General features: G+C 71.0%; 97 protein-coding genes and 1 riboswitch (1 of these 98 running past the window's edge). Of the genes, 56 read left to right on the forward strand and 41 right to left on the reverse strand.

Annotated elements, in window-relative coordinates:
- A partial coding sequence (locus ACWCQ1_RS31070; protein WP_451027860.1) for a DUF5691 domain-containing protein occupies positions 1–305 on the reverse strand: 305 nt, incomplete at its 3' end.
- A gap of 161 nt (positions 306–466) precedes the next feature.
- Complete coding sequence (locus tag ACWCQ1_RS31075) at positions 467–1,825, reverse strand: SWIM zinc finger family protein (protein ID WP_451027861.1); 1,359 nt, start codon at positions 1,823–1,825, stop codon at positions 467–469.
- A gap of 133 nt (positions 1,826–1,958) precedes the next feature.
- Between ACWCQ1_RS31075 and ACWCQ1_RS31080 the strand changes: the two genes are divergently transcribed.
- The 6 genes from ACWCQ1_RS31080 (at position 1,959) to sucD (ending at position 11,226) form a co-directional block, all read left to right on the forward strand.
- Positions 1,959–3,098 carry an ATP-binding protein gene (locus ACWCQ1_RS31080; protein ID WP_358593257.1) on the forward strand — a complete coding sequence of 380 codons (1,140 nt, stop codon included), beginning with the start codon at positions 1,959–1,961 and terminating at the stop codon, positions 3,096–3,098.
- On the forward strand, positions 3,095–5,584 hold the full coding sequence (locus ACWCQ1_RS31085; RefSeq protein ID WP_451027862.1) for a DUF5682 family protein: 2,490 nt from the start codon (positions 3,095–3,097) through the stop codon (positions 5,582–5,584). Before ACWCQ1_RS31080 ends, ACWCQ1_RS31085 begins: the two co-directional genes overlap by 4 nt.
- Positions 5,585–5,777: 193 nt before the next feature.
- Positions 5,778–6,944 (forward strand): VWA domain-containing protein, encoded by a 1,167-nt coding sequence (locus ACWCQ1_RS31090; protein ID WP_133043190.1) that lies wholly within the window; start codon positions 5,778–5,780, stop codon positions 6,942–6,944.
- Positions 6,945–7,696: 752 nt separating this feature from the next.
- Positions 7,697–8,383 carry a hypothetical protein gene (locus ACWCQ1_RS31095; RefSeq protein ID WP_358593259.1) on the forward strand — a complete coding sequence of 229 codons (687 nt, stop codon included), beginning with the start codon at positions 7,697–7,699 and terminating at the stop codon, positions 8,381–8,383.
- 749 nt (positions 8,384–9,132) lie between these two features.
- Entirely contained in the window at positions 9,133–10,314 is a 1,182-nt protein-coding gene (gene sucC / locus ACWCQ1_RS31100) for an ADP-forming succinate--CoA ligase subunit beta (RefSeq protein WP_133043188.1), read from the forward strand.
- Between the two features lie 27 nt (positions 10,315–10,341).
- Positions 10,342–11,226, forward strand: a complete 885-nt coding sequence (gene sucD, locus ACWCQ1_RS31105; protein ID WP_133043187.1) for a succinate--CoA ligase subunit alpha — start codon at positions 10,342–10,344, stop codon at positions 11,224–11,226.
- Positions 11,227–11,369: 143 nt separating this feature from the next.
- Here the strand turns inward: sucD and ACWCQ1_RS31110 are convergent, their stop codons facing one another.
- Positions 11,370–12,473: an RNA polymerase subunit sigma-70 gene (locus tag ACWCQ1_RS31110; RefSeq protein WP_451027914.1), complete on the reverse strand. Its 1,104-nt coding sequence runs from the start codon at positions 12,471–12,473 to the stop codon at positions 11,370–11,372.
- Between ACWCQ1_RS31110 and ACWCQ1_RS31115 the strand changes: the two genes are divergently transcribed.
- Entirely contained in the window at positions 12,357–14,051 is a 1,695-nt protein-coding gene (locus ACWCQ1_RS31115) for a cell division protein PerM (protein WP_451027915.1), read from the forward strand. The genes ACWCQ1_RS31110 and ACWCQ1_RS31115 overlap by 117 nt on opposite strands.
- Positions 14,052–14,313: 262 nt before the next feature.
- On the opposite strand, the gene ACWCQ1_RS31120 is transcribed toward ACWCQ1_RS31115, so the two are convergent.
- The gene (locus ACWCQ1_RS31120) at positions 14,314–15,087 is read right to left on the reverse strand and encodes a hypothetical protein (protein ID WP_358593261.1); all 774 of its coding nucleotides are present in this window, start codon (positions 15,085–15,087) and stop codon (positions 14,314–14,316) included.
- Between the two features lie 339 nt (positions 15,088–15,426).
- Between ACWCQ1_RS31120 and purN the strand changes: the two genes are divergently transcribed.
- Together purN and purH are read left to right on the forward strand one after the other, a co-directional pair.
- Positions 15,427–16,056 (forward strand): phosphoribosylglycinamide formyltransferase, encoded by a 630-nt coding sequence (purN, locus tag ACWCQ1_RS31125; RefSeq protein ID WP_133043184.1) that lies wholly within the window; start codon positions 15,427–15,429, stop codon positions 16,054–16,056.
- Entirely contained in the window at positions 16,053–17,621 is a 1,569-nt protein-coding gene (purH, locus tag ACWCQ1_RS31130; protein WP_133043183.1) for a bifunctional phosphoribosylaminoimidazolecarboxamide formyltransferase/IMP cyclohydrolase, read from the forward strand. Before purN ends, purH begins: the two co-directional genes overlap by 4 nt.
- A gap of 77 nt (positions 17,622–17,698) precedes the next feature.
- Here purH and ACWCQ1_RS31135 read toward each other — a convergent pair whose 3' ends face one another.
- Positions 17,699–21,865, reverse strand: coding sequence for a hypothetical protein (locus ACWCQ1_RS31135; protein WP_451027863.1), 4,167 nt, complete (start codon positions 21,863–21,865; stop codon positions 17,699–17,701).
- 539 nt (positions 21,866–22,404) lie between these two features.
- Here ACWCQ1_RS31135 and ACWCQ1_RS31140 point away from each other — a divergent pair.
- The gene (locus ACWCQ1_RS31140) at positions 22,405–29,166 is read left to right on the forward strand and encodes an RHS repeat-associated core domain-containing protein (protein WP_451027864.1); all 6,762 of its coding nucleotides are present in this window, start codon (positions 22,405–22,407) and stop codon (positions 29,164–29,166) included.
- A gap of 76 nt (positions 29,167–29,242) precedes the next feature.
- Positions 29,243–29,956 carry a hypothetical protein gene (locus ACWCQ1_RS31145; RefSeq protein WP_451027865.1) on the forward strand — a complete coding sequence of 238 codons (714 nt, stop codon included), beginning with the start codon at positions 29,243–29,245 and terminating at the stop codon, positions 29,954–29,956.
- Between the two features lie 511 nt (positions 29,957–30,467).
- Here the strand turns inward: ACWCQ1_RS31145 and ACWCQ1_RS31150 are convergent.
- Both ACWCQ1_RS31150 and ACWCQ1_RS31155 read right to left on the reverse strand, forming a co-directional pair.
- The gene (locus tag ACWCQ1_RS31150) at positions 30,468–30,677 is read right to left on the reverse strand and encodes a DUF397 domain-containing protein (protein ID WP_133043179.1); all 210 of its coding nucleotides are present in this window, start codon (positions 30,675–30,677) and stop codon (positions 30,468–30,470) included.
- 7 nt (positions 30,678–30,684) lie between these two features.
- Positions 30,685–31,530 carry a helix-turn-helix domain-containing protein gene (locus tag ACWCQ1_RS31155; RefSeq protein WP_451027866.1) on the reverse strand — a complete coding sequence of 282 codons (846 nt, stop codon included), beginning with the start codon at positions 31,528–31,530 and terminating at the stop codon, positions 30,685–30,687.
- Between the two features lie 230 nt (positions 31,531–31,760).
- Here ACWCQ1_RS31155 and ACWCQ1_RS31160 point away from each other — a divergent pair, with 230 nt between their 5' ends.
- Positions 31,761–32,192 (forward strand): ATP-binding protein, encoded by a 432-nt coding sequence (locus tag ACWCQ1_RS31160; protein ID WP_451027867.1) that lies wholly within the window; start codon positions 31,761–31,763, stop codon positions 32,190–32,192.
- A gap of 80 nt (positions 32,193–32,272) precedes the next feature.
- Here ACWCQ1_RS31160 and ACWCQ1_RS31165 read toward each other — a convergent pair whose 3' ends face one another.
- Complete coding sequence (locus ACWCQ1_RS31165; protein ID WP_451027868.1) at positions 32,273–32,992, reverse strand: RDD family protein; 720 nt, start codon at positions 32,990–32,992, stop codon at positions 32,273–32,275.
- A gap of 259 nt (positions 32,993–33,251) precedes the next feature.
- Here ACWCQ1_RS31165 and ACWCQ1_RS31170 point away from each other — a divergent pair, with 259 nt between their 5' ends.
- From ACWCQ1_RS31170 to ACWCQ1_RS31195, 6 genes are all read left to right on the forward strand, one after another.
- The gene (locus ACWCQ1_RS31170; RefSeq protein ID WP_133043176.1) at positions 33,252–34,106 is read left to right on the forward strand and encodes a bifunctional methylenetetrahydrofolate dehydrogenase/methenyltetrahydrofolate cyclohydrolase; all 855 of its coding nucleotides are present in this window, start codon (positions 33,252–33,254) and stop codon (positions 34,104–34,106) included.
- 496 nt (positions 34,107–34,602) lie between these two features.
- Positions 34,603–35,106, forward strand: coding sequence for a DUF3017 domain-containing protein (locus tag ACWCQ1_RS31175; protein ID WP_451027916.1), 504 nt, complete (start codon positions 34,603–34,605; stop codon positions 35,104–35,106).
- A gap of 212 nt (positions 35,107–35,318) precedes the next feature.
- Positions 35,319–35,774 carry a helix-turn-helix domain-containing protein gene (locus ACWCQ1_RS31180; protein WP_133043175.1) on the forward strand — a complete coding sequence of 152 codons (456 nt, stop codon included), beginning with the start codon at positions 35,319–35,321 and terminating at the stop codon, positions 35,772–35,774.
- A 195-nt stretch (positions 35,775–35,969) separates the two neighbouring features.
- Positions 35,970–37,154 (forward strand): helix-turn-helix domain-containing protein, encoded by a 1,185-nt coding sequence (locus tag ACWCQ1_RS31185; protein ID WP_358593265.1) that lies wholly within the window; start codon positions 35,970–35,972, stop codon positions 37,152–37,154.
- Between the two features lie 324 nt (positions 37,155–37,478).
- Entirely contained in the window at positions 37,479–38,468 is a 990-nt protein-coding gene (locus ACWCQ1_RS31190; RefSeq protein ID WP_133043173.1) for a malate dehydrogenase, read from the forward strand.
- A gap of 148 nt (positions 38,469–38,616) precedes the next feature.
- Positions 38,617–39,612 carry a hypothetical protein gene (locus tag ACWCQ1_RS31195; RefSeq protein WP_451027869.1) on the forward strand — a complete coding sequence of 332 codons (996 nt, stop codon included), beginning with the start codon at positions 38,617–38,619 and terminating at the stop codon, positions 39,610–39,612.
- Between the two features lie 5 nt (positions 39,613–39,617).
- Here the strand turns inward: ACWCQ1_RS31195 and ACWCQ1_RS31200 are convergent, their stop codons facing one another.
- Both ACWCQ1_RS31200 and ACWCQ1_RS31205 read right to left on the reverse strand, forming a co-directional pair.
- Positions 39,618–40,307 carry a siderophore-interacting protein gene (locus ACWCQ1_RS31200; RefSeq protein ID WP_451027870.1) on the reverse strand — a complete coding sequence of 230 codons (690 nt, stop codon included), beginning with the start codon at positions 40,305–40,307 and terminating at the stop codon, positions 39,618–39,620.
- 45 nt (positions 40,308–40,352) lie between these two features.
- Complete coding sequence (locus ACWCQ1_RS31205; RefSeq protein ID WP_451027871.1) at positions 40,353–41,756, reverse strand: MFS transporter; 1,404 nt, start codon at positions 41,754–41,756, stop codon at positions 40,353–40,355.
- A gap of 96 nt (positions 41,757–41,852) precedes the next feature.
- Between ACWCQ1_RS31205 and ACWCQ1_RS31210 the strand changes: the two genes are divergently transcribed.
- From ACWCQ1_RS31210 to ACWCQ1_RS31225, 4 genes are all read left to right on the forward strand, one after another.
- Positions 41,853–42,770 carry a LysR family transcriptional regulator gene (locus ACWCQ1_RS31210; RefSeq protein WP_133043169.1) on the forward strand — a complete coding sequence of 306 codons (918 nt, stop codon included), beginning with the start codon at positions 41,853–41,855 and terminating at the stop codon, positions 42,768–42,770.
- 109 nt (positions 42,771–42,879) lie between these two features.
- Positions 42,880–44,637, forward strand: a complete 1,758-nt coding sequence (locus ACWCQ1_RS31215; RefSeq protein WP_451027872.1) for a hypothetical protein — start codon at positions 42,880–42,882, stop codon at positions 44,635–44,637.
- Positions 44,627–44,995: a hypothetical protein gene (locus ACWCQ1_RS31220; protein ID WP_358593270.1), complete on the forward strand. Its 369-nt coding sequence runs from the start codon at positions 44,627–44,629 to the stop codon at positions 44,993–44,995. Before ACWCQ1_RS31215 ends, ACWCQ1_RS31220 begins: the two co-directional genes overlap by 11 nt.
- A gap of 439 nt (positions 44,996–45,434) precedes the next feature.
- The gene (locus ACWCQ1_RS31225) at positions 45,435–46,118 is read left to right on the forward strand and encodes a hypothetical protein (protein ID WP_358593271.1); all 684 of its coding nucleotides are present in this window, start codon (positions 45,435–45,437) and stop codon (positions 46,116–46,118) included.
- 1 nt (position 46,119) lies between these two features.
- Here ACWCQ1_RS31225 and ACWCQ1_RS31230 read toward each other — a convergent pair whose 3' ends face one another.
- Positions 46,120–46,251: a hypothetical protein gene (locus ACWCQ1_RS31230; protein ID WP_451027873.1), complete on the reverse strand. Its 132-nt coding sequence runs from the start codon at positions 46,249–46,251 to the stop codon at positions 46,120–46,122.
- Positions 46,252–46,496: 245 nt separating this feature from the next.
- Between ACWCQ1_RS31230 and ACWCQ1_RS31235 the strand changes: the two genes are divergently transcribed.
- The 5 genes from ACWCQ1_RS31235 to ACWCQ1_RS31255 are packed head-to-tail and all read left to right on the forward strand — an operon-like array spanning position 46,497 to position 53,556.
- Positions 46,497–48,026: an aldehyde dehydrogenase family protein gene (locus tag ACWCQ1_RS31235; protein WP_451027874.1), complete on the forward strand. Its 1,530-nt coding sequence runs from the start codon at positions 46,497–46,499 to the stop codon at positions 48,024–48,026.
- Positions 48,027–48,070: 44 nt separating this feature from the next.
- On the forward strand, positions 48,071–49,603 hold the full coding sequence (locus ACWCQ1_RS31240) for a GMC family oxidoreductase (protein WP_451027875.1): 1,533 nt from the start codon (positions 48,071–48,073) through the stop codon (positions 49,601–49,603).
- A complete protein-coding gene (locus ACWCQ1_RS31245) occupies positions 49,600–50,655 on the forward strand; it encodes a glycine betaine/L-proline ABC transporter ATP-binding protein (RefSeq protein ID WP_133043164.1) in 1,056 nt (351 codons plus the stop codon). Before ACWCQ1_RS31240 ends, ACWCQ1_RS31245 begins: the two co-directional genes overlap by 4 nt.
- Positions 50,655–52,592: an ABC transporter permease gene (locus ACWCQ1_RS31250; RefSeq protein ID WP_133043163.1), complete on the forward strand. Its 1,938-nt coding sequence runs from the start codon at positions 50,655–50,657 to the stop codon at positions 52,590–52,592. Before ACWCQ1_RS31245 ends, ACWCQ1_RS31250 begins: the two co-directional genes overlap by 1 nt.
- A gap of 1 nt (position 52,593) precedes the next feature.
- A complete protein-coding gene (locus ACWCQ1_RS31255) occupies positions 52,594–53,556 on the forward strand; it encodes an ABC transporter substrate-binding protein (protein ID WP_358593276.1) in 963 nt (320 codons plus the stop codon).
- Here the strand turns inward: ACWCQ1_RS31255 and ACWCQ1_RS31260 are convergent, their stop codons facing one another.
- Positions 53,557–54,282 carry an isocitrate lyase/PEP mutase family protein gene (locus ACWCQ1_RS31260; RefSeq protein ID WP_451027876.1) on the reverse strand — a complete coding sequence of 242 codons (726 nt, stop codon included), beginning with the start codon at positions 54,280–54,282 and terminating at the stop codon, positions 53,557–53,559.
- 37 nt (positions 54,283–54,319) lie between these two features.
- On the reverse strand, positions 54,320–54,817 hold the full coding sequence (locus ACWCQ1_RS31265) for a carboxymuconolactone decarboxylase family protein (protein WP_451027877.1): 498 nt from the start codon (positions 54,815–54,817) through the stop codon (positions 54,320–54,322).
- A 47-nt stretch (positions 54,818–54,864) separates the two neighbouring features.
- On the opposite strand from ACWCQ1_RS31265, the gene pdxR reads away from it, so the two are divergent.
- Both pdxR and ACWCQ1_RS31275 read left to right on the forward strand, forming a co-directional pair.
- The gene (gene pdxR, locus ACWCQ1_RS31270) at positions 54,865–56,253 is read left to right on the forward strand and encodes a MocR-like pyridoxine biosynthesis transcription factor PdxR (RefSeq protein WP_358593279.1); all 1,389 of its coding nucleotides are present in this window, start codon (positions 54,865–54,867) and stop codon (positions 56,251–56,253) included.
- A 59-nt stretch (positions 56,254–56,312) separates the two neighbouring features.
- Complete coding sequence (locus tag ACWCQ1_RS31275) at positions 56,313–56,798, forward strand: carboxymuconolactone decarboxylase family protein (RefSeq protein WP_358593280.1); 486 nt, start codon at positions 56,313–56,315, stop codon at positions 56,796–56,798.
- A 137-nt stretch (positions 56,799–56,935) separates the two neighbouring features.
- Here ACWCQ1_RS31275 and ACWCQ1_RS31280 read toward each other — a convergent pair whose 3' ends face one another.
- From ACWCQ1_RS31280 to ACWCQ1_RS31305, 6 genes are read right to left on the reverse strand one after another with little or no spacing between them, the layout of a single operon-like run.
- On the reverse strand, positions 56,936–57,730 hold the full coding sequence (locus ACWCQ1_RS31280) for an aminotransferase class IV (RefSeq protein ID WP_451027878.1): 795 nt from the start codon (positions 57,728–57,730) through the stop codon (positions 56,936–56,938).
- 13 nt (positions 57,731–57,743) lie between these two features.
- Complete coding sequence (locus ACWCQ1_RS31285; RefSeq protein ID WP_451027879.1) at positions 57,744–58,922, reverse strand: FAD-dependent monooxygenase; 1,179 nt, start codon at positions 58,920–58,922, stop codon at positions 57,744–57,746.
- Entirely contained in the window at positions 58,919–60,481 is a 1,563-nt protein-coding gene (locus ACWCQ1_RS31290; protein WP_451027917.1) for a class I adenylate-forming enzyme family protein, read from the reverse strand. The genes ACWCQ1_RS31285 and ACWCQ1_RS31290 overlap by 4 nt, the downstream gene beginning before the upstream one ends.
- Before the next feature lie 23 nt (positions 60,482–60,504).
- Entirely contained in the window at positions 60,505–62,028 is a 1,524-nt protein-coding gene (locus ACWCQ1_RS31295) for a benzoate-CoA ligase family protein (RefSeq protein WP_451027880.1), read from the reverse strand.
- Positions 62,025–64,268, reverse strand: a complete 2,244-nt coding sequence (gene pabB / locus ACWCQ1_RS31300; protein WP_451027881.1) for an aminodeoxychorismate synthase component I — start codon at positions 64,266–64,268, stop codon at positions 62,025–62,027. The genes ACWCQ1_RS31295 and pabB overlap by 4 nt, the downstream gene beginning before the upstream one ends.
- Before the next feature lie 29 nt (positions 64,269–64,297).
- Positions 64,298–64,903 carry an antibiotic biosynthesis monooxygenase gene (locus ACWCQ1_RS31305; protein ID WP_358593352.1) on the reverse strand — a complete coding sequence of 202 codons (606 nt, stop codon included), beginning with the start codon at positions 64,901–64,903 and terminating at the stop codon, positions 64,298–64,300.
- A gap of 203 nt (positions 64,904–65,106) precedes the next feature.
- Between ACWCQ1_RS31305 and ACWCQ1_RS31310 the strand changes: the two genes are divergently transcribed.
- On the forward strand, positions 65,107–65,886 hold the full coding sequence (locus ACWCQ1_RS31310) for a DUF3050 domain-containing protein (RefSeq protein WP_358593286.1): 780 nt from the start codon (positions 65,107–65,109) through the stop codon (positions 65,884–65,886).
- Between the two features lie 710 nt (positions 65,887–66,596).
- Here the strand turns inward: ACWCQ1_RS31310 and ACWCQ1_RS31315 are convergent.
- Positions 66,597–67,436, reverse strand: coding sequence for a DMT family transporter (locus ACWCQ1_RS31315; RefSeq protein WP_451027918.1), 840 nt, complete (start codon positions 67,434–67,436; stop codon positions 66,597–66,599).
- Between the two features lie 166 nt (positions 67,437–67,602).
- Between ACWCQ1_RS31315 and ACWCQ1_RS31320 the strand changes: the two genes are divergently transcribed.
- Entirely contained in the window at positions 67,603–67,950 is a 348-nt protein-coding gene (locus ACWCQ1_RS31320) for a hypothetical protein (RefSeq protein WP_451027882.1), read from the forward strand.
- A gap of 33 nt (positions 67,951–67,983) precedes the next feature.
- Positions 67,984–69,168: a glutathionylspermidine synthase family protein gene (locus ACWCQ1_RS31325; protein ID WP_451027883.1), complete on the forward strand. Its 1,185-nt coding sequence runs from the start codon at positions 67,984–67,986 to the stop codon at positions 69,166–69,168.
- Between the two features lie 64 nt (positions 69,169–69,232).
- Here ACWCQ1_RS31325 and rocD read toward each other — a convergent pair whose 3' ends face one another.
- On the reverse strand, positions 69,233–70,438 hold the full coding sequence (gene rocD, locus ACWCQ1_RS31330) for an ornithine--oxo-acid transaminase (RefSeq protein ID WP_133043150.1): 1,206 nt from the start codon (positions 70,436–70,438) through the stop codon (positions 69,233–69,235).
- 117 nt (positions 70,439–70,555) lie between these two features.
- A riboswitch (ZMP/ZTP riboswitch) is annotated at positions 70,556–70,645 on the forward strand.
- A gap of 43 nt (positions 70,646–70,688) precedes the next feature.
- On the opposite strand from rocD, the gene ACWCQ1_RS31335 reads away from it, so the two are divergent.
- Positions 70,689–72,140, forward strand: a complete 1,452-nt coding sequence (locus tag ACWCQ1_RS31335) for a glycine hydroxymethyltransferase (protein ID WP_451027884.1) — start codon at positions 70,689–70,691, stop codon at positions 72,138–72,140.
- Positions 72,141–72,219: 79 nt separating this feature from the next.
- On the opposite strand, the gene ACWCQ1_RS31340 is transcribed toward ACWCQ1_RS31335, so the two are convergent.
- From ACWCQ1_RS31340 to ACWCQ1_RS31350, 3 genes are all read right to left on the reverse strand, one after another.
- Positions 72,220–72,972 carry a hypothetical protein gene (locus tag ACWCQ1_RS31340; protein WP_451027885.1) on the reverse strand — a complete coding sequence of 251 codons (753 nt, stop codon included), beginning with the start codon at positions 72,970–72,972 and terminating at the stop codon, positions 72,220–72,222.
- Between the two features lie 129 nt (positions 72,973–73,101).
- Entirely contained in the window at positions 73,102–74,094 is a 993-nt protein-coding gene (locus ACWCQ1_RS31345; protein WP_451027919.1) for a hypothetical protein, read from the reverse strand.
- Positions 74,095–74,149: 55 nt separating this feature from the next.
- Complete coding sequence (locus ACWCQ1_RS31350) at positions 74,150–74,752, reverse strand: RNA polymerase sigma factor (protein WP_207929748.1); 603 nt, start codon at positions 74,750–74,752, stop codon at positions 74,150–74,152.
- Between the two features lie 89 nt (positions 74,753–74,841).
- Here ACWCQ1_RS31350 and trpS point away from each other — a divergent pair, with 89 nt between their 5' ends.
- Together trpS and ACWCQ1_RS31360 are read left to right on the forward strand one after the other, a co-directional pair.
- Entirely contained in the window at positions 74,842–75,855 is a 1,014-nt protein-coding gene (gene trpS, locus ACWCQ1_RS31355; protein ID WP_133043148.1) for a tryptophan--tRNA ligase, read from the forward strand.
- A 160-nt stretch (positions 75,856–76,015) separates the two neighbouring features.
- A complete protein-coding gene (locus ACWCQ1_RS31360) occupies positions 76,016–76,594 on the forward strand; it encodes a 2'-5' RNA ligase family protein (RefSeq protein WP_133043147.1) in 579 nt (192 codons plus the stop codon).
- A 25-nt stretch (positions 76,595–76,619) separates the two neighbouring features.
- Here ACWCQ1_RS31360 and ACWCQ1_RS31365 read toward each other — a convergent pair whose 3' ends face one another.
- Positions 76,620–77,375, reverse strand: a complete 756-nt coding sequence (locus ACWCQ1_RS31365; RefSeq protein WP_133043146.1) for a decaprenylphospho-beta-D-erythro-pentofuranosid-2-ulose 2-reductase — start codon at positions 77,373–77,375, stop codon at positions 76,620–76,622.
- Between the two features lie 130 nt (positions 77,376–77,505).
- Here ACWCQ1_RS31365 and ACWCQ1_RS31370 point away from each other — a divergent pair, with 130 nt between their 5' ends.
- The gene (locus tag ACWCQ1_RS31370) at positions 77,506–78,459 is read left to right on the forward strand and encodes a YihY/virulence factor BrkB family protein (protein WP_358593291.1); all 954 of its coding nucleotides are present in this window, start codon (positions 77,506–77,508) and stop codon (positions 78,457–78,459) included.
- Here the strand turns inward: ACWCQ1_RS31370 and ACWCQ1_RS31375 are convergent.
- Complete coding sequence (locus ACWCQ1_RS31375) at positions 78,407–79,684, reverse strand: D-alanyl-D-alanine carboxypeptidase family protein (RefSeq protein WP_358593292.1); 1,278 nt, start codon at positions 79,682–79,684, stop codon at positions 78,407–78,409. The two genes, ACWCQ1_RS31370 and ACWCQ1_RS31375, sit on opposite strands and share 53 nt — an antisense overlap.
- Before the next feature lie 91 nt (positions 79,685–79,775).
- Between ACWCQ1_RS31375 and ACWCQ1_RS31380 the strand changes: the two genes are divergently transcribed.
- The 4 genes from ACWCQ1_RS31380 to ACWCQ1_RS31395 all read left to right on the forward strand — a co-directional run bounded on the left by ACWCQ1_RS31380 (position 79,776) and on the right by ACWCQ1_RS31395 (position 83,609).
- Positions 79,776–80,015, forward strand: a complete 240-nt coding sequence (locus ACWCQ1_RS31380; RefSeq protein WP_133043145.1) for an SCO4848 family membrane protein — start codon at positions 79,776–79,778, stop codon at positions 80,013–80,015.
- 87 nt (positions 80,016–80,102) lie between these two features.
- A complete protein-coding gene (locus ACWCQ1_RS31385) occupies positions 80,103–81,347 on the forward strand; it encodes a metallophosphoesterase (protein ID WP_451027886.1) in 1,245 nt (414 codons plus the stop codon).
- A 206-nt stretch (positions 81,348–81,553) separates the two neighbouring features.
- Complete coding sequence (locus ACWCQ1_RS31390; RefSeq protein WP_451027887.1) at positions 81,554–83,110, forward strand: ABC transporter substrate-binding protein; 1,557 nt, start codon at positions 81,554–81,556, stop codon at positions 83,108–83,110.
- 97 nt (positions 83,111–83,207) lie between these two features.
- On the forward strand, positions 83,208–83,609 hold the full coding sequence (locus tag ACWCQ1_RS31395; RefSeq protein WP_208778529.1) for an ATP-binding protein: 402 nt from the start codon (positions 83,208–83,210) through the stop codon (positions 83,607–83,609).
- A 24-nt stretch (positions 83,610–83,633) separates the two neighbouring features.
- Here the strand turns inward: ACWCQ1_RS31395 and ACWCQ1_RS31400 are convergent, their stop codons facing one another.
- Together ACWCQ1_RS31400 and ACWCQ1_RS31405 are read right to left on the reverse strand one after the other, a co-directional pair.
- A complete protein-coding gene (locus ACWCQ1_RS31400) occupies positions 83,634–85,088 on the reverse strand; it encodes a sensor histidine kinase (RefSeq protein ID WP_451027888.1) in 1,455 nt (484 codons plus the stop codon).
- Positions 85,085–85,774, reverse strand: coding sequence for a response regulator transcription factor (locus tag ACWCQ1_RS31405; RefSeq protein ID WP_133043140.1), 690 nt, complete (start codon positions 85,772–85,774; stop codon positions 85,085–85,087). Before ACWCQ1_RS31405 ends, ACWCQ1_RS31400 begins: the two co-directional genes overlap by 4 nt.
- A gap of 166 nt (positions 85,775–85,940) precedes the next feature.
- Here ACWCQ1_RS31405 and ACWCQ1_RS31410 point away from each other — a divergent pair, with 166 nt between their 5' ends.
- Positions 85,941–88,349: an MMPL family transporter gene (locus tag ACWCQ1_RS31410; protein WP_451027920.1), complete on the forward strand. Its 2,409-nt coding sequence runs from the start codon at positions 85,941–85,943 to the stop codon at positions 88,347–88,349.
- On the opposite strand, the gene ACWCQ1_RS31415 is transcribed toward ACWCQ1_RS31410, so the two are convergent.
- From ACWCQ1_RS31415 to ACWCQ1_RS31425, 3 genes are all read right to left on the reverse strand, one after another.
- A complete protein-coding gene (locus ACWCQ1_RS31415) occupies positions 88,342–88,959 on the reverse strand; it encodes a Uma2 family endonuclease (RefSeq protein WP_208778532.1) in 618 nt (205 codons plus the stop codon). The genes ACWCQ1_RS31410 and ACWCQ1_RS31415 overlap by 8 nt on opposite strands.
- 92 nt (positions 88,960–89,051) lie before the next feature.
- A complete protein-coding gene (locus ACWCQ1_RS31420) occupies positions 89,052–89,792 on the reverse strand; it encodes a TetR family transcriptional regulator (protein WP_451027889.1) in 741 nt (246 codons plus the stop codon).
- Positions 89,793–89,843: 51 nt separating this feature from the next.
- Positions 89,844–90,254: a VOC family protein gene (locus ACWCQ1_RS31425; RefSeq protein ID WP_133043137.1), complete on the reverse strand. Its 411-nt coding sequence runs from the start codon at positions 90,252–90,254 to the stop codon at positions 89,844–89,846.
- Positions 90,255–90,322: 68 nt separating this feature from the next.
- On the opposite strand from ACWCQ1_RS31425, the gene ACWCQ1_RS31430 reads away from it, so the two are divergent.
- A complete protein-coding gene (locus ACWCQ1_RS31430) occupies positions 90,323–90,715 on the forward strand; it encodes a hypothetical protein (protein ID WP_451027890.1) in 393 nt (130 codons plus the stop codon).
- Position 90,716: 1 nt separating this feature from the next.
- Positions 90,717–93,182, forward strand: coding sequence for a DUF4132 domain-containing protein (locus ACWCQ1_RS31435; RefSeq protein ID WP_451027891.1), 2,466 nt, complete (start codon positions 90,717–90,719; stop codon positions 93,180–93,182).
- 3 nt (positions 93,183–93,185) lie between these two features.
- On the opposite strand, the gene ACWCQ1_RS31440 is transcribed toward ACWCQ1_RS31435, so the two are convergent.
- From ACWCQ1_RS31440 to ACWCQ1_RS31465, 6 genes are all read right to left on the reverse strand, one after another.
- Entirely contained in the window at positions 93,186–93,758 is a 573-nt protein-coding gene (locus tag ACWCQ1_RS31440; protein WP_451027892.1) for a hypothetical protein, read from the reverse strand.
- 124 nt (positions 93,759–93,882) lie between these two features.
- Positions 93,883–94,656, reverse strand: a complete 774-nt coding sequence (locus ACWCQ1_RS31445; protein ID WP_133043133.1) for a succinate dehydrogenase iron-sulfur subunit — start codon at positions 94,654–94,656, stop codon at positions 93,883–93,885.
- Positions 94,656–96,410, reverse strand: a complete 1,755-nt coding sequence (gene sdhA / locus ACWCQ1_RS31450) for a succinate dehydrogenase flavoprotein subunit (RefSeq protein WP_133043132.1) — start codon at positions 96,408–96,410, stop codon at positions 94,656–94,658. The genes ACWCQ1_RS31445 and sdhA overlap by 1 nt, the downstream gene beginning before the upstream one ends.
- Positions 96,411–96,429: 19 nt before the next feature.
- The gene (locus ACWCQ1_RS31455; RefSeq protein WP_133043131.1) at positions 96,430–96,912 is read right to left on the reverse strand and encodes a succinate dehydrogenase hydrophobic membrane anchor subunit; all 483 of its coding nucleotides are present in this window, start codon (positions 96,910–96,912) and stop codon (positions 96,430–96,432) included.
- A 5-nt stretch (positions 96,913–96,917) separates the two neighbouring features.
- Positions 96,918–97,298: a succinate dehydrogenase, cytochrome b556 subunit gene (sdhC, locus tag ACWCQ1_RS31460; protein ID WP_133043130.1), complete on the reverse strand. Its 381-nt coding sequence runs from the start codon at positions 97,296–97,298 to the stop codon at positions 96,918–96,920.
- 190 nt (positions 97,299–97,488) lie between these two features.
- Positions 97,489–98,025, reverse strand: a complete 537-nt coding sequence (locus ACWCQ1_RS31465) for a 2-oxo-4-hydroxy-4-carboxy-5-ureidoimidazoline decarboxylase (protein ID WP_133043129.1) — start codon at positions 98,023–98,025, stop codon at positions 97,489–97,491.
- 194 nt (positions 98,026–98,219) lie between these two features.
- On the opposite strand from ACWCQ1_RS31465, the gene ACWCQ1_RS31470 reads away from it, so the two are divergent.
- The 3 genes from ACWCQ1_RS31470 to ACWCQ1_RS31480 all read left to right on the forward strand — a co-directional run bounded on the left by ACWCQ1_RS31470 (position 98,220) and on the right by ACWCQ1_RS31480 (position 101,075).
- Positions 98,220–99,845: a family 20 glycosylhydrolase gene (locus ACWCQ1_RS31470; protein WP_451027893.1), complete on the forward strand. Its 1,626-nt coding sequence runs from the start codon at positions 98,220–98,222 to the stop codon at positions 99,843–99,845.
- Between the two features lie 32 nt (positions 99,846–99,877).
- Complete coding sequence (locus ACWCQ1_RS31475) at positions 99,878–100,384, forward strand: hypothetical protein (RefSeq protein WP_133043128.1); 507 nt, start codon at positions 99,878–99,880, stop codon at positions 100,382–100,384.
- Positions 100,385–100,490: 106 nt separating this feature from the next.
- Positions 100,491–101,075 carry a hypothetical protein gene (locus ACWCQ1_RS31480; RefSeq protein ID WP_358593305.1) on the forward strand — a complete coding sequence of 195 codons (585 nt, stop codon included), beginning with the start codon at positions 100,491–100,493 and terminating at the stop codon, positions 101,073–101,075.
- On the opposite strand, the gene ACWCQ1_RS31485 is transcribed toward ACWCQ1_RS31480, so the two are convergent.
- Complete coding sequence (locus ACWCQ1_RS31485) at positions 101,064–101,507, reverse strand: DUF1877 family protein (RefSeq protein WP_133043126.1); 444 nt, start codon at positions 101,505–101,507, stop codon at positions 101,064–101,066. The genes ACWCQ1_RS31480 and ACWCQ1_RS31485 overlap by 12 nt on opposite strands.
- Positions 101,508–101,674: 167 nt before the next feature.
- On the opposite strand from ACWCQ1_RS31485, the gene ACWCQ1_RS31490 reads away from it, so the two are divergent.
- Together ACWCQ1_RS31490 and ACWCQ1_RS31495 are read left to right on the forward strand one after the other, a co-directional pair.
- Positions 101,675–102,064 (forward strand): hypothetical protein, encoded by a 390-nt coding sequence (locus ACWCQ1_RS31490; protein ID WP_133043125.1) that lies wholly within the window; start codon positions 101,675–101,677, stop codon positions 102,062–102,064.
- A 109-nt stretch (positions 102,065–102,173) separates the two neighbouring features.
- On the forward strand, positions 102,174–103,646 hold the full coding sequence (locus tag ACWCQ1_RS31495; protein ID WP_358593306.1) for an MFS transporter: 1,473 nt from the start codon (positions 102,174–102,176) through the stop codon (positions 103,644–103,646).
- Between the two features lie 40 nt (positions 103,647–103,686).
- Here ACWCQ1_RS31495 and ACWCQ1_RS31500 read toward each other — a convergent pair whose 3' ends face one another.
- Entirely contained in the window at positions 103,687–106,044 is a 2,358-nt protein-coding gene (locus tag ACWCQ1_RS31500) for a peptidoglycan recognition protein family protein (RefSeq protein WP_451027894.1), read from the reverse strand.
- A 248-nt stretch (positions 106,045–106,292) separates the two neighbouring features.
- On the opposite strand from ACWCQ1_RS31500, the gene ACWCQ1_RS31505 reads away from it, so the two are divergent.
- The 5 genes from ACWCQ1_RS31505 (at position 106,293) to ACWCQ1_RS31525 (ending at position 109,921) form a co-directional block, all read left to right on the forward strand.
- Positions 106,293–106,910, forward strand: coding sequence for an RNA polymerase sigma factor (locus ACWCQ1_RS31505; protein WP_133043122.1), 618 nt, complete (start codon positions 106,293–106,295; stop codon positions 106,908–106,910).
- Complete coding sequence (locus ACWCQ1_RS31510; RefSeq protein ID WP_358593308.1) at positions 106,907–107,101, forward strand: hypothetical protein; 195 nt, start codon at positions 106,907–106,909, stop codon at positions 107,099–107,101. Before ACWCQ1_RS31505 ends, ACWCQ1_RS31510 begins: the two co-directional genes overlap by 4 nt.
- Positions 107,094–107,834: a hypothetical protein gene (locus ACWCQ1_RS31515; RefSeq protein WP_358593309.1), complete on the forward strand. Its 741-nt coding sequence runs from the start codon at positions 107,094–107,096 to the stop codon at positions 107,832–107,834. Before ACWCQ1_RS31510 ends, ACWCQ1_RS31515 begins: the two co-directional genes overlap by 8 nt.
- A gap of 297 nt (positions 107,835–108,131) precedes the next feature.
- A complete protein-coding gene (locus ACWCQ1_RS31520; protein WP_133043119.1) occupies positions 108,132–108,794 on the forward strand; it encodes an RNA polymerase sigma factor in 663 nt (220 codons plus the stop codon).
- Positions 108,794–109,921 (forward strand): hypothetical protein, encoded by a 1,128-nt coding sequence (locus ACWCQ1_RS31525; RefSeq protein WP_451027895.1) that lies wholly within the window; start codon positions 108,794–108,796, stop codon positions 109,919–109,921. The genes ACWCQ1_RS31520 and ACWCQ1_RS31525 overlap by 1 nt, the downstream gene beginning before the upstream one ends.
- Positions 109,922–110,149: 228 nt before the next feature.
- On the opposite strand, the gene ACWCQ1_RS31530 is transcribed toward ACWCQ1_RS31525, so the two are convergent.
- The gene (locus ACWCQ1_RS31530; protein ID WP_133043117.1) at positions 110,150–110,965 is read right to left on the reverse strand and encodes a L,D-transpeptidase family protein; all 816 of its coding nucleotides are present in this window, start codon (positions 110,963–110,965) and stop codon (positions 110,150–110,152) included.
- A gap of 234 nt (positions 110,966–111,199) precedes the next feature.
- On the opposite strand from ACWCQ1_RS31530, the gene ACWCQ1_RS31535 reads away from it, so the two are divergent.
- A complete protein-coding gene (locus ACWCQ1_RS31535; RefSeq protein WP_358593311.1) occupies positions 111,200–112,780 on the forward strand; it encodes an acyl-CoA mutase large subunit family protein in 1,581 nt (526 codons plus the stop codon).
- A 69-nt stretch (positions 112,781–112,849) separates the two neighbouring features.
- Positions 112,850–113,500 carry a leucine efflux protein LeuE gene (gene leuE, locus ACWCQ1_RS31540; RefSeq protein WP_451027896.1) on the forward strand — a complete coding sequence of 217 codons (651 nt, stop codon included), beginning with the start codon at positions 112,850–112,852 and terminating at the stop codon, positions 113,498–113,500.
- On the opposite strand, the gene ACWCQ1_RS31545 is transcribed toward leuE, so the two are convergent.
- Positions 113,497–114,927 (reverse strand): FAD-dependent oxidoreductase, encoded by a 1,431-nt coding sequence (locus ACWCQ1_RS31545; protein WP_451027921.1) that lies wholly within the window; start codon positions 114,925–114,927, stop codon positions 113,497–113,499. The genes leuE and ACWCQ1_RS31545 overlap by 4 nt on opposite strands.
- Positions 114,928–115,014: 87 nt before the next feature.
- Here ACWCQ1_RS31545 and ACWCQ1_RS31550 point away from each other — a divergent pair, with 87 nt between their 5' ends.
- Positions 115,015–115,343: the 5' portion of a TetR/AcrR family transcriptional regulator gene (locus ACWCQ1_RS31550; RefSeq protein ID WP_358593313.1), read on the forward strand. 325 nt of this gene lie beyond the right edge of the window; 329 of the gene's 654 nt are visible here — the first part of the coding sequence; it begins with the start codon at positions 115,015–115,017; its stop codon lies off the right edge, out of view.

Here is a 115,343-nt window from a genome sequence, read left to right on the forward strand (position 1 = left end):
CCACCGGTACTGGTCCCGGGGCGGTCGGCCAGGAGCAGCGCGAGCCTGCGGGCCGCCGCGGGCGGCAGCGGGGGGCGAGGGTCCTCGGGGGCGGGCGCGGGACGCTCGGCCGCCGCGGCGGGGCGCAGGCCGGCCCGCCGTCGTACGGTCTCCAGGGCCGCCGCGTCCAGCAGGGCGACCGGTGCCTCGCGGCCCGCGGTGCCGCCGGGCGGTGTACGGCGCTCCGTCCCGAGCAGGGCGGCCGTGACGAGCTCCTCCCAGACGCCCGGAGCGGGCGCATCCACAGGTGTGGACGTCCTGTTCATGCGGTTCCTTTCCCTGGGGTGCCCGGGAGTGGTTGAAGGCTCAGTCGGTTGCGGGTTTCCTGTGGGACGGGATGTATCCATGGAAGAGATGAGGAAGCGGTCGGCGGGTTTCTCCGCGGACGCCACCCGGGCGGGCCGTGCGCGGTGGTCGTGGCCGCCGCTCAGCACAGCCGGACCGCCTCGCCCTCGCCCTCGCCCTCCGGCCAGGCCGTCAGCGGGGTGAAGCCCCGGTGACCGCACTCGCCGAAGACCTTGACGGGGGCGCCCCCCGAAAGGGCGACCAGACGCCAGAGGCCGGGCCGGGACCGGGCACTCGGGGTCAGGGGCAGTGCCGTGTCGCCGTCGGCGTCCGCGAGCTGCCAGGAGTCGCCGGCCGGGGTCGGTATGACGCGGTTCAGCGTGACGGGGACGGAGTCCAGCCACGGGTCGCCACGCAGGGCCGTGCCGTAGTGGGCGGCGGCCTCGGCCGTCGTCATGCCCGGCGGCCGTAGCGGTGTCGGTGCCGGTGGTGCGAACTGCTCGCCCAGGGAGGCCCTTGGCTGGCCGCTCGGGTATGCGGACACCTCCGCGTCCAGGGCCAGGCCCACCGGCAGCGCCAGTTCGGGAGCGCGGCCAGCCGCTCCGTAGGACAGGATCAGCGCCGTGCGCTGCGAGTCGGCGCCGTGGAGCCAGATGCGGCGGGTCGTCAGACGGGCGTCCGCCGTGTCGTACTGGGCCAGGACCAGCCAGTGGTCCCGCAGCGGCGGGCCGTCCGCCGTGCCGGGAAGGCCGATGCGGGAGCGGACCGTCGCCGCCAGGCCGTCCGGCAACCGCTCGCGCCGCAGCCAGCCCTGGTCGAGGAGGTGCAGCAGCGCGCACTCCTCCAGCAGACGCACGGGCCAGCCCGGTCCGGACCCCGGGATCGCCCCCAACTCGCGCACCCGCGCCGCCAGTCCGGGTGCCTGGGCGTCGACCATGCGGGCCGCCGTCTCCTCCCACTGCCCGTACCCCGCCCCTTCCGCGCCGGCCAGGCCGCCGCGCAGCAGGTCCGCCAGGCGCTGCTCCAGCTCCGTCGCGCCCGCGGTGACCCGCTCGGCCCGTCGCTCCGCCCGGCGCCGGGCCGCCTCCGGATCAGCGGAGGCCGAAGCGGCACCGGAGGCGTCCGCCGCCCGTTTCTCCTCCGTCCGCTTCCTTCTCCCCTCAATCCACTGCGCCGCCCACTCCGGCGGACTGCCCGCCGGCACCGCGGCGTCCTCGCCCGCCCAGAGCAGCAGCAGGCCGAGCGCGTGCTTGCACGGGAACTTGCGGCTCGGACAACTGCACTTGTACGCGGGCCCCGTCGCGTCCGCGATGTCGACGACCGTCTGATACGGCTTGCTGCCACTGCCCTTGCACAGCCCCCACACCGTCCCCTCGTCACAGCTCCCCGCCTCGGACCACGGCCCCGCCGTGCCGAGTTTGCTTCCCGCTTTGCGTGACGCGGCGTCAGGCGCCAGTGCCAGCACCTGCTCCGCGCTCCAGCGCACCCCCTGATGAGTCATGTCTCCGACGGTAGATCCCGCCACTGACAATCGGCCCCGCGAGGGCGTTTGCGCAGGTCACATCGCATTGTCAGTGGCGTGGTGCACGGTGGGTGACAGATCCGAACCGGCCGAGCTGGAGGGGGCCTCAGCCATGTCTGTGTCCGTGGAACCGACGACTGTCGAAGCAGCCGAAGTACAGGTGGAGGACCCGGCCGAGGCGTTGCGGCCGCACGCCGAGGACGCCTTCGCCGGTGAACTCGCCGCGCTGGCGGCGCAGGACGACCGGCCGCGCCCGGCCCGCTGGAAGCTGTCGCCGTGGGCGGTGGCCACGTATCTGCTCGGCGGCACGCTGCCGGACGGCACTGTGATCACACCGAAGTACGTGGGCCCGCGCCGCATCGTCGAGGTCGCCGTCACCACCCTCGCCACCGACCGCGCCCTGCTCCTGCTGGGCGTGCCCGGCACCGCCAAGACCTGGGTGTCCGAGCATCTGGCCGCGGCGGTCAGCGGCGACTCCACCCTGCTCGTGCAGGGCACCGCGGGCACGCCGGAGGAGGCGATCCGGTACGGCTGGAACTACGCGCAGTTGCTCGCCCACGGCCCGAGCCGGGACGCCCTGGTGCCGAGCCCCGTCATGCGGGCCATGGCGGAGGGGATGACGGCGCGGGTCGAGGAGCTGACCCGTATCCCGGCGGACGTCCAGGACACGCTGATCACGATCCTCTCCGAGAAGACGCTGCCGATACCGGAGCTGGGGCAGGAGGTCCAGGCGGTCCGCGGCTTCAACCTGATCGCCACCGCCAACGACCGCGACCGCGGGGTCAACGACCTCTCCAGCGCCCTGCGCCGCCGCTTCAACACGGTGGTGCTGCCGCTGCCGGAGACCGTCGAGGCCGAGGTCGACATCGTCTCCCGGCGCGTCGACCAGATCGGCCGTTCCCTGGAGCTGCCGGCCGTGCCCGACGGCGTCGACGAGATCCGCCGGGTCGTGACGGTCTTCCGTGAACTGCGTGACGGGGTCACCGCCGACGGGCGGACGAAGATCAAGTCGCCCAGCGGCACGCTGTCGACGGCCGAGGCGATCTCCGTCGTCACCAACGGGCTCGCCCTGGCCGCCCACTTCGGGGACGGCGTGCTGCGGGCCGGTGACGTCGCCGCCGGCATCCTCGGCGCCGTCGTCCGCGACCCTGCGGCCGACCGGGTGATCTGGCAGGAGTACCTGGAGGCGGTCGTCCGCGAGCGTGACGGCTGGACGGACTTCTACCGGGCCTGCCGGGAGGTGAGCGCGTGACGGGTCAGGGGGACGGCCGGCCGTTGCTGCTCGGGGTGCGGCATCACGGGCCCGGATCGGCGCGGGCGGTGTGCGCGGCGCTGGACGCGGCCCGGCCGGACGTCGTGCTGATCGAGGGGCCGCCCGAGGCCGACGCCCTCATCCCGCTGGCCGCCGAGGAGGACATGCGGCCGCCGGTCGCACTCCTCGCCCACGCCGTGGACGAGCCCGGCCGCTCGGCCTTCTGGCCGCTCGCCGAGTTCTCCCCGGAGTGGGTGGCGATCCGCTGGGCCCTGGCCCACGAGGTCCCGGCCCGCTTCATCGACCTGCCGGCGACCCACACGCTGGCGTGGGGGCAGGACGGGACCGAGGGGCCGACGGAGCGGAAAGCCGACGGGGACGGAGGAGAGGGAGCGGAGGGCTCCGAAGTCGACGTCCGGATCGACCCGTTGGCCGTGCTCGCGGACGCTGCCGGATATGACGACCCCGAGCGGTGGTGGGAGGACGTCGTCGAGCACCGGGGAGTGGGCGAGAGGGACGCGTTCGCGCCGTTCGCCGTGCTCGAAGAGGCGATGGGGGCGCTGCGGGAGACGTACGGCGTCGGCGGGCGCGACCGGGACCTCGTGCGCGAGGCCCATATGCGGCTCCAGCTGCGGGCGGCCGAGCGGGAGTTCGGCGACGGGGTGGCCGTGGTGTGCGGGGCCTGCCATGTGCCCGCGCTGCGGGAGAGGACGACCGTCGCGGCCGACCGGGCGCTGCTGAAGGGCCTGCCGAAGGTCAAGACGGACATGACTTGGGTGCCGTGGACGCACCGGCGGCTGTCCCGGGTCAGCGGATACGGCGCGGGCATCGAGTCGCCGGGCTGGTACGGGCATCTGTTCGGCGCCCAGGACCGGCCGATCGAGCGGTGGATGACCAAGGTGGCCGGACTGCTCCGGGAGGAGGACCGGCTCGTCTCCTCCGCGCATGTCATCGAGGCGGTACGACTGGCCGAGACGCTCGCGGCGATGCGGGGACGCCCCTTGCCGGGGCTCGGTGAGACGACCGACGCCGTGCGCGCGGTGATGTGCGAGGGCTCGGACGTGCCGCTGGGGCTGGTGCACGACCGGCTGGTCGTCGGGGACGTCCTGGGGGAGGTGCCGCGGACGGCGCCGGCGGTGCCGTTGCAGCGGGACCTCGACCGGACCCAGCGGCGGCTGCGGCTCAAACCCGAGGCGCTGGAGCGGGAGTTGGAGCTCGACCTGCGCAAGGAGACCGACGCCGGGCGCAGCAGGCTGCTGCACCGGCTGCGGCTGCTGGGCATCGGCTGGGGCGAGCCGGCCGCCTCCCGGGGGAGCACGGGGACCTTCCGGGAGACCTGGCGGCTGCGCTGGGAGCCGGAGCTGTCGGTGCGGGTGGCGGAGGCCGGGGTGTGGGGGACGACCGTGCTCGGCGCCGCGACCGCCAAGGCGGAGGCGGACGCGCTGGCCGCGCAGGGGCTCGCCGACGTCACCGGGCTCGCCGAGCACTGTCTGCTGGCCGAACTGCCGCAGGCGCTCCCCGTGGTGATGCGGGTCCTCGCCGACCGGGCCGCCCTCGACGCGGATGTCGGCCATCTCGCCCAGGCCCTGCCCGCCCTGGTCCGCTCCCTGCGGTACGGCGACGTACGGGGCACCGACACCCGCGCCCTGGCCGAGGTCGCGGCGGGCCTGGCCGAGCGAGTTTTCGTGGGCCTCCCTCCCGCGTGCGCATCCCTCGACCAGGACGGGGCCGAGGAGATGCGCCGGCATGTGGACGCCGTGCACGGGGCGGTGGGGCTCCTGGCGGACGTACCCGCCCTGCCCCACCCGTCGACGGAACCAGAGGTGGAAGCGCCCGCCCTGATACGTCCATCCGCGGAACCCGTGGGGGAGGGGCAGGCGCAGACGGGGACCGTTGTGGACGACGCGGGTGGGCATCGTGGTCTGCGCGGGCGTTGGCGGGCCGTGCTGCGGGTGCTGGGGCTGCGGGACACCGTGCCGGGGGTCGTGCGGGGGCGGGCCGTGCGGTTGCTGCTGGACGAGGGGGCGCTCGAGCAGGACGAGGCGGCACGGCTCATGGGGCTCGTGCTGTCGCCGGGGACGGCGCCCGGGGACGCGGCCGCGTGGATCGAGGGCTTCGTCGGCGGCGGCTCGGGCGGCGGGATGCTGCTCGTGCACGACGAGCGGCTGCTGGGTCTGGTCGACGCCTGGCTGACCGGGGTGCCGGCGGAGGCCTTCACGGACGTACTGCCACTGCTCAGGCGGACGTTCTCCGCGTACGAACCGGGAGTCCGGCGCACCCTCGGCGAGCTGGTCCGCCGGGGACCCGGGCGGCAGGGGAGCACCAGGGCGGCCGGGTCCGGCATACCGGGCTTCGGCCCGGAGCCGGACGCGGAACGCGCCGACGCCGTGGTGCCGGTGGTGCGGCTGCTGCTGGGGCTGGACGGGACGCGACAGGACGTGGCGGGGCGGGACGTGGACAACGGCCTTGTGGGGGTGGCGGGATGACGCACGACGGACCGAGGGAAACGGACGGGGGAGTAATGGTGATGGATGCCGTCGAGCGCGGGTGCCGAGAGGGGCGGCGGCTCAGCAGGCCTTCCGCCCGAGGTGGCCCGGCGGGCGTCGCGGTGGCCGACCGTCCGACCGCCGCCGTCGTGGTCGTCCCGCTCTGGGACCGCCCGCACGCGGGGGTGTCCCGATGACCGTGGAGGCGACGGACCCGGCGCAGGAGCGGTTGCGGCGCTGGCGGTTGGTGCTCGGGGGCGAGGCGGCCGATGGCACCGGATGTGTGCTGGCGGGTCAGGACGCGGCGATGGACGGGGCGTTGACCGCGCTGTACGGGAAGGGGGACCGGCAGGGGCAGGCGGGGCGGGACCGTTCGGCGGGGCTCGGGGCGTCGGCGCCCTCGGTGGCGCGGTGGCTGGGGGACATCCGGACGTACTTCCCGTCCTCCGTCGTCCAGGTGATGCAGCGCGACGCCATCGACCGGCTCGGGCTGTCCACGCTGCTGCTGGAGCCGGAGATGCTGGAGGCGGTGGAGGCGGACGTGCACCTCGTCGGCACGCTGCTGTCCCTCAACAAGGCCATGCCGGAGACGACGAAGGAGACGGCGCGGGCGGTCGTGCGCAAGGTCGTCGAGGATCTGGAGAAGCGGCTCGCGACCCGCACCAGGGCCACGCTCAGCGGCGCCCTCGACCGCAGCGCCCGGATCAACCGGCCGCGCCACCACGACATCGACTGGAACCGCACCATCGCGGCCAATCTCAAGCACTACCTCCCCGAGTACCGCACGATCGTGCCCGAGCGGCTCATCGGATACGGGCGGGCGTCGCAGTCGGTGAAGAAGGAGGTCGTCCTCTGCATCGACCAGTCCGGCTCGATGGCGGCGTCGGTGGTCTACGCGTCGGTGTTCGGGGCGGTGCTCGCGTCCATGCGGTCGATCGACACACGGCTCGTCGTCTTCGACACGGCCGTCGTCGACCTCACCGACCAACTCGACGACCCGGTGGACGTCCTGTTCGGCACCCAGCTCGGCGGCGGTACGGACATCAACCGGGCGCTCGCCTACTGCCAGTCGCAGATCACCCGGCCCGCCGAGACGGTCGTCGTGCTGATCAGCGACCTGTACGAGGGCGGGATACGCGACGAGATGCTCAAGCGGGTCGCCGCGATGAAGGCGTCCGGGGTGCAGTTCGTGGCGCTGCTCGCGCTGTCGGACGAAGGGGCGCCGGCGTACGACAGGGAGCACGCGGCCGCGCTCGCCGCGCTGGGAGCACCGGCGTTCGCCTGCACGCCTGATCTCTTCCCCGAGGTGATGGCGGCCGCGATCGAGAAGCGGCCCCTGCCGATACCGGAGGCGGGGTGACAGGGGGCCGGGCGTCGGGGTGTTCGCTGACGATTTGTCGACCAGTCGTCGCCCGACCCGGAGCAGCAAAAGGGACATGACTACCCATCGGTAACGGAGGGCTTGCGCAACCTCCGGAGGGGCGTGCAAGGATCGACGCCTTCTCGACCGAGACCGTTCCGCAGCACGGGAGGATCGACCCCCTCTTGACCCGGCCAGCAGCCCTGCCCGGTGCCGCTCTGCGTGTGATGCGCACGGCGGTTGCCCGGCGTGCGCTGCAAGTGGCGCTGCTGGCGGGCGGGTTGATCGCACTCGGGTTCCTCTGCGGGGAGCGGGCGCACGCGGCGGAGGGGGTACCGGTGACGTCCGCACGGACGGCCGGGCCGCTCGCTGCGGTGAATGGCGTGCGGGCGGATGGACTGCGGACGGGCGGCTTGCGAGCGGATGGCTTGCGGGCGGATGGACTGCGGTTGGGCGGCGTCGGGGCGGTGGCGGGGCGCGCGGTCGGCCGGATCGTCCAGGCACCGGCGGCGTTCGTCGACGACCGGCCGGTGGTCCCTGGGCCGCCCCCGGCCCCCCGGGCCGAATCCCCGGCCCCGCCTCAGCCGGAGACTCCGGCCAAGCCCTGGCCGCCGACGGCCCCCGGGCAACCATCCTCACCGTCCCCGAGGCCCACGCACCCGGCCGACCCGAAGCCGTCACGCCCAAACCCGAACCCGGACCCGCAGCCGACCGGAGCCACCCCCGATGCCCGGTCGGGCCGCCCGGCACCATTGCCCCCGGCCGCTCCCCTCACGCTCCCGGGCGCCGGTGACCAGATCCTCGGGTCCGCCGTCGACGGCCTCGTGCAGGGTGTCGGCGGGCACGTCCTGCAGCCGGTCGGTGGACTCGTCGTGGCGGTGACCGACGCACTCGGCGACGTGACCGCGCAGATACCGCCGCTGTCGTCGTTGCCGGCGCTGCCGGTCGTCCCGGCCCAGCCCGGCGCACCGTCGTTGCCCGGTCTGCCCGGCCTGCCCTCGCTCCCCTCGGTGCCCGGACTTCCGGCCGGCCCGGGGCAGACGCTGCCGGCGCCGGTTCCGCAGCCGGGTGACGGCGTGGGACGGTCGGCGTCGGGCGCGGGTTCCGCCGACGGCCGTTCCGGAGTGGCGGTGCGCGGGACGACGTACGGGCCGAAACCGGGCCTGGACACCGGTGCGGCGCATGCCTCGGGCCATGGCGGCGGACAGCGGAGCGACGTCACCGGGTACGTCCCGGTGCACCAGGCTCCGGGCGGTGACCCGACCGGTGAGCTGAGCGGCCGTAACGCCGTCGACAGCGGCACCTCGCGGCACGGCGACGCGTACGCCGTCGCGCTCGACCAGCGGGCGCCGCTGCGGCTTCTGGCCGGCGCCGCGGCCCGCGCCGACGTGGACTCCACCCGGGACAGCCACCGGGACGTTCCGGTTTCCCCAGCCTAGGAACCCCGGGGCGGAACAGGTCGATCGCCCGTCCGGATCTCCGAAATCTCCGGACGGGGCCCGCCGACCCTTCGGCCCGCCGGTCCCACTCGGCGCCGTACGCCCCCCTCGACCACAGACCGGTCACTCACTGCCGCCCTGTGCGCGCTCGCGCCCCCGGCATCCGAAGCATCAGCCCCGGCGTCGCGGGACGCCCCGGCATACGACCGGCCTACCACCGGCGTCGTAAGACGCCCCCCTCCGGCGCGTGAGCAGCGCGTCGGGTCGCTGACTCCGTGAGGTGCGGGACACGGACGGCCGAAATCCGTCGGTCCGTCCGGTCGTGGCCGCGCGGAACGGGGCGGGTGGTTCCCATTGGGGTGGGAACCACCCGCCCCAGCCCCCAGGGGGTGGCCCATTCGTGCCCCCGCGGGGCTGTTCAGTGGGCCTCACCGGGTCAACCCCAGCCCGGTGAGGCCCTTCCCCAGCCCTTCCCCGGCCCCTCCCCGTGGCCTTCGCGCGCTCCCCCTCCGCCCTCACGCCCGGCACCCCGTGCCACAGATACCGGCATCATGTGACAGGTATCACCGCTCAGGTGTGACCCTCGATTTAGGGCACCCCCGCAAGCGGAGATAACCTGCGAGACGGACATGCCGCGCGCTCGGACACCGTGTGCGCTTCCCCTGTGACCCATGCGGACGTCACGTTGCCCTTCGCGGCACGCCCACGCATCCAACGAACCGCGAGATCACTGATAGGGACGGAAGCGCGTGGACCTGTTCGAGTACCAGGCGAGGGACCTCTTCGCCAAGCACGATGTACCGGTGCTGGCCGGTGAAGTCATCGACACGCCTGAGGCGGCGCGCGAGATCACCGAGCGTCTGGGCGGCAAGTCCGTCGTCAAGGCGCAGGTGAAGGTCGGTGGTCGCGGCAAGGCCGGTGGCGTCAAGCTGGCCGCCTCCGCGGACGAGGCCGTCGCCCGTGCGACGGACATCCTCGGCATGGACATCAAGGGCCACACGGTCCACAAGGTGATGATCGCCGAGACCGCGCCCGAGATCGTCGAGGAGTACTACGTCTCCTTCCTCCTCGACCGCGCCAACCGCACCTTCCTCTCCATCGCCTCCGTCGAGGGCGGCATGGAGATCGAGGAGGTGGCGGCCACCCGTCCGGAGGCCGTCGCGCAGACCCCGATCAACCCCATTGACGGGGTGGACGAGGCCAAGGCGCGCGAGATCGTCGCGGCCGCCAAGTTCCCGGCCGAGGTCGCCGACAAGGTCGCGAACGTCCTGGTCAAGCTGTGGGACACCTTCATCAAGGAGGACGCCCTCCTGGTCGAGGTCAACCCGCTGGCCAAGGTCGCCTCCGGTGATGTGATCGCCCTCGACGGCAAGGTGTCGCTCGACGACAACGCCGAGTTCCGTCACCCCGACTTCGAGGAGCTCCACGACAAGGCCGCGGCCAACCCGCTCGAGGCCGCCGCCAAGGAGAAGAACCTCAACTACGTCAAGCTCGACGGCGAGGTCGGCATCATCGGCAACGGCGCCGGTCTCGTGATGAGCACCCTGGACGTCGTCGCCTACGCCGGTGAGAAGCACGGTGGCGTCAAGCCCGCCAACTTCCTGGACATCGGCGGTGGCGCCTCCGCCCAGGTCATGGCGAACGGCCTGGAGATCATCCTCGGCGACCCGGACGTCAAGTCCGTCTTCGTCAACGTCTTCGGTGGCATCACCGCCTGCGACGAGGTCGCCAACGGCATCGTGCAGGCCCTCAAGCTCCTCGAGGAGCGCGGCGAGGACGTCACCAAGCCGCTGGTCGTCCGTCTCGACGGCAACAACGCCGAGCTGGGCCGACAGATCCTCACCGACGCCGCGCACCCGCTGGTGCAGCGCGTCGACACCATGGACGGCGCGGCCGACAAGGCCGCCGAGCTGGCCCACGCCGCCAAGTAAGCACTCAGGACGAGGACACAACACACCATGGCTATCTGGCTCGACAAGGACAGCAAGGTCATCGTCCAGGGCATGACCGGTGCCACGGGCATGAAGCACACCAAGCTCATGCTGGGCGACGGCACCAACGTCGTGGGCGGCGTGAACCCGCGCAAGGCGGGCACCACCGTGGACTTCGAGGGCACCGAGGTACCGGTCTTCGGCACCGTCAAGGAGGCCATCGAGGCCACCGGCGCCAACGTCTCGGTCATCTTCGTCCCGGAGAAGTTCACCAAGTCCGCGGTGGACGAGGCGATCGACGCCGAGATCCCGCTGGCCGTCGTCATCACCGAGGGCATCGCCGTGCACGACACGGCCGCCTTCTGGGCGTACGCCGGCAAGAAGGGCAACAAGACCCGCATCATCGGCCCGAACTGCCCCGGCATCATCACCCCGGGCCAGTCGAACGTCGGCATCATCCCGGGCGACATCACCAAGCCGGGCCGCATCGGCCTGGTCTCGAAGTCCGGCACGCTGACGTACCAGATGATGTACGAGCTGCGTGACATCGGCTTCTCCACCGCCGTCGGCATCGGTGGCGACCCGATCATCGGCACCACGCACATCGACGCGCTGGCCGCCTTCCAGGACGACCCCGACACCGACCTGATCGTGATGATCGGTGAGATCGGCGGCGACGCCGAGGAGCGGGCCGCGGCCTTCATCAAGGAGAACGTGACCAAGCCGGTCGTCGGCTACGTCGCGGGCTTCACCGCGCCCGAGGGCAAGACGATGGGCCACGCCGGCGCCATCGTCTCCGGTTCCTCCGGTACGGCGCAGGCGAAGAAGGAGGCTCTCGAGGCCGCGGGCGTCAAGGTCGGCAAGACCCCGACCGAGACCGCGAAGCTGGCCCGGGAGATCCTCAGCGCCTGAGGTTCCTCCGGCACGACCGATGGGCCCGTTCCCAGGATGGGGGCGGGCCCATCGGCCTGCCTGCCACCGGGTTGCTCACCGGGCCGGTTCCCTCACCGGGCCGGTTCCCTCACCGGGCCGGTTCCCTCGCCGGGCCGGTTGCCTCACCGGCCCAGCGGTACGAGCCTGTCCCGCCCCGGCACCATCTCCGCGCGCAGCTTCTTGCGCAGGTCGGCCTCCTCCTCCGACAGCGGCCCCTGTGCCACCCGGGGCGGAAGCCCCCGCACCTGCATGCCGGGCGGTACCGGTGGCTCGTAGTGCGTCGGAGCCGTCCGCACGGTGAACGTCGTCGTGCCGATCAGGGCGACCGTGCACGCGATGGCGGCCCGGGTCCACAAGCGCGTCCTGCGCTCGCCCCCGATCCGCACCCGCGTCGGCTTGGCCGCGCGCAGCCGTTCCGTGGAGGCGAGCCGCGCGAGGCGGTGGTGGAGTTCGGTCGGGTCCACGAGGTCCGGGACGTGCGCGGCGACGGCCTCGCGGGCGTGCAGCAGACGGCCCACGGCCGCCGGTGTGCTGGCCTCCGTCTCCGCCGCGGTCTCCGGGAGACCGAGCCCCACACCGTCGCACAGCACGAGCGTGCGGCGGTACGGCGGTGGGAGCTCGAGGAGCGCGGACAGCAGCGCGCGGTCGGGGGCGTCCGCCGGTGGGGGCTCGGGGTGGCGGTAGCGGGGGCGGAAGCGGTGCCAGGGGGAGAGCGCGCAGTCGTACGCCGCCGCGCGCACCCAGCCTCCCGGGTCCCGGTCGCGGGCCACCTCCGGCCAGCGCTGCCAGGCGAGTTGGAAGGCCCGCTCCACCGACTCACGGGCGAGTTCGCGCCGGCCGGTGAGCAGGTAGGTCTGCCGTACGAGGGCCGGGCCGCAGAACGCGTACAGCGCGTCGAAGGCCTGAGCGGGCGTCAGGGGCGCTGTCTGTTCCGGTTCCTGAGGCTGCGTCACTGGTCGCCCCTTCGTACGAAAAAGTACATAAACATATATTGAGCGACACAGCGGAGGTTCGCCTGTTACGACGGGAAAGCGCGTGTCGTTGGGAGCATGACGGTCGTGACCCAGCTGACCGCTCGCCGCATGTCGTTGTCGTCCCTGCTCATCCGTCTGCGCGACCGATCGCCCGGGCTGGGCGCCAGCCTTCTGGGTGGCGCGGTCGCCGCCGGGCTGGGGCTCGGGGTGTTCGCGGTGCTCGTGATCATGCTGTGGATCAGTTCGCCGTATCCCGACAGCGGGCCCGGGGGCGCGCTGCACGTGGCGGCGGCGCTGTGGCTGCTCGCGCACGGCGTGGAACTGGTCCGGACCGACACGCTCTCCGGCGCCCCTGCGCCCGTCGGTGTGACGCCGTTGCTGCTGCTCGCCCTGCCGGTGTGGCTGGTGCACCGCGCGGCCCGGGACGCGGTGGAGGGGGAGCAGACGGAAGGGCCGGTGCCGCTGCTTCTGGGCCGGACGGCATGGACGGGCGTCGTCCTCGGCTACCTCGGCGTCGGAGCGGCGGCGGCCCTGTACGCGTCCGGGGGCGATCTGCGGCCGTCGTGGACGTGGACGGGGATCTGCTTGCCGCTCGTCGTGGCGGGGGCGGCGGGGGCCGGGGTCTGGACTGCCTACGGCCGTCCCCGGGAGCCCGTTGACGGGGTGCTGTTGCTGTTGCCCGCGGGAGTACGTCGGCTGGTGTTCGGGGCGCGGGCGCGTGAGCGGTGGGGTGGCGCGGCGCGGGCCGCGGCGGCCGGGGTGATGGTCCTCGTCGGGGGCGGGGCGCTGCTGGTGGGAGCCTCGCTGCTGTGGCACGGCGAGGCGACGCGCGCGTCCTTTCTGCACGTGACGGAGGGCTGGTCGGGGCGGTTCGCGGTACTGCTGCTGTGCCTGACCCTGCTGCCCAACGCGGCCGTGTGGGGCGCCTCGTACGCCCTCGGCCCGGGGTTCGTGCTGAGCGTCGGGCATGCGGTGACCCCGCTGTCCTCGGCACCGGCACGGCTGCTCCCGCCGTTTCCGCTGCTGGCCGCCGTGCCGGGGGCGGGGCAGGGGGGATGGGCCGACTGGGCGACGGGGGTGGTGCCGGTGGTGGCCGGGCTGGTCGTGGGGTGGTTCGTGGGTGCGGCGGCTGCCCCGCGGGGGGCGGCGGGCGGGGGAGACGGCGCCGAGGCCTGGTCCGGCGGCAGGACCGCCGGTACGGCCGTGCTGGCCACGGTGCTCTGTGCGGCGGGCGTCGCCGTGCTCACCGCGCTGGCGGGCGGACGGCTCGGAGTCGCGGCGCTGGCGCGGTTCGGGCCGGTGTGGTGGGAGACGGGGGGCGCGGCGCTGGCATGGATCCTGGCGGTGGCCGTACCGGTGGCGCTCGGGGTGCGGGGCTGGCGGCGCGGGGGTGGTGGGCGGGAGGAGAGCGGAGGGGAGGAGAGCGGGCGGGAGGGGAGCCGACGGGAGGTCGCTGAGCCGAGGAACGCCGAGTCGAAGATCACTGGGCCGAGGATCACTGAACCGTGGCGCGCCGGGACAAGGGTGGCCGCGCCGAGATCGGAGACGGACGAAGCCGAGGGCCGGCGGGGGGCCTTGGCCGCCTTCGGGGCGTGGCTCAGCTTCCAGAAGGCGGCTCCTGGTGCGGTGCCGGAGGGTGGCGGGGCGTACGACGGGGACGAGTTCTACGGCGTCGTACGCGACCAGGCCGACACGGCGTTCGACCTCCTGCCCACCGACCCCCGGCCGGAACCCCCGCTCGCTCCACGGGAGGACGACGCCTCACGGGAGGCACGATGGACGGCGCTCAAAGAGGCCGGCGACGAGTCGCAGGCACCGGAAACGGAGTGAACCGCCGACCTACCGCGATGGCAGCCGGCAGTCGTGCCGCAGTCACCGGACGTGCAGTGCCCCGCCGGCATCCTTCAGCCGCCGGACGCGCGTGTACCCCCGGCGAGCAGCCGCCGGACGGGCAGGAAGCCTCCGCCATTCCGCAGGCGCCGGACGCACGACGGACCGCCTACGTGCCCCAGCCCCCGCCCCCCAGTGACCGCCCCGACCGCCGGGCCGCTCGAAGGAGAAGCCAACCCCCTTCCCGCCGCTGTCCGCCGCGTCAGCTGTTCGTGCCCAGCAATCCCCGTAGTTCCTTGGGGAGATGGTCCGTGCAGGCCTGCTTCGCCTCGTTCGTGAGGGCGTCGTTCGTGCAGGTGTAGTAGTCGCGGTAGACCAGCTGGGCCGTGAAGGCCGCGGCGACCAGGGTGATCGCCAGGGAGGCGGTGACCAGGCCCGTCACCGCCGCCGTCATCTGGGGGCGGCCCTGGTCGGCGGGGGAGGTGCCGGGGTTCTCGCGGGGCTTGCTGCGCAGTGCGCTGATGCCCCAGTACAGGGCGAGCGCGCCCAGCAGCAGGGCCACGTACGGCCAGCTGAAGAGGGCGAAGAAGAAGGCCCACATGCCGCACAGCAGGGCGTACCGCGCGCGGCGCTGGGCGGGGTCGGTCGGGTCCCAGCGCATGCCCTGGTCGGGGGTGTTGCCGCCGGGACCCTCCGGGCCGGGGGCGCCGGGGCGCTCGCCGAAGCCGCCGGAGGAGCGGCCCGGCTGACGGTCGCTCCACTGGCTGCCCCACGGGGAGTGGGAGTTCTCGTCGCCCTGGGAGTCGTCGCCGCCGGCCGGCCGGCGCGGCTGCCAGGGGCGGTCGGGGGTGCCCTCCGGTGGCGGGGCGAACGGGTTGTCCTCCTGGCGGTCGCCGTCCCGGTCGCCGCCCTGTCCGCCCTCCGACGGCGCGTCCGGCGGCGAGGACGGCCGCTCCCGCAGCAGCACGGCGTCCCGCTCCCCTCCCTGTGCCGGGAGCGGGGAGAGCGTAAGGAGGCGCAGACTGCGGTCCGACATCAAGAGAGCGTCTTCCCCTTGGTGACTTCGTGAACTGGGCGAACCCAGCGAACTGGGCGATTTCGGCTGGTCCTGCAGGAGGCTTCACCCCATGAACGCGCCGCACGGCGAGCGCGTTCCCGGCAGGCTCCTCCCAGACGCTACCTTCCGGCCACGCCCCCGTCCCGTGGGGGCCGCCGCATGTGCCGGTATCGTTGCTGACGGTCGGCCGCTTCGTAGACTTCCCCGTATCCCGGGGCGCGAAGCATTCGTACGAATGTACAAAGCCCGTGCTCGTCCAGCGTGCGAACCGGCCGCGCGAAGAACGCACCCGACGTACCCCCGAGAAAGGGCCCCATCGTGGCCGCCAAGCCCGTGGTCAAGCGCCTCGTCGTGCTGGTCTCCGGATCCGGCACCAATCTCCAGGCGCTCCTCGACGAGATCGCGGCCACCGGTGTCGATGCCTACGGTGCCGAGATCGTGGCCGTCGGCGCGGACCGCGAGGGCATCGAGGGGCTCGCGCGGGCCGAGCGCGCCGGACTGCCCACCTTCGTGCGCAAGGTGAAGGACTACGGCACGCGCGAGGAGTGGGACGCCGCCCTCGCCGAGGCCGTCGCCGCCCATGAACCCGACCTCGTGGTCTCCGCCGGGTTCATGAAGATCGTGGGCAAGGAGTTCCTCGCACGCTTCGGCGGGCGGTTCGTCAACACCCACCCGGCCCTGCTGCCCAGTTTCCCGGGAGCCCACGGTGTGCGCGACGCGCTCGCGTACGGCGCCAGGGTCACCGGATGCACCGTCCACTTCGTCGACGACGGCGTCGACACCGGACCGATCATCGCTCAGGGCGTGGTGGAGGTCCGGGACGAGGACGACGAGAGCGCTCTGCACGAGCGCATCAAGGAAGTCGAGCGAAGGCTGCTCGTCGATGTCGTGGGGCGGCTCGCCCGCAACGGCTATCGCATTGAGGGACGAAAGGTAGTTATCCAGTGACCGCCACCGCCGAGACCAACAAGCGGCCGATCCGCCGGGCGCTCGTCAGCGTCTACGACAAGACGGGCCTCGAAGACCTCGCGCGCGGCCTGCACGAGGCGGGCGTCGAGCTCGTCTCCACCGGGTCCACCGCCGGCCGTATCGCCGCCGCGGGCGTCCCCGTCACCAAGGTCGAGGAGCTGACCGGCTTCCCCGAGTGCCTCGACGGCCGCGTCAAGACCCTGCACCCCCGGGTGCACGCGGGCATCCTGGCCGACCTGCGGCTGGAGAGCCACCGCGAGCAGCTGGCGGAGCTGGGTGTCGAGCCCTTCGACCTGGTCGTCGTCAACCTCTACCCCTTCCGCGAGACCGTCGCCTCCGGCGCCACCCCGGACGAGTGCGTCGAGCAGATCGACATCGGCGGCCCGTCGATGGTCCGTGCCGCCGCCAAGAACCACCCCTCCGTCGCGGTCGTCACCAGCCCGGCTCGTTACGCCGACGTCCTGTCCGCGGTCCGCGAGGGCGGCTTCGACCTCAACACCCGCAAGCGTCTGGCCGCGGAGGCCTTCCAGCACACGGCCGCGTACGACGTGGCGGTGGCCAGCTGGTTCGCGTCGTCCTACGCCCCCGTCGACGACTCCCAGTTCCCCGACTTCCTCGGCGGCACCTGGGAGCGCGCGCACACCCTGCGCTACGGCGAGAACCCGCACCAGCCGGCCGCGCTGTACGTCTCCGGCACCGGCGGTCTCGCGCAGGCCGAGCAGCTGCACGGCAAGGAGATGTCGTACAACAACTACACCGACACGGACGCCGCGCGCCGTGCCGCGTACGACCACGACGAGCCCTGCGTCGCGATCATCAAGCACGCCAACCCCTGTGGCATCGCGATCGGTTCGGACGTGGCCGAGGCGCACCGCAAGGCGCACGCCTGCGACCCGCTGTCGGCGTTCGGCGGGGTCATCGCCGTCAACCGCCCGGTGTCGAAGGAGATGGCCGAGCAGGTCGCCGAGATCTTCACCGAGGTCATCGTCGCGCCGGACTACGAGGAGGGGGCCCTCGAAGCCCTCGCCAAGAAGAAGAACATCCGGGTCCTGAAGGCCGCGGGCGCGCCCTCGAACCCCGTCGAGCTGAAGCCGGTCGACGGCGGCGCGCTCCTCCAGGTGACGGACCGCCTCCAGGCGGACGGCGACGACCCCGCCAACTGGACGCTGGCCACCGGCGAGGCACTGTCCCCTGCGGAACTCGCCGAACTGGCCTTCGCCTGGAAGGCCTGCCGCGCCGTCAAGTCCAACGCCATCCTGCTCGCCAAGGACGGCGCCTCGGTCGGCGTCGGCATGGGCCAGGTCAACCGCGTCGACTCCGCGAAGCTGGCGGTCGAGCGGGCCGGCGAGGAGCGTGCCCGCGGCTCCTACGCCGCCTCCGACGCGTTCTTCCCCTTCCCCGACGGCCTGGAGATCCTCACCGCGGCCGGCGTCAAGGCCGTGGTCCAGCCCGGCGGTTCGGTCCGCGACGAACTGGTCGTGGAGGCCGCGAAGAAGGCGGGCGTGACGATGTACTTCACGGGAACGCGACACTTCTTCCACTGACCCCGGCCTGCCCGGAACTGACGGCGCCCCCGCACCTGTTGAGCGGTGCGGGGGCGCCGTGTGCGCAGTGCCTCGGCTCAGAGCTTGGACAGGTCGAACAGTTCGCTGATGGTGCTGTAGCCGTCCGTGGTGAGATTGACGTGGTCACCGGCGTCGAAGTCCGCAGGCGCCGCGGCGCTGCTCAACTTCAACGGCTGCGGATCCACGTCACTGGTCGGGTCCACGGGCACCCCGACCGCCGACTCGGCGTCCACGTTGCTCACCGTGGGCGCACTGAAGTCGGACTGGTCAGTGATCCAGGTATTGGTGTCGATGCGGTTCTGGTCGATGTCCGCCGTGCAGGCGCTGTAGCCGTTGCAGGGGGTGAGCGTCGTGAAGACGACCTTGATACCCCAGCCTCTGAGTTGGTCCCGCAGCAGTGTGAGCGCGCTGTCGACGTCGACGTCGTCGTGTCCGGCGACTATGTCTTCCAGGCCTTGGGTGACGATGACGGTGCGGATGCCGGGGACGGAGAGCACGTCGCGGTCCAGGCGAGTGAGGGCCGCGCGGCCGCCGGCACCTGCGCCCTGGTCAACCCCTAGATAGTTGTTCTCGATGCCGGATGCCACTACTCCATAGACGGGGATGCCGTTCGTGTTGGCACGCAGTCTTGCGGAGAGGTCGTTACTGAAGCGCGGAGTGTTGTAACCGGCAGTGATTCCAGTCGTGTCGGTGTTGATCAGGCCGTCACCGAGCACGGCGACGGCCGGGCGTTTGTCGGCCGCGATGACATCGACCCCGGTGAGGATGTCGCTGAAGCGTCCCCACACCGTCCCGGTGCCGGTGAAGGCCGCGTCGGTGGCATCGGCGGTGTGGTCGCCACTGCCCACTGCGCTGACGTAGCCCAGCGTGTCCCGTGCCGCCCAGGGGTGCATCACCAGGTAGGTCACCTTGTTGACCAGATGGACGCTCGTCAACAGGGAGTCCCCGGCATTGACTCGGATCGTGATCGGGTCGCTGTACAGCTCGCCGCCCTCCGGGATGATCACCGATTTACTGCCGCCGAAGGTCACGTCCGAGGGTGTTTGCTGTGGCACCGCGCCCTGGCTCTGCTTCGCGACCGTGATGTGGTCGATGGTGAGCGGATCGGTGCCCAGGGCGTTGGAGAACCGCAGTCGTACCGTGTCGCCGGAGACACTCGCCGCTGTGGCCATCCGAATGGTCTGATTGCTGAAGGCTCCCATGCTGGAGAACTGGAAGCGCTCTTCCGTCGGCGCACTCCACGCGCCGGTCCAGCTCTTGTCCGCGGACACCGTGGTGGTGTCACGGACGGACATACCGATGATGTGCAGTCCGGGCACGTATTTGCGGGCCGCGTTCGCCACGTCGGGAAGCGTCACCGAATCGACGGTGACACCGGCCCTCAACGGGACGGCGAAGGCGTAGATGTTGATGTTGCGGGGATCCTTCGCGCTGGTGGTGTTGCGGTAGGGAAGGGTGACTGCCGCCAGGGTGTCCGAACCGTAGAGCCAGTCGGGCATGGTGAGGTAGTAGCGGTCTGTGCTGCCGTCGCCGTACGCGATGGACCCGGTCGGTGTGATGCAGTCCTCGTAAGTACCGTTGCCAAGAGCGCAATTGGTGGCCGAGGTGTTGGTGTCGTCAGGTACGACGGGGCTGCTGAAGTCCTTGGCCTGGTGCTGGGACGCGACAGAGCCATAGGTGGAGAAGCCGAGGAAGACGAGGGCCTGGCCGCCGGCGCTGTTCATTTTGATGGTCTGGTTGGCGGCCAAGACGTTGTCGCCGCTGGAGGAGCCCCAGTTGGGCAGGGTGAAGGTCGCACCGTCCACGGTGACCTTGGCTCCGGGTTGCCAGCCCGCAGCCTTGAGCGCTTGGAGGGAGAGCGAGGCACCAACCCCGTCGGCGTCCGCGGTGGTGCGGTTGCTGTCGTCGGTGGTCGCGGTGTTGTTGAAGGCTTTCTGCAGACTCTCGTACGGCGTGGTCGTGGCGTGCCCGAGCGCGGTGAACTCGTACTGCTGCTGGGAGGAGACGTTGCCGCCCGAGTCCACGGCGTAGACGTACAGGGTGTGCGTTCCGGGTGCCACCGGAGTGACCTTGATCGTCGCAGCGTTGTTGGTGGCCGCCTTGGTCTGTGAAGCCGGAGTGTTGGAGGTTGGCGGCGCGGCGTCCAGGCCGTAGAGGAACTTGGCGGCGTTGTTGCCGTTACTGCCCGGGTTCACGGAGACGTTGAAGGAGCCCTCGGTTCCTGCGGCGGTGAGGCCCGCGGAGTCCTCCGGGTACAGGTTGTCCGCCGACTTGACGGTCGGCTGGGCCGGACTGTGCAGGTCGACGGTGAAGTGGCAGGTAGCCGATGTCGCGGAGGTGTCCTCGCCGTCGCTTGAGGAGACCTTCCAACTGACCACGCTGCCGTCGGCCAACCCGGTCATGAATGACGAGGACAGCTGTTTGGGCGCGTTGGCACCGCTGGCCACGGTGGCGCTGGTGGTCGTGGTCACCGTCCCGCTGCCGACCCAGTACGAGTATGTGGCTGCGAGCGCGTCCTTGTCGGTGTCACTGACAGTGGCATTCAGAGTTGGTGGGGTGGTGGCCAGAGTCTTGCCGACGATGGGGTAGGGAGTGCTGGTACCGCAGCCGAGCGACGTAGAACCGGCCTTGGTGGCAAGAGTGCCCGGCTTGTTGGGCACATGGTTGTACTCGATCGACATCGACGGGTTGTTGTCGAACCGCTTGAAGTAGTTGCCGTCACCGCTGCCGCTCTGGCTGTTGACGAGAGCGAAGGTCCAGCTCTTCCAGTGGGCGGCGGCTCCCTTGGCGATCGTGGAGGTCACCGAGAAGCCACCGGACGGCTCACTGCTGCAGGCTGGGCCGAAGCTCTTGGTCGCCAGCTTGCCGGTCAGGGACGGCTTGGCGTTCCAGGTGGTGGAGGAACTGATCGCGCCGGACCAGTAGAGGTAGACGTCGGAGGAGAGGCTGCAGCTCGCGGAGTAGTTCTCTTTGGCGTCCACCGTGGCCGACACGATGTGTGCGCCGTAGATGCTTGAGGGGACCCCGAGCTGGAAGTAGGAGCGCTCGCCGCCGATGCAGCCGGACCAGCTGTTGTAGCCGACCCCGGGGTCGCCGTACTGGGTGGAGTCGTAGTTCTTCGCGGCCGGGCAGCCCTGCTGGGTCTCGACGTAGTGCTGCTTGCCGCCGGAGGCGTAGTGCGGGTTCCAGGTCGGGTCGATGAACACCGGGAACCTGGTGTGTGGGCTGGTCAGTAGTCCGGTGTCGGGGATGAGGGACAGAGTCCGACCGCTCAAGCGACCTCGGACGCGGGCTACTTGAGCCTTGGGGGCAGGACCTGCCTCGGGAGCGGTGTGGGTGGCGCCGATGCCGCTGGAGTCCCACATCGCCGGCTGCGGGGCGCTGAAGAGGACGTTCCCGTCCGGAGCAGTGGCGGAAAGGTTGCCGTGTCCGTCGTCGGTGACGGTCACGCCCCTGGTCGCCGTGGTGAGGGACAGGCGGGCGAGGGCGGGGTCGGCTGCGGCTTGGGCCGTCTTGACCACGAGCACCTGGGACCAGCCGCCCTGGGTGTCCGCGGTGACCCGGAGGTCGACGCCGGGCAGCACGGCCGGGTAGGTCAGGCTCGCTCCGAAGACGTGCGGGGTCGGCAGACGGTGGGGCCAGGAGAGGGCGAGAGACGCCTTGCCCTTGCTCATCGTGGCCAACGGTGTGCTGCCGCCGCCTGAGAAGACGAGAGACTCGGCTGCGGCCTTGGGGCTCCATGTGCCGTCGGAGTTCCGCGCGAGGGTGGCGTCCACCGGGACCCAGCGGTGGGCTTTGCGCACCCGGACCGGGAGCAGGCTGGAGTGGTAGGTGACGGTGCCCGACGGGTTGGCCGTGGTGGTGGCGGTCTCGGTCGTCAGGGCGCCGACCTGGACCGCTTCGCCGCTCGACTTGGCTCGCTTCTGCGCAGTGGCCAGCGCGGACTGCTGCGCTGCCGTCGGGTCGCCGTCGTCGGACGGGCGCAGCGAACCGGTCGGCTCCGGCGGCTTCGTGTCGTCCCTCGGCGCGGGAGTGAGGTCCGGCGGCTGATCGGAAGTGACATCCGCGACCGAGTCGGCCGCGGAGTCCGCGGCGTCCGCCTGCGCGGTGAGTGGCGTCAGGCAGAGTGCGCCGACGGCGGTGACTATCAGGAACCGGCTGGGTATTCGCGGTTTTCTTTTGAACAGAACACCGCGGGAACGCCTGCGGAAACGGCCGGACATCTGCCCCCCCATTTTGAGTCCGAGCGGAAAATACCGATGGGCGCGAGGGAGGCTACCGGGATTAGTGCGATGGAACAACTGCCTATGGAAATTACCTTTACCGCCCGGTGTGTTGGATGAGGTCGTTGTTGAGTGGTTGGCCCAACTCGTAGGCAAGTTTGGGTATTTGGCATCGATTTTTTGTCGAACACGGAGGACTGGATTGCGATTTCTATACCTTTTGAACATGTGAAGGGCCTGTGAGCGGCGTCAGAAATCTGTTCCAATAACACCTCGGCAGCCGTGCTGGAATTGGGGGGTCCGGAGTGCGTCGTAATTCGCTGTGGCGGTTCTGCAGGTTCTACAGAAAGACCATGGGGATACGTAGAACGCCTGCTCTGTGGATCGTCTCGATCACAGCGATGGGGTTACTGGTCGGATTACTCACGCCAACTGGTGCCCTCGCTGCCGGAAACCGCGGTGACTACCTAGTCAAAGCCGAGAAGCAGCGGTCCGTACCCGTCTCGCCGGTCCGGGGCAAGGCCGCCAAGGTGCCGCACATGGGCCGCTGGAGCGCCGCCCAGGCACACAAGGCCTGGCCCGGAGGGGGCGCGGCCGACGTGTCCGTGCCCGCACGCGGCGTCGCCGCCGAGCACGCCCACGGCATCCCGGTCACCGTCGCCGCGTCCAAGGGGGCTCATCGGGCGGACACCGGCACTCGCGTCCATGTGACGCTGGCCGGGCAGAAGGCGGCCCAGAACCTCGGTCTGCCCGGCGTGGTCTTCAGCGTACGGCCGGACCAGAGTACGTCCGCCGGTACGACCCGAATCGGTCTCGACTACTCGGCTTTCAAGGACGCCTACGGCGGCGACTGGGCCGGCCGGCTGCGCCTCGTACAACTGCCGGCCTGCGCGCTGACCACCCCGCAAGCAGCTGCCTGCCGCAAGCAGACCCCCCTCGTCTCGACCAACGACGCCAAGAAGCAGACGGTCTCGGCAGAGGTCCGACTGCCGTCCGGTGCGCAGCCGGTGGTGCTGGCCGCTGCGGCGACCGGCTCCGGCGGCGGCGGTAGCTACGGAGCCACATCCCTCGCCCCGTCCGGCCAGTGGTCGGCCGGCAGCTCGAGTGGTGCTTTCAGCTACTCGTACCCCATCTCCGTTCCGGATGTCCCCGGCAGCCTGTCCCCGAGCGTGTCGCTCGACTACAACTCGCAGAGCGTGGACGGGCGCACATCGACCACCAACGCCCAGTCCTCCTGGATCGGCGACGGCTGGGACTACTCGCCCGGTTTCGTCGAGCGCAGCTACGCGTCCTGCTCCGACGACGCGGCGAACGGTACCCCCAAGACCTCGGACGAGTGCTGGTCGGACGCGGTCGACACGCTCACCCTCTCGCTCAACGGTTCGTCCAACACGCTGGTCCACGACGACGCCTCGAACACCTGGCACCCGCAGGGCGACAATGGCGAGAAGATCCAGGTCAAGAACGACACCGTCAACGGCGACAACGACAACGAGTACTTCGTCGTCACCACCGCCGACGGCACCGCCTACTACTTCGGCCTCAACCGCCTGCCTGGCTGGGCGTCGGGGAACGCGACGACCAACTCCGTTTTCACCGCGCCGGTCTACGGCAACGACGCGAACGAGCCCTGCCACGCCTCGACCTTCGCCAACTCCTGGTGTCAGCAGGCGTATCGGTGGAACCTCGACTACGTCACGGATCCGCACGGCGACGCCATCAGCTACTGGTACACGCCTGAGACGGGCTATTACGGCCGGAACAACGCAACAACACCGACCACGTACACCCGGGGCGGCTACCTCTCCAAGATCCAGTACGGCCAGCTCGCCGGCAAGGTCTACGACACCACGGCCCCGGCCGCCGCCCAGGTCTTCTTCGACACGTCCGAGCGCTGCCTGCCCGACTCCGGCTTCGACTGCGCCACCTCGAAGATGACCGCGGCCAACGCCTCGCACTGGCCGGACGTCCCCGTCGACCAGGTCTGCCCCGCCTCGGGCACCTGCAACAACCACGGACCGTCCTTCTTCACCACTCAGCGTTTGACCGGCATACGGACCCAGGTCCTGGTCGGCACGGCATACCAGAACGTGGACGCCTGGTCGCTGACTCACACCTTCCCGCCGACCGGTGACACCACCACCCCGTCGTTGTGGCTGAGCCAGATCGTTCACACCGGCAAGGACGGCGGCAGTCTGGATCTGCCACCCGTGAAGTTCGCCGGACAGGCTCTTGCCAACCGGGTGGACGGCCTGGACGGCTACCAGCCGATCACCCGCTACCGCCTGACCACGATCACTACCGAATCCGGTGAAGTGATCACGGTCAACTACACGGGCCCGCAGTGCCATCGAGCGGGGACCCAGGTCCTGCCGTCCAGCCAGGACGGCAATGCCTACAGGTGCTACCCGCAGTACTGGACTCCTCCGGGCCAGACCTCGCCCCAGCTCGACTGGTTCAACAAGTTCGTCGTGAACTCGGTGACGACCCAGGACCCGACAGCCGGCGGTCTCCCCGTCCAGACCTCCTACAAGTACGTCGGTGACCCCGCCTGGCACTTCAACGACGACCCGCTGACCCAGGCCAAGTACCGCACCTGGAACCAGTGGCGCGGCTACGGCACCGTCGAGACCCGTACCGGCACTTCCCCCGAGAAGATCACGCTGTCGAGGGCCACCTACTTCCGCGGCATGGACGGCGACAAGACGTCCACCGGCACCCGCAGCATCACGCTCGACGACAGCGCGGGCGACGACTCGCAGAGGGACTCCGACTGGCTGGCCGGCCAGACCTTCGAGACGCAGTCCTACAACGGCGACGGCGGAGCGCTGCTGCAGGACAGCGTCACCGACCCGTGGAGTTCGGCGGCGACGGCCACTCAATCCCGTACGAAGGCGAGCCTGGACCCGCTGGTCGCGCGCCGCACCAACGTCCAGCGGGCCCGCACCACAACCACCAAGGCGGACGGGACCAAGCTCACCACCGAGGCCGATTACACGATCGACGACGCCACCGGTCTGCCCAAGACCATGGACGACAAGGGTGACGTCTCGACCGCCGCGGACGACAAGTGCACCCGCACCTGGTACGCGCAGGACGCCTCCGGCAACCTGCTGCCGACCCCACGCCGGGTTCAGGAGGTCTCGGTCTCCTGCGCCAAGTCCCCGGACTACACGAAGGACCTGCTCAGCGACGACCTGACGTTCTTCGACAACTCCACGGACAACGCCGCGACGCCCACCAAGGGCGACGTCACGATGGTCCAGAAGGCCGACTCGGTCGCCGCCGACGGCACCATCCACCACATCACCGCGCTGCAGAACACCTACGACTCCTACGGCCGCGAACTGACGGAGACCGACGCCGACGGCCGTACGACCACCACCGTCTACACCCCCACCACCGGGGCGGCTCCCACCTCCATCAAGGTCACCCGCCCCAAGGTCACAGGCCAGACGGCGGGCTTCGCCACCACGACGACACTGGACCCGGCCCGCGGGCTGGACCTGAAGACCACGGACGCGGCCGGCTATTCCACCACCAGCGCCTACGACCCGCTGGGGCGCCTGACCGCCGTCTGGAACCCGGGCTTCTCCACCAGCAACAACGCCAACACCAAGTACAGCTACAACCTTTCTCCGTCGGCACCGTCCACCGTCACCACCCAGACCCTCCAGGGCAACAACGCCTACCGCACCTCGATCTCGATCTACGATGCGATGCTGCGACCGAGAGAGACGCAGACGGCGACGGTGGACGGCGGCCGGGTTATCACCGACACGGTCTACGACACGCACGGCTGGGCGGTCAGCAGCTCTGACCCGTACTACAACTCAGGCGCTCCGTCGGGGACTCCGGTCGACGCGCCGGACAACAAGACCCCGTCCCAGACAGGCACGGTCTACGACGGCGCGGGCCGGGTGACCGCGTCAATCGCCTATCATTTCGCCTCGGAGACCTGGCGCACCACTACGGCCTACCCCGGCTCCGACCGTGTCGACGTCATACCGTCCGCCGGTGCCGCACCAGCCGGTGCCACGCCGACCTCCACCTACACAGACGCACGCGGTCAGACGGTCAAGCTGCTGCGCTATCACGGCACTTCGGCTACCGGTGCCGCCGACGCCGTCACCTACTCCTACGACCCGGCGGGCCACCAGACGGGCCAGGACGACGGGCAGGGCCACGCATGGACCAGCCATTTCGACCTCCTCGGCCGCCGCACGTCCCAGACCGACCCGGACACCGGCAGCTCCAGTTCGACGTACGACAACGCCGGTCAGCTCCTCACCACCACCGACAACCGCGGCAAGACCATCAGTTACGCGTATGACGAGATGGGGCGCAAGACCGCCGAGTACGACACCACTGGTGCTGCGGCGCCTTCAGCGGGCAACGAGCTGGCCTCCTGGACGTACGACACCCTGAAGAAGGGCAAGCCCACAGCCTCCACCCGGTACGTGGGAGGCACGGGCGGCACCGCCTACACCAACACGGTCCTCGGCTATGACAGTCACGGTTGGACACAAGCCACCGAACTGGTCGTCCCGTCCTCCGAAGGCGCGCTGGCGGGGACCTACCTCCACCAGAACCAGTACAACCTGACCGGCACCCTGAGCAATTACACCGACCAGGACCCCAGCACCGTCAAGCTTCCTGAGGAGTCAGTCGGTTACACCTATGACGCTTTCGACCGACCCATATCTGTCGGCGGCAACAACTGGAGCTACGTCAACAAGCTCTCCTACACGGAATTCGACGAGCCGTACCAGTTCACCTACGGCACGTCGGGCAACTTCGCCCAGCAGACCCTGAACTACGACGACCAGACTCACCGCCTGGCGAGCTCCACCACGATCACCCAGTCCGGCGCGGTGATCGCCGACAAGACCACCTACGCATACCAGCCGTTCGGCAACGTCACGAAGATCACAGACAAGCTGGAGACCGGGGCCACCGACACCCAGTGCTTTGACTACGACTGGGCCCAGCGCCTGAAGACGGCATGGACGGCGACCGACGACTGCGCGGCCACCCCGTCGCCGGGCGCGTCCACCACTGTGGGGGGCCCCTCGCCGTACTGGCAGAGCTGGAGCTATGACGCCACGGGCGCCCGCTCACAGCAGATCGACCACGATCCGTCGGGCGACACCTCCCACGACACGACCGCCACCTACACTCCGTATGCGGCGGGCAAGGGTCCGGCCCACGCCGTCGCCCAGGTGGACAAGGTGACCCCGGGCGACGCTGCCTCCAACACCACGAACGCCTACACGTACGACGATGACGGCAACGTCCACACGCGTACCACTCGCGCCGGCACCGACACCTTCACCTACGACGTCGAGGACAACCTGTCGGAACTGTCCTCGACGGGCACGGCCGGTGACACGAAGTACCTGTACGACGCCGACGGCAACCTATTGCTCCGCCGAGCCCCGGACGCCACAACCCTCTTCACGGGCGACGAGGAGATCACCCTCAAGAAGGGCGCGGCGACCGCCGACGGCGTGCGCTACATCTCCATCGCCGGTGAGACCGTGGCCACACACTCGTCTGACGGCAAGTTCACGTACCTGATCCCGGACCGTCAGGGCACCGGCACCCTGGCCATCGACTCGCAGACCCAACAGGTGGTTCGCCGTCAGTACAAGCCTTTCGGAGAGGCACGCGATCAGTCCGGAACCTGGACCGCGGGACAACGCGGCTTCGTCGGTGGAACCCAGGACGACAACACGGGCCTGACCAACCTCGGGGCGCGTGAGTACGACCCGTCGATCGGCCGTTTCCTCAGTCCGGACCCCTTGCTGGACGCCGGCGCCCCGCAGTCCTGGAACGGGTACGACTACGCGGACGACTCTCCGGTCACGACGTCCGACCCCTCCGGGGCCTGCGCAGAGGCAGACTGCAACACTCGCAACTGCCCGGCCTGCCTGAACCGCACCCCCACCGACAAGAACCCCAACTCGAAGGCCCTGCACGACTACCCGGGCTCGGGCAGCACGCCCACCAACACCAAGGCCTACGCCAAGAAGTACAAGGCCGACATCAGCAACAGTGCGGCGAACACGCGAGCGCAGGAGCGCGCGCTGGAGCGGCAGAAGGCGACAGCGGACGCGGCCGTCGCGGCTGCAAGAAAGCAAGCGTCGGGCTTCAAACACCGCTTGCTCAGCATGGTCGCGGACGTCATCGGCCTCACCGACGCCTACAACTGCTTCACCAAGGGCGATGTGATGGGCTGCATCAGCACGGCCCTGAACTTCGTGCCGTGGGGCAAGGTCTTCAAGGCGATCAAGGTCGGCGTCGAGGCCTTCAAGGTCTGGCGCGCACTGGACAGGGCCTACACCGCGGTCAAGGACGCGGAGGAGGCCGCGAAGGTCGCCGAGGACGCGGTGGCGGCGGAACGCTTCGTCGTGGAGGCGGAAGGTGCGGGGGCCGAGGCGGCCGAAGCATGCGCGGTGCACAGCTTCGTCCCCGACACCGGTGTCCGCCTGGCCGACGGCTCCTCGAAACCGATCAGCAAGGTCAAGGTCGGCGACACGGTCCTCGCGACGGATCCGCAGACGGGGGTCACGGCGCCGGAGAAGGTCCAGGCCGTGATCGTCACGAAGACGGACAGAGACTTCACGACGCTGACCCTGGACACGGCACCGACTCGGGGGCCGCCGCACAAGACGAGGACCGACAAGTCCGCCCAGGGAACCCTCACCACCACCTGGCACCATCCCTTCTGGGATGTCACCCGCCACCGCTGGACCGACGCCCACGACCTGACGCCGGGCACGAAGCTGCGCCAGGCCGACGGCACGACGGTCACGGTGGCTGGCGTTCACAACTTCCATCAGCAGCGGGTCACGTATGACCTTACGGTCCAGGAATTTCACACCTACTACGTGCGTGCGGGCGTCGCATCTCTGCTCGTGCACAACTGCTCCACCACCATCACCGCACGACAGGCCAGCCTGATACGTCCAGGACCGCACGCGGATGAGTCCGTCGCTGCAACCGGAGCCGATGTCACCGCCGAACAGTCCGAGGCGATGCAGGGCCTGCCGTGCCACTCCTGCGGGAGTACGGCTGAGGGCGAGACCATGGTCGGAGACCACCAACCTGCTACCGGGCTAAACCCTGAAGCCGGGCAACGACTTTATCCGCAGTGTCCGGCCTGCAGTAGTGACCAGTCCAGGGCGGTACTCAGGGCGCAGAAACTCATGCGTGATCACTTCAACATGCCGGATCCGAGGGCGGAGGGCTACTACGATAAACTTATGTCGATCCTCGACAGTCATATCAGCGGTTAGTCACGATCCGGAGTCGGTCATGCAAATAGGGGCGGTACAGTTCCTTTTGAGTCACCCATTGGTGATGATCGGTCCCGTGGGGGAGGTCGAGGATTTCGCAGAGATCCCTCTGGTCGGGCCGATGCCGCCAGGAATGTCACATCTTGCCGTCCCGGCCCGCTCTCAGATTGCTATGGTTCAGGTTCGTATGTGGAGCGGCGCGCATCCTGATGTAGGAGCGGTCGTGTTCAATACTTCATTGCACCTTCCGGATGGCGCCATCGCGGTGTTCGATGTCGACAGGACCAGCCGATTCGAACGAGTAGTCGGGAAGGCGGGAAAACAGCATCTGATGGTTCGAGTGGACGATTCCCGTCACGCATCGATGGTCGACGTCGTGGTCAATCCCGGGTCTGACAAGGTAAGTCTCAGCAGAGTCGAAGGTTACGCCGTTGCAGGAGTGGACGGTGTTTCGGGAAACATCACCCCAGCCGAGGAGTTGAGTTTGATTCTTGCTGGGAACAGTATCCCGGAGGCACGCTTGGTGAACGCGCTCAATCTCATTATAGCGGAATGGAACAGGGGTGCTGATGATCGGCAATCCCGCGTGAATCATCATCGAATCCTGCGGATTGTTGAATGGCTAAAAGGGGTGTATCCGGAAGTGCACTTCGAGCGCTGGGTGGATATTTCTCGTTTCATTGAAGGGCAGGTCTTGTGTGCAAATGGTCTTGTCGTCGAAGGGGATTCGGTTTCGCTTGCAAAGGCGGTAATTCGCAGAGTTGAAGAGTTTTACAAGGTATCTTCGTGATGCAGTGCGCTCTGTTCGCGTTGATCGTAAGTGGGGAATAGCGTGAACTAGGATCCAGTTCTTCCTCAAAGGAAGGCGCTGGGCACACAAAGAAGATTGTTGTCATTGCCGGCCTGCTGCTGGCCATTGTGTCGGCCGTCGGCTGCACTCTCAGCGGAGGCAAGGGCGATGCAGCGCACGTCACTTCGGCGGCTGTCGTGGCGTCTGCCAGCAGTGCGGAGGCCACGTCGGCTTCTGATTCCGCGCAGAAGTTGACCGCCCTTGATGGGACTGGTCGGCCCGCCGCGCAGTATCAGCAGGTTCTTGATGCGTTGGCTCCGCGCTGCAAGGAAGACCGCTCCGGGCTTGCGGACGTCGTCAACGCCGCGCTGCGGAACCTGCGGAAGCGTGGAGTCGGTGACCTGGACGCGTTCGGTGTTCTGCAGCAGTTGGAGCGGTCTGTGCCGACTGGGAACCCGCGGGTCACGTGCGCGGCGGCTGCTTCGGCTTACGTGAAGACGAGGGGAGAAGGTTAGGTTCGGGGCGCTTGATCCTGGGGCTGGGTCTTCAGGGCTTCGATGAAGGTGGTGAAGGCCGTCCACGGGAAGGTGAGGATGCCGGCGGGCGGGGACTTTGAGTCGCGGATGGCTGTGTGGGTGGGGGAAGTGGATATCTCCACGCAGGCGTCGCCGTCGCCGGGACCGGAGTAGGAGGACTTGCGCCAGTCGCCGGGGGTGTCCATGGGTGCCTCACAACTCTTTCGCCAGTCGGTGGATGAAGTCGCGCGACCGGTCAGGGGCGAGCGACACGGCCTCCACTCTATGAAAGAGCGTTCGAAAAGCGCTGAGCTGGGCCTCGGAGTCGATGAAGGCAGCGCCGTGCGGGCCGTCGCGTACGACGGTGTCGAGTTTGGGTAGGGCGCCCTCCGCGTACGTCATCGCACTCGTGGCGCCGGCGAAGTCCTCCAAGTCGAACGGGATGACTCGGACGGTGATGTGATCCGCTTCGGAGAGTTCGGCCAAGCGGGCGAGCTGGGTGCGGGAGGCGGCTCGGTCGCTCACCATGATGCGGAGTGCCGCCTCGTGGATGACGGCCTCGTAGGGCGTGGGGGCTGGGCCGTCGAGGATAACCTTGCGCCGCATTCTGTGGCGTACGCGCAGCTCAAGGTCCTCGCTGGGGAGTTCGGGGACCCGGTAGCCGTAGACCGCGCGAGCGTACTCCTCTGTCTGGAGCAAGCCGGGGATGTACAGGAACTGCACCTCCCGGAGTGACGTGGCGTGGTGCTCCAGCTCCGCGAGGTCGAGGAACGGTGTGGGAAGCAGCTCTCGGTACTCCTCCCACCAGCCGCGCGTACGGTCGGTCGCCATCACCGAGAGCGCTTCGATCAACTCGTCATCGGCGCATGAGTAGTTGGCGGCCAGCAGGCGCAGTCTCTTCTCACTCACGCCCGCGAGTCCGGATTCGATGTGCGTGATCTGCGCGGGGCTCACACCGAGCATTGCCGCCGCTTCGCGGGCGCTGAGGTCTGCCGCTTCGCGGAGTCTGCGCAGTTCGGTCGCCAGCCGAGCCTGGCGTGCTGTCGGTTCGCGCCTCAAGGGTCTCGACCGCTCCTAGGTCCAACGCGCCTGCTGGCGCTACTCGGTCGGCGTCAGATTACGCGCTCGGCTTGCTTTGTCTATATATTTAGATTTACTGTCTGTGGCGCGACGAACACACTGCGGCACCGCGGGACCCCGGAAGCGCACCGCCCCGTCATGCCATGACGGTTGCGGCACTGCCACCGCCCGACTGCCGTAACCCCCCACCATTTGAGCGGAGTTGACGTATGTCTGAGGACAAGTCCGAAGCCTGGGAGTACTGCCTCCATATTCCGAACGACCTTCGTGCGGTCACCGTCAGTCGCCGTACCCTCCGCCTGATCCTCACCCTGCATGGGCTCATCGGGCTTGTGGATGTTGCCGAGCTGCTCGCAGCGGAGCTGGTGTCGAATGCCGTGCGGCATACGAAGGGGCCCGCTGATCTGCGGGTGTCCTGGGCCGCGGGGGTGTTGTGGATCGGGGCGTGGGACGCGGATCCCGAACCGCCTGAGCCGCCGGGGGAGTTGGAGCGGCTTGAAGAGGCGGAGGAGGGGCGGGGGCTGGGGTTGGTGCGGGCCTGTTCCCGTGTGTGGGGGTGGCAGCCTTCGGCCAGGGGTGGCCGGCGGGGCAAGGTTGTGTGGTGTGAGGTGACCGCGGCGATGGGGGCAGTGGCTTCCTGATGGCCGCCTTCAGGTGACGCACCAGGGCCGTGCCCCCCTCTGGTGGGTGGGCACGGCCCTTGGTGTTCGGTGGGGTGGGGTCAGTTCTGGATGACCATCGTGCTCGCGGCCTTGTCGTGCCAGCCCTGCTGGCGGCCGGACTTGTCCCAGAACGGGGACAGGTAGACCAGGAGCGAGCCGATGCCGCACAGGAGGCTGCCGACCTGGGGGATGACCCAGCGGATGAAGGACGAGCCGACGCCGGGCTTCTCGCCGGTCTCGGCCTTCACCACGCGCAGGCCGACGGCCATCTTGCCGAGCGTCGCGCCGAGGAGGCCGATCATCAGCACCTCGTAGAGGAGGCTGGCGACGATGATGATGCCGAAGACCGCGCCGAACTTGGCCAGGAAGTCCGAGCCGGCGTTGTTGATGCAGGTGTTGTAGTCGGCGGCGTTCGGGTCGCAGTCCTTGACCGAGTTCGCCGCGCCCGCGATGCCGGCGAAGGTGAGGACGATGTAGACCACGCCGATGATCAGCCCGTCGATCAGCCGGGCGCCGAAGCGGCGGCCCATCGAGGCGACGTTGGGGACGGGGCCGCCGGGGTAGCCGCCGCCCTGGGGATAGCTCGGCTGCTGGGGGTAGCCGTACCCCGGCTGGCCTGGCTGCTGCGGGTAGCCGTAACCGGGCTGACCCGGCTGCTGGGGATAGCCGTAACCCTGCTGCGGCGGGACTCCCTGCGGGGGCTGCTGCGGGTAGCCGTAACCGGGCTGCTGCGGGTTCTGCGGCTGACCGTAGGGATTGTTGGGCGAGCCGAAACTCATGGCCGGTCTTCCTCCGTTGCGCTCTGCGGGGACGATGCGGATTGCGCGGAGGAATCACACGATGTGAGCGGTTTGCCCCCCGAACATGAACCGCGATACTGCGCCGTTCATGCTTCTTCACCCCTGTGTGGCTTGTCCAGCCGGAAATCAGATGTGTTGTGCAAGTGCAATCCGGCTGATCATGGGCGTGGGGGCAGGGCGTGGGCGCTGGTGGCACCCGGATTGGAACCGGGGGGCGGTCATCCGCGAGGATGGGGTCATGACCGCCCAGATTCTCGATGGCAAGGCCACCGCAGCCGCGATCAAGTCCGATCTGACCGCCCGCGTGGCGGCGCTGAAGGAGAAGGGCGTCACGCCCGGCCTCGGCACGATCCTCGTCGGCGACGATCCCGGCAGCCAGAAGTACGTCGCGGGCAAGCACCGCGACTGCGCCCAGGTCGGCATCGCCTCCATCCAGCGCGAACTGCCGGACACCGCCACGCAGGAGGAGATCGAGGCGGTCGTACGGGAGCTCAACGAGGACCCGGCGTGCACCGGTTACATCGTGCAGCTGCCGCTGCCGAAGGGCATCGACGAGAACCGGATCCTGGAGCTCATGGACCCGGACAAGGACGCGGACGGGCTGCACCCGATGAACCTCGGGCGGCTGGTCCTGAACGAGCCGGCGCCGCTGCCCTGCACCCCGAACGGTGTCCTCACCCTCCTCCGTCAGTACGGCGTCGAGATCAAGGGCGCCGAGGTCGTGGTCGTCGGCCGCGGTGTCACCATCGGCCGGCCGATGCCGCTGCTGCTCACGCGGCGCAGCGAGAACGCGACCGTCACCCAGTGCCACACCGGCACCCGGGACCTGTCGGCCCACCTCAAGCGCGCGGACATCATCGTCGCGGCCGCCGGTTCCGCCCATCTGATCCGGCCCGAGGACGTCAAGCCGGGCGCCGCCGTCCTGGACGTCGGTGTCTCGCGCAGCGCCGAGGGCAAGATCGTGGGCGACGTCCACCCCGGGGTCGCCGAGGTGGCCGGCTGGATCTCCCCGAACCCGGGCGGCGTCGGCCCGATGACCCGCGCCCAGCTGCTCGTCAACGTGGTCGAGGCGGCGGAGCGCAGTGTCGGCTGACGCCCGGGACGCCCGGCGCCGGCGCGTGCCGCAGGACCCGGAGAAGCAGGCGGAGGCGGCGGTCCGCGAGGCGATCAACGCGACGACCGGCACCAAGGGCACGCCGGGCGGCGAGGCCGACCGGCCCGGCGGCGACGCGAGCGAGCCCGAGGGCACGCAGCGGCGCAGGGCCGCCGGGGAGACGGGCCGGGACGCGCGGGACGCGCGGGACACCGAGGGCCCGCCCGGTCGCGGGTCGGGTGGATCGGGCGTCGGCGGCATGTCGCAGGGCGCCGCGAAGGCCGACAGTGGTGCGTCGGGCGCCGGGGGCATGTCGCAGGGCGTCGCGAAGGCCGATCGGGGTGCGTCAGGTGCCGGGGGCACCTCGCGTGGCGTCGCGAAGACCGACCGTGGTGCGTCAGGTGCCGGGGGCACCTCGCGTGGCGTCGCGAAGGCCGATCGGGGTGCGTCGGGCGCCGGGGGCGCCTCGCGGCGCGACCCCAGGGCCGGCCGGGACATGTCCGGGGGCGGCACTCCGCATCGCGGGGGCGAGAGCGAGGCGGAGGACGTCGTGGAGGAGACCGTGCGGGATGCCATCAGTGCTCCCGATGCCGAAGGTGTGCCGCGGGGTACCACCCGGCGCTTTCCGCTGTTCACGCGGGACACCGCGCGTCCCGAGGGCGGTGGCCGGGCCGCGCCCGGTGACGCTCCCGCGCCCGCGCGGCAGTGGCCGATCCTCGCCGTGCTCGGCGTCGTCGGGCTGGGGCTGTTGCTGACCGCGTTCGACGCCTTCCGCTACGGCACCCTGCTGATCGGCTGCGCCCTGGTGGCCGGTGCCGTGCTGCGCTGGGTCCTGCCCGACGTCGGCATGCTCGCGGTCCGCTCCCGCTTCACCGACATCGTCACCTACGGCGGCCTCGGCCTGGCGATCGTGCTGCTGGCGCTGATGGTGCAGCCCAACCCCTGGCTGCAGATCCCGTTCCTCAAGGACACGCTGCACTTCACGGTGAGCAGCAGTTAGTCGGTAAGGAACCCGGCACGACGACGGCCCGTCCTCTCCCCCGAGCAAGGACGGGCCGCCGCGGGAACCACCCTCCTGCACGGCGAAGGGCCTGTTCAACGGCTGTCGGCGCGCTGTGGCACGGAAGTGACCGTTCCGGTACGCGCACGGCACGCGGGAACCATCGGTGAACCGGCGTCGTCACCTGCTCAGAACGATGCGGGAGGTGTGCGATGGGCGGCTGGCAGCCGCTGGCGGGGGACATGCCGCCGGAGGTGCGGCACTTCGTGGAGCAGTTGCGGCTCCTCAAGGACCGGACGGGGCTCAGTCTCGTCGCGCTCGGCTCCAAAACCGCCTACAGCAAGTCCTCCTGGCACCGCTATCTCAACGGCACCCAGCCTCCGCCCCGCCAGGCCGTGGCCGCGCTGTGCCGGATCGCGGGCCTGCCCGAGACGGACGCCGAGCGCTTCGTCGTCCGCTGGGAACTGGCGGTCCAGGCCTGGCCCCGGCCGGCGAGACCCGCGGAGGATCAGGGGACGGGCGAGTACGAGGACGACCCCACGCTGCCCTGGTGGGACACCCCGGAACCGGCACCGTCCTCGGACGGGGGGCGGCTGCTGCGGTACGCGGTGCTGCTGCTCGTCCTCACCGCGCTGATCGCGGTCGTGGGCGTGGTCGCTCTGGGGTGAGATGGCTCCGTATTAACAAGTTTGCGTATCTGACACGGGATTGTTCGAGGGGAGGGCTAGCGTGGGCGAGTCGACCGCGAATGCACCCGTGCGCCCCCACTCCGGAAACTGAGATCCTGGGCGGGCGGGAAGACGCGAGGAGACCAGCACCGAGCAGGGGGGAAGAGGGGGGAAGCAATGCCTCGTTGGAGGGCCTTGCCGGATGAACTCGATCCGCAGGTCAGGGAGTTCGCGAGCCAGTTGCGCCGGCTCGTGGACCGCAGCGGCCTGAGCATCGCGTCGGTGGCCGACCGTACGGGCTACAGCAAGACGTCCTGGGAGCGGTATCTGAACGGCCGGCTGCTCGCACCCAAGGGCGCGATCGTGGCGCTGGCCGAGGTCACGGGGACCAACCCGGTCCATCTGACGACCATGTGGGAGCTCGCCGAGCGTGCCTGGAGCAAGTCGGAGATGCGCCACGACATGACCATGGAGGCCATCCGCATCTCCCAGGCGCGCGCCGCGCTCGGGGAGTTCGGGGCGCCCGCCGTGACGAGCGCCAAGGGCGGCAAGGCGGCCGCCATGAGCGGCAGCGCGACGGTGACGCCGGGGATCGCGGGACCAGCGGGAGTGGCGCCGACGGTGCCGCCGCAGCCCGTCACCTCCGAGGCACCGGACGGCGGCGGCGCGGGGGCGTCCGAGGCCGCGTCCTCGGAGGGCTCCTCCGGCGCCAACTCCTGGCGGCTGGCGGGCTACCAGGGCCCCTCGCCGGCCGGCGGACGCTCACCGGTGCTCGGCGCACCCGTGCAGGGATCCGCGTCCGACGGCCCCGTCCGGACACCGGAGACACCCAGTGGATACGGCGAGGCTCCCCGGCCCGGCGGAGGTTCCTCCTCCGGTGCCGGCCGCCGGCGGCTGACGATGTTCCTCGCGGGCCTGGTCGGCGTGCTGGTGGTGATGGCGGCGGTGTTCTTCCTGACCGACCGCGGCGGCGGCGGTGGCAAGCACGGGAGCGCGAAGGCCTCGCCGTCGCCCTCGGTCAGCTCCGTCGACCTCCCGGCCGGCGTGAAGTGCGCCGGCGCCTCCTGCACCGGCAAGGACGCCGAGGCCATGGGCTGCACCAAGGACGCCGCCGCAGTGACGACCGCCAAGACCGCCACCGTCGGCACGGTCACCCTGGAGGTGCGCTACAGCAAGACGTGCGGCGCCGCGTGGGGCCGTATCACCGCCGCCGCGCCGGGCGACTCGGTGCAGGTCACCGCGGGCACCGCCAAGGAGAACGACAGCATCACCCAGGCCGGCGACACGATCGCCTACACGCCGATGGTCGCCGTGAAGGACGCGGGCGAGGCGAAGGCCTGCGCGACGCTGGCGTCCGGGCAGAAGGGGTGCACCCCCTAGCGGCACAGCGGCACATGCACGGCGGCACAAGGGGGCGGCCGCCCGTCCGGGAGAGGGGGGACTGGGCGGCCGCCTGGTGGGGGGTACCGACTGTGCCGGACTCCCGTGGGGGTACGGTTCGCGTGCCCGGGATGGGCAGGCCCATGCGTGCCGCCCCGAATTTTTCGGCGCGGCTTTACTCTGTGGGGTGGGCCACACGGGCCCGGCGGTGCGGGATCCCGGATGCGCGATAGCCTGACCGGTGGATCTCTCTTGATACCAAGAGATCGATCATTTGTACGTCCCACCCGGACGACCACCGCCAGCTGTCCTACGGAGAACGCCATGACCCGCACTCCCGTGAACGTCACCGTCACCGGCGCGGCCGGCCAGATCGGTTACGCCCTCCTCTTCCGCATCGCCTCCGGCCAGCTGCTCGGCGCGGACGTGCCGGTCAAGCTGCGCCTCCTGGAGATCACGCCCGCGCTGAAGGCCGCCGAGGGTACGGCCATGGAGCTGGACGACTGCGCGTTCCCGCTGCTCCAGGGCATCGACATCAGCGACGACCCGAACGTCGCCTTCGACGGCGCCAACGTCGCCCTTCTCGTCGGCGCCCGCCCGCGCACCAAGGGCATGGAGCGCGGTGACCTCCTCGAGGCCAACGGCGGCATCTTCAAGCCGCAGGGCAAGGCCATCAACGACCACGCGGCGGACGACATCAAGGTCCTCGTCGTCGGCAACCCGGCCAACACCAACGCGCTCATCGCGCAGGCCGCCGCGCCGGACGTACCGGCCGAGCGCTTCACCGCGATGACCCGCCTCGACCACAACCGCGCGCTGACCCAGCTCGCGAAGAAGACGGGTTCGACGGTCGCCGACATCAAGCGCCTGACCATCTGGGGCAACCACTCCGCCACCCAGTACCCGGACATCTTCCACGCCACCATCGCCGGCAAGAACGCCGCCGAGGTGGTCAACGACGAGAAGTGGCTCGCCGAGGACTTCATCCCGACCGTCGCCAAGCGCGGCGCCGCGATCATCGAGGCCCGTGGCGCCTCCTCCGCCGCGTCCGCCGCCAACGCCGCCATCGACCACGTGCACACCTGGGTCAACGGCACCGCCGACGGTGACTGGGTCTCCATGGGCATCCCGTCGGACGGCTCCTACGGCGTCCCGGAGGGCCTGATCTCCTCCTTCCCGGTCACCACGAAGGACGGCCAGTACGAGATCGTCCAGGGCCTGGACATCAACGAGTTCTCCCGCGCCCGCATCGACGCCTCCGTCAAGGAGCTCGAGGAGGAGCGCGAGGCGGTCCGCGGTCTCGGCCTCATCTGACGGTCGCCGTCTGACGGTCGCCGTTTCCTCGGTTTCGTCACGAGCCCGCACGGGCCCTGTTCCGGTTTCGGTCGGAACGGGGCCCGCGCCCGTTTTCGCCGCTACCGTCTAAGGCGGTACCCACCAGGGGTGATTCGGGGGGTTCGCGATGAGCGGATGGGACGAGTACGACGCCGGATCGGGCTCCGGACCGGAGCGGGAACCGAGCGAGGAGAGAGGCCGGGCCGCCTGGTCCGACGGGCAGACGGGGGCCACCCCGCCGTGGGCGTCCGCCGAGACGCAGACGGGCGGCGCCTTCCCGCCGCCTTGGACGACACCGCCGCCGGGACCCGCGACACCGCCGGGCCCCGCGTACATGGCGTCCCCCCTGCCGCCCGGCCCGGCCTACACCGGGGCTCCCACACCGCCGTACACCCTGCCTCCCGTCCCGCCGCCTGCGCCCCGGCGCCGCGTCGGACGGGTGCTCGCCGTCATCGCGCTGGTCGTCGCGGTCGGCGCGGGGACCGGTGCCGGGACCTGGTACCTGATCCGGGATCACCGCTCCGGCACCGGCGCCGGCCCCGTGACCGGGAGCTCCGTCAGCGTCTCGGCCTCGACCAGTCCGAGTCCGGGCCGGAGTTCCGAGCCGCCGAGCAGCCCGTCGGCCACGCCCACCACGACCCCGCCGGCCTCGCCGCTGAACTCGCCCTCGGCCGGCTACCGCCGCGCCGAGGACCCGGTCGGCTACGCGGTCGACGTCCCGCAGGGCTGGACCCGCCGCGAGAAGCAGGGCAAGCTCGCGCCGATCGTCTACTACGACTCCCCGGCCGACGGCCGCCAGCTGCAGATCTTCCGGGTCATGGAGTCCACGCCCTACGAGTCGCTGACCCTGGCCGAGACCGACCCCGGCTTCGGCTTCGCCAAGCAGCCCGGCTACCAGGTGATCCAGCGGGACCACGGCGACACCTGGGCGGAGCTGACCTACCGCTACACGGACCAGGACAAGGGCGCCCGCCAGGTCATCGACCACCGCTTCGAGGCCGCCGACGGCACCCTGTACGCGATCCGCGCCAGCGGCCCCGCGAGCCTGACGCCCGAGCAGGTGCGGGAGCCGCTGAGGACCGCGGTGCGGTACTTCTGCCCGACCGGCGCCCAGTGCACCTAGGCTCCCTACTCCAGTCCCTTCTTGCCCGGCGCCCAGAACGGCTTGGTGAGGACCGCCCGCCGGTCCCAGCCGGCCTCCCGCACGAGCACCTGCCGCACCCGCTGCACGGCCCGCGCCTCGCCGGCGACGTACGCGACCCCACCGGGCGCGGGCGCCAGCTCCCGTACGGCGTCGACCAGCGAACCGCCGTCGCGGAGAACCCAGGTGAGCCGGTCGCCGTGGGGGAGGGGGAGCCGGTCGCCCTCGGTCTCGGTCTCCACGCAGCCGGAGATCCGGGCCCCCTCCGGCAGCGCGTCCAGCATCGCGGCGAAGGCCACGGACGCCGTCTCGTCACCGACGAACACATGGTGCGGGGCGTCCGGCCGGAGCACGAACGACCCCTCCGGCCTGCGCAGTCGCACCCGCTCGCCCACTCCGACCCCGCGCGCCCATCGTGCCCCGGGGCCGTCTCCGGGATGGTCCAGCACGCACAACTCGACGGCGCCGGCGGGGTCGTAGCTCCGGATCGAGTACGTGCGCAGGGTCAGCCCGCCGCCGACCAGTACGCGCACCTGCTGCCCCGGCCGGACGGTGAGTCCGGTGAGCGCCTCACCCTCGATGCGCAGCCGGCGCATCCGGTCGGCGACGGGTTCGGCCTCGGTGATGGTGCCCTGGAGCGTCAGCAGGTCCAGGACCGGGGAGAGCAGAGCGGGCATGGGGCGGCTCCTGGGAACTCGCGGGCGGAGGAGGGGAGTTGGAGGTCAAGGTCGAGCTGAACGCGATAGTACGCGTTTATCGCTCGACGCGATAGTGCGTGTTGCGCCGCGCTTGCCGTACCCGGCCACGACCGCCGCAGTCGCCGCCAGGACCAGGAGGGCGGCCGTGCGCAGGGCCGGGCCCATGCCGTGGGCGAAGTCCGGATGGGCGGCCAGGACCGTGCCGGCGGTGGCGACACCGAGGGCCGCGCCGATCTCACGGGCCGAGGTGCCGAGCCCGGAGCCGAGACCCGCCTGGTGGGCCGGGAGGGAGGTGACCACCCCCAGCGTCAGCGCGGGCATGCTCAGACCGGCGCCCGCCGAGATCACCAACAGCCAGCAGGCGTACACCGGATAGGGCGTGCCCGCACCCGCGGTGGACGCGCCGAGCAGCCCCAGACCGATGAGCGCGAGGCCGGTGCCGACGACCGGTCGGGGGTACGACGTCCAGCGCGTCGCCAGCCGCTGCGTGAGCGCCATGCCGACGATCAGCGGCACGATCGCGACGCCGGTCAGGGCGGGGCCGTACCCCTTCACGCCTTGCAGGTACTGCGAGTTGACGTAGAAGAGGGCGAACAGGCCGAAGAAGCCGGTGGCCATGCCGAGGGAGGCGGCGCGCAGCCGGGGCGACCTGAAGACGCGCGGGTCGAGGAGGGGGGTGCGGGAGCGGAGGGCGTGGGCGGTGAAGGCGGCCGCCAGAAGGGCGCCGGCCGCGAAGACGCCCAGGATGCGGGGGGAGGCCCAGCCGTGCGTGGGGCCCTCGATGATGCCGAAGAGGAGGGCGACCAGAGCGGCGGTGAGCAGGAGGGTGCCGAGGGGGTCGGGGTGGTTGCCGGGGGAGCGTTCCGTGCGGGGCGTGGTGAGCGCCACGGCGAGAGCGAGGAGTGCGGCGAGCGGGACCATGGCGAGGAACAGGGCGCGCCAGGTGAGGAACTGGCCCACCAGACCGCCGCCGAGGTTGCCGGCCATGCCGCCGATGCCCAGTGCCAGCGTCCAGGCCGTCAGGGCCCGGGCGCGGTGTTCGGGACCGGCGAGGCGCATCAGGATCGACAGGGTCGACGGCGTGATCAGCGCGGCGCCCGCGCCGGAGATCCCCCGGCCGGTGACGAGCAGTGCCGGGCCCGTGGCGAGCGCGCTGGTGGCGGCCCCCGCCGCGAACACGCCCAGCCCCGTGAGCAGGGCGCCCTTGCGGCCGTACCGGTCGCCGAGGGCGCCCGCCGGGATGAGCAGCGAGGCGAAGACGATGACGTACGCGTCGACCGTCCACAGCAGCTCGGTGTGCGAGGGGTGCAGGGCGGACGAACTCAGCTGCGGGATCAGCAGGTTGACGGCGGCGACCATGGACTGCGCGACCAGGACGCAGGCGCACATCGCGAGGAGGGTGGACCGTTTCGGGGCGTGCGGGGGCATGGCTCCTCCTGGGGAGCTCGGCGGCTGGTTCGGGATGCCCTGTCACCGTAGGCTCGGGTCCGTCCTGCACTCCAGTGCAACTTTCGCAAGGGATACCTGCACGTGACGCAATCCGCGCACCTCGACCTCAATCTGCTGGCCGCCCTGGACGTCCTCCTGGAGGAGCGCAGTGTGCGGGGCGCCGCACAGCGGCTGCACCTGTCCGAACCGGCGATGAGCCGGACCCTCGGCCGTATCCGCAAGGCGCTCGGCGACCCGATCCTGGTGCGGGCCGGGCGGCAGATGGTGCCGACCCCGCACGCGCTGGCCGTGCGTGCGGAGGTGAGCGCGGTGGTGGAGCGGGCCCGGGCGCTGTTCGCGCCGGGCCGGGACGCGGACGTACGGACCCTGCGCCGCACCCTCACGATCATCGGCCCCGACACCATCGGCGCCGCCCTCGCTCCCGCCCTCTTCGCCCGGGCCGCGGCCGAGGCGCCCGGCATCCGGGTGCGGTACCTGGCCGAGAGCCACGCGGACGAGCCGTACCTGCGTGCGGGCACCGCAGATCTGGAGGTCGGGGTCATCGACACGACCGCGCCCGAGGTGCACCGGGAGATGCTGTACCGGGACCGGATGCTCGGCGTCGTACGGGCCGGGCATCCGCTGCTGGAAGGGGAGTTGACGGCGGAGCGGTTCGCCACGGAGGCGGATCACCTGATCGTCTCGCGCCGGGGCAGGCTGCACGGACCGGTCGACGAGGCGCTCGCCGGACTCGGGCTGAAGCGGCGCGTGGCGGGCACGATCGGGACCCTTCCCGCCTCCCTGTTCGTCGTACGGGACAGCGACCTGGTCGGTCTGATCAGCTCCTGGGCGCTACCGCTCGCCGCGGCGCTGGACCTCGTGGCGTTCGAGGTGCCGCTGCGCCTGCCCCCGCTGGACCTGGGGCTGGCCTGGCATCCACGGCACGAGGCGGATCCGGCCCACGCATGGCTCAGGCGGACGGTCCGGGAGCTGCTCGCCGAACGGTCCGTTTAGCCGCTCGCCCGGTCGGCATTCCGCTTTCCCCGTACCACCTGCCCCTCTATGCTGATGGTTTGTCAACTGAACGTCTGACAACGGTCCATCCACGCATCGGGGGAGTAGCGTGAGTACCGCTTACGTGCCTCAGCAGCCGCAGCCCGTGGTCTCCACGGGGGCGCCGCCGACACCGCCCGTCCCACCGCACGCCAGCGAGGCGACCCGGCTGCTGTGCGCCGGCACCTATCTGGATTCCGGTTACCGCGACCGGGTCATCGAGGAACTGCAGCTCAACGAACAGCGGATCGTCGCGCCCTCGCTCGGCTTCGACGCCGCCCGCGTCCTCGCCCACGCCCTGCGCGCCCGCCGCTTCGAGCTGCTCTGGGCCGGGGCGATCCTCGGCCTGTGGATGGTCGGAGGGGTGCTCAGCGGCGGTCTGCTGGCCTTCTGTATCTGGCCCAGCGTGGCCCTCGCCCTCGCGCCCTGGATCAGGGGGCGGGCGGAGCAGCCTCCGCTGTGGCGGCTGGTCCCCGCGTTCCTGGCCCGCTGGGGGGGTCGGCTGGTCTTCGCGCTGGTACTGGTGTTCATCCTGATCGTGGCGTTCGGCGGCGGCTCGGACAGCGGTTCCTCCTCCCCCCGGTACGACCCCTACACCGGCTCCTACTCCGACTCGTCGAGCCTCACGGACGTGTTCTCGCCGAGTTCCATCACCGACCTGGTCGAGCCCTGGCGGGCCTGGCTGGGGCTGGGCGTGCTCGCGCTCATCGCCTGGTGCGGATACGCCCAGCGCAACCAGGTCAGCCGGGCGCTCGCCGCCGAACTCTCCCCACAGCGGTTCGGTGACGCGGCGAACGACCCCGCCGAGCAGGCCGACAACCCGCGCTTCCAGCGGCTGAAGCAGCGCATCCGGCTCGAGCAGCACGCGCCGCTGATCATGTACCACGAGGCGCGGCCGTTCTGCGGGGCGGGCGCCGCGTACGACACCTGGGTGCTGGCCGTCGAACTCCGCCCGGACGAGGAGCGCAAGCAGCAGCCGCTGAGCAACCGCACGGTCCTGGAGCGGATCCGTCCGCTGCTGGAACAGCTGCGTGTCCCGGCCGAGTTCGCGGGGCCCGGGGTCCGTGACCGGCTGCGCTGGCTGGAGATCGACGAGTGCGTGTTCCTGCCGGCCGAGGGGCTGCTCACCCGGGACCAGGCGCCGTACACCCCGCAGGCATTCGAGGAGCACCGGGCCCGGGCGGTCGAGGAGGGCGCCGAGAAGCGGCGGCACTTCCTGCGCATCCGGGTCGGCGGCTGGGAGGAGGAGCTGGTCGTCACGGTCTTCGTGCGCATCCACACGCAGGGACGGATGCTGATGCTGGAGATCGCGCCGCACGTGCTGACGCCGGTGCGCGCCGACTTCAAGGACGCCGACCGTGTGGCGCACCGGTTCAGGCACAACAACCTGGCGGGGAAGGTGGCGGGCGCGCTCGTCCTGGTGCCGTCGTCCGTCGGCCGCTCGCTGGGGCAGCTGGGCCGGGGGCTGGTGTACGTGTGGCGGCTGCTCACGGGCGGCTACGCGGGGGCGCTGCCCGACGGACCGGGGGCGTCGGTACGGGAGTTGGGGGCGGCGCCGACCGGTTCCACGTTCCAGGAGATGGACGTGGTGCGCTACCTGAAGAGCGTGCAGGACAGGGTGGCGAACGGGGTGCGGGCCGCGCTCGCCGAATCCGGTTACGAGACCGGGGAGTTCGTCCAGAAGGTCGTCAACATCAGCAACGGGGACGTGAACATCGGCCGGATCGAGGGGTCCACCTTCGCGGTCGGCAGCGGCTCGTCCGCCGCCTCCTCCAGTGTCTCGGGCGGTGCGGTGCCGCCGAAGGGAGCCGACACCAGTGGCAACTAACGAGCCGAGCGTCAACATCGGCGACATCTCGGGCAACAACACCTTCGCCATCGGCAGCCAGTCGCACGCCGAGAGCCACCACGTGCACCACGGCACGGGTCCGCAGCGCGACGAGGCGACCGAACAACTGCTCGCCGCCGTACGGGATTTGCGGGCCGACCTGGCCGAACGGGTGCGCGGTACCGAGCAGACGGCCGCGCTGGACGAGGCCCTCGCGGAGACGGAGGCGGAGATCGCGACCACGGGCCAGGCCGGCCCCACCCGCCGCGAACGCCTGAGGGAACTGCTGTCCGACTCCCAGGCCCTGGTCACCTTCCTGGCCTCCGCCGGCGCCCTGGCCGGCCTCCTGGGGATGTGAGAGTCAGCCGATGAGCGGGGGCGGACAGTACTGGAACGAGGACACCCAGCGCTGGGAGGACAGCACGGGGAGTCATGCGACGGCCGAGCCGCCGTCCGCGCCGCCGGGCTGGCCGGGGGCGGGGGGATCGGGGGCCGACGCCGGTGGCTCGGAGGTGGGGAGCGCGGCTGACACCGGGGCTGCGGGGGCCGTCGGCTCTGTACCGCCGGCTCCCGTCGTTCCGCCCCTGCCCGGTGGCTGGCCCGGTACGGGAGCCGGGAGCGGCTGGCACGGGCCCGGGGCCGGGGCCGGGGCCGGGGGGACTGTCGTGGATGCGGGCGGTGGGTCCGGCGCTTCCTGGGGGCCTCCTGCGCCCGAGGGGAGTTCCGGGGCCTCGTGGACGCCCCCGGAGCAGCAGGCCACGGGCGGTGGTGGGCTCAGCCGGCGGCTCGTGTGGTCCGTGGTGGTCGGGGCCGCCGTGGTCGGCGTCGCCGTCAGTCTCGTGATGACCCTGGTCGTGGGGAGGAGCGGCGGCGGACACAAGGAGCCCGTCGCCGCCGGGTCGTCCACGACGGCGAGCGAGTCGCCCACCCGGTCGCCGTCACCGCTCGCCGAGGACACCACGACATCCTCGCCCTCGCCCTCCGCACCGCCCGCGGGATACCAACTGCGCGACGACGAGGAGGGGTTCCGGATCGCCGTACCGGAGGGCTGGACCCGCACCACCGCGCCCTCGCTGTTCGGGATCGACGTGGTCAACTACCGCAGCGCCGACAGCACGCACCGGCTGCAGGTCTACCAGGTGCAGGAGGGGTCCCCGCAGGCCTCCTTCGACCTGTACCTGTCCGACCAGACCCCCAAGCCCGCCGGCTTCAAGAAGCTCAGGCTGCAGACCCTGGATGACGGGCAGTTCACCGGCTCCCGGCTGGAGTACCTCGCCGGCACCATCAAGGGCGAGCCCGACGTCGGTACCTGGCACGTCTACGACGAACGCTTCGTCGCCCAGGACGGCAACATCTACGCCATCGCCTCCTACGGCCCCGTCTCCGACGGCCGCGACGACGAACTCGCCAAACTCACCGCCGCGTTGGACTGGTTCTGCCCGCCGAACACCACCTGCGACCCCGACCCGGGCACCGACTGACTCAGCTGCTCTGCAACCGCTGCTGCAGCTTGCCGATGTCCACCGACCGGTCCGGCGACGGTGTGGCGGAGGGCACCGGCTTGTCGTAGTCCGAGAAGAGCTGGGCGACCGCGTCACCCTGCGGGCCGGGCACCTGCGCCTTCCAGACAGGTGGACGGACGTGGCGTCGAGCCCTGCCGTGCAGGGCCTCACCTCCGTGGTGCGCGTCACGGTTCAGCCTACGGTTCGCCCTATTTGCCCGCATGTTCAGTGACACAGCGCACTTTCGGCCATGGATTGCGCATGCAATCAAGGGTGGAGGGCAGGTGCTCACGGTCCCGGTGGGTGACACCGGTGTGACTCACGGGAGCTGAACAGGAACGGAAGGCAGTACCGAACATGGCGGACAGGGCGCAAGCACCGGAACTCGACGCGCAGGCGACCATCCACGTGGCGGGGGAATGGCGAGAAGCCGTCTCCGGAGCCACGCGAGAGATCCTCGACCCCGCGGACGGGCAGCCCTTCGCCCTGGTCGCGGAGGGTGACGAAAAGGACACGGATCTGGCGGTCGCGGCCGCCCGGGAGGCCTTCGACCACGGCGACTGGCCCCGCACCCCCGTGGCCGAACGCGCCGCGCTGCTGCGCCGCGTCGCCGATCTTCTCGTACGCGACCGCGAACGCCTCGGCCGGCTGGAGAGCCAGGACGCGGGCAAGACCGTGGAGGAGGGCCGGGTCGACATCGACTGTGTCGCCGACGCCTTCCGCTACTTCGCCGACCTGGTCGCCGGTGAGGCACCGGGCCGGGTCGTCGACGCGGGCTCGCCCGACGTGCACAGCGTCGTCGTGCACGAACCGGTCGGCGTCTGCGCCCTGATCACCCCCTGGAACTACCCCCTCCTCCAGGCCAGTTGGAAGATCGCCCCGGCCCTCGCGGCCGGCAACACCTTCGTCGTCAAGCCCAGCGAGATCACCCCGCTCACCACCGTCGCCCTCATCGACCTGCTCACCGAGGCCGGTCTGCCCGCGGGCGTCGCCGGCGTCGTCACCGGCCCCGGCCACTCCGTGGGTGCCCGGCTCGCCGAGCACCCGGACGTCGACCTGGTCTCCTTCACCGGCGGCCTGGTCAGCGGCACCAAGGTCGCCCAGGCGGCCGCCCCGAGCGTGAAGAAGGTCGCGCTCGAACTCGGCGGCAAGAACCCCAACGTCGTCTTCGCGGACGCCTGCGCCACCGAGGAGGGCTTCGACACCGCCGTCGACCAGGCCCTCAACGCCGCGTTCATCCACAGCGGCCAGGTCTGCTCGGCCGGCGCACGCCTCATCGTCGAGGAGTCGCTGCGCGAGCGCTTCGTCGCCGAACTCGCCCGCCGGGCAAGCCGCATACGCCTCGGCCGCGGCACCGAGGACGGCGTCGAGTGCGGCCCCCTCGTCTCCGAGCAGCAGCGCGCCAAGGTCGAGGCCTACGTCGCCTCCGCGCTGGACGAGGGCGCGGTGCTGCGTTCGGGCGGCCGGCGGCCCGTACCGGCGCCGGAGCGTCCCGCGTCCGGCTACTTCTACGAGCCGACCGTCCTCGACCAGTGCCACCGCCGGATGAAGGTCGTCCGCGAGGAGGTCTTCGGACCGGTGCTGACGGTGGAGACCTTCCGCACCGAGGACGAGGCCGTCGCCCTCGCCAACGACACCGAGTACGGCCTCGCCGGCGCCGTCTGGACCTCCGACGCGGGCCGCGCCCGCCGGGTCGCCGGCCGGCTGCGGCACGGCACCGTCTGGATCAACGACTTCCACCCCTATCTCCCGCAGGCGGAGTGGGGCGGCTTCGGCAAGAGCGGCGTCGGCCGCGAGCTGGGGCCGGCCGGCCTCGCCGAGTACCGCGAGACCAAGCACGTGTACCAGAACCTGGCGCCGAAGCCGGTTCGCTGGTTCGCGGGCTGAATCCCGACTTCCGTACGTCCCCCGCCCCTTGGAGCAACCCCCTCATGCCCGAGACCCCCCATCTCTACGACTACGTCGTCATCGGCGGCGGAACCGCAGGCTCCGTCATAGCCTCCCGCCTGACCGAGAACCCCGACGTCACCGTCGCCGTCATCGAGGGCGGCCCCAGCGACGTCGGCCGAGAGGACGTCCTGACGCTGCGCCGCTGGATGGGCCTGCTCGGCGGCGAACTCGACTACGACTACCCCACCACCGAGCAGTCACGCGGGAATTCGCGCATCCGGCACAGCCGGGCCCGCGTCCTCGGCGGCTGTTCCTCCCACAACACGCTGATCGCCTTCAAGCCGCTGCCCTCCGACTGGGACGAGTGGGAGGCGGCCGGCGCCAAGGGCTGGGGCGCGGTGCCGATGGAGGCGTACTTCGCGCGCCTGAAGAACAACATCGTCCCGGTCGACGAGAAGGACCGGAACGCCATCGCCCGCGACTTCGTCGACGCCGCCCACAAGGCGCTGGACGTCCCCCGCGTCGAGGGCTTCAACAACAAGCCGTTCGACGACGGCGTCGGCTTCTTCGACCTGGCCTACCACCCCGAGACCAACAAGCGCTCCAGCGCGTCGGTCGCGTACCTCCACCCGGTGATGGACGAGCGGCCCAACCTGACGATCCTGCTGGAGACATGGGCGTACCGGCTTCAGTTCGACGGCACGCGCGCGGAAGGCGTGCACGTCCGCACCAAGGACGGCGAGGAGATCCTCGTACGCGCCCGCGACGAGGTCGTCCTGTGCGCCGGGGCCGTCGACTCCCCGCGGCTGCTGCTGCACTCCGGCATCGGCCCGCGCGCGGACCTCGAAGCCCTCGGCATCCCCGTCGTGCACGACCTGCCCGGCGTCGGCGAGAACCTCCTCGACCACCCGGAGTCGGTGATCGTCTGGGAGACGAACGGCCCCATCCCGGACAACTCCGCGATGGACAGCGACGCCGGCCTGTTCGTGCGCCGCGACCCCGGACACCCGGGCCCGGACCTGATGTTCCACTTCTACCAGATCCCCTTCACGGACAACCCTGAGCGGCTGGGCTACGAACGCCCCGCGTACGGCGTCTCGATGACGCCCAACATCCCCAAGCCGAGGAGCCGCGGCCGTCTGTACCTGACGAGCGCTGACCCGTCGGTCAAACCGGCCCTCGACTTCCGCTACTTCACCGACGAGGACGACTACGACGCCCGCACCCTCGTCGACGGCGTCCGCGTCGCCCGCGAGATCGCGAGCACCGAACCGCTGGCGGGCTGGCTCAAGCGTGAAGTGTGTCCGGGGCCGGAGGTGACCGGCGACGAGGAGCTGAGCGAGTACGCCCGCAAGGTCGCGCACACCGTCTACCACCCCGCCGGCACCTGCAGGATGGGCGCCACGGACGACGAACTCGCCGTGGTCGACCCCGAGCTGCGGATCCGCGGCCTGGAGGGCATCCGGATCGCGGACGCCTCGGTCTTCCCGACGATGACCGCCGTGAACCCGATGATCGGGGTGCTCATGGTCGGTGAGAGGGCCGTCGACCTGATCGGGGGTGGTGTGCGATGAGCACGGCCATCGAAAAGCCCGTCTTCTCCGTCGACAACCTGTGGAAGGTGTTCGGCCCGAAGGCGGACAGGGTGCCCGGCGACGCCGAACTGTCCGCGCTGGCGCCCTCCGAGCTCCGGGCCCGCACCGGCTGCACGGCCGCCGTCCACAACGTCTCCTTCGACGTCCGCAAGGGCGAGGTCTTCGTGGTGATGGGCCTGTCGGGCTCCGGCAAGTCCACCCTCGTCCGCTGCCTCACCCGACTCATCGAGCCGACCGCCGGCACGATCGCCATCGACGGCGAGGACGTCCGCGCCATGGACAGGTCCCGGCTGCGCGAACTGCGCCGGCACCGGGCCGCCATGGTCTTCCAGCACTTCGGCCTCCTCCCGCACCGCACCGTCCTCGACAACGTCGCCTACGGCCTGGAGATCCAGGGCGTCGGCAAGGCGGAGCGTCGGGCGCGCGCCCAGCAGGTCGTCGCCAAGGTCGGCCTGGAGGGCATGGAACAGCGGCGCCCCGGCCAGCTCTCCGGCGGTCAGCGCCAACGGGTGGGCCTGGCCCGGGCGTTGGCCGTCGACCCGGAGGTCCTGCTGTTCGACGAGCCCTTCAGCGCCCTCGACCCCCTCATCCGGCGTGACATGCAGGAGGAGGTCGTGCGCCTGCACCGGGAGGAGGGCCGCACGATGGTCTTCATCACGCACGACCTGAGCGAGGCGTTGAAGCTCGGCGACCGCATCGCGCTGATGCGCGACGGCCGGGTGGTCCAGCTGGGCACCCCGGAGGAGATCGTGGGCAGCCCCGCGGACGACTACGTCCGCGAGTTCGTCCGGGACGTGTCGCGGGAGCAGGTCATGACCGTCCGTACGGCCATGCGGCCCGGCCGCTGCGAGGGCCCGGAGCACCCGGGCGCGCTCGCCCCGGACGAGCTCGTCGCCGACGCCATCAAGGTCGTCGCCACGAGCGGCAGGCCGGCCTGTGTGGTGGAGAACGGCCGCTGTCTGGGCGTCGTCGACCACGAGAGGCTCCTCGGTGTGGTCGCCGGGACCGAGCCGCAGAGGGAGGCCGCCTGATGGCCACCCTCACCGCGCCCGTCCCGCTGTCCGCGGGCTTCCTCAAACACCGGGCCGTCCAAAAACTCCTGCTGCTCGCCCTCGCCGCCGCGGTCCTCGTCCCGCTCGCCAACGCCCAGTGGGCGAGCGGAAGCTGGCCCGCCGCCCTCACGGTCGACCTGTCCAAGCCGCTCACCGGCGCCAGCAACTGGATCATCGACAACCGCGACAGCCACCCTCTGTTCCTCTACGGCTTCGGCTACGTCAGCAACGCGGTCGTCCTCTCCGTACGCGCCGTCTACCTGGTCCTCCTCGCCGCGGGCTGGGCCGGGGTGACGGCCATCGGCGCCCTCGTCGCCTGGCGGGTCGCCGGTCTCCGGCTGGCCCTCGGCACGGCCGTCGCGTTCCTCGCCTGCGGGCTGCTCGGCATGTGGATCCCCACGATGCAGACGCTCGCCCTGATGGTGGTCGCCGTTCTCGCGTCGGTGGCCGTCGGCGTCCTCCTGGGCCTCGCCGCCGGTCTCTCCGACCGCCTCGACCGCGCCCTGCGCCCGGTCCTGGACACCATGCAGGTGCTGCCGGCCTTCGCCTACCTCCTCCCGGTCGTCCTGGTCTTCGGCATCGGCGTCCCCGCCGCCGTCCTGGCCACCGTCGTCTACGCCGCTCCGCCGATGGCCCGCCTCACCTCCCTCGGCCTGCGCGGCGCAGACAAGGAGGTCCTCGAAGCCGTCGACTCGCTCGGCGCCACCGCCCGCCAGCGGCTGCTGACCGCGCGCATCCCGCTGGCCCGCAAGGAACTCCTCCTCGGCCTCAACCAGACGATCATGATGGCCCTGTCGATGGCGGTCATCGCGTCCGTCATCGGCGCCGCCGGCCTCGGTGACCGCGTCTACCAGGCGCTGGCCTCCGTCGACGTGGGCGCCGCCCTCGCGGCCGGCATCCCGATCGTGCTGCTGGCCGTCGTCCTGGACCGGGTCACCTGCGCCGCGGGCGAGAACGCCGGCGAGGAGCCGGCGGGCGTGCGCCCCTGGCTGTACGCGGCCGCCGGTGCCGTCGCCGTGGCGCTCGCCGGACGTCTCGCCGGGCGACTCGACTGGCCCGAGTCCTGGACCCTGAACATCGCCGACCCGGTCAACAGCGCCGTCGACTGGATGACCGCCCACCTCTACTCGGGCGTCCCGGTCGTCGGCGGCACCGCCGACTGGGCGGGCCACTTCACCACCTGGGTCCTGGACCCGGTCCGCGGCGGTCTGCAGTGGCTGCCCTGGTGGTCCGTGCTGCTCCTGGTCGCCGCCCTGGCCTGGCTGATCGGCACCTGGCGCACCGCGCTCACCGCGGTCCTCGCCATGGCCGCGATCGGCGTGCTCGGCGTGTGGAAACCCTCCCTCGACACGCTCTCCCAGGTCCTGGCCGCCGTCGCCGTCACCCTCGTCCTCGGTTTCGCGACGGGCATCGCGGCGGCCCGCAGCGACCGCTTCGAACGCCTGCTCAGGCCCGTCCTGGACGTCTTCCAGACGATGCCGCAGTTCGTGTACCTGATCCCGGTGGTGGCCCTGTTCGGCGTCGGCCGTGCCCCCGCCGTCGCGGCGGCCGTGGTCTACGCCCTGCCCGCCGTCGTCCGGATCACCACCCAGGGGCTGCGCCAGGTCGACCCGGCCGCCCTGGAGTCGGCCCGCTCCCTCGGCGCGACCCCCGCCCAGCAGCTGCGCCAGGTCCAACTTCCGCTCGCCCGGCCCGCGTTGCTGCTCGCCGTCAACCAGGGCGTGGTCCTCGTCCTCGCCGTCGTCATCATCGGCGGCCTGGTCGGCGGCGGTGCGCTCGGCTACGACGTCGTGTTCGGCCTCGCGCAGGGCGATCTGGCGACGGGTCTGGTGGCCGGTGCGGCGATCGTGTGTCTGGGGTTGATGCTCGACCGGGTGACCCAGCCGACGCAGCGCCGCGCGAAGGGTGGTGTGTGACATGGCACTGGGCAAACGCACAGCGCTGATCGTCTCCTCGGCCGCCTCCCTGGCCCTCCTCACCGGCTGCGGTGCCGCCGACATGACCAAGCAGGCGTCGCCCTTCGCCAACGCGGGGGGCACCAGGAGCGTGACCCTCTCCGTGCAGTCCTGGGTCGGCGCGCAGGCCAACGTCGCCGTCGCCCAGTACCTGCTGGAGCACAAGCTCGGCTACCGCGTCGACACCGTGCAGGTCGACGAGGTCCCCGCCTGGGACGCGCTCAGCCAGGGCCGGGTCGACGCGATCCTGGAGGACTGGGGCCACCCCGACCAGGAGAAGCGGTACGTCGACGACAAGAAGACCATCGCGCGCGGCGGCGGTCTCGGGGTGACCGGGCACATCGGCTGGTTCGTGCCGACGTACCTGGTCAAGCAGCACCCGGACATCACCGACTGGAAGAACCTCAACAAGTACGCCTCCCTCTTCCGCACCGCGGAGAGCGGCGGCAAGGGTCAGCTGATGGACGGCTCGCCGTCGTACGTCACCAACGACAAGGCGCTGGTGAAGAACCTGAAGCTGAACTACCAGGTGGTGTTCGCCGGTTCGGAGGCCGCCCAGATCACGCAGATGAAACAGTTCGCCAAGGAGAAGAAGCCCTTCCTGACGTACTGGTACGCCCCGCAGTGGCTGTTCAAGAGGGTCCCCATGACCGAGGTGAAGCTGCCGCCGTACAAGGAGGGCTGCGACGCGGACCCGGCCAAGGTCGCCTGCGCCTATCCGCACACCCCGCTGCAGAAGTACCTCAACGCCGACTTCGCGAAGAAGGGCGGCAAGGCGGCCGCCTTCCTGAGGAAGTTCAGGTGGACGACCGAGGACCAGAACGAGGTCTCCCTGATGATCGCCGACCAGAAGCTGTCGCCCGAACAGGCGGCGAAGAAGTGGGTGGACGGCCACGCGTCCACGTGGCAGGCGTGGCTGTCGTGATCACCAGCGTTTCCTCAGCTCGTCCGTCATCCCCTTGAACGCGAGCGCGGCCCAGCGCTGCAGGGTCGGCCCGAAGGTGACGCGCGTGGCCCCGAGTTCGCCGAGTTCGGAGGGGTCGGGGCCGCCCTCCGGCTTGGCGTTCACGTTGATCGGGCCCTGGATGCCGGACCGCAGGAGGGGCAGTACGTTCGTCGGGGCGCCGATCGGATAGACGCAGTCGGCGCCCGCGGCGACGTACAACGCGGCCCGCTCGATGGCCCGTGCGGGATCGCCGTCGCCGTACGCGAAGGTGTCGACCCGGGCGTTGACGAACAGCTGGTCACCGGCCGCGAACCGCACCTGGGCCAGCCAGTCGGCGTGCTCGTGCGGGTCCTTGAGGACGCCCCGGTGCGAGTCCTCCAGGTTGCAGCCGACGGCACCGGCCTCCAGCAGCCGCTCCACCAGCTCCGTCGGCGCGAGCCCGTATCCTCCCTCGACGTCGGCCGACACGGGCACGTCCACCGCCCGGCAGATGCGCGCCACCGCGGCGAACATCTCGTCGGCCGGGGTCGCCCCGTCCGCGTACCCGAGCGAGGCCGCGATCCCCGCGCTGGGCGTGGCGAGCGCCGGGAACCCGGCCTCCTCCAGCGTCCGCGCGCTGACCGCGTCCCACGGTCCTGGCAGCACGAGGGGGTCGACGGGGAGGCGGCCGCGGTGCAGGGCGCGGAAGACATCGATCTTGCTCATGGTGTGTGCCCTCCCGGCGGGATCCGGCGGCCGACGCTCACTGGTGCTGCCCCGGCGTGTAGTGGCCCGGTGCCATCCGGGTGGTCACGCCGAACCGGTTCCACGCGTTGATCACGGTGATCGCGGCGATCAGCTGGGCCAGCTCGGCCTCCTCGAAGTGCTTGGCCGCGTGGTCGTACACCTCGTCGGGCACGAATCCGTCGGTCAGGACGGTGACCGCCTCGGTCAGCTCGATCGCCGCGAGCTCCTTCTCCGTGTAGAAGTGCCTCGACTCCTCCCAGGCGCTCAGCTGGACGATCCGCTCCACGCTCTCCCCGGCCGCGAGCGCGTCCTTGGTGTGCATGTCCAGGCAGAAGGCGCAGTGGTTGATCTGCGAGGCCCGGATCTTCACCAGCTCGTACAACCCGGGGTCCAGGCCCTGAGCGGCGGCGGTCTCGAGGCGGAGCATCGCCTTGTAGACCTCGGGCGCGTGCTGGGCCCAGCGCAGTCGGGCAGGCCGCTCGGGCGCGTACTCGGTGGTCTCCTCTGTGGTCATGTCCTCGACCCTAGAAGCGAGGCAGCCCAGGGGTATGGTCCATTTCCATGCCGAAATCATGGGCCACTTTGGGTGTCGACCTGCATCTGGAGCCGACGGGACCGGGTGTGCGCCGGGGCCTGACCGACGCCCTGCGCGAGGCGGTCCGCACCGGCCGCCTGGCTCCCGGCACCCGGCTGCCCTCCTCCCGCAGCCTCGCCGCCGACCTGGGCGTCGCCCGCAACACGGTCGCCGAGGCCTACGCCGACCTGGTCGCCGAGGGCTGGCTCACCGCACGGCAGGGCTCCGGCACGCGGGTGGCCGACCGCCCGGTCAGTCCGCCCTCCGCGTCCCCGCCCCACCCGCGCGCCCCCAGCAGCCCCGCCTACGACCTGGTCCCGGGCCTGCCCGACCTCGCCTCCTTCCCGCGCGCCGAATGGCTCAAGGCCGCCCGCCGCGCCCTGGCCGTCGCCCCCCACCAGGCCCTGGACTACGGCGACCCGCGCGGCCGCGCCGAACTGCGCACCGCCCTCGCGCACTACCTCGCCCGCGCCCGGGGCGTGCGCGCCGACCCCGACCACATCCTGATCTGCGCCGGCATCTCCCACGGACTGCGGATCCTCGCCGCCGTCCTGCGCGCACGCGGCGCCGGCACGGTCGCCGTCGAGTCGTACGGCCTCTACGTCCACTGGGACCTGCTCGCCGAGGCCGGCCTGCGCACGGTCCCGCTGCCCTTCGACGAACGGGGCACGGACCCGGGCGAGTTGGCGGACCAGGGCGCCGTCCTGCTCACCCCCGCCCACCAGTTCCCGATGGGCGTCACCCTGCACCGGGACCGGCGGGCGGCCGTCGTCGACTGGGCCCGGCGCACCGGGGGCCTGGTGATCGAGGACGACTACGACGGCGAGTTCCGCTACGACCGCCAGCCCGTCGGCGCCCTCCAGGGTCTCGATCCCGAACACGTCGTCTACGCCGGCACGGCCAGCAAGTCCCTCGCCCCCGGCCTCCGGCTGGCCTGGCTGGTCCTGCCCCCGGGTTGGGTGCGGGAGGCTGTGAAGGCCAAGGGCGGGGTGGACAGCTGCGGGGCGCTGGACCAGCTGACCCTCGCCGAGTTCCTCACCTCCGGCGCCTACGACCGCCATGTACGCGCCGCCCGGCTGCGCTATCGGCGGCGCCGCGACGCTCTGGTGGCCCAGCTCGCCCGCAGCGCCCCGCAGGTTCGCGCCACGGGCATCGCGGCAGGGTTGCACGTCGTTGTGCGGCTTCCGCCGGGCACGGAGCGGGAGGTGCTGCGGGCGGCGGCCTGGCAGGGGCTCGCGGTGCACGGGCTGCACCGCTACCGGCACCCCGAGGCGAGCGTCGAGCGGCGCGACGCGCTGGTCGTCGGCTACGGGACACCGCCGGACCACGCCTGGTCGGGGGCACTGGAGGCCTTGTGCGCGGCACTGCCCGAATGACGCCGCCGTAATTGCAACTTCAGCATTCCCGAATGCGGTCGCGCGGATAGAGTCGCCCCATGAGCAACAGTGACGCGCTATCCCGTGTGGCCCTCAAGAAAATCACCCCCGACGTCTCCAAGGCGATGGGCTCCCTGCACGCCGCCGCCGTTTCCGCGGCCCAGGACGCCAAGGTCGAACCGGAACTCCTGGAACTGATCAGGATCCGCGCCTCGCAGATCAACGGCTGTGCGTTCTGCCTCGACATGCACACCAAGGACGCGCGGGCGGCGGGCGAGACGGAGCAGCGGATCTACGCACTGAACGCCTGGCGGGAGACCCCCTTCTTCACCGAACGCGAGCGCGCCGCCCTGGCGTTGACCGAGGCCGTGACCCTGGTCCACGACGGCCGGGTGCCGGACGCCGTCTACGCCGAGGCCGCCGAGGTCTTCGAGGAGGACCAGATCGCGGCACTCATCTGGGCGGCCACCGTCATCAACGCCTACAACCGCATCGCCATCGCCACCCGGATGGCGCCGGGCGGTTATCAGCCGGCCAGTAAATAACGCCGGCCCCAGGAACAGGGCCGGCCCCAGGAACAGGGCCGGTCCCAGGAATGGGGTCGGATTAAGGAATACCCGATACGGGCATCGGCTATCCGTGTCGATGCCCGTATTCCGTGGGCCCTTTCCTGCTTTTCCGGCTATTTCTCCGGCAGCGGCTCCATGATGTCGTCCAGCCAGGAGCGCCATTCCGGGGCGTGGGTCGCGGGGGCCGCCTGGATCGACCCGCCCATCCAGTCCGTCACCGGCCGGATCCCATGGAGCGCGTTGACGAGCCACACCTCGCGGCCGTCCAGTTCGGCCATGGTCCGGGTGCGATGGGCGAGCCGGACGCCTTCACGGTGGGCCCGTTCCTGGATGAGGGCGACGGTGACCCCGGGCAGGACGGGCAGCTGGGGCGGGGGCAGACACAGCGTGTCGTCCTCCCACCACAGCACGCTGGCCGTGGCCGCCTCCAGCACCACTCCTGACGGCGCGACGAGCACCGTCTCGTCGGCTCCCTCGCCCGAGGCGCGTCTGCGGACCCGGGCCAGCGTGTCCAGGTCCGGGCCCTTGCGGCGGGGCACGGTCCGCGGGTCGGACTGGCCCGTGGCCCAGACCCGCACACCGGTCCCGAGCGGTGGGGCGTGCCGCAGCAGCAGCCGCAACTCCGTGCCGCCCGGAGCCAGTTCGACGCGCGGGAACCACTCGCCCGTCCGCGGCAGCGCGTCGGTCACGTCCCGCCAGAACTCCAGCAGCCGTCTGAGCGGCGGCCCGCCGACCTCTCCGCAGGCCCGCAGGAACCGCTCCCGGTGCCGCTCGAACCCCCGCACCCTGCCCTCCCGCACCAGCCACGAGTCCGCGACGAGCAACCGCCCGCCGGGCTCGCCCGCCGGAGCCAGCCCACCGGCGGGCGTCCACGCCAACAGCCCCTCGGTGATGACGGGTTGCGTCACAGCTGCTCCTCCCTCAGTACTTGCCGCCGGCGACCACCGGGGCTCCGCTCCGCGGCCCGTACGGCGCGTGCTCCAGCCATGCCCCGCACCACGGCAGCATGGGCGCGAGGACCGCCGCCGCGCGCTGTCTGGCCCGGACGATCCGGCGCCGGGGCCGCAGATGGTCGAGCGCCCTCTGGGCGGCGGCGCTGTTGAACAGCCCCGCGGCCCGCCGCACTCGCGCGAACTCACCGACCGCGTCCGCCGTACCCGCAGCGACCGCCTCCGCGGCCGCCGCCGCGTCCGCGATCCCGCTGTTCATCCCGCGCGCCCCGAACGGCGGGAAGAGGTGCGCCGCCTCACCGACGAGCAGCACCCGCCGGTGCCGATCCGTGAAGGAGGCCGCCACCATCCGCAGGAAGCGGTACGTCGACACCCACAGGATCCGCTCGGCGCACCCGTCGCCCACGACCGCCGGCAGCCACCGCCGTACCGCCTCCCGGGTCCCGAAGTCCTCCTGCGCGTCGTCGTCCCGGCACTGCAGATCGACCTGGAACCCCCCGGCGAACGGCACCCGCATCACACTGCGCCCGCCGACGCCCGGATGCTCGTAGTGGAAGACCCGCTCGGACACCGGCTCGGCGTCCTCGGCCTCCGCCACGTCGACGACCACATGGAAGCCCTCGCCCCGCTCGCCCTCCATGGGAATGCCCAGCCCCCGCCGCACGGCCGAACGCGCGCCGTCCGCCGCCACGACGTACCCGGAGCTCCACTCCCGCCCGTCCGCGCAGGTCAGCACCGCCCCGTCCGGTGTCGTCCGCACGCCCGTGACCCGCGTGCCCCACACGAACTCCACCCCCGCCCGCTCGCAGGCCCCCCGGAGAAAGCGCTCGGTGTCCACCTGACGCAGGCTGGTGAAGGGCGGCGGCCCGGACGGGGGCGGGAAGGTGCGGGAGTACACTTCCCGCCCCCGGTACAGGGTCCGTTTCGTCTGCCAGGTACGGCCGTTCGCCGTGATCTCCCCGGCCAGCCCCGGCAGCATCCCGTCGAGCAGCGCGAGCGTCTCGCGGTGCACGAACAGGGCCCGGCTGCCCGGCCGTTCGCGGTCCTCGGCGTCCGCCTCCAGCAGCACGACCGGCAGCCCGCGCGCCCGCAGCCCGAGCGCCGCCGACAGCCCCACGGGCCCGGCTCCGACCACCACGACCGGATTCACGCGCGTGCGCCCTCCGTCAGCATCCGGCTGATCTCCACCCGCTTGACCTTCCAGGTCGCGGTCATCGGCAGTTCCTCGAACCGCCACTGCCGAGGCTCGGCCAACGCCGGCAGATCGGCGGTCGCCTCCCGCCAGCGCTCCGGGTCCAGTGGCCGCTCGCCCCGTACGCACACCACCGGCACCGGCTCCCGGTCCGCGCCCGGCACGATGACGACCTCACGCAACTCCTCCAGGCGGTCCATCAGCGCGTCCTCGACCTCCAGATTGCTGTGCACGGAGTCGATCCGGTCGATCTCCCGGTCGATCAGGTGCAGGGCGCCCAGGCGGCTGCGGTGCCCCATGTCGCCCATCTCCCACCAGCCGTCGTGCAGCTGCCGGTCGTAGCGGTCCTGCATGCCGAGATACGTGAGGATGCGTCCCCGGGTGCGCGCCTCGATCCGTCCGGGCGTGCCCGGAGCGACGGGCCGCCCGTCGGGCCCGGTGACCCGTACCCGGGTGAACCCCGGTATCCCGATCCCGACGCGCCGTCCGTCCGCGCGCGCGGCACTGCGCCGGGTGAACCACTGGACGGCGACCGGCCCCGTCTCGCTCTGCCCGTACAGCTGGATCAGCCAGGGCGTACGGCGCCTGGAGGCGTCCAGCAGCCGCCGTACCGTGCGCGGATGGATCGCGTCGAACGTCGAGCCGTACGACTTCACCCGCGACAGTGGCGCGCCCGGTGCGTCCGCCAACTCCTCCCACAGCACGAAGGTGTTGGGGTGGGTCTCGACGATGCCGGGCCGGTGCCGGGTGAGGAGGGGGCCCACGGAGGCCGGGTCCGGGTCGGTGATCAGCACCAGGGGACTGCCGAAGTGCAGCAGCACGCCGAGCAGATGGTAGAAGCGCGAGTGCACGAACGACATGTGCAACGCGGCCGTCTCGCCGCGCGTCGGCCAGCCCATCGCCTTCTGCGGCACCAGCCGGTTCCACATGGTGTTCGCGCAGTGCACGGCGAGCTTGGGCAGGCCGGTCGTGCCCGAACTGTGGGTGATGAGCGACGGTTCGCGCGGATGCAGACGGACCGGGGCCGGGCGTTCGGCGCCCGCGTGCTTGGCCAGGGGCTCGGCGCCCGGAGCGTCGTCCACGGACAGCACGCACCGCACGGCCGGCTTCAGCCCCTTCAGCGGCCCCTCCAGCTTGGCCCGGTCGGTGACCAGCCAAGGCTCGCGCAGCCGCTCGGTCAACTGCCCCACCACCTCACCCGCCAGGGCCGGGGACAGCAGCACCGGCACCGCGCCGATCCGGGAGATCGCACAGGTCAGCAACACGATGTCGACGTTGTCCGTCTTGTGTACGACCACCTGCTCCGAGGGCCGTACCCCGGCCGCCCACAGCCGGCCCGACAGGTCCTCGACGGCGTCCGCGAGCGCCGAGTAGGTGAGGTCGACACCGAGGGCGGGATGGGTGTCCAGCGGCCGGTCCAGGGTGACGAAGACGGCTCCGTGCCGGTCGGCCGCCCGGCGGAACACCTGACCCAGGTAGAACCCCCGGTCGGCGAGCGGTGGTTGCTGCTGTCGCATCTGGCCGTTCCCTTCAGTGATGGTCACCAGGCGCCCTGACGGACGAGGTGACGGCGGAGCTTGCCGGTGGGGGTGCGGGGCAGGGACGCCACCAGGCTCACGCTGCGGGGCACCTTGAAGGCGGCGAGCTGTTCGCGCGCCAGGCGCAGGAGGTCGTCCCGCAGACCGTCCGGGACGGGCGTGGCGGGGACGACGAAGGCGCGAAGCCGGCCGGCGCCGGTGCCGTCGGTGACGGTCACGACCGCGACCTCCCGCACCGCCGGATGGGTGCGCAGCACCGCCTCCACCTCCAGCGGGGAGACGGTGATCCCGCCGACCATCTCCATGTCGTCGGCGCGGCCCAGGTGCCGGTAGGCGCCGTCCGGTTCGCGCACCGCACGGTCGTGCGTGGCGAGCCAGCCGCCGACCAGGGTGCGGGCCGTCTCCTCTGGGCGGTTGAGGTAGCCGGGGGTCACCGTCGGTCCGCGCACCCACAGTTCGCCCTCGGTGCCGTCGGGGACCGGCTGGCCCGTGCGGTCGCGCAGCTCCACCTCGAAGCCGGGCACGGGACGCCCGACGGTGCCCGGATGGTTGTGCTCGAAGCCGTTGGCGCAGAAGGCGTGACCGGCCTCGGTGGAGCCGATCTGCTCCAGCACCGGCGCCCCGAGCAGCTCGGTGATCCGTCCGCCGAGCCCGTCCGGCAGCCCCTCGCCCGCCGACACCGCGGCCCGCACGGAGGCGAAGCAGGCCTCGTGCCCGCTGCCCCGGTCGGCCACCAGCGCGGCGTAGGCGGACGGCACCGAGTACAGCAGCGTCACCCGGTGCCGGGTGACCAGCGCGTCCACGGCCGCCGGTGTCGGACGCCGGTCCACCAGCACGGCGGAGGAGCCGGAGAAGAGCGGGAAGACGAACGCGTTGCCGAAGCCGTAGGCGAAGTACAGCTTCGACAGCGACAGGGTGACGTCGTCCCGGGTGATCCGCAGCAGCCGCCGCCCGATGAGGTCGTGGTACGTCTTCGGATCGCCGTGCGTGTGCACCACGCCCTTGGGACGGCCCGTCGTACCGGACGTGTACTGCACATACAGCGGTGTGTGCGCGTCGACCGGGTGGGCCGGGGCCGGTCCGGCGGAGGCGCTGAGCGCGAGGAACTGGTCGGCGCCGAGCCGCTCCCGGCCGGCGAAGCGGTCCTCCAGGCCCGGTCCCGTCACACACAGCACGGCGGCGGTGTCCGCGGCCATGAACGCCTGGTCGGCGGCGGGGAGTTCGGGGTTGACCAGGACGGCGACGGCGCCGAGCCGGGCGGTGGCGAGGAACGCCGTCACCCAGGCGATCCCGTCGGGCAGCGCCAGCACCACCCGGTCCCCGGGCCGCACCCCGTGCTCCTCGAGCACGGTCGCCGCCTTCGCCGCCAGGGCGTGCACCTGACCGTGGGTCCACACCCGGTGCCCCTGGTGGAAGGCGGGCCGGCCGGTCCAGCCCCGCCACTCGGCAAGCCCGGCGAGCTGCGTGGCGAGGTTGCCGGGCGCGTCGAAGTCGGCCGGGGCCAGGGTGCTCTGCGGAGTCGTCATCGCACCGGCTCCTCGCTCGCCGCGCGCTCCTGACGGGCGTCGGCACGGGCCGAGGCGTGCTGCCGCTGCTCACGGATCCGTTCCGCGGTGTGCAGGTGCAGGGCCCGCATCTGGGCCGCCGTCTTCAGCAGCATCTCCTCGTACTCGGCGACCGGATCGGAGTCGAGCACGATCGCGCCCCCGGCCCCCAGCTGCATCAGCCCGTCCGCGAACACGGCCGTACGGATGACGATGTTGAGATCCGCGCCCCCGCTGCACCCCAGGTAGCCGAGCGCGCCGGAGTACACGCCCCGGGCCTCCGTCTCCAGGGAGTCGATGATCTCCAGGGTGCGCGGCTTGGGCGCCCCGGTCATCGAGCCACCGGGGAAGCAGGCCCGTACGCAGTCCACCGCGTCCGTGCCCTCCCGCAGCCGTCCCTCGACCGTGGAGACCAGCTGGTGCACCGTCGCGTACGTCTCGGTGGCCATCAGCCGGGTCACCCGCACCGAGCCGGTCCGGCAGACCCGGCCCAGGTCGTTGCGGAGCAGATCGACGATCATCAGATTCTCGGCGCGGGTCTTCGCGTCCGCCGCGAGCGCGTCCCGAAGCCGGGCGTCCTCCTCGGGCCCCTCACCCCGGGGCGCGGTGCCCTTGACGGGCCGCGCCTCGGCGACCCCGTCCCGGGTGATCCGCAGGAACCGCTCGGGGGAGGAGCCGGCCACGTCCACGTCCCCGAACCGCAGGAAGGCCGCGTACGGTGCCGGGTTCACCCGCCGCAGCACCCGGTAGAAGTCGAACGCGTCCGGCGGGGCGGGTAACCGCGCGGCGTTCGTCAGGCATATCTCGTAGCTGGTGCCCTTGCGCAACTCCCGTTGGCACGCCTCGATGTCCGCGAGATACGTCGCCCGGTCCCGCACCAGCCAGGGCTCGACGGCGCCGAGGTCGGGCTCCGCGCGGGCGGGCAGCGGGGACGGTTCGGACTCGGCGGCGACGAACGACAGCTGCGCCAGCGCGCTCTCGAGCCAGTCCTCGGCCTCCCGCGCGGCCTGCGGGGTGTCCTCGGCGAGACAGACCGCGTAGGTGAACCCCTTCAGATGGTCCACCGCGACGATCCGGTCCGCGAACAGCCAGCAGGCGTCCGGCACGTCGGAGGAGTGCCGGTTCGGCGACCCGCAGTCGGCCTTCGTCTCGTAGCCGAAGTAGCCGACATAGCCCCCCGTGAAGTCGAAGGGCAGCCCGGTGCCGTCCACCCGGCGGCTCGTCAACTGCCGTCGCAGATAGTCGAAGACGCTCGCCGCCACCTTGCGCGGCGGCCGCCCGGCCCGCTCGATCTCGCACCGGCCGCTGTCGACGTCGTAACGGACGAACTCTGCCAGCGGCCCGCTGTCGTCCCCGAAGAACGAGAACCGCGCGAGCCCCTCCTCGACCAGGGCACTGTCCAGCCAGAACGCCCGCCGTGAGGCCCCGTACATCCGCGTGAAGGCCGCCTCCGCGTCGACCGCGCCGGCGATGCGCCGGGTGTGCAGACGGTACGCGGGGGTCGCGCGCCGGCGGCGGGGGATGGCCGGCGCGGACGCCCGGGAGGCGGCGTGCCGGGGACGCGGGACCGCCGGCTGGGGGATCGCCGCCGCGGCCGGGGTGACGGCGGTGTTCTTCGTACGCTGCTTACGGGCCCGTTCCGCCGTCAGATTGCGGAAGTTGACGAGCATGCGGTGGCCGTACTCGGTCAGCACCGACTCCGGATGGAACTGCACCCCCCACAGCGGCCGGCTCCGGTGCCTGAGCCCCATCAGCACACCGTCCTCCGCCCAGGCGGTGGCCTCCAGCGTTTCCGGGAGCGGCTCGTGCACGGCCAGCGAGTGGTAGCGCACCGCGGTGAAGTCCTGCGGCAGCCCCAGGAACAGGTCCCGTCCGTCGTGCCGGACCGTGGACAGATGCCCGTGCCGTGGCTGTGGGGCCGGTTCCACCCGGGCCCCTTCGCCGAGCGCCATGCCCTGGTGCCCCAGACAGACGCCGAGCACGGGGATCGGGGACTTGGCGAGCACGGCGGCACCGAGCCCGAAGTCCCGAGGTTCGGCGGGGTGCCCGGGCCCCGGCGAGATGACCACATTGTCGAATTCCGCGAGATAGCCCACCAGATCGGGAATTCTGTCGGCGACGTCGTTCAGGACCACAACCGGTTCCTCGCCGTTGACCTCGGCGAGCAGCTGGAACAGGTTGTACGTGTACGAGTCGTAATTGTCGATGAGCAGGGTCTTCACCCGCCCACCTCCCTTTTTTCGTTCCGGGCCTATGCGGTCCGTCTTTTGTGCCGTCCCCGCAGTGCCTGGAGCGGTGGATACAGCCACTTCTTGAAGAAACGCTGAAGCCGTGGCATGAGAATCCAGGTGACGAGGGCCGTCACACACAGGCACAACAGCAGTGTGCGGACGAGCGGATTGAGTCCGCCGAGATAGGGAATGACAAGCAGATTGAACAGGAGCACCGGCGGAAAAACCGCGCTCATGTTGATGAACCAGAGTTTCCATTTCGGAGGCGGGGACGGTGCCTTCGGCGCGATGGTCTGGGAGTCGAACCACACCTTGGACCCGCGTACGCTCCGGCGCTCCGCCTGTCTGGCGAAGCCAGCCGTCCGGACGTCCCACTGCGTGCGCTCGGCGGAGTCCTCCCAGGCCCGAGCCGCGCCCTCGCTGGCGAAGCGATAGACCACATGCCACTCCGCCTCTCGGTCGACAAGGACGCCACCCCCCAGGAAGCCCGGCTGCTGAGCGCTCGCGCCCAGCATCGCCCACCCCCACGAGTGGAAGTCGGCCTCTCGGCCCGGCACCACGTGGTAGGCCACGGTGACGGTGACGGGATTGCTGCTCACGACGACTGGTACGCAAGATCTCCACATGGCGTTCAATTTTCAACGACGGTTTTTTCGAGTGTCCGTATCGTGACTCTTTATCAGTCTTCGGGCGCCTTGACGTGTTGTAAGGGATCGATACTCGAGGTAACTTCCGCTGAATTATTGGAAGCGCTTGCTGAGTAACTCGTAAAAGCTGCACGATTGCCTTCCCCCGACTTTCCCTCATCTTCCCCGACCGAAGGAGAACCATGTCCAGGTACGACTGGGACATGCAGCACGAAGGAATCGACCGGGCCCGTTCCGTGATCGAGCCGGCACGAAAAGAGGTGACCGCGCACCCGATTTACCGGCGCATAAACAGTCGTGCCGACATGGCCACGTTCATGGCCCACCACGTCTTCGCGGTGTGGGACTTCATGTCCCTGCTGAAGTCGCTGCAACGCGAACTCACCTGCGTCGACGTCCCCTGGCGCCCGCGTGGTTCACAGGTCAGCCGGCGCCTCATCAACGACATCGTCCTCGTCGAGGAGAGCGACGAACTGAACGGCGGCTTCACCAGCCACTTCGAGCTCTACCGCGCCGGTATGGAGGAGGCGGGGGCCGACACGACCCGTATCGACACGTTCCTCGGCCTGGTAGGGGAGGGCCACGGCGTGCCGGCCGCCCTGCGCGGCGCCCAAGTCCCGCTCCCCGCGTCCGACTTCGTGCGCACGACCTTCGGCATCATCGAGGACCGCCCCCTGCACTGCCGGGCCGCCGCCTTCGCCTTCTCCCGCGAGGACCTGATCCCCGACATGTTCGACCAGGTCATCAAGAAGGAGGGCACGGAACGCTTCCCGCTCTTCTGCGACTACCTCGCCCGCCACATCGAGGTCGACGGCGAGGAACACACCCCCATGGCCATGCAGATGGTCGCCGACCTCTGCGGCACGGACGACACCCGCTGGGAGCAGGCCGTCGAGACGGCCATCCTCGCCCTGGAGGCCAGGTCACGCCTGTGGGACGGCATCCTGGAGGCGATGGGCTGAGCGCGGCACGCGGATGGGGGATCGGCCCAGCGCGCCGGTCTCGGCGGCTCGGGGCATCGGTCTCGGCGGCTTGCGTGTCGGTCTTGGTGGTGCGGGGCGTCGGTCTCGGCGGCTCGCGTGTCGGTCTCAATGGCTCAAGGTGCCGACCCCAGTTGCTCGCCCGCCGGCCTCGGCCGCTCGCGCGCCGGTCTCAGTGGCTCGGTGCGCAGGTCCCATCCGCTCGCGCGTCGGTCTCATCCGCTGAGGCCGTCGGTCGCAGCCGATGAGACCGCTGGTCACCGGCCTCGGCCGTTCAGCGCACCGGCCCCGGCCGTTGCCGTTGGCTTCAGCCGTTCCGTGCGCTGGCCTCGGTCGCTCGGGCCGTTGGTCTCGGCGGTAAGGCCGCTGGTCGCCGGCCGCTCAGCGCACCGTCCCCGGCCGTTGCCGTCGGCTTCAGTCGTTCCGTGCGCCGGCCTCGGTCGCTCGGGCCGTTGGTCTCGGCGGTAAGGCCGCCGGTCGCCGGCCGCTCAGCGCACCGTCCCCGGCCGCTCGCGTCGGCTTCAGCCGTTCCGTGCGCCGGTCTCAGTCGCTCGGGCTGTTGGTCTCAGCGGTAAGGCTGCCGGTCGCCGGTCGCTCAGCGCACCGTCCCCGGCCGTTGCCGTCGGCTTTGGCCGTTCAGGGCGGCGGTCTCAGTCGCTCGGGCCGCGGTCCCGCCGTTGAAGCCTGGGAGGTCAGCCCTGGGAGGTCTGCGGTTCGGACGGAGTCGGGGCCTCGCCGAATCGTGCCAGTGCCAGCGCTCCCGCCACCGCGACGAGGAACCCCAGCACCGCCAGCCAGGCGAGCCCCTCCCGTGTCCGGTCGCCGAGCCACACCACGCCCACCGTCGCCGGCCAGAGCGTCTCGCCGATGACCATGCCGGCGGTGGCCGTGGTGACCGAACCGCGCTGCAACGCCGACGTGAGCAGCAGGAAGGCGGCGCCGCCGCCGATCAGCAGGGCGTACGTCGCCGGGTTGGCGAGGAGCTTCAGCGGTGCGAGCGAGTCGATCAGCCGGACCGCCACCTCGACCACCCCGAACCCGAACCCGGCCCCCAGTCCCAGCACCAGGTCCCGCCCGCGCCCGGACCAGCGTCCGCTCAACAGCCCGAGCGTCAGCACCGCCACCGCGATCGCGAGCATCGCCCATTTCAGCGCCATGGAGCCGTGGCGGTCCCCCTCGGCGCCCGACGCCAGTCCCAGCATCGCGAGTCCGGCGCACACCACGCCGACCGCACTCCACTCCATCCGGCTCAGCCGCACGTGCAGCAGCCGTGCCGCGACCACGCCGGTCACCGCCAGGCTGGACGCGAGGGCCGCGGCGACGGCGTAGATGGGCAGCGACCGCAGCGCCACGATCTGCAGCAGGAACCCCAGCCCGTCCAGCCCGAGGCCGGCCAGATACCGCCACTGCCGCAGCGCCCGCAGCAACAGCGCGGCCTCACCGCCGCCACCGGTGGTCGCGGCCCGCGCGGCGACCGCCTGCAGCACCGTCGCCGTACCGAAACAGACCGCCGCTCCGAGCGCGCACACCATCCCAAAGATCACAAAGTGACTGTAGGGGAGAGCGCGCGGGGCGGGGGTGCCGGGGGCCGAACTCTCCCCGATCTCTAGGCTGGCGGCCGGAACGGACGCAGCAAGCGGCCGCACTCACAGTCACACCGACAGCCACACGACAGTCACATCAACGGGGAGACACGCCATGGCGGACGCACGCAGACAACTCCGGTCGGGCACGGTCGTACTCGGCGGCGTGGGCCTGCTCGCCGCCGCCCTCACCGCTTGCTCCTCCGACCCCGACAAGCGGTGCGTGGACCGTGACGCCTACAACCTCGCCAAGGGCTACAAGGTCGTCGCCGACAAGAACTGCTCCTCCACCAAGTCCTCGGCGCACGGCACCTGGTACTACGGCGGCAAGAAGAAGGGCAGCTGGGTCGACGGCGGCTCGTTCACCAGGCCCCGCAAGGCATCCGGCGGTTCGGGCGGCTCCGGCGGCCACGGCGTCTCCCGCGGCGGCTTCGGCGGCGGCAAGGGCAGCTCCGGCGGCTGAGCCGGCGCATCGGACCAGGACCCGTCACCGCCCATGGAACGCCACCGCATCACCCCGCGCCCCGACTGGCAGCGAATCGTCGAGGAACAGGGGCTCGTCTACCCGCTGACCCGCCACCCCGACGGCTCCCTGCGGCCCTACTGGGACGAGAGCGCCTACTACTCCTTCACTCTCGCCGAGGTCGAGGCCCTGGAGGAGGTCGTCGAGGAACTGCACGCGCTGTGCCTGCGCGCCGCCGACCACATCGTCACCACCGGCCGCTTCACCGACCTCGGCATCACCGACCCACGCGTCGCCCACGCGGTCGCGGAGGCCTGGCAGCGCCGGGCCGAACTCCCCTCCGTCTACGGACGGTTCGACCTCCGTTACGACGGCACGGGCCCGGCGAAACTCCTGGAGTACAACGCGGACACCCCGACCTCCCTGGTCGAGGCCGCCTCCCCCCAGTGGTTCTGGATGGAGGACCGCTTCCCCGGCGCCGACCAGTGGAACTCCCTTCACGAACGCCTGATCGCCGCCTGGCAGAAGCAGGCCGCCCTCCTCCCGCCGGGCAGCCCCCTCTACTTCGCGCACTCCTCGGACGACGAACTCGGCGAGGACCTGATGACGGTCGCCTACCTCAAGGAGACCGCCGACCAGGCCGGCCTGGACACCGACTGGATCTCCATGGAGGAGATCGGCTGGGACCCCCTCTCCGGCCGCTTCGTCGACAACCAGCTCCGGTTCATCCGCAGTTGCTTCAAGCTGTATCCCTGGGAATGGCTGACCACCGACCCCTTCTCCGGACACGTCCTCGACACCCTCGACAACGGCGGCGGCACCGGCACGACGCTGTGGATCGAGCCGGCCTGGAAGATGCTGCTGAGCAACAAGGCGCTGCTGGCGATCCTCTGGGAACTCAACCCCGGCCACCCCAACCTCCTGCCCGCCTATCTCGACGGCCCCAGGGAGCTCGCGCACACGACGGGTTACGTCGCCAAGCCCCTGCTGGGTCGCGAGGGCGCGGGGGTGACGATCCACGAGCCCGGCACCGGGGCGGTGCCGCGCGACGAGGCCTGCTGCTACCAGGAGCTGGCCCCGCTGCCCGACTTCTCCGGTAACCGTGTCGTCCTCGGCGCCTGGGTCGTCGAGGACGAGTCGGCGGGCCTCGGCATCCGGGAGTCGTCGGGGCTGATCACGGACGAGTACGCCCGCTTCCTGCCGCATGTGATCCGGTGAGGGGATCCGCGGCCGCGTGCGGTGACGGTCGTGCGTGGTGGCGCCGGCGCCGACGCAGGGCGTCTCACTCGCCGAGCACGTCCCGCAGCCGGGCCAGGCCCCAGTCCAGGTCCTCCTCGGTGATGACCAGCGGCGGCGCGATCCGGATCGTCGCGCCATGGGTGTCCTTGACCAGCACACCCTGGTCCATCAGCTTCTCGGACACCTCCCGACCGGTGCCGTGGCGCGGATGGACGTCGACGCCGGCCCACAGACCCCGTCCGCGCACCGCGGTCAGCCGGCCCGTCCCCGCCAACGCCCCCAGTTCCCGGTGCAGATGCTCGCCCAGCTCCGCCGCCCGTGCCTGGAACTCGCCCGTCCGCAGCATCGCGATCACCTCCAGCGCCACCGCACAGGCCAGCGGATTCCCGCCGAACGTCGACCCGTGTTCCCCGGGCCGGAACACCCCGAGCACCGCCGCGCTCGACACCACCGCCGACACCGGAACGATCCCGCCGCCCAGCGCCTTTCCGAGCACATACATGTCGGGCACCACGCCCTCGTGCTCGCACGCGAAGGTCCGCCCCGTCCGTCCCAGCCCCGACTGGATCTCGTCGGCGACGAACAGCACATCCCGCTCCCGCGTCAGCTCCCGTACAGCAGGCAGATATCCCGCAGGCGGCACCAGCACCCCCGCCTCGCCCTGGATCGGCTCCAGCAGCACGGCCACCGTGTTCTCCGTGACCGCCGAACGCATCGCGGTCACATCCCCGTACGGCACGATCTCGAAGCCCGGCGTGTAAGGCCCGTAGTCCGCCCGGGCCTCCGTGTCGGTCGAGAAGCTGATGAGGGTCGTCGTACGGCCGTGGAAGTTGTTGCCCGCGACGACGATCTTCGCCATCTCCGCGGGCACGCCCTTGACCCGGTAGCCCCACTTCCGGGCCGTCTTCACCGCGGTCTCCACCGCCTCGGCGCCCGTGTTCATCGGCAGCACCATCTCCATGCCGCACAGCTCTGCCAGCTGCTCGCAGAACGCGGCGAACCGATCGTGGTGGAACGCCCGCGAAGTGAGCGTCACCCGGTCCAGCTGAGCCTTCGCCGCCTCCACCAGCCGTCGGTTGCGGTGGCCGAAGTTGAGGGCCGAGTAGCCGGCCAGCAGGTCCAGATAGCGCCGCCCCTCCACATCCGTCATCCAGGCGCCGTCGGCCGAGGCGACGACCACGGGCAACGGGTGGTAGTTGTGCGCGCTGTGCGCGTCGGCGGCGGCGATGAGCGACTCCGTAGCGGTCACGGGACCTCCAGGGTGCCTAGAGGGGACGGTGGTGAGGTCGACGGCGTGGCCCCCTTCCTATCCTCGCTCGCATGGTGGACGTGGGATCTCACGTGTGCGGCACGCCCGGTAGGCTGGCCGACGGGCCGTGACTGGCGCGCTGGGATGGGACCGACCATCGGGGAGCGGCCTGCGAGTGAGCGAGTGCCGTGCGCCTGGGCCAACCGTGAACCGTGAACGCTTCAAGCCACGCCACCCGGAGGCCGACGACATGACAGAGCAGCAGCCCCTCTCCCCCGAGTCCACCGCCTTCCGCGCAGCCCTCGACGTGATCCGCGCCGTCGAGCCCGGTGTGGCCGACGCCATCGGCCAGGAGGTCGCCGACCAGCGCGAGATGCTCAAGCTGATCGCCTCCGAGAACTACGCCTCCCCGGCCACCCTGCTCGCGATGGGCAACTGGTTCAGCGACAAGTACGCCGAGGGCACCATCGGCCGCCGCTTCTACGCCGGCTGCCGCAACGTCGACACCGTGGAGTCCCTCGCCGCCGAGCACGCCAAGGCCCTCTTCGGCGCCCGGCACGCCTACGTCCAGCCGCACTCCGGCATCGACGCCAACCTCGTCGCCTTCTGGTCCGTGCTCGCCCAGCGCGTCGAGGCCCCCGCCCTGGAGAAGGCCGGCGTCCGCCAGGTCAACGACCTCAGCGAGGCCGACTGGGCCGAACTGCGGCAGGCCTTCGGCAACCAGCGCATGCTCGGCATGTCCCTGGACGCCGGTGGCCATCTGACCCACGGCTTCCGCCCGAACATCTCCGGCAAGATGTTCGACCAGCGCTCCTACGGCACCGACCCGGCCACCGGCCTGATCGACTACGAGGCGCTGCGCGCGTCCGCCCGCGACTTCAAGCCGCTGATCATCGTCGCCGGCTACTCCGCCTACCCCCGCCTCGTGAACTTCCGGATCATGCGGGAGATCGCCGACGAGGTCGGCGCGACCCTGATGGTGGACATGGCGCACTTCGCCGGTCTGGTCGCGGGCAAGGTGCTGACCGGCGACTTCGACCCGGTCCCGCACGCCCAGATCGTCACCACCACCACCCACAAGTCACTGCGCGGCCCGCGCGGCGGCATGGTGCTGTGCGACGACTCCCTCAAGGACCAGGTCGACCGCGGCTGCCCGATGGTGCTCGGCGGCCCGCTCCCGCACGTGATGGCGGCCAAGGCCGTCGCCCTCGCCGAGGCCCGGCAGCCCTCGTTCCAGGACTACGCCCAGCGCATCGTCGACAACTCCCGTGCGCTGGCGGACGGCCTGATGCGACGCGGCGCCACCCTCGTCACCGGCGGCACGGACAACCACCTCAACCTGATCGACGTCGCCGCCTCCTACGGCCTCACCGGCCGTCAGGCCGAGGCGGCGCTGCTGGAGTCCGGCATCGTCACCAACCGCAACGCCATCCCCGCCGACCCGAACGGCGCCTGGTACACCTCCGGCATCCGCATCGGCACCCCCGCCCTGACCACCCGCGGACTGGGCACCGCCGAGATGGACGAGGTCGCGGGCCTCATCGACCGCGTCCTGACCACGGCGGAGCCCGGCACCACCAAGTCGGGCGCGCCGTCCAAGGCCCAGCACGTCCTCGACCCGAAGATCGCGGACGAGATCTCGCACCGCGCGACCGACCTCGTGGCCGGCTTCCCCCTGTACCCGGAGATCGACCTGGGCTGAGCGCGCCCCTCGCGCGACGCACGCTCTTGAGTTGTCAAGGACCGGCGACTCCCGGAGATCGGCTCTCACAGGTCGGCCTTCACAGATCGATGAGTTCCTGTCGTGGTTCCTCCCGCGGCGGCCCCGCATCTCGCCGGGCCGCCGCGCGGCGTATCAGCACGGTGCCGCCCGCCCCGACGACGATCCCCACGGCCACTCCCGGAACCGCCCACCGGACACCGTCCCGGCCGGACTGCGCCCGAGCGGCCCCCCGCCCGGCCGCGTTGTCGGCACCCCCGTCGTCACCGCGCCCCGCCCCGCCCAACCCGCTGAGCACCCTCTCCTGCTTCAGCCGGACGAACACCGAGCGCGGTGCCCGATGCCAGCGGATGTCGTCGTCCTGGACGTCCGGCGCGGGATCGCTGCGTATCCAGGGCGTGCCGTCCGGCGCCACGAACAGCTGGTCCTGCCGCTCGACGGCCACGTCATCACCCGGCGCCCGGTTGGTCTGCGGCCAGCCTCCGACCCCCGTCAGCCCCCAGATCACCGTGAAGTCCACCGGCGGATAGCGGTCCTCGTTCCAGCTCGCCGGCACTCGCTCCGTCCCCTCGTACGTCGGCCGCAGCAGCTCCCGCAGCCGGGCGAAGGCCGGCTCAGGGGACCGCAGCACCACCGTCCGCCCGGTGCCACCCGCGACGATCATCGCCAGATCCGGGACGTCCCGGCCCGGAGCCCGCGGTGACGCCTGGGCGTCCTCCGACGGCCGCGGCACCGAGGAGTCACCGTCGTGCCCCGAAGCCGCGGCCCGGCCGGTCATCCCCACCCCCGACACGACCGCCAACGCTCCCGCCACGGCCGCCAGTTCACGAACCAGACCCCTCCACATCGGATCCCCCAGCCCGTCGCTCCCCGCGGCCCACCGTGAGCCGCGTGTCACTTCTGGTACACCGCCCGACCCGCCGGGGTTCCCACCCTCCGCAGATCAAGAGGAAGATTTCCGCGACGGCGCCGACTCCGCCGCCTCGAGGGACTTCGCGATCTCCACCGCCCTGGACCTGGACGCCACCCCCTCCAGCCGCAGCGTCACCTCGCCGCGGCCGTCGGCGCTCGGATGGGTCCACAGCAGGGTCGGCCCCGCGGTCCGCTCCTTTCGGGTGAAGCGGTCGCCGTCCGCGTCGACCAGCCAGAAGCTCAGCAGATGCGGGTGGGCGAACCACAGGGCGTACCGCTGCACACCGGACGCCGAGGGTTTCCCGCCCAGCCCGATCCACTCCGGTGACTCCCGCAGCCGCTTGGTGAACCCCGCGTCGAGCGAGGCCGGGAACTCGTCCAGCCGGACCGTCCGCCCGTCCCGCCCACCCTCCCGCCAGCACAGGCTCACCAGGAACCGTCCGTGCGGCTCGCCCGTCACCGTCACCGTGTCCGGCACCCCGAGCCGGTCCGGGACCAGTGGCTCGAAGCCGGCCCGGCGCCGCGCCTGACCGAGCGACACCGACCTGCCGCAGCCGGGCACCACGGCGCCCGCCGAGGGCACCGCCGACGGGTCGTACCGCACCTGCACCCCGCCGTAGTCGAACCAGTCCAGCACCGCCGCCCGCACCGGAGGCGTGAGCGCGAGCACCGTCAGCAGGCCGCACAGCGCCGCGGTCAGCGAGCGCCACCGCGTCCGCGTCCAGCGCCGGACCGCACGCAGCCGCTCCCGGGCGCCCCGGGGTTCGGCGACCGGGACCGCCAGATGCTCGGCCAGTATCTGCCCGAGCACCCGCTCGACCATCGTCTCGGAGCCGAAGGAACCGTCGCCGCGGCCCGCGCCCTCCGCGCCTGCCGCGCCGTCCGGGTCCAGTGACCGGCCCAGCGCCCGCAACTCGTCCGGCAGCCGGGCAGCCCCGTCCTCACGACGCCCCCGGTCACGCCCCCGCGCCCCCGCTCCCCGGTCGCCGGCACGGCCGCGCGGACCCCGGCCGCCGGCGCCCACCGGGCCCCGGCCACCCTCACCGCCGTACGCGTCCCGTCCGTGCGTGTCCCGTCCCTCACTCACGCTCTTCACCCCCTTCCCGGGGCTCGAAATCCGGCAGGAGCCGGCCCAGTTTGCGCAGGGCGCGGTTGAGGCGGGACTTGACCGTCCCGCGCGGCCAGCCCAGGGCCTGGGCCGTCTCGGACTCGTCCATCTCCAGGAGATAGCGGTAGGTGACGACCAGTCGGTGCTCCTCGCTCAGCTGCTCCAGGGCGGCGAGGAGGGCCTCGCGGCGCTCCGTGTGCAGGGTCGCCACCGCCGGGTCCGCCGATTCCGGTATCAGCGGCTCCGCCTCCACGAAGGCCGCCTCCCGGCCGGCGAGCGTGCGCTGCCGGGTAGCCGTACGCACTGTGTTCCTCGTCTCATTGGCGACGATCGACAACAGCCACGGCTTGAAGGCCCTGTCCTCCCGAAACCTGCCCAGCGCGCAGTACGCCTTGACGAAGGCCTGCTGCACCACGTCCTCCGCGTCCGCACCCGCCCCGAGCGCCGCGGCCGCCCTGAGCGCGATGCCCGTATGGGCCCGCACCAGCTCCGCGTACGCTTCCGGCTCTCCGGCGCGCACCCGGGCGATCACCGCGGCCTCATCGACGATGCGGCCCCCCTCCCGCGTTCTCACACTCTTGTTACACCGCGCAGGACGGATCGGTTCCCACCTGTTTCCCACCTGTTCCGGATCGGCCCCCGAGACCTGAGAGAATGGTGAGCATGGCCTCAGATCGTCCCCGCGTGCTCTCCGGAATCCAGCCCACCGCAGGCTCGTTCCACCTCGGCAACTACCTCGGCGCCGTCCGTCAGTGGGTGGCCCTGCAGGAGACCCACGACGCGTTCTACATGGTCGTCGACCTGCACGCGATCACGGTCCCGCAGGACCCGGCCGAGCTGCGCGCCAACACCCGGCTCGCCACCGCCCAGCTCCTCGCGGCCGGTCTCGACCCCGAGCGCTGCACGCTCTTCGTCCAGAGCCACGTCCCCGAGCACGCCCAGCTGGCCTGGGTCATGAACTGCCTCACCGGCTTCGGCGAGGCCTCCCGCATGACCCAGTTCAAGGACAAGTCCGCCAAGCAGGGCGCGGACCGCGCCTCCGTCGGCCTGTTCACCTACCCGATCCTGCAGGTCGCCGACATCCTGCTCTACCAGGCCAACGAGGTCCCCGTTGGCGAGGACCAGCGCCAGCACGTCGAACTGACCCGCGACCTCGCCACGCGCTTCAACGGCCGCTTCGGCGAGACCTTCACGATCCCGAAGCCGTACATCCTCAAGGAGACGGCGAAGATCTACGACCTGCAGGACCCGACGATCAAGATGAGCAAGTCGGCGTCCACGCCGAAGGGCCTCATCAACCTCCTCGACGACCCCAAGGCCACCGCCAAGAAGGTCAAGAGCGCGGTGACCGACACGGACACCGTCATCCGCTACGACGCGGAGAACAAGCCCGGCATCAGCAATCTGCTCACCATCCACTCCACCCTCACCGGCACGTCGATCGCCGAGCTGGAGCAGGAGTACGAGGGCAAGATGTACGGCGCGCTCAAGACGGACCTCGCCGAGATCATGGTCGAGTTCGTGACGCCCTTCCGGGAGCGCACCGAGCAGTACCTCGGCGACTCGGAGACGCTGGACTCGGTCCTCGCCAAGGGCGCGGAGAAGGCGCGCGCCGTCGCCGCGGAGACCCTCGCGCAGACGTACGACAAGGTGGGCTTCCTGCCCGCCAAGCACTGACGCACCCGCGTACACAAGCACTGACGCACCCGCGTACAGACGTACCACTGGGCAGAGCGCTGCACATCACTACGGTTGCGCCTGCCCACAACACAGCCGTGGCCGTACAGTCGATAGCCGGACGGCTGAGAACAAATCCGTCACGACGACAGGAGACGACGTGGGGACCGTAACGATCGGCGTGTCGATCGCGGTCCCGGAGCCACACGGCAGCCAGATCCAGCAGCTGCGCGCGGGCTTCGGCGACGCCGCGGCGCACGGCATCCCCACCCACGTCACCCTGCTGCCGCCGACGGAGATCGACGGCGACGCCCTCGCGGCCGTCGAGGCGCATCTGACCGAGGTCGCCGCGGCCGGCCGGCCGTTCCCGATGCGGCTGAGGGGCACCGGGACGTTCCGGCCCCTGTCCCCCGTCGTGTACGTGCGCGTGGTCGAGGGCGCCGAGGCGTGCACCTGGCTGCAGAAGCAGGTCCGTGACGCCTCCGGCCCCGTGTCACGCGAACTGCAGTTCCCCTACCACCCGCACGTCACCGTCGCGCACGGCATCGACGAGGCGGCGATGGACCGCGCGTTCGAGGAACTCGCCGACTACGAGGCCGACTGGCCCTGCACCGGCTTCGCCCTCTACGAGCAGGGCGCGGACGGCGTGTGGCGCAAGCTCCGCGAGTTCGCCTTCGGCGGGTCCGTGGTGCCGCCGCAGGCGGGGCACGTGGAGCGCGGCACCATCAGCAGCCGGTAACAGGGCCTTCCGCAGCCGGTGGGCGTCACAGCGGCAGCCGGCGGAACACCGCGCGCGGGACGTGCCGCAGCGCCGACATCACCAACCGCAGCGCGCCGGGCACCCAGACCGTCTCCGAGCGTCTGCGCAGGCCCAGTTCGATCGCCGTCGCCACCGCCTCCGGGGTCGTCGCGAGCGGCGCCCCGGGCAGACCGGCCGTCATCCTCGAGCGGACGAACCCCGGGCGGACGACCATCACGTGCACGCCCGTGCCGTGCAGCGCGTCGCCCAGGCCCTGCGCGAAAGTGTCCAGGCCGGCCTTGCTGGAGCCGTAGATGAAGTCGTCGCGGCGGGCCCGCTCACCGGCGACGGAGGACAGCACGACGAGCGAGCCGTGGCCCTGTGCCTGCAACGCGCGGGCGCTCACCAGGCCCGCGGACACCGCTCCGGTGTAGTTGGTCTGCGCGACCCGCACCGCGGCGGCCGGATCGCGCTCGTCGCGTGCCTGGTCGCCGAGGACGCCGAAGGCGAGCAGCACCATGTCGACGTCGCCCTCCGCGAACACCTTGCCCAGGACGGCCTCGTGGGAGTCGGGGTCGAGCGCGTCGAAGGGGAGGGTGTGCACGTCCGGGCCGAGCGAGCGCAGGTGCTCCGCGGCCTGCTCCAGGGCGGGCGAGGGGCGTCCGGCGAGCCACACCGTGCGGGTGCGGCGGGCGATCAGACGGCGGGCGGTGGCGAGGGCGATCTCGGACGTACCGCCGAGGACGAGCAGGGACTGGGGGAGGCCGAAGGCGTCAGGCATGACGGTGACCGTATCGCCGCCATGCGGGCGATCGGCGCAGAACATGCGTAACCTCCCCTGAACACGTCACACGCGCGTTCTTTCGGGGTACTCGCGCGTCGGGCATCCGTACCCGGGGCAGAGTCGGATCATGGACTGGCTGAAAAAGCTTCCCTTCGTGGGGCCGCTGCTGACGCGGGCGATGGCCACGCACGCGTGGCGGTCGTTCGAGCGTCTGGAGCGGGTGAAATGGGCCCGGCTGGCCGCCGCGATGACGTTCACCAGCTTCGTCGCGCTGTTCCCGCTGCTCACCGTGGCCGCGGCGATCGGCGCGGCGCTGCTCAGCCAGAAGCAGCAGAACGATCTCCAGGACAAGATCGCCGAGCAGGTCCCCGGCATCTCCGACCAACTCGACGTCAACGGTCTGGTGCAGAACGCCGGCACCGTCGGTCTCATCGCCGGCGCCCTGCTGGTCTTCACCGGCATCGGCTGGGCCGGCTCGACGCGTGAGTGTCTGCGCGCGGTCTGGGAGCTGCCGGACCAGGAGGAGAACTTTTTCCTGCGCAAGGCCAAGGACCTCGGCATCCTCATCGGCCTCGGCGGCGCCGTCCTGGTCACCCTCGCCGCCTCCACCGTCGCCTCCGCGATGGTCGGCTGGATCACCCGCCAACTCGGCATCGAGAAGGGCGGCTGGGACGGGATCCTGCTGTACGTCGCCGCGTTCACCGTCGCCGTACTGGCCGACTTCCTGCTGCTCCTGTACGTCCTCACCCTGCTGCCCGGCGTCGAGCCGCCGCGCCGCCGCCTGGGGGTCGCGGCGCTGACCGGCGCGGTCGGTTTCGAGCTGCTGAAGACGCTGCTCAGCGGCTATATGCAGGGCGTGGCGGCGAAGAGCATGTACGGCGCCTTCGGCGTCCCCGTCGCCCTGCTGCTGTGGATCAACTTCACCTCGAAACTCGTGCTGTTCTGCGCCGCCTGGACGGCGACGCAGAGCAAGGAGCAGGAACTGCGCGAGGAGGAGGGCGAGGAGCGGGCCGGGGTGGTGCGCAAGGTCAGGGACGAGGACGACGACGTACCAGGTCGGGCAGCGGCCAGCGGCGGTTGACCACGAACGCGGCGCCCGCGAGCAGCACCACCACCCCGCCGGCGATCCCCAGCGCGATCCCCATGCCGCCGGAGCGGGCCTCGGCCGCCGCCTTCGTCGACGCCTTGGCCGAGGGCGCGCCGGACGGGTCACCGGCCCCGCCGGCCTGTCCCTCGGCGCCCGGCTGCGCGCTGGTCTGGGCGCTCCTGGGCGGCACCAGCTCACCGATCGGGCGGGCCTTGCCGGCCGCCTTGAAGCCCCAGTCGAAGAGCTTGGCGGTCTCCTTGTAGACCTCGTTGTGCTCGTTCTTCTCCGGGTGCATGACGGTCACCAGCAGCACCCGTCCGCCCCGCTCGGCGACGCCCGTGAAGGTCGCGCCCGCGTTGGTGGTGTTGCCGTTCTTGACGCCCGCGATGCCCTGGTAGACGGAGACGTCGGAGTCGCCGGCCAGCAGTCGGTTGGTGTTCTGGATCTCGAAGGACTCGCGGACGGTCTTGCCCTTCTTGTTCTTCTTCGTCTCGCCCGGGAACTGGGCGCGGACCGTCGAGCAGTACGCGCGGAAGTCCTTCTTCTGCAGCCCGGACCGCGCGAACAGCGTCAGGTCGTAGGCCGAGGAGACCTGCCCCGGGGCGTCGTAGCCGTCGGGGGTGACCACGTGCGTGTCGAGGGCCTGCAGCTCCTCGGCGTGCTGGTTCATCTCCCTGACGGTGTTGTCGACGCCGTCGTTCATCGCCGACAGCACGTGCACGGCGTCGTTGCCGGAGCGCAGGAAGACACCGAGCCACAGGTCGCGCACGGAGTACGTCTCGCCCTCCTTTATGCCGACCATGCTGGAGCCGGCGCCCATGCCGGCCAGGTCGGTGGGCGCCACCTTGTGCTTCTCACCGCTCGGGAACTTCGGCAGCACCGTGTCCGCGAACAGCATCTTCATCGTGCTCGCCGGAGGCAGCCGCCAGTGCGCGTTGTGCGCGGCCAGCACGTCCCCGGACTCCGCGTCCGCGACGATCCAGGAGCGCGCCGTGATGTCCTTCGGCAGCACCGGGGCGCCGCTGCCCAGGTCGACCTGGGTGCCTGCCTGTCCGAGGCGGCCGCCGCCCACGCTCGACATGCGCGCCGGGGGAGTGGCGGAGGGGCTGGTGGACGGACTGGGGGCCGCGAGCGCGACGGGCGCGGTCAGCGCGAGCGACGACAGGGCGGCGGAGGTGACCAGCAGGGATCGCCTGGCGGTCTTCTGGGGAGCGGACACGGACGAGAACGTACATGGCACCGCGCGGGAAGTCCCACCCACCACCCCACCCCGGGCACGGAGCCGTGGGGACGCCGGTGATACTGAACGTATGAAGCTCAGCCGCCCGGTCTCCTGGTTCCTGCTCGCCTTCGGGGTGTGGAGCTGGGTCATCTGGGTCACTTTCGTCAAAAACCTGGTCAAGGACAGCAGCGGGCTCGCGTTCGACGACGGTCGCCCCACGGCGTACTTCTGGGTGCACCTGACGCTCGCCGTCGTTTCCTTCGTATTGGGGACGGTCATCGGCGGCATCGGGTTGCGCGGGCTGCGCGCATTGCGCCGCACTTCATAACCGCCGAAAAGCCGCCGATCGGGCAGTCGTCGACCAGACGGGCCGCCCACCAGACAGCCGTCGCCAGACAGCGGGGAGCCACCGCAGGTGATCATCGTCTTCGCGTTGCTCGCGCTCGTCGTCCTGGTGGCGGCCAACTGGTACCTGTGGCGCCGCCTGTTCCGCGACACCACCCGGGGCCCCGGTCTGGTGCGACGGGCCGGCGTGGTGGCGATCGCGGGCGGCTGGGTGCTGGCGGTCGGCGCCCTGGTCGCCGAGCGCGGGGGCGCCCCCTTCTGGCTGCAACAGGTGCTCGCCTGGCCCGGTTTCCTGTGGCTGGCGCTGTCGGTCTACCTGCTGCTGGCGGTGGTGGCGGCCGAGGTCGTACGGCCGCTGCTGCGACGGCTGCCCAAGCGGCGCACGGGCGCCGTGACGGCCGTACGACAGGAGGAGCCGGTCCCGGCAGGGGCCGTACCGCCGAAGGCCGCTGAGGGCGAACCGGAGTCGTCGCCCGGCCCGGAGCCCGCCCCCGAGCCCTCCCGCAGGCTCTTCGTCTCGCGGGTGCTCGCCACGGCCGCCGCCACGGCCGCCGTCGGGACCGTCGGATACGGCACCTACGGTGTCCTGCGCGGCCCGCGCGTGAAGCGGGTCACCGTGCCGCTGGCCAAGCTCCCGCGCGCGGCGCACGGTTACCGCATCGCGGTCGTCAGCGACATCCACCTGGGCCCGATCCTCGGCCGGGACTTCGCGCAGAAGGTCGTCGACACCGTCAACGCCACCCAGCCGGACATCGTCGCGGTCGTCGGCGACCTGGTGGACGGCAGCGTGAAGAACCTGGGTCCGGCGGCGGCACCCCTGTCGCGGCTGACGGCGCCCTCCTACTTCGTCACGGGCAACCACGAGTACTACTCCGGCGCCGAGCAGTGGGTCGAGGAGGTACGGCGCCTCGGTCTGCACCCGCTGGAGAACGCCCGTACGGAACTGCCCTGGTTCGACCTCGCCGGCGTCAACGACCTCGCGGGCGAGAGCGAGGGGCAGGGCCCCGACTTCACCAAGGCGCTCGGCGACCGGGACCCGGCACGCCCGTGCGTGCTCCTCGCCCACCAGCCCGTCCAGATCCACGAGGCCGTCAAGCACGGCGTGGACCTCCAGCTCTCCGGACACACCCACGGCGGCCAGCTCTGGCCCGGCAACCTCATCGCGGCGGCCGCCAATCCGACCGTCGCGGGCCTGGACCGGTACGGCGACACCCAGCTCTACGTCAGCCGGGGCGCCGGCGCCTGGGGACCGCCCACGCGCGTGGGGGCGCCGTCCGACATCACGGTGATCGAACTGGCCTCCACGCACGCGTGACGGACGGCGGAGCCGGACGGAACCCGTCCCCGGCGGACCCTGTGCACAAGCTGTGAAACCTGGCCGAAACCCCTTGCGGTAAGTTCTTTCTCAACTCGACAAATCCCTCTTCCCCCGGTTGAAACCTCTGTGATTAGGTGAGCCGCGCCACCAGGGGAGTGGCATGTGTGGGGTGGGGCCCGCGGAGGCCCGGAGAGGGCATACCGATGCGTTCCGTGCGCATGCGGATTCTCGCGACGCTGCTCGTGCTGGCGGGCGTGGGAGTCGGCGGCTGGCAGATGCTGCCGTCCCAGGGGGACAAGGGCAAGACCATCACGGTCGGTACGACGGACGCCGTCACGGCGCTCGACCCGGCCGGCGCCTACGACGCGGGTTCCTGGGCCCTGTTCAGCAACGTCTTCCAGTCACTGCTGACCTTCGACCCGGGCGGCACCGCGCCGGTCCCGGACGCGGCGCAGAGCTGTGACTTCGTGGGCAGCGCCCTGACGACGTACCGCTGCACGCTGCGCCAGGGGCTGACCTTCCCCAGCGGCCGCTCGATGACCGCCGAGGACGTCAAGTACTCCTTCGACCGGGTCAAGGCGATCAAGTCCGAGGTCGGCCCGGTCTCCCTGCTGAGCACGCTGCGGTCGGTGGACGCCGACGGCCTGACCGTCACCTTCCATCTGTCCTCGCCCGACGCCACCTTCCCGTTCAAGGTCGCCACCGGCGCCGGCTCGATCGTCGACAGCCACAAGTACCCGAAGAGCCGCCTGCGCACCGGCCCCGGCGCCGACGGCACCGGACCGTACGAGCTGACGTCGTACCAGAAGAACAAGAAGGCGGTGCTCACGCCCAACGGCCACTACAAGGGGGCCGAGAAGAGCGCGGCGCGCCCCGTCGACCTGCTCTACTACACCAACCCCGACGCCCTGGAGAAGGCCTGGAAGGCCAAGGACGTCGATGTCGCCACCCGGCAGCTGCCGCCCAAGGTGCTGTCCGGCCTGTCGCCCAGCGACCCCAACCAGCGGTTCTCCGAGTCCGAGAGCTCCGAGACCCGCAACCTCTACCTCAACACCCGTGCGGGCTCGCCGCTGCACAGCGTCCTGGTCCGCCGGGCGATGGCCTGGCTGATCAACCGCGAGCAGCTGGCCGCCACCGTGTACGAGGGCACGGTCGACCCGCTGTACTCGCTGATCCCGACCGGTATCACCGGCCACACCACGTCGTTCTTCGACGCCTACCCCAAGCCCGACGCCAAGGCCGCGCAGGCACTGCTCAGCGAGGCGGGCGTGAAGGTGCCGGTACGTTTCACCTACGGCTACGCCGTCAACCGCGGCTCCTCCCAGGAGGAGGCCGAGGCCATCAAGAAGCAGCTGGAGTCGAGCGGCCTGTTCAAGGTCACGCTCAAGGGCTACGAGTGGACCGACTTCCAGGAGCACTGGGCGACCGGAAAGCTCGACGCGTACGCCGTCGGCTGGGTCGCCGACTACCCGGACCCGGACACCTTCGGCGCCCCGCTGGTCGGCACGGACGGCACCATGAACACCGGCTACAGCAGCAGGGCCGTCGACCGGCTGATCCAGGACAGCCAGCAGTTCGCCGACCGCGGTGACGCCGCCTCCGACTTCAGCTCCCTGCAGCAGGACATCGCCCGCGACGTGCCGGTGATCCCGCTGTGGCAGGGCAAGGAGTACGTGATCAGCACGGAGGACGTCGGCGGCGGTCAGTATCTGGACGACGGGACCGGGGTGTTCCGCTTGTGGAGCCTGGACTGGATCTGACGCGATCTCACAGGTTGGGACATTCGCCCCCGCGACGCAGGGCATCCTCCCCACGCAGGACGGTGTGACGGAGGTGTGGGCGGGGTGAGGAGCAAACGTGTTGAGGCGCAACTCCTTCCGGCTGCCCCGGCACCCGGCCTCCGTGGGCCTGGCGCGGCGCCGGGTGCGGGACCATCTCGCCGACTGGGGACACGGCCCGGACGACCCGGCGCTGACGGACGCGCTGCTGCTGGTGTCCGAGCTGGCCACCAACGTCGTACGCCACGGACCGCTCAGAGAGCGTGAGTTCGAGGTCGCGGTGACCGCACTCGCCGACGGGTCCTGTCTCATCGAGGTGTCCGACGAGGGTCAACTCGAGCCGCGCCTGCGGGTGGTGGGGGAGTGGGAGGAGACCGGGCGCGGACTGCACCTGGTGGAGGCCGTCGCGGCGGCCTGGGGTGTGTGGACCCGGGGACGGCACGGCAAGACCGTCTGGGCCCTGGTGCTGTCCGCCACATGAGACCGACCTCCGGGCCGACGGCCGTTACGACACCGCCGCCGCCCTCCCCGCCGGCAGGGTGACCGTCACCGCGAGCCCCTCGCCCGGCGCCGTACGCACCGCCACCTCGCCGCCGTGCGCCTGCACCACCCCCTGCACGATCGCCAGGCCCAGCCCGCTGCCCGCGCCCCCGCCCGCCCGGAAGAACCGGTCGAAGACCCGCGCCGCGTCCTTCTCGCACAGCCCCGGACCCTCGTCCGCGACACTCAGCCGTACGACCCCGTCCTCCCGTTCCACGCCGAGCCGCACCAAAACCTCGGCCGGCGTGTGCGTGCGGACGTTGCCCACCAGGTTGCCGAGCACCTGTCTCAGCCCCGACTCGTCGGCGCTCACCAGCACGGAGCCGTCGGCCGCCACCTCGATGGGCCGCTCCGGCTGCTGCACCCGCAGGTCCTCGGCCGCGTCCCGCACCAGGCGGCTGACGTCGACGTTGCGGAAGCGCAGCTCGGGCTGCTGGTCCAGACGGGCCAGCGTGAGCAGTTCGTCCACCAGGCGTCCCATGCGGTCGGTCTCCGCCAGGACCCGCTCCCAGACCCGCTTGCGCTCGTCCGGATCGCTCAGCATCCCCTTGTCGTACAGCTGCAGATAACCGCGTATCGCCGACAGCGGGGTGCGCAGCTCGTGCGAGGCGTCCGCGACGAAGCGGCGGAGCTGGGCCGCGCTGTGCTCGCGCGTGCGGTACGCCGACTCCACCTGGTGCAGCATCGAGTTGAGGGCCAGACGCAGCTGCTCGACCTCCTGCGTGGGATGTTCGCTGGAGGGCACGCGCCGGGTCAGATCGCCCTCGGCGATCGCCGAGGAGGTCTCCACCATGTCCTCCAGCGGACGCATCCGGCGGTGGACGCTGAGCATCGTCAGGCAGCACAGGAGCGTGAGCAGCAGTGTCCCGACGGCCAGGTCGAGCTTGAGGGCCTTGCCGATGCCCCGGTGCAGGGCCTCCGTCGAGGTGGCGAGCAGGACGTACGTGCCGTCGGCGAGACGGGTGGCGGTCGCGCGGTAGGTGGCGCCGTTCACCGTCACCTCGTGCGGTGCGGCATCCTTCTCCAGGGCGCGCGGGTCGGGCACGGCGGCGGCCAGGCCGCGCTGGGCGGTGGTCGGGGCGACGCCGAAGACGCTCATGGGTCTGGACCGGGCGTCGACGGCGGTGTAGATGGACTCCGGCCGCGGCTGCTCGTCCGTACCGACGAGCCGGTCCCGGGCCAAGGCGAGGGCGCCCAGCGAGTCCACCTGCCGCAGGGTGAGCTGCGAACTGCCCAGTGACGCGCGCGTCTTGGTCAGCCCGGAGTCGATCTGGGCGATCAGATAGTGCCGCATGCCCATCAGGCTGACCGCCGTCGCCGCGACGATGCCGAGCGCGAGCAGGGCGACGTTCGCCAGAGTCAGCTTGGCGCGCAGCGAGTGGATGCCGTGGTGGCCGCGCAGCCGCTTCTCCAGCCTCATGCCAGCCCGTATCCGACGCCACGCCGCGTGGTGATCACCGGCGGTCCCAGGGCGTCCAGCTTGCGCCGCAGATAGCTGATGTAGGTCTCGACGACGGTCGACTCCTGCGGGGTGTGCTCGTACTGCCAGACGTGCCGCAGCAGTTGCTCCTTGGGCACGATCCGGCCGCCGTTGCGGACCAGGAAGCGCAGCAGCGCGTACTCGGTGGGGGTCAGCTCCACGCTGCGGCCCGCGCGGTGCACGCTGTACGTCGTCTCGTCCAGCTCCAGGTCTCCGTAGCGCAGTGGCGGCCGCTGCGGCAGGACGTCCGCCGGGCGGGTGCGGCGCAGCACCGCCGTGATGCGGGCGACCACCTCGTCGATGTTGAACGGCTTGGTGATGTAGTCGTCGCCGAAGCCGAGGGCGCCGACGATCTCGGCCGGCGAGTCGCGTGCGGTGAGGAAGACGAGCGCCAGGTCCGGCCGCTCGGCGCGCAGTTCACGCCCGAGGACCCGCCCGTCCCCGTCCGGCAGCATGACATCGAGCAGCGCCACGTCCGCACGGGTGCGCTCGGCGAGCGCGCGGGCCTCGCGGACGGTGCCCGCGACCATCACCTCGAAGCGGTGGTAGCGCAGGGCGATGGCGAGGACGTCCGCGATGCTCGGCTCGTCCTCCACCACCAGCACGGTGCCTGGAGCCGTCGTCATGCCCCCAGTATCGGACGGGCCACTGACAGCGGGGTCCGGAACGCTCTTTGGAGTTCCTTGAGAGTCATGGCGGGTTCCCTCCGCGCGCGAGCGGCACCGCCAATCCTGTAGCCAGGACCTGGGGGACCGACCGACGACCGACTAAGGAGCTTTGATCGTGGCGGCATTGGCACGGTGGTGCTATCAGCACCGGCTGGTGGTCCTGTTGCTGTGGGTGGGGGCACTGTTCGGCCTGGGCTTCTCGGCGTCCACGGCGGGGACGAACTACGCGAACGTCTTCTCCCTCCCCGACACGGACTCCAAGAGCGCGTACGACCTGATGCAGAAGGCCTTCCCGACCACCTCGGGCGACACCGACACCGTGGTGTGGAAGGTCGACCAGGGCTCGGTGAGGGACAAGGCGGTCCAGGACCGGATCCAGCCCGCCCTGGACAAGATCGCGAAGATGCCCGGGGTCGGCGCGGTGACCAGCCCCTACACCGGTCCCCGAGGGGCGGCGCAGATCAGCCGTGACGGCACGATCGCCTACGCCCAGCTGACCTTCGCCAAGCAGGCCAACGAGGTGTCCGAGGACGTCATCCACGACGTCGTCGACACCGCGCACGGCGCCGCGCGAGAGGGACTCAAGGTCGAGCTGGGCGGACAGGCGATCCAGCGCGTCGAGCAGCCCCCGCAGGGCCTGTCGGAGATGGTCGGCATCGTCGCGGCGGCCCTCGTGCTGTTCCTGGCCTTCGGCTCGTTCTTCGCGATGCTGCTGCCGATCGCCATCGCGATCTTCGGGGTCGGCATGGGCCTGTTCTCCACCCAGCTGCTCAGCCACAGCACCGACATCCCCGACATCGCCCCGCTGCTCGCCTCCCTGATCGGCCTGGGTGTCGGCATCGACTACGCGCTGTTCATCGTCACCCGGCACCGTCGCGGCATCCTGCGCGGCCTGGACCCCGAGGAGTCGGCGGTCACGGCCCTCAACACCTCCGGCCGGGCCGTGCTGTTCGCGGGCGGTACGGTCTGCATCGCGCTGGCCGGCATGCTCGTGACGCGGCTGCGCTTCCTGGACGGCGTCGTCGTCGGCACGTCCCTCACGGTCGTGCTCAGCGTTCTGGCGGCCACGACCCTGCTGCCGGCCCTGCTGGGCTTCCTGGGCCCGCGGGTGCTCAGCCGCCGCCAGCGGCGCAGGCTCGCCGCCGAGGGCCCCGAGCCGGAGCGGGCCAGCGGTCTCGCCGCCCGCTGGTCGGTGAACGTCGAGAAGCGTCCCCGCAGGATCGCCGCGCTCGCCCTCGTCGTCATGGCCGTCCTCGCCATCCCCGTGCTGTCGCTGCGCCTCGGCGCCACCGACCAGGGCAACGACGACGCGTCCACGACCACCCGCAAGGCCTACGACCTGCTCGCCGAGGGCTTCGGCCCCGGCTTCAACGGCCCCCTCCAGGTCGTCACCAAGAGCGGTGACACGTCCGCGCTGGTCAAGGGGATCGAGTCGACGTCCGACGTGGCCCGGGTCGCGCCCCTCCCGACCGTCAAGGGCGTCACGGTGATCCAGGTCGTCCCGAAGACCTCACCCCAGTCCAAGGAGACGGACGACCTGATCGACACCCTGCGCGAGAAGGTGATCCCGCAGGCGGGGGCGGAAGCGCACGTGGGCGGCGTGACCGCGATCTCCAAGGACTTCGCGGCGGTCACCGGCGACCGTCTGCCGCTCTTCATCGGGACCATCATCGGCCTGGGCTTCCTGCTGCTGCTGATCGCCTTCCGCTCCCTGGTGGTCCCGCTGACGGCGGCCCTGATGAACCTGATCGCCGCGGCGGCCTCCTTCGGTATCCTCGTCGCGGTCTTCCAGTGGGGCTGGGGCCTGGACCTGCTGGGCCTCGGCAAGGAGGGCCCGATCAACGCGTTCCTCCCGGTCATCATGCTCTCCCTGCTCTTCGGCCTGTCGATGGACTACCAGGTGTTCCTGGTGAGCCGGATGCACGAGGAGTGGGTCAACACGCGCGACAACGCGCGCGCGGTGCGGGTCGGTCTGGCGGAGACCAGCCGGGTCATCAACTCCGCGGCCCTGATCATGGTCTGCGTGTTCCTGGCCTTCGTCCTGAGCGGCAACTCGGGAGCGGCGATGGCGGGCGTCGGCCTGGCCGCCGCGGTCGCCCTGGACGCGTTCATCCTGCGTACGGCACTGGTACCGGCGGCGATGCACCTGCTCGGGACGTCCAACTGGTGGCTGCCGGGCTGGCTCGACAAGCGGCTGCCGCATCTCGCGGTCGAGCCGAAGGAGGAGGCGCTGGAGTCACCGGCGGCCGACGAGGGCCCCGCCTCCGTGATCCACGGTTTCATCCGGACGGTCGACGGCGACCCGGTGGACGGCGCCTCGGTGACGCTGCTGTCGAAGGGCGGGCGTCAACTGGACCGGGTGACGTCCCTGGCGGACGGCTCGTACATCCTGTCGGTACCGGGTCCGGGCGCCTATCTGCTGGCGGCGACGGCTCCGTCGTACGGGTCGCGGGCGGCGCACGTGGTGGTGGCCGAGGGGCCGCTGGTGTACGACGTGGAGCTGGCCGAGGGCGAGGTGGACGCGGTCAACTAGCCTTCTTCTGTGCGGCCTTGAGGATCTCGTCCACGTCGAGGGTGACCTTGGCGCCGATCGACTCGGGCAGCGTGACGGTCTCGCCGGGGGAGTACGGGCGGTGGTGCTCGTACTTCTCCCCGGCGGGGTCGGTGAGCACGTGCAGGCGCTGGTGTTTGCGGTCGACGATGACGTAGACCGGCACCTCCGCCTTGGCGTAGGCGACGGCCTTGGTCTTCAGGTCGTCCTTCCAGTTGCTGGAGGTGACCTCCAGGACCAGGCGGAAGCAGACCGGGTCGTAGGCGTTGTTCTCGACGAAGTGGTCGTCGATGTCGGCGTCCACGATCACGAGGTCGGGGATGGCGTAGTCCTCGTCCCCGGTGGGCAGCCAGAGGCCGACGTTCTGGAGGACCTCCGTGCCCTCGTCGTCCAGCCCCGCGGCGATGAAGGGCCGCATGAGCTTGGTCAGGGCGCGGGCGTGAGGGGCATCCGGTGAAGGGGTCACGAGGAGATGTCCTCCGATGATCTCGACGCGGTAGCCCGGATGGCGCTCCATGATCTCGTCGGCGATGGCCGTCAGCGAGAACGGCTCGTCGTCGTCGAAGGGCTGCTCGACGGATGCAGCGGACATCGCGTGCCTCCTAGGGGCTGGTGTCGAGAGCATCATCGTAGGCAGGGGAGGACCCGAACGTCCCGTTCAGGCCTCATTCACCCGATCGTGGATCATGACCGCCCGCCGCCCGCCGCCCGCCGCCCGCCGCCCGCCGGCCGCGGCAGCACCTTCGTCATCCCCGGCAGGAAGTCCGTGAACAGCTCGTGCACCTCCCGCACCAGCGGCCGCAGCACCCGGAACCGGGCCAGGGACACACCGCGGGCCGTCAGGCGGGCCCCCCGCTCGGCCAGCCGGTAGCTGCGCTCCCGCCCCTGAGTGCGGTCGAAGATCCAGTACAGGACCAGGCCCATCTGGGAGAGCCACATCAACTCAGGGAGGACGTCCCGGAGTTCGTCCGGAACCTTGGTCCTCGTGGCGCCCGCGAGGACCTCGCGGTGAACCGAGATCGCCTCCTCGCGCGCGTGCTCCGACTCTTCGGAGAAGGGGCTGAGCGGGCTGTCGGGATCGGCCGCGTTCTTGAAGAACTGGACCGCGAACTCGTGGTACGGAGTCGCGATGTCCAGCCAGGCCTTCAGGACACCCGCCAGCCGCGCCTCGAGGTCGGTCTCACGGGCCAGGATCTCCCGGACCGCCACCTGGTGCTCGGCGGCGATCCGGTCGTAGAAGCCCTGGATGAGATGTTCCTTGCCGGCGAAGTAGTAGTACGCGTTGCCGACGGAGACCCCGGCCTCCTGGGCGATGGCCCGCATCGTCGTCCTGTCGTAGCCCCTTTCCTGGAACAGCCGCATCGCGGTCTCCAGGATCAGCGCACGGGTCTGCTCGGACTTGCTGCCGTCGTTCTTCGCTGACACGCACGAGAGCCTACGGGGTGACGCGCCCCTCCTTTCGGCCCGCGTCCCTGCTCAGGGGCGGCGGCCCAGTTCCGGGCGCTTGCCGTAGTCCGTGAAACCGATGACGTTGCCCCAGGGGTCGGCGATCTCGACGGTCCAGCCGGTGGCCACCGCGATGGGCTCGTCGAGCGGTGCGATGCCCGCCGCGGCGAGGCAGGCGGCCGCCTGCCGGGCGTCGGTCACCTCGATCCACAGCCGGGGCGAGGGCCAGGACGGCGGGCGGTGCCCCAGCCCGTCCTCCTGTCGCAGCAGGATGCCGGGCGTCTCGGCACCGACCTTGAGCAGTGCGATGCCCGCCTCGTCGAAGCGGAAGCCCACCGTGAACCCGGCACGCTCGTAGAAGCCGACCGCCGTGCCGAGATCCCCCACGGGCAGCAGGACGTTGTCGAATCCGAGCAGTTCGTACGACTGGTCATCTGACATACCGTCAGAATAGGGGCGGGGGCGGCCGGGACCGGTGATTGTCAGTGGTCGCCTCTACTGTCGGCGGCATGGGATTCGTGAGGTTCGTCGACGAGACGACTGCGGGGGAGCGGGGCGCGGGCTGGGAGCTCGAGGTCGCCGAGGAGCGGCTCGCCGTGCGCGAGCTGATCCGGCGCCGGGTCTTCCAGGAGGTCGCCGAGTACAACGCGCGCACGCCGGAGGTGTTCCAGGGGCTGGTGCGGCCGCAGGACGCCGAGCGCGTGCTGAACGGCTACGCGTTGCGCACGCCCCGCCGGATAGATCCCGAGGCGCAGACGGAGCTGGCGCTGAGGGCGTTCGCGGGCAACGGCTTCCTGCTCCTGGTGGGGGACCGGCAGGTCACGGACCCGGACGAGGAGGTCGAGCTGCCGCTCGGCACCGAGGTGACGTTTTTGAAGCTCGTGCCGCTGGTGGGGGGATGACATGGGTGAAGTCCAGAGGTACAAGGACCTCATCGGGCAGCGGGTCGTGGCCGGTGAGCTGGACGAGCTCGCCGTCGACCTGCTCAAGGCGGCGGCCGCCAACAACGGCAGCTGGTCGGGGCTGTGGAGCGGTGTGCTCGACCGGCTGCGCGAACTGCCGCCCGACACCCGCAAGCTGCTCGCCGACGGGTTCTCCGCCGCCTATCACTCGGACCTGGCCGGACCCGTCTCCCAGGAGAACGCGCTGACCCTGCTCGGGGTCGTCGCGCACGGGCTGCCCGAGGACTGGCTGGCGGCGCAGCGGCTGGAGAAGCTCGGCGAGCTGAGCCGGCAGCACTCGTTCTGGAGCGGATCGCACTACGAGGCTCTGGCCGAGGCCGAGCTGGCCGCCGGCCGCCCGCTCGCGCCCGCCGTCGTCGCCGCCTTCCGCCGCTCCGCCCTGGAGACCTACCAGGACGAAGCCCTGCACCGCACGGCGAAGAAGCTCACCCACCCCGTCCTGAACGTCGGCGAGGAGTGGGCCGAGCGGGCCCTCGCGGACGCGGGCGGCGACCCCGGCTGGCACGCTCTGCTCGCCCATGCCGCGACCGCCACCGCGGCAAGGCCCAGCACCAAGTGGGACAAGCGGGCCACCGAGCTCGCGGACGCCCTGGGCCCGGACCTTGTCAGGGCGACCGTCCTGCCCTGGCTCGCCCTGGTCGGCCGACCCCGCACCTTCCCCCTGCTGCACGGCGACTACGAGTCCCATCTCAACGAGGCCTACGACCCCTACAACGCCAACGCCCTGCGCGGACTGACCTGGCTGCTCGCCCTCCTGCCACCGCACCCCGACACCGCACGCGCTTTGGGAACACTCATCGACACCTCCCTCCGGAAGGTCGCCGGACTCGGACCGCGCAACCCGAAGGTCGCCAACGCGGGAGTCAACGCGCTCGCCCGGATGGACGGGGAGGCGGCCCTGGCCGAGCTGGCCCGGCTCGCCACCCGGGTGACGTACAAGGCCACCGGCAAGCTGATCGACGCGGCCCTGGAGTCCCGCGCCACCGCCCTCGGCCTCACCCGCGAGGAGATCGAGGAACTGGCCGTGCCCACCTACGGGCTCACCGAGGTGGGCCGGACGGAGCTGCGGCTCGCAGAGAACACCGCCCTGGTCGAAGTGACAGGCGGAAAGGCCCTGTTGGGGTGGCGCAGCGTGACGGGGAAGGCCGTCAAGAGCGTGCCGGCGGCCGTGAAGCGCGACCACCCCGAGGAGCTCAAGGAGCTCAAGGCGTCCGTCAAGGACATCGACAAGATGCTCTCGGCGCAGAGCGAGCGCCTGGACCGCCAGTTCCTCGCCGACCGCACCTGGGCCTACGGCGCCTGGCGGGAGCGGTACCTGGACCATCCCCTGGTCGGCACCCTCGCCCGGCGCCTGCTGTGGACGGTGGACGGCAGGACCGTCGGATATGCGGACGGAAGTCTGCGCACCCTCGCCGACGAGCCCGTCACCGAGGGCACCGAGGTCCGGCTCTGGCACCCCGTCGGCCATGAGCCCGCCGAGATCGTCGCCTGGCGGGACTGGCTGGAGCGGCACCGCGTCACCCAGCCCTTCAAGCAGGCCCACCGCGAGGTGTACCTCCTCACCGACGCCGAACGCGCCACGGGCACGTACTCGAACCGCTTCGCGGGGCACGTCCTGCGCCAGCACCAGTTCAACTCCCTCGCAGCCATCCGGGGTTGGCGCAACAAGCTGCGGCTGGCCGTCGACGACGAGGCACCGCCCGCCACCCGTGAGCTCCCCCGCTGGGGACTGCGCGCCGAGTACTGGATCGAGGGCGACGGCGGAGAGCGCTTCGAGGAGATCACCGAGTCCGGCAGCTTCCTGCGGCTGCGCACCGACCAGGTCCGCTTCTACCCGATCGACGCCCCGCAGAACTGGGCGCACTGCTGCGGCGGCGAATACCGCATGGGGCGCAGGGGCGGCGTCGCTCCCGTCGACCCGCTCCCCCTCGCCGGCATCCCGCCCCTCGTGCTGTCCGAAGTCCTGCGCGACGTCGACCTCTTCGTCGGTGTGGCCAGCGTCGGCAACGACCCGACCTGGCAGGACGGCGGCCCCGGCGGCCGCTTCCGCGCCTACTGGTCGGGCTACGGCTTCGGCGAGCTGGGTCAGAGCGCCGAGACCCGCCGGGCGCTGCTGGAGCGGTTGATACCCCGGCTCGCGATAGCAGACCGGTGCGTCATCGAGGGCCGCTTCCTGCACGTGAAGGGCGAGCGCCACACGTACAAGATCCACCTCGGCTCGGGCAACATCCTCATGACCCCGAACGACCAGTACCTGTGCATCGTCCCGAAGGCGGGCGCGGGTGCCCCGCAGACCGGCTACCTGCCCTACGAGGGCGACCGCATGCTCGGGGTCATTCTCAGCAAGGCGATGCTGCTGGCCGAGGACACGAGGATCACCGACCCGACGATCCTCAGCCAGCTGTGAGGGTCACATGCTGCTGAGCGAACGGGCGTAGTTGATCTGCCCCATGACCGCGGGGAAGGTGTGCGGGCCGAGGGCCGGGACCATCGTCGAGTGGTGCCGGCCCGCGCTGGTCACGGTGACCTGGATGAAGCCGGTGGTCTTCTTCTCCTTCATCAGGAGGAAGAACAAACCGAGCAGACAGAAGATGAAGAAGATGATCGCGAGCACGATGGCGACCGTCGGGATCTTCTCCTCGGTGTGCGACATGTCGGTGGCGTTCCACACCGCGCCGCGCAGCGGCATCGTGCCGGCGGGCGTGATGATCTGGTCGCCCATCACCGTGATGTCCCCGATGGCCAGCACCGGCGCGCCGCCCACGGGGGCCGGCCCACCCGGCTGCTGCGGGAACCCGTAGGCCGGAGTGGCGGGTTGTCCGGGGTAGCCGTACGCCGGTGCGGCGGGTTGCTGCGGATAGCCGTAACTGGGCGCGGAGTTGGGGTAGCCGTACCCCGGCGGTGGCGTCGTCGGAGGCTGCGCGGGCGGCTTGTCCGGCCCCCACTCGGCCGCCCCACCCTGGTACGGATTCGGCTCGGTCATGCTCGTCCCCCGTCTGTCGCCGTAACCGGATCAGGTTATACCGAGCGAGGGACCGCCCTCCCTGACTGGGAGGAACGGCCCCTCGTCGTACGGCTTTTGACGCGCGAGCGCCGAAGACGCCCGATCAGAAGCGACGGGTGATCAGTGCCCGCTTCACTTCCTGGATCGCCTTGGTGACCTCGATGCCACGGGGGCAGGCGTCCGTGCAGTTGAAGGTGGTGCGGCAGCGCCAGACGCCGTCGCGGTCGTTGAGGATCTCCAGGCGCTGCTCGCCCGCCTCGTCACGCGAGTCGAAGATGAAGCGGTGCGCGTTGACGATGGCGGCCGGGCCGAAGTACTGGCCGTCGTTCCAGAAGACCGGGCAGGACGAGGTGCACGCGGCGCAGAGGATGCACTTCGTGGTGTCGTCGAAGCGCTCGCGGTCCTCCGCCGTCTGCAGCCGCTCGCGCGTGGGCTCGTTCGTGTCCTTCGTGATGAGGAAGGGCATGACGTCCCGGTACGCCTGGAAGAACGGCTCCATGTCCACGACCAGGTCCTTCAGGACCGTGAGGCCCTTGATGGGCTCGACCGTGATCGGCTTCTCGGGGTTGATGTCCTTGATGAGGGTCTTGCAGGCAAGACGGTTCTTGCCGTTGATCCGCATCGCGTCCGAACCGCAGATGCCGTGCGCGCAGGAGCGGCGGAAGGTCAGCGTGCCGTCGACGTCCCACTTGATCTTGTGGAGGCCGTCGAGGACGCGCTCCTTCGGGTCGATCTCCAGCTGGAAGTCTTCCCAGACCGCCTCGGCCGAGACCTCCGGGTTGAAGCGGCGGATCCGGAAGGTGACCGTGATGTAGGGGGAGTCGGCGAAGCCGGGCTCGGGGGCCGCGTCCGCCTTCTCCAGGGTCGGAGTTGCCATCAGTACTTACGCTCCATCGGCTGGTAGCGGGTCTGGACGACCGGCTTGTAGTCCAGGCGCACGGTCTCGGTGCCGTCGTCGCCCACCTCGCGGTACGCCATGGTGTGGCGCATGAAGTTGACGTCGTCGCGGTTCGGGTAGTCCTCGCGGTAGTGACCGCCGCGGGACTCCTTGCGGGCCAGCGCGGAAACCGCCATGACCTCGGCCAGCTCCAGCAGGTTGCCCAGCTCGATGGCCTCCAGCAGGTCGGTGTTGAACCGCTTGCCCTTGTCCTGGATCGCGACGTTCTTGTAGCGCTCGCGCAGCTCGGCGATCTTCTCGACGGCCGTCTTGATCGTCTGCTCGGTGCGGAACACCATGACGTTGGCGTCCATGGTCTCCTGCAGCTCACGGCGGAGCACGGAGACCCGCTCGGTCCCCGTCGACGTGCGCAGCTGCTCGATCGTCGAGACCACGAGCTCGGCCGGGTTCTCCGGCAGCTCGACGAAGTCGGCCTTCTGGCTGTACTCCGCCGCCGCGATACCGGCCCGGCGGCCGAACACGTTGATGTCCAGGAGGGAGTTGGTGCCCAGACGGTTCGCGCCGTGCACCGACACACAGGCGACCTCGCCGGCCGCGTACAGGCCGGGGACGACCGTCGTGTTGTCCGCCAGGACCTCACCCTCGACGTTCGTCGGGATGCCGCCCATCGCGTAGTGAGCGGTGGGCTGGATCGGGATCGGGTCCGTGTACGGCTCGATGCCCAGGTAGGTGCGCGCGAACTCGGTGATGTCCGGGAGCTTGGCGTCCAGCTGCTCCGGCGGCAGGTGCGTGAGGTCGAGGTAGACGTGGTCGCCCTCGGGACCGCAGCCGCGGCCCTCGCGGATCTCCGTGTAGATGGAGCGGGAGACGACGTCACGGGACGCGAGGTCCTTCATGACCGGCGCGTACTTCTCCATGAAGCGCTCGCCGTCCTTGTTGCGCAGGATGCCGCCCTCACCACGGGCACCCTCCGTCAGCAGGATGCCCATGCGCCAGATGCCGGTCGGGTGGAACTGGAAGAACTCCATGTCCTCCAGCGGCAGCCCGCGACGGTAGACGGCGGCCTGGCCGTCACCGGTCAGGGTGTGCGCGTTGGACGTCACCTTGAAGAACTTGCCGCAGCCGCCGGACGCGTAGATCACGGCCTTCGCCTGGAAGACGTGGATCTCGCCGGTCGCCAGCTCGTACGCCACGACACCGGCGGACTTCTTGACGCCGTCGACCTCGGTGATCAGCTGGTCCAGGACGTAGAACTCGTTGAAGAACTCCACGCCCTCCTTCACGCAGTTCTGGTACAGCGTCTGCAGGATCATGTGGCCGGTGCGGTCGGCCGCGTAGCAGGACCGGCGGACCGGCGCCTCACCGTGGTTGCGGCTGTGACCGCCGAAGCGGCGCTGGTCGATCGTGCCGTTCGGGGTGCGGTTGAACGGCAGGCCCATCTTCTCCAGGTCGAGGACCGAGTCGATGGCCTCCTTCGCCAGGATCTCGGCGGCGTCCTGGTCGACCAGGTAGTCACCGCCCTTGACCGTGTCGAAGGTGTGCCACTCCCAGTTGTCCTCCTCCACGTTCGCCAGCGCGGCGGCCATGCCGCCCTGCGCGGCGCCCGTGTGGGAGCGGGTGGGGTAGAGCTTGGTCAGCACGGCGGTGCGGCTGCGCTTGGTGGACTCGATGGCCGCGCGCATGCCCGCGCCACCGGCGCCGACGATGACGGTGTCGTACTTGTGGATCTTCATGATTCTCGCAGCCCCGTGCCTAGCGGATGTTCGGGTCGAAGGTGAAGATCACCAGCGTGCCCAGCAGGATGGTGAACACCGTGGCGGTGTAGAGCAGGCCCTTGAGCCACAGCCGGGTGTTCGCGCGCTCCGCGTAGTCGTTGATGACCGTGCGCAGGCCGTTGGCGCCGTGCAGCATCGCGAGCCAGAGCATCAGCAGGTCCCAGACCTGCCAGAAGGGGCTCGCCCAGCGGCCGGCCACGAAGGCGAAGCCGACCTTCGACACACCGCCGTCGAGCACGAGCTGGATCAGCAGGTGGCCGAGGACCAGGACGACCAGCACGATGCCGGACAGGCGCATGAAGAGCCAGCCGTACATCTCGAAGTTGCCCCGGGTGGACTTCGGGGACTTCTTGGTGCGCTTGCGCGGGGCCTCGATGAACGGTGCCGGGTTGTCGACGTTGTAGAGGGACTCGCCCTCGACCGGGCCGACGCCGGAGGGGGTGGATTCGGTGGTGGCCATCGGTGTCAGCTCCCGAACAGTTCACGAGCGGCGTGGCCGAGGACGGGGTAGATCGCCCCGATCATCAGCACGACCCAGATGCCCACGACGGACCAGAGCATCTGCTTCTGGTAGCGCGGGCCCTTCGACCAGAAGTCGACGGCGATGACGCGCAGGCCGTTGAGCGCGTGGAAGAGGATGGCGGCGACGAGGCCGTACTCCAGCAGTCCCACGATCGGGGTCTTGTACGTGGCTACGACCTTGTCGTAGTCCTCGGGTGACACACGGACGAGAGCGGTGTCCAGCACGTGAACGAACAGGAAGAAGAAGATGAGGACGCCGGTGACTCGGTGAGCCACCCAGGACCACATTCCTTCCCGGCCGCGGTACAGCGTTCCAGCCGGCACGGAAGTCCCTCCGGGAGCGGGGATTGGGGCCGCGCCGGCTTGTGCTGTCGGTCGGGCCCGGCCGGGTACGGTCCACCGGCCCCCAGCATCGTATCCACCGTTGCCTGCGGCGCTTACGCCGGGCCTACCGGTGTGATCAAAGTGGCACGCGGATGGGTGAGCTTCGCGGCTTCTGACGTGGGATGCCCTGCTATGGGCCGGGTGCTGGTTCGTTGTGGCCGGCCGCGCCCCTGAGCATGCCGGACAGCCGTTCTTTCGCCAGGCGCCGGAGTTCCTCTGCCGCCACCACTCGCTCGTCCTCCGGATCGTTCGTCAACCGTGACCGGATGGCTGCCAGTACGTGGTCCAGCACCTGGCCCGGAGGCAGACCGTCCACGCAGATCACGAAGGCATGGCCGAATTTCGTCTCGTATGCGGCTTGTGCCGCTCTCATCGCGGTATGGGCGGCTGAGTACGTGCCGTCGGGTAGCGTGGGGAGGGTCTCGGCGGCCAGGGCTTCCGAGAGGTCCGCCGGGCTCAGGTCGTACGCCGCCTCGTCGGAGGCGGCCAGCAGCGCGGCGATGTCCGGGTAGGGGCGGTGGTCCGCCACCCGGTGGGCCCAGCGGAGGCTGCGGAGGCAGTCCAGGAGGATTTTGCGGGCGTCGTCGGCCGGGGCCGTGTTGAAGACGTCCAGGAGGGTGGGCAGCGTCGGTATGGCCGCTCGGCCGGGAAGGTGTGTGGGCGTCACGTGTGTTTCGGCAGGGGAAGCTGTGAGAGGTGTGACGTCACGTTATCGAGAGTGGGCGTGACGTGTCCGACGGATGCCCGAATTTCACCCGCAGGGGAGAGTTTCGGAACGCTTGGTGGACCCCCGCGTCCGCCCGGGAGTCTTAGGTTGGCGGAGTGAGTCAGCACAGGCGGCGTCGGCGGCCGGCGCGGAACGTGAAGCCAGGGATCGTGATCGGGGCGGCGCTCGCCGTGACGGTCGGGGCCGGAGTGAGCCTCGGCCTGTGGGCCTCCGGGGGTGACGACAGCGCGCCCGCCGCGTCCGCGCGGGAGCAGGCGCAGAAGTCCGGCGGCGGCTCGGACCCCACGTCCACCGCGCCGCGCGCGGGCACCCCGACTCCGAGCCCGACCCGCTCGTACCCCCTCTCACAGGCCCCGCAGACCATTCCCGCCGTGCGCTCGCACACCGCGGCGCGCGGACCCGGCTGGCGCCCCGCACGCGGTGAGCGCGTGGTGGTGGGCGATCCGCGGCTGGCCGACGAGGGCCGGCTGATCGCCTCCGAGCTGGGGCTGACGTACGCCGGTGAGAGGAACGACGTCAAGGCCGGGGACGTGCGGCTGGCGCTGGGCGGCCAGGGCGCGAATCCGGAGTCGTACGTCATGACCGTGCGCGGCGGACGGGTGAGCATCAGCGGGCCCGCCGACTCCGGGGTCTTCTACGGCACGCGCACGCTGAAGCAGGAGGTGCACGGCGGCCGTTCGGCGCCCGAGGGTGTCGTACGCGACCAGCCGGCCAAGCCGGTGCGCGGGTTCATGCTGGACATCGCGCGCAAGAACTTCACCGCGCGGTGGATCGAGGACCGGGTGCGGGAGCTCGGTGACCTGAAGTTCAACCAGCTGGGCCTGCACTTCTCCGACGACCAGGGCTTCCGGATCGAGTCCAGCAGCCATCCCGAGGTCGTCTCGCAGCCGCATCTGACCAAGGCCGAGGTGAAGCGGATCGTCGCGCTCGCGGCCTCGCGGCACATCACCGTGGTGCCCGAGATCGACTCGCCGGGACACCTGGGAGCGGTGATCGCCGCCCATCCGGATCTGCAGCTGCGCAATGTCCGGGGCGTGCCCGTGCGCGGCGCGGTCGACATCTCCAAGCCCGCCGCGGCGAAGATCGTCGACGATCTGCTGAACGAGTACGCCGGTCTCTTCCCCGGCGACCAGTGGAACCTCGGCGGTGACGAGTACCAGGCGCTCGTCGTGTCCAATCCGCAGGCGTCCTTCCCGCAGCTGGCCACCGCCGCCCGGGAGAAGTACGGCTCCGGCGCGACCGTCTCCGACCTGACGACCGGATGGCTCAACGACCGCGCGGACACGATCCGCGCCCACGACCGCACGATGCGCGCCTGGAACGACGGCTTCCTCCGCGGCACGTCGGTGCAGCCCGCGAAGGACCTCCAGGTCGGGTACTGGACCGGCAAGGAGTACGGGGCCCGTCAGCCGGTCGAGTACCTGAGCGCGGGGCGGAAGGTCATCAACTACAACGACGAGTACCTGTACTACGTGCTCGGACAGCCCAACAACTTCGTCTACCCGACCGGGCAGCGCATCTACGAGCAGTGGACCCCGCTCGTGGTGCGCGGCACCACGGCGGTACCCGCGCGGTACGACGGGCAGATCCTCGGTGGTTCCTTCGCCGTGTGGTGCGACCTGTCGAACTCGCAGACACAGGACCAGGTCGCGGCCGGCATCCGGATGCCGCTGCGGGCCACGGTCCAGAAGCTGTGGGATCCGGGGCGGCCCGCGCTGTCGTGGACGGGGTTCAAGTCTTTGGCGAACCGGCTGGGTTGACGCCGGCTCTCTTCTCCCATAGGGCTGCGGACATGGGCTACTGGGGGTATTACGTCGTCGGGCGCGACGAGCGGCCGCTGGCCGGGCTGGACGCGCTGGCCGGCGCCAAGGAGGGCATGGAGCTGCGGGCCGAGGCGCCCGGCGGCTGGCAGGTGTGGGAGTACCCGAGCGAGGACGGCGAGCTCGGGAACATGAACGTCCTCGCCGCTCAGACCGGCGCGCCGGCGCTCTTCGGGTACGTCATGGACAGCGCGTCGGTGGTCGTCGAGGCGGCGGCGCCGGAGAGCGGCGCCTGGACCACGTGTCTGGCGCGGGCCGCGATGGCCGGGTACCTCGATGCCGGGAACGAGGGGCTCACCCTCGAGGACTACTTCCTGGAACCCCGCGATGCCGCCGAGCGGGCCGTCGCCTGGGCCGCGGAGGCCGGGCACGAGGTGACGGCGGAGCCGCTGGTCGAGGTCCTGACCGCGGAGCCCGATCCGTTGGCGGAAAATCTCTTCTTCAGGCTGCTCGACCGGCTCGGGGTGGTGCCCCTGTGACACTCACGGGCCGTCGCGCGCAGTAAGGGGAAGTGCGGGCTCCGTTAAGGAAGGGCCCGGTGAAGGCCCGGTGGAGCCTCGCAGGGGCCCGCAGAGGGAGGCGTGGATGAGCCTGGTGGAACTGATCGCTCAGGCCGACGAACGCGGACTGGCCGCCAGCGGGCTGGCTTGTTTGGATCGCTGCGTGCCGCTGCTGGGCGGCGACGACGAGGTGCTGCGGCCGCTGTGGGGGAGCCTGTCCGACGCCGGGGACGACGCGGAGTGGGGGACGCTGCTGGAGCAGGTGCGGGGCAAGCTGACCGGAGCCGAGGAGTACGCCGGGTCCGTCGAGGACGAGGCGGCGCTGCTGGCTCGGCGGATGCTGGCCGCCGCGCCGGCGGAGCGGTCGGGCGGGGAGATGCGGGTGTGGGCCGACGGGTGTTCGGTCGCCGCGCTGCAGATACACCGGCTGCTGGACCCGCTCGCTGACGGGCACTCCTCGGTCGACTCCCGGCGGGAGGGGCTGACGGAGGGCATGTCGCCGCTGGTGGCGGCGGAGCTGCGGCGGCAGACGACCGTTCTGGAACTGCTCGCCGGGCACGGTCCCGCCGGGCTGCGGCGGGCGCTGGAGGTGTCGGTGGAGGGGCGCCGGGTGCTGCGGGCCGTCGTCTCGCGGCGGGCGCGGACGCACCGGGGACCCTCAGCGCAGTAGGCACTTCACCACCGCGTCTCCGTACTCCGTCGTGCGGGCGTAGAAGGCGGCGAGGTCGCGGTGGGCCGCCGCGAACAGGGCGTGCAGCTCCGGTTCGGCGTCGGGGCCGCCGTAGTCGGCCAGCAGGTCGTTTCTCGCCTTCTGCCAGAGGGACTCGAAGTCCGTCGACTCCAGGAACGTGCTGACCCGGGCCACCTGGGCCGCCGTCAGCAGCAGGAACGGGGGCACGGAGGTGCCGCCGAGGACCACGTCGGCCGCCGGGCCGTAGAGGGCGTGCTGGTCCAGGTAGGTCGTGTCCAGCACCTCCTCACGGTGGCGGTCCATACGTTCGCGCACGGTGTCCCAGTCGTCCTCGAACAGCCGCTGCAACCAGTTCGCGCTGTTGCGCAGCGCCGAGGGCGGCACCGCGCGGAGATGGAAGTACAGGCTCATCAGTGAGAGGAGCGCACGGAACGGGCGAAGCGTCACTCCCGGTCAAAACGTGCAGCTGAGGGGTTCCTGTGACCGTGGTGCGGCGGAGCTGGGGCGGTCCTGCACCGGTACCGGGGAAGGGCCCCATTCCGTGTGACACACGGCACGCCAGGACCGCTCATGGCTATGTGACTACCTTCCACGAGACCAGGCCGAACGCGGCGGCGAAGCCCGTGCGGTGGGCGGCGGACGCGGTGGCGACGATGCGGGAGGGGGCGCGGCTGCGCCTCGACTACTCGGCGCAGAGCCTGTGGCGCGTCGACCGCCTGATCGAGGAGATGCGCCGGGACGCGCCGCCGTACGCCGCCGTGGAGCGGGTGCTGCGCGGCTTCGGGGCGTACGCGGGTGAGGTGATCGTCCGTCAGACCGGGGCCGAGTGGTGGGCGAGCGGGGGCGAGCACTGGCTGCGCACGCCGGACGGGCGGCTGTGGGACCCGGTCGACGAGGCCCGGCGGTGCTTCCTCGGTGACGGGTCGCTGCGGTTGCTGTGCCGGGAGGCGGGGGCAGGGTCGCGGTAACGGCGGTGGGGCGGTAAGGACGGTAACGGCGGTGAGCGCGGGAGCAAAATCGCCGTAATAAGAGACGCGGCCGTTCCCAAACAAGTGTGACGCGGAGCACGATGGGGGCATGGCTGACAACCGTCGTTGGTGGGCCCTCGTCGTCATCGCGCTCGCCCAGTTGATGGTCGTCCTCGACATGACCATCGTGAACATCGCCCTGCCGTCCGCCCAGTCCGCGCTGCACATGTCGGACGGGAACCGGCAGTGGGTCATCACCGCGTACACGCTGGCCTTCGGTGGGCTGCTGCTGCTCGGCGGCCGGGTCTCCGACCTGGTGGGCCGGAAGACGACCTTCGTCATCGGGCTGCTCGGCTTCGCCGCCGCCTCCGCGCTCGGCGGTGCCGCGGCGAACTCCGGGATGCTGTTCGGCGCGCGGGCCCTGCAGGGCGTCTTCGCCGCGCTGCTCGCCCCGTCCGCGCTGTCGCTGCTGGCCACGACCTTCACCGACCCCAAGGACCGCGGGAAGGCGTTCGGCATCTTCGGCGCGATCATCGGCGCCGGTGCCGCGGTGGGCCTGCTCGCGGGCGGGTTCCTGACCCAGTACCTGAACTGGCGCTGGTGCCTCTACGTCAACGTGCCCATCGCCCTGATCGCCTTCTTCGGCGCCATGGCCCTGCTGGAGTCCGGCGTCCGCCACCCCGGCGCCCGTCTGGACGTGCCGGGCGCGTTGCTCGGGTCGGCCGGGATGCTCTCGCTCGTGTACGGCTTCTCCGAGGCGGAGTCCAGGGGCTGGAGCGACGGCCTGGTGCTGACGCTGCTCGCCGCCGGGGTCGTCCTGCTCGCGGTGTTCGGATGGTGGCAGACACGGGCGCGGGTGCCGCTGCTGCCGATGTCGGTGGTGAAGGACCGGCAGCGGGTCGGGGCGTTCCTGACCGTGCTGCTGACCACCATCGGCATGTTCGGCGTCTTCCTGTTCCTCACCTACTACATGCAGGGCATCCTCGGATACTCGCCGGTCAAGACGGGCCTCGCCTATCTGCCCATCACCGTCGGCATGATCACCGGCTCCACGCAGGTCGCCGCCCGGCTGCTGAACCGGGTGCCGCCCCGGGCGCTGATGGTGCCGGGGCTGCTGGTGGCCGCGGGCGCGCTGGCGATCATCGCGCAGGTGGGCGTGGAGCCCGCCTACGCCTCGCACATCCTGCCCGCGATGCTGATGCTGGGCCTCGGCATGGGCACGGCGATGATGACGTCCGTGTCGCTGGCCACCGGAAGCGTCCCGCCGCGAGACTCGGGCGCGGCCTCCGCGACCTTCAACACCGCGCAGCAGGTGGGCGGTTCGATCGGTACGGCGCTGCTGAACACCATCGCCGCGACCGTGACCGCGCGCTATCTGACCGCGCACGCGGGACCCGGGGTGAACCGGCGGCAGCTCGCGGCCGAGGCCACCGTGCACGGCTTCAACGTCGCCACCTGGTGGGCGATGGCGGCCCTGCTGCTGGCCGCGCTGATCGCCGGGGTGGTCGTGAACGCGGACCGGGCGCCCACTCCGCAAGCCGCGCAGGAGAGGACGCCCGAACCGGTCGACACCGCCATGTGACGTACTACTCGATGTACACGAACTACTCGATGTACACGATCTACTTGATGTACACGAGGCCGTCCGTCGTGACCGTCGGACGGCCGCTCGTGCCGACCACCACGATCTTCACCGTGTGCTTGGCGCTCCCGGACCAGGTCCTGGTCCAGATCGCCTGGCGGTACAGGGTCGTCGAGGACTTCAGGTCGACCGTGCTCACCTTCACGCCGTCGACGTACACGTACGCTTGACCCGAGGTGGACGCCCGCGACACCACCCAGGAAGCCGAGCGGCCGGTGAAGGTCCACGTCAGGCTCGCGCCCTTGGAACCGCTGGAGTACGACTTCCCGCCGAGGTAGCTGCTGGACGAACGGGCCGTCCAGCTGCCGGACCTGACGGCCGAGGTCTCCTGCAGGATCACCGGCGTGTAGGACGGCGACGAGGTGCGGGTGTTGCCCGCGTAGTCGTACGCCTTCATCGACCAGGTGCTCGCCGTACCGGACGGGGCGGTGCGGCTGGAGCCGGTCGTGGTCGGGCCGAAGGCGGCCGTCGTCGGCGACAGCAGGCTCACCGACTTCAGGGCCGCGTCGTCGGCCGCCTTCCAGCCGAGGGTGACCGGGACGGCCGTGGTGGCGACGGTGCCGGTGCGCAGGGAGATCTTCGGCGCGGTCGTGAAGGTGGGGGCCGTGGTGTCGGTGACGACGGTCAGCGCGGAGCTCGTCGCGGTCTTGCCGGACTGGTGCACGGCCCGTACGGCGACGCTGTGACGGCCCGAAGGCAGCGTGGCGCCGACCGAGGTGGCCGTGCCGACGGCGGTGGCCGCGACCTTGCCGTCCACCAGCAGCTCGAACCGGGAGATCAGCGAACCCGGAGTCGTCGTCGACCACTTCGCCGTGATCGCGCCCTTGGTGTAGTACGTCGAGCCGGACAGGGCCGCACCGGACACCGAGGTGAGCTTCAGGCCCTGCACCGGGCCGGACGCCCAGGCGCGGATCGTCGGCAGCTGGGCGTAGAGGGAGCTGCCGGGGCACTGGGTGTTGTAGCCGTCGCGGTGACCGGAGATCCGGTTGAAGGTGTAGGAACCGCCCGCGGTGAAACCGGTGCCGAAGTAGTTCGTCTGCGCGGCGCCCGACTTGAGCTGCACGGTCGTCGCCGGGTCCGCGTCGTACTGGCCGAGCTTCCAGGCCGCGATCCGGGCGACCGACTCCAGCGCGGCGTTGGAGGCACCGGTGGTGGTGTACTCGCCGAGCACCGCGATGCCGGCCGACTCGCGGTTCCAGCCGTAGGTGTGCGCGCCGAGCACGGGACGGTCGACGCCGCCCTTGCGGCCCTCGAAGATCGTGCCGCACTTGTCGACCAGGAAGTTGTAGCCGACGTCGTTCCAGCCGTTGGTCTGCGTGTGGTACGCGTAGATGCCCCGCACGATCGCCGCGGAGTCGGCGCACGAGTAGTCGTTCGAGCCGTCCGTGTGGTGCACGAACACGGCCTTCACATCGGCGTTGTAGTCCGACGGATCGGGGCTGAGCGACTCGTCGGCGCCCCAGCCGGCCCGCGAGACGATCGGCGGCTCGGGCACGGTGGACGGCGGCGCCGGCGGGACGCTCACGGACGCGCTCGCCGACGGGGACGAACTCGCGGACGGGGAGGCCGAGTCGCTCGCCGGCGCGGAGACGCTGTCGCTCGGGGAGACGGAGCCGGTCGGTGACCCGGAGTCCGTCGGTGACCCGGAGTCGGTCGGCGGCACGGAGTCGCTCGGGCTCGGGCTGTCGCTCGGGGACGTGCCGTCCGTCGGGCTCGCCTCCGCCACGTACGCGGCCGGCTCGGTGGCCTTCGTCTCGGCGGTCGTCGCGACGCCGGGGTCGACCAGGTTGACCTGCAGGCCCTTGGGCAGGCCCGCGCTGGTGGAGCCGTCCTTGTGGACGACCTGGACCTCGACGCCGTCGGAGGGCCCGACCCACAGCGGCTCGGACGCGCCGCGGGCGTCGGGACCGGCCTCGGGGTCGACCAGCGGAGCGGTGTCCGTCTCCAGGTCGCGCCAGGCGGACCAGGCGCCGGTCTCCTTGCTGCGGGTACGGACCTGGGCGGTGCCGTGCAGCCGCTGGGTCGGCCCCGTCCAGGAGACGCCGAGCATCGAGAACTGCCTGGTCTCGGTGCGGGGCAGCTCCCGCTTGCCGCTCGCGGTGCCCTTCAGCGCCAGGTCGTAGACCTTCACCGGGCGCTTGGCCCGGACCCCGGCGCCGGGGTCGGCGGACGGGCCGGCGACGGCGTACGTCACCACACCCCCGCTCCCCAGCACCACCGCGCCGAGCGTCAGCCACGCCCGGCGCTTGAAGCTCAGCGGTCTGTACGCACGCGTGCCGCGTGGACTCACTACCCCACCCCTAGAAAAGAAAGACCGTGACCGTAATACCTGCCACATCTGTCACATCTGCCACAACTGTCACACCAGTCATGCCTGTCACTTGCGTTGCACAGGTGGCACATACACACAGCGTTGACCGATGGCCAAACGTCACCCCGGGTGTTCCGGGCGCTCCCGATCGACGGGCTGTGACACTTCGGTGACGCCTGGCGCTGATGAGCGTGGAGGTGTGCGCACGGACGGAGGTGCCGCACGGGGCGGGCCCGGCAGGGCCACCTTCGCACGCGTACGAACGAGGACAGTCGTTGGGCCAGGCACGGGAACCCCGCCGCACGCAGGCGTCCGACGGGGAGCTGGGCGCGGCCGTCGCGCGGGCCCAGGAGGGCGACGAGGCCGCGTTCGCGGCGGCGTACCGGATCGTGCAGCCCGGACTGCTCGGCTATCTGCGCGGGATCGTCGGGGACGACGCGGAGGACGTGGCGTCGGACGCCTGGCTGGAGATCGCCCGCGATCTCGGACGGTTCCGCGGCGACGGGGCGGGCTTCCGCGGCTGGACGGCGACCATCGCCCGGCACCGCGCGCTGGACCATCTGCGCCGGCAGAAGGTACGGCCCCGGTCGGCGGGGCTTGAGCAGGACGTACTGGATCTGCCCGGGCCGCACAGCACCCACGACCAGGCCCTGGAGGCGCTGTCCACCGAACGCGCCCTGGAACTCCTCCGCGGACTGCCCCGCGACCAGGCCGAGGCCGTGCTGCTGCGGGTGGTCGTCGGCCTCGACGGCCCCACCGCGGCCCGCGTCCTCGGCAAACGCCCCGGCGCGGTCCGCACGGCCGCCCACCGGGGCCTGAAGCGCCTGGCCGCCCTGCTCGGCGCCCAGGGTGTGACGAATGACGACCCCCGGACGCTGGGGGAGTCGAAATGAACGTCAGCGACGGAACATACGTCAACCACGGCGTGGACGCCGACGACGCGACGGCCCCGACCGGACGCACGACGTACGAGGACACCACCACGGCTCCGCGCCCCGACTCCGACACGGGAGTCGCGGATGCCGGTGGCGGTTACGGCGACGGCGGACGGCCGTCGGACACGGATGGATGCGGGCATGGGTGAACGGCAGAGCGAGGGCGGTGCCCCCGGTCGTCGGCGTGCGCACCATGACGGCAGCGTGTCCGGGGCCGGGCAGCGGGCGGACGGACCAGAACTGGAGTTCCTGCTGGCCGGGGTCATGCGGTCCGCAGGCGTCGACGGCGAGGCCGAGCAGCGGGCGGTGGCCGCGTTCCGGGAGGCGAGGGACGCCGGCGCGCACCGCGCGCGGACCCGGCGCCGTGACGACTGGCGCCCGCGTGAGCGCACCCGCACCCGCCGTTCCCTGCGGGCCACGCTCACCCTGTCGCTGGCCGGTCTCACCCTGGGCGGCGTCGCGTTCGCGGCGATCGGCACCGTCGGCTCGTCCGGCCCCGACCACAAGAACCCGCCCCAGGCGCAGCCCACCGCGCCCACCACCCACCCCTCACCCCGAGGGTCGGACGGCTCGACCGCGCCCGGCAGCGCGCACCCGGCCCACCCGTCCACCGCGCAGGACACCGAGGCCCACTGCAAGGCCTACGAGCACGTCAAGGGCAACGGCAAGGCACTGCAGTCGACGGCCTGGCAACGGCTGATCACGGCCGCGGGCGGCGAGGCGAACGTCGCGGCCTACTGCGCCGAGCAGCTGGGACTTCAGACGGCCACCCCCATGCCCGGCAGCGGCAAGGGCAACGGAGCCGACGACGCCGGCAAGTCCGGCAATGGCAAGAGCGCCGACAAGGGCAACGGCAACGGCGGCAACGGGAAGAACGGCTGACAGCCGCCCGCGAACCCAGCGGTTTCGGCCACCGAAGCAACGGCCGGGGCCGCCACCCCCCACAGGAGAGGCCCCGGCCGTCGCGCGGTCGGGCCGCGCGGCGGCCCGTATCTCCTACAGCGCCATGAGTGCGGTTTCTGTCACACCCCGGGTGCGACCAGTCCCGTAACGGAGTGGTTGAGAATTGTACGGACATGGACGAGCAGCGGTTTCAGGTCGTAACGTGCCTTTCGCGCCGGGCGTGGCTCTCGCATGATCGCCGTGACCACCGGCCGACCTTCGACTGAGGAATTACGGGTGCTGGGGGACGACGCGGAGCTGACCGCCGCGGTGCTTGCGGCACAGGACGGGGACGAGACCGCGTTCCGTGCTGTGTACCGAACCGTGCACCCCCGGCTGCTCGGATACGTCCGCACCCTCGTCGGCGACCCGGACGCGGAGGACGTGACCTCCGAGGCCTGGCTGCAGATCGCCCGCGACCTGGACCGGTTCAGCGGAGACGCGGACCGCTTCCGGGGCTGGGCGGCCCGGATCGCCCGCAACCGCGCCCTGGACCACATACGGATGCGCGGCCGCCGCCCCGCGATCGGCGGCGACGAGACGGAACTGACCGCCAGGCCCGCGGAGTCCGACACGGCGGGCGAGGCCATGGAGGCCCTCGCCACCGACCACACCCTCTCCCTGATCGCCCGGCTGCCGCAGGACCAGGCCGAGGCGGTCGTGCTGCGTGTGGTCGTGGGCCTCGACGCCAAGAGCGCGGCCGAGACGCTCGGCAAGCGGCCGGGCGCCGTCCGTACGGCCGCGCACCGCGGTCTGAAGCGTCTCGCCGAACTGCTCGGCGAGGATCCGGAATCGAGCGGCGGCCTCGACGCGCTGCCGCCCCAGCGAGAACCGCACGGCCGTGCGGTGACGTCCGCGAGTGTGACGCATCTGCGCGCGCGGACGCAGAAGGACATGTGATGGCCGACGAGCAGTACAAGTGGCTGGACCGCGAAACAGCGGAGCTTTTGCTGCGCGGTGGGTCACTGGACGCCGTCGACACCACCGCCCGCGACCAGGCCGAACGGCTCGCGAAAACCCTGGAGTCGCTCACCCCGGAGGCGCCGGGCCACGCCGAACTCCCCGGCGAGGCAGCCGCCCTGGCCGCGTTCCGCGCAGCACGCTCGACCGCTGACGCCAACGCGGGCGCCGCCGAGCAGACCAGCGCGGGCCACCGAGACGGACACCGCCAGACCTCCGATGTCGATCGCCTCGCGGGCGGTCACAGCAGCCCTCCCGGGGGCGGTCATGACGCCGGGCTCATCAGTATCGGCGCCCCCGGCCGTGCCGCCGGGCGGCCCCGCTGGAGCCGGCCCGCGCGGTTCGGGATGGCCGCAGCGCTGGCGGTCGGCATGGTCGGCGGGGTCGCCGCCGCGGCGACAAGCGGAATCCTGCCGACGCCGTTCGACCGTGACGAGCCGGGCCCGGCCGTCTCGGCCGGGGTCACCCCCGACCGTCCGCCGGTCTCGCCCACGCCGAGCGGAGCCCAGGTCGCGCCCACGCCCGACGACTCCACCGGCGGTACCCCCGAAGCGGGCACTCCGGGCGGCACGCCCGACGACGGCCCGACGGCCAAGTCCGGTGCCGAAGCAGGGAGTTGGTGGCGCGAGCAGGCTCCCTCGACGTGCCGTGACGCGCTCGGCGGCAAGGAACTGACCCCTCACCGCAGACAGGCCCTGGAGAACGCGGCCGGCGGCGCCACACCCGACCGCGTCTGGAAGTACTGCAAGACCGTCCTCGGCGCCGAGGCCAACGCCCGCGACGGCAAGAACGCCAAGGGCAACAAGGGCAAGGGCAACGGCAACGGCAAGGGCGACGACGGCCGGGGCAACGGCAAGGGAAACGGCAAGGGCGGCCGGGGCGAGGGCAACGGCTCCGGAGGTCAGGGCGACCAGGGCGGCCACGGCGGCGACGACGAAGGCAACCACATAGCGCCTGGTGGCGGTTCCGGCGGCAGCGGAACGGGCACGGGCGACGGCCCCCTGATGTCCGCCGCGCCCCTGGCGGCGCACACCCCGGCGCCGACCCCGACGTACACCGCCCTCTGAACCGTCAGTCGCCCCCGCTGACCTGCGTCGACGCAAGTGGTGATGTTTTCTCGGCCTCGCCAGTAACGTTTTCGGCCGTTCCGACGCAGTAGAGAGTGAGCCGACTGGTCATCGGCCGTCGCACAGAGCCGGGGTTCCCCCCGTACCCACGGCTCGTGCACCTCGGCGCGGGCGGGACACGTTCCCCCGGTCCCGCCCGCGCCCCACACATCCCCTTCTCCGTACGCCTCAGCGGTACACGACGACCTTGTCGCCGTTGCGCACCTGCGCGTACAGGCTCGAGATCGCCGCCTCGTCCCGGACGTTGACGCAGCCGTGCGAGCCGCCGGCGTAACCGCGGGCCGCGAAGTCGTACGAGTAGTGCACCGCCTGGCCGCCGCTGAAGAACATGGCGTACGGCATCGGGGAGTCGTAGAGCGTCGACCAGTGGTCGCGGGACTTCCAGTACACGTGGAACACGCCCTCCCGGGTGGGCGTGCCGACGGCGCCGAAGCGGACGGACATCTCCGAGACCGTCCGGCCGTCGATCATCCAGCGCAGGGTGCGGGTGGTCTTGTCGATGCACAGCACACGCCCGGTCGTGCAGCGCGGATCGGGGGCGCCGGCGGGCTGCCCGCCCATCAGGTACAGCTCCCATGTGCCCGGCTCGTGGGTCATCTTCTTCAGCCGCTGCCAGGTGACGGTGTCCGTCTCACCGGTTTTCGGCAGTCCCCGCTTGCCCTGGAACCCCTTGACCGCGGCCTCGGTCAGGTCGTCGTACGACCCCGTCGGACCGTCGAAGAGCCAGTCGACCTGCCTGAGCCGCGCCTGGAGTTCCCGCACGCCCGATCCCGAGTCGCCGCGCGACCACAGCACGGCGGCGCCGGAGCCGGACGTGGCGGGGGGCGTGCTCCGCCCGCCGCCGGACCCGGAGGCCGACGGGGTGCTGCTCGGCAGCACGATGTGCACCGGCGATCCGCCCTTGCCGTCGCCTCCCTGCACGGTGCAGCCCCAGACGCTCACCAGAGCCACGAGCGCCGCGCCGACGGCGGCCTTGGTGCCCATGCCCGTAGTACGCAAAGCCGACCCCCGACGTCTCACCGATGAGCCCGTGTGTCACCTGACATGCTGCCCGCGGGTGACGCCTCGCGAACGGCGGTGCATGGTTGTGACGGAGGCCGCAGAACACCTGTGAGGAAGGTCCCAGCGTGCTCCCCTGCAAGGGCCGCACGGGCACCGCTACGCTCCGCAGGAGGGTCGGTCTGTACTGGCCAGTAGCTCAGCGGGAGGCATCACACCATGGCGCGCGAGTCGGAGTCCGGACTGCCCATCGAGCCGGTCTACGGGCCTGGGAGCCTGGAGGGCTGGGACCCGGCCGAGAAGCTGGGCGAACCGGGCAAGTACCCGTTCACGCGGGGCGTGTATCCCTCCATGTACACCGGCCGGCCCTGGACCATGCGCCAGTACGCCGGCTTCGGTACGGCGACCGAGTCCAACGCGCGCTACAAGCAGCTGATCGCCAACGGCACGATGGGTCTGTCGGTCGCCTTCGACCTGCCCACCCAGATGGGCCACGACTCCGACGCGCCGATCGCGCACGGCGAGGTCGGCAAGGTGGGCGTCGCCATCGACTCGGTCGACGACATGCGGGTGCTGTTCGGCGGCATCCCGCTGGACAAGGTCTCCACGTCGATGACGATCAACGCGCCGGCGTCGTTGCTGCTGCTCCTGTACCAACTGGTCGCCGAGGAACAGGGCGTGTCCGCCGACCAGTTGACCGGCACGATCCAGAACGACGTGCTGAAGGAGTACATCGCGCGCGGGACGTACATCTTCCCGCCCAAGCCCTCGCTGCGTCTGATCGCCGACATCTTCAAGTACTGCAAGGCCGAGATCCCGAAGTGGAACACCATCTCGATCTCCGGCTACCACATGGCGGAGGCCGGTGCCTCGCCCGCGCAGGAGATCGCGTTCACGCTCGCGGACGGCATCGAGTACGTGCGCACGGCGGTCGCGGCCGGCATGGACGTCGACGACTTCGCCCCGCGCCTGTCCTTCTTCTTCGTGGCCCGCACGACGATCCTCGAAGAGGTCGCCAAGTTCCGTGCAGCACGGCGCATCTGGGCCCGGGTCATGCGGGAGGAGTTCGGCGCGAAGAACCCCAAGTCGCTGATGCTGCGCTTCCACACGCAGACGGCGGGCGTGCAGCTGACGGCCCAGCAGCCGGAGGTGAACCTGGTCCGCGTCGCCGTCCAGGGCCTGGCCGCGGTGCTCGGCGGCACGCAGTCCCTGCACACCAACTCCTTCGACGAGGCGATCGCGCTGCCGACCGACAAGTCGGCCCGCCTGGCCCTGCGCACCCAGCAGGTCCTCGCCTACGAGACGGACGTGACGGCGACCGTCGACCCCTTCGCCGGGTCCTACGTCATCGAGAAGATGACCGACGACGTCGAGGCGGCGGCGCTGGAACTGATGCAGAAGGTCGAGGACCTCGGCGGGGCCGTCTCCGCCATCGAACACGGCTTCCAGAAGAGCGAGATCGAGCGCAGCGCCTACCGCATCGCCCAGGAGACGGACTCCGGCGAGCGGGTGGTGGTCGGCGTCAACCGCTTCCAGCTCGACGAGGAGGAGCCCTACGAGCCCCTGCGCGTCGACCCCGCCATCGAGGCCCAGCAGGCCGAACGCCTGGCGAAGCTGCGCGCCGAGCGCGATCAGCAGGCGGTGGACGCGGCCCTGGACTCCCTGAAGAAGGCGGCCGAGGGCGAGGACAACGTCCTCTACCCGATGAAGGACGCCCTGCGCGCCCGCGCGACGGTCGGCGAGGTCTGCAACGCGCTGCGGGAGGTCTGGGGCACCTACGTGCCCTCGGACGCCTTCTGATCGGCACCGGAAGCCTTCTGATCACCACGTCACGGGGGAGTGTCAGACCCCCGTGCGAGACTCCCTTTCATGTTCGGTGTCATCGATCTCCCCACCTATCTGGCAGGCCTCGTCCTGATCATCCTGCTGCCCGGGCCCAACTCGCTGTACGTGCTGTCCGTGGCCGCCCGCAAGGGCGTGCGGGCCGGATACACCGCCGCGGCCGGGGTGTGGTGCGGGGACGCCGTGCTGATGACCCTGTCGGCCGCCGGGGTGGCCTCCCTGCTCCAGGCCAACGCCGTGCTGTTCGGGATCGTGAAGTACGCGGGGGCCGGTTACCTGACGTGGCTCGCGGTCGGGATGATGCGGGCCGCGTGGGGGCTGTGGCGCGACCGGCGGGGGCCGGAGGTCGCGGAGGAGGACGCCGCCGGCGTCACCGACGAGCGGCCCTACCGCCGTGCCCTCGTCGTCAGCCTCTTCAACCCCAAGGCGATCCTGTTCTTCGTCGCCTTCTTCGTGCAGTTCGTCGACCCGGGGTACGCCTACCCGGCCCTGTCCTTCGTCGTCCTCGGCGCCTTCGCCCAGCTCGCCAGCTTCCTCTACCTCAGCGCGCTGATATGCGGCGGCACCAGGCTCGCCGCCGCCTTCCGCCGCCGTAAGCGGCTTTCGGCGACGGCGACTTCTGCGGCGGGGGTGCTGTTCCTCGGGTTCGCGGTGAAGCTGTCGCTGGCGAGCGCCTAGGGGATCTCGCGGCCCAGGGGTCGGCTCAGGCCGACCCGGGTGAGGTAGGCGTCCAGTCCGGCCGCGCAGTCGCCCGCCCAGCCGACGTAACCGTCCGGCCGGATCAGGAGGAGACCCTTGCCGTACGGCTTCGGTGTGCTCGCGTGCACGAGCCGTACCCCTTCCCCGGGGGCCGGTGCCTCGGTGTCCAGGGCGAGCAGGGTCCAGTGCGGCCCGCGGAAGGCGTCGAAGAGGCGGCCGGTGTCGCACTCCGCGTCCGGTGCGCGGTCGCCGGCGCGGACGGCGCCGGCCGGGTCCGTGCGGGTCTCCTCGGTCAGCGAGGAGTCCGGGTAGCCGAGCCCCAGCTGGCGGGTCGCCCTGCCGCGGCGCGCCTCGGCGCGGTGGATGGCGGTGGACAGGCCCAGGACATGGGCGGCGATGGGGCGCCGCTCCTCCTCGTAGGTGTCCAGGAGGTCCGCGGCCGCCCCGTCCCGCAGCACCGCGCCCAGCTTCCAGCCCAGGTTGTAGGCGTCCTGGACGCTGGTGTTGAGGCCCTGTCCGCCGGCGGGGGAGTGGACGTGCGCCGCGTCCCCGGCGAGGAGGACCCGCCCGGCGCGGAAGCGGTCCGCGAGGGCCGCGCGGGGGCGGAACTCGGAGGACCAGGACAGGGTCGTGATGTCGGCTGGGGCGATGTGCGTGCGCTCGGCGGCCACCCTGCGCACGCCCTCCAGGCCTGTGTCCACCTCCGTGCCGTCCGGGAACTGCGCGACCAACTGGAACTCGTCCGTCCCGGCGAGTGGGCAGATCGCCAGGTAGCCCGCATCCTCACCCCGGGGCGGGAAGATGTGCCAGTACTCGCGGCCGAGTCCGGTGATCCGTACGTCCGCCACCAGCACCGGGTTGGGGTCGACCGTCTCCCCGGTCATGCCGATCCCAACCGCCCGCCGCACCGCCGAACGTCCTCCGTCGGCGGCCACCAGGTAGCGGGCGCGCACCGAGGAGCCGTTCGCGAAGCGCGCCGTCACTCCGTCCGCGTCCTGCTCCAGGCCCACGAGCTCGTGCCCGAAGGCCACCTTTCCGCCGAGCTCGGTCAGGCGCGCGTACAGGACCTCCTGCGTGCGCCACTGAGGCACCATCAGCGGCAGCAGATACGGCGAGTCCTCGTCGGTGTCCTCGTCCGCGTCCATCATCCGGTGCTCGCCCTGCGGCTCGCCGTCCCGCCAGATCATCCCGACCGGATAGGGGCCGCCGGCCGCCCGCAGCGCGTCGATCACCCCGAGGTCGTCGAAGACCTCCTGCGTCCGCGGCTGCAGGCCCTTGCCCCGCGAGCCGGGCGTGAGGCCCTCGCTCCGCTCCACCACCAGCGCGTCCACCCCGCGCCGCGCGAGGTCGATGCCCAGCGTGAGGCCGGTCGGTCCGGCGCCCACGACCAGTACGTCCGTGTTCATGATCCCCTCTTCCATGATCCAGTCTCCTTAACGCTGTTAAGTGCCGTCGGTCACGAGAGTGCCCTTAACGCTGTTAAGCTGTCAAGCGTGAGTACGGAGAAGCGCGCGCCCCTCGACCGCAAGCGGGTCGCGGACACCGCCCTGAAGCTGCTGAACGAGGGCGGTCTGGAGGGCCTGACCCTGCGGGCCATCGCCAGGGAGCTGGACGTCAAGGCGCCCGCGCTGTACTGGCACTTCAAGGACAAGCAGGCCCTGCTGGACGAGATGGCGACGGAGATGTACCGCCGCATGGTCGCCGGGACCGACCTCGACCCGGACGACACCTGGCAGGAACGCATGCTGAAGGCCAACCGGGGCCTGCGCGCCGCCCTGCTCGGCTACCGCGACGGCGCCAAGGTCTACAGCGGCTCGCGCTT

The organism is Streptomyces sp. NPDC002144, from assembly GCF_053593695.1.

Excerpts from the sequence above, each read along its gene's own strand:
- ACWCQ1_RS31075 (WP_451027861.1), bottom strand. The coding sequence starts at position 1,825 with ATGACTCATCAGGGGGTGCGCTGGAGCGCGGAGCAGGTGCTGGCACTG.
- ACWCQ1_RS31080 (WP_358593257.1), top strand. The coding sequence starts at position 1,959 with ATGTCTGTGTCCGTGGAACCGACGACTGTCGAAGCAGCCGAAGTACAG.
- ACWCQ1_RS31090 (WP_133043190.1), top strand. The coding sequence starts at position 5,778 with ATGACCGTGGAGGCGACGGACCCGGCGCAGGAGCGGTTGCGGCGCTGG.
- sucD (WP_133043187.1), top strand. The coding sequence starts at position 10,342 with ATGGCTATCTGGCTCGACAAGGACAGCAAGGTCATCGTCCAGGGCATG.
- ACWCQ1_RS31120 (WP_358593261.1), bottom strand. The coding sequence starts at position 15,087 with ATGTCGGACCGCAGTCTGCGCCTCCTTACGCTCTCCCCGCTCCCGGCA.
- ACWCQ1_RS31135 (WP_451027863.1), bottom strand. The coding sequence starts at position 21,865 with ATGTCCGGCCGTTTCCGCAGGCGTTCCCGCGGTGTTCTGTTCAAAAGA.
- ACWCQ1_RS31140 (WP_451027864.1), top strand. The coding sequence starts at position 22,405 with ATGGGCCGCTGGAGCGCCGCCCAGGCACACAAGGCCTGGCCCGGAGGG.
- ACWCQ1_RS31150 (WP_133043179.1), bottom strand. The coding sequence starts at position 30,677 with ATGGACACCCCCGGCGACTGGCGCAAGTCCTCCTACTCCGGTCCCGGC.
- ACWCQ1_RS31160 (WP_451027867.1), top strand. The coding sequence starts at position 31,761 with ATGTCTGAGGACAAGTCCGAAGCCTGGGAGTACTGCCTCCATATTCCG.
- ACWCQ1_RS31165 (WP_451027868.1), bottom strand. The coding sequence starts at position 32,992 with ATGAGTTTCGGCTCGCCCAACAATCCCTACGGTCAGCCGCAGAACCCG.
- ACWCQ1_RS31170 (WP_133043176.1), top strand. The coding sequence starts at position 33,252 with ATGACCGCCCAGATTCTCGATGGCAAGGCCACCGCAGCCGCGATCAAG.
- ACWCQ1_RS31175 (WP_451027916.1), top strand. The coding sequence starts at position 34,603 with ATGTCCGGGGGCGGCACTCCGCATCGCGGGGGCGAGAGCGAGGCGGAG.
- ACWCQ1_RS31180 (WP_133043175.1), top strand. The coding sequence starts at position 35,319 with ATGGGCGGCTGGCAGCCGCTGGCGGGGGACATGCCGCCGGAGGTGCGG.
- ACWCQ1_RS31190 (WP_133043173.1), top strand. The coding sequence starts at position 37,479 with ATGACCCGCACTCCCGTGAACGTCACCGTCACCGGCGCGGCCGGCCAG.
- ACWCQ1_RS31195 (WP_451027869.1), top strand. The coding sequence starts at position 38,617 with ATGAGCGGATGGGACGAGTACGACGCCGGATCGGGCTCCGGACCGGAG.
- ACWCQ1_RS31200 (WP_451027870.1), bottom strand. The coding sequence starts at position 40,307 with ATGCCCGCTCTGCTCTCCCCGGTCCTGGACCTGCTGACGCTCCAGGGC.
- ACWCQ1_RS31205 (WP_451027871.1), bottom strand. The coding sequence starts at position 41,756 with ATGCCCCCGCACGCCCCGAAACGGTCCACCCTCCTCGCGATGTGCGCC.
- ACWCQ1_RS31235 (WP_451027874.1), top strand. The coding sequence starts at position 46,497 with ATGGCGGACAGGGCGCAAGCACCGGAACTCGACGCGCAGGCGACCATC.
- ACWCQ1_RS31240 (WP_451027875.1), top strand. The coding sequence starts at position 48,071 with ATGCCCGAGACCCCCCATCTCTACGACTACGTCGTCATCGGCGGCGGA.
- ACWCQ1_RS31245 (WP_133043164.1), top strand. The coding sequence starts at position 49,600 with ATGAGCACGGCCATCGAAAAGCCCGTCTTCTCCGTCGACAACCTGTGG.
- ACWCQ1_RS31250 (WP_133043163.1), top strand. The coding sequence starts at position 50,655 with ATGGCCACCCTCACCGCGCCCGTCCCGCTGTCCGCGGGCTTCCTCAAA.
- ACWCQ1_RS31255 (WP_358593276.1), top strand. The coding sequence starts at position 52,594 with ATGGCACTGGGCAAACGCACAGCGCTGATCGTCTCCTCGGCCGCCTCC.
- ACWCQ1_RS31260 (WP_451027876.1), bottom strand. The coding sequence starts at position 54,282 with ATGAGCAAGATCGATGTCTTCCGCGCCCTGCACCGCGGCCGCCTCCCC.
- ACWCQ1_RS31265 (WP_451027877.1), bottom strand. The coding sequence starts at position 54,817 with ATGACCACAGAGGAGACCACCGAGTACGCGCCCGAGCGGCCTGCCCGA.
- pdxR (WP_358593279.1), top strand. The coding sequence starts at position 54,865 with ATGCCGAAATCATGGGCCACTTTGGGTGTCGACCTGCATCTGGAGCCG.
- ACWCQ1_RS31275 (WP_358593280.1), top strand. The coding sequence starts at position 56,313 with ATGAGCAACAGTGACGCGCTATCCCGTGTGGCCCTCAAGAAAATCACC.
- ACWCQ1_RS31290 (WP_451027917.1), bottom strand. The coding sequence starts at position 60,481 with ATGCGACAGCAGCAACCACCGCTCGCCGACCGGGGGTTCTACCTGGGT.
- ACWCQ1_RS31295 (WP_451027880.1), bottom strand. The coding sequence starts at position 62,028 with ATGACGACTCCGCAGAGCACCCTGGCCCCGGCCGACTTCGACGCGCCC.
- ACWCQ1_RS31305 (WP_358593352.1), bottom strand. The coding sequence starts at position 64,903 with ATGTGGAGATCTTGCGTACCAGTCGTCGTGAGCAGCAATCCCGTCACC.
- ACWCQ1_RS31310 (WP_358593286.1), top strand. The coding sequence starts at position 65,107 with ATGTCCAGGTACGACTGGGACATGCAGCACGAAGGAATCGACCGGGCC.
- ACWCQ1_RS31315 (WP_451027918.1), bottom strand. The coding sequence starts at position 67,436 with ATGGTGTGCGCGCTCGGAGCGGCGGTCTGTTTCGGTACGGCGACGGTG.
- ACWCQ1_RS31320 (WP_451027882.1), top strand. The coding sequence starts at position 67,603 with ATGGCGGACGCACGCAGACAACTCCGGTCGGGCACGGTCGTACTCGGC.
- ACWCQ1_RS31325 (WP_451027883.1), top strand. The coding sequence starts at position 67,984 with ATGGAACGCCACCGCATCACCCCGCGCCCCGACTGGCAGCGAATCGTC.
- ACWCQ1_RS31335 (WP_451027884.1), top strand. The coding sequence starts at position 70,689 with ATGACAGAGCAGCAGCCCCTCTCCCCCGAGTCCACCGCCTTCCGCGCA.
- trpS (WP_133043148.1), top strand. The coding sequence starts at position 74,842 with ATGGCCTCAGATCGTCCCCGCGTGCTCTCCGGAATCCAGCCCACCGCA.
- ACWCQ1_RS31365 (WP_133043146.1), bottom strand. The coding sequence starts at position 77,375 with ATGCCTGACGCCTTCGGCCTCCCCCAGTCCCTGCTCGTCCTCGGCGGT.
- ACWCQ1_RS31370 (WP_358593291.1), top strand. The coding sequence starts at position 77,506 with ATGGACTGGCTGAAAAAGCTTCCCTTCGTGGGGCCGCTGCTGACGCGG.
- ACWCQ1_RS31380 (WP_133043145.1), top strand. The coding sequence starts at position 79,776 with ATGAAGCTCAGCCGCCCGGTCTCCTGGTTCCTGCTCGCCTTCGGGGTG.
- ACWCQ1_RS31390 (WP_451027887.1), top strand. The coding sequence starts at position 81,554 with ATGCGTTCCGTGCGCATGCGGATTCTCGCGACGCTGCTCGTGCTGGCG.
- ACWCQ1_RS31400 (WP_451027888.1), bottom strand. The coding sequence starts at position 85,088 with ATGAGGCTGGAGAAGCGGCTGCGCGGCCACCACGGCATCCACTCGCTG.
- ACWCQ1_RS31405 (WP_133043140.1), bottom strand. The coding sequence starts at position 85,774 with ATGACGACGGCTCCAGGCACCGTGCTGGTGGTGGAGGACGAGCCGAGC.
- ACWCQ1_RS31415 (WP_208778532.1), bottom strand. The coding sequence starts at position 88,959 with ATGTCCGCTGCATCCGTCGAGCAGCCCTTCGACGACGACGAGCCGTTC.
- ACWCQ1_RS31425 (WP_133043137.1), bottom strand. The coding sequence starts at position 90,254 with ATGTCAGATGACCAGTCGTACGAACTGCTCGGATTCGACAACGTCCTG.
- ACWCQ1_RS31430 (WP_451027890.1), top strand. The coding sequence starts at position 90,323 with ATGGGATTCGTGAGGTTCGTCGACGAGACGACTGCGGGGGAGCGGGGC.
- ACWCQ1_RS31435 (WP_451027891.1), top strand. The coding sequence starts at position 90,717 with ATGGGTGAAGTCCAGAGGTACAAGGACCTCATCGGGCAGCGGGTCGTG.
- ACWCQ1_RS31440 (WP_451027892.1), bottom strand. The coding sequence starts at position 93,758 with ATGACCGAGCCGAATCCGTACCAGGGTGGGGCGGCCGAGTGGGGGCCG.
- ACWCQ1_RS31445 (WP_133043133.1), bottom strand. The coding sequence starts at position 94,656 with ATGGCAACTCCGACCCTGGAGAAGGCGGACGCGGCCCCCGAGCCCGGC.
- sdhA (WP_133043132.1), bottom strand. The coding sequence starts at position 96,410 with ATGAAGATCCACAAGTACGACACCGTCATCGTCGGCGCCGGTGGCGCG.
- ACWCQ1_RS31455 (WP_133043131.1), bottom strand. The coding sequence starts at position 96,912 with ATGGCCACCACCGAATCCACCCCCTCCGGCGTCGGCCCGGTCGAGGGC.
- ACWCQ1_RS31475 (WP_133043128.1), top strand. The coding sequence starts at position 99,878 with ATGGGCTACTGGGGGTATTACGTCGTCGGGCGCGACGAGCGGCCGCTG.
- ACWCQ1_RS31480 (WP_358593305.1), top strand. The coding sequence starts at position 100,491 with ATGAGCCTGGTGGAACTGATCGCTCAGGCCGACGAACGCGGACTGGCC.
- ACWCQ1_RS31485 (WP_133043126.1), bottom strand. The coding sequence starts at position 101,507 with ATGAGCCTGTACTTCCATCTCCGCGCGGTGCCGCCCTCGGCGCTGCGC.
- ACWCQ1_RS31495 (WP_358593306.1), top strand. The coding sequence starts at position 102,174 with ATGGCTGACAACCGTCGTTGGTGGGCCCTCGTCGTCATCGCGCTCGCC.
- ACWCQ1_RS31500 (WP_451027894.1), bottom strand. The coding sequence starts at position 106,044 with ATGTGGCAGGTATTACGGTCACGGTCTTTCTTTTCTAGGGGTGGGGTA.
- ACWCQ1_RS31510 (WP_358593308.1), top strand. The coding sequence starts at position 106,907 with ATGAACGTCAGCGACGGAACATACGTCAACCACGGCGTGGACGCCGAC.
- ACWCQ1_RS31515 (WP_358593309.1), top strand. The coding sequence starts at position 107,094 with ATGGGTGAACGGCAGAGCGAGGGCGGTGCCCCCGGTCGTCGGCGTGCG.
- ACWCQ1_RS31525 (WP_451027895.1), top strand. The coding sequence starts at position 108,794 with ATGGCCGACGAGCAGTACAAGTGGCTGGACCGCGAAACAGCGGAGCTT.
- ACWCQ1_RS31530 (WP_133043117.1), bottom strand. The coding sequence starts at position 110,965 with ATGGGCACCAAGGCCGCCGTCGGCGCGGCGCTCGTGGCTCTGGTGAGC.
- ACWCQ1_RS31535 (WP_358593311.1), top strand. The coding sequence starts at position 111,200 with ATGGCGCGCGAGTCGGAGTCCGGACTGCCCATCGAGCCGGTCTACGGG.
- leuE (WP_451027896.1), top strand. The coding sequence starts at position 112,850 with ATGTTCGGTGTCATCGATCTCCCCACCTATCTGGCAGGCCTCGTCCTG.
- ACWCQ1_RS31545 (WP_451027921.1), bottom strand. The coding sequence starts at position 114,927 with ATGAACACGGACGTACTGGTCGTGGGCGCCGGACCGACCGGCCTCACG.